Origin of the sequence: Sphingomonas montana, from assembly GCF_001956315.1 — a bacterium.
Lineage (GTDB): Bacteria > Pseudomonadota > Alphaproteobacteria > Sphingomonadales > Sphingomonadaceae > Sphingomonas_R > Sphingomonas_R montana.
The window spans coordinates 54,151-145,994 of record NZ_KV887141.1 but is presented as its reverse complement, the minus strand read 5'-3'; the positions used below and the strand labels follow the sequence as shown (position 1 = coordinate 145,994).

The 91,844-nt window shown below is 66.9% G+C and carries 69 protein-coding genes, 3 pseudogenes and 1 other annotated feature (1 of these 73 running past the window's edge); of the genes and pseudogenes, 44 read left to right on the top strand and 28 right to left on the bottom strand.

The window, feature by feature from the left end; all coding sequences use genetic code 11:
• Positions 1-469 precede the first annotated feature (469 nt).
• Positions 470-703 (bottom strand): hypothetical protein, encoded by a 234-nt coding sequence (locus BKY59_RS17880; protein ID WP_206362001.1) that lies wholly within the window; start codon positions 701-703, stop codon positions 470-472.
• A 565-nt stretch (positions 704-1,268) separates the two neighbouring features.
• Between BKY59_RS17880 and BKY59_RS18190 the strand changes: the two genes are divergently transcribed.
• The 7 genes and pseudogenes from BKY59_RS18190 to BKY59_RS02645 all read left to right on the top strand — a co-directional run.
• Positions 1,269-1,403 (top strand): hypothetical protein, encoded by a 135-nt coding sequence (locus BKY59_RS18190; protein WP_276205474.1) that lies wholly within the window; start codon positions 1,269-1,271, stop codon positions 1,401-1,403.
• Positions 1,404-1,474: 71 nt separating this feature from the next.
• A complete protein-coding gene (locus BKY59_RS02670; protein WP_076068549.1) occupies positions 1,475-2,089 on the top strand; it encodes a TetR/AcrR family transcriptional regulator in 615 nt (204 codons plus the stop codon).
• A gap of 303 nt (positions 2,090-2,392) precedes the next feature.
• On the top strand, positions 2,393-2,803 hold the full coding sequence (locus BKY59_RS02665; protein WP_076068548.1) for a hypothetical protein: 411 nt from the start codon (positions 2,393-2,395) through the stop codon (positions 2,801-2,803).
• Complete coding sequence (locus BKY59_RS02660; RefSeq protein ID WP_076068547.1) at positions 2,800-4,062, top strand: efflux RND transporter periplasmic adaptor subunit; 1,263 nt, start codon at positions 2,800-2,802, stop codon at positions 4,060-4,062. Before BKY59_RS02665 ends, BKY59_RS02660 begins: the two co-directional genes overlap by 4 nt.
• A 98-nt stretch (positions 4,063-4,160) precedes the next feature.
• A complete protein-coding gene (locus BKY59_RS02655; protein WP_076068546.1) occupies positions 4,161-7,337 on the top strand; it encodes an efflux RND transporter permease subunit in 3,177 nt (1,058 codons plus the stop codon).
• Between the two features lie 12 nt (positions 7,338-7,349).
• Positions 7,350-8,756, top strand: coding sequence for an efflux transporter outer membrane subunit (locus tag BKY59_RS02650; RefSeq protein WP_076068545.1), 1,407 nt, complete (start codon positions 7,350-7,352; stop codon positions 8,754-8,756).
• Between the two features lie 326 nt (positions 8,757-9,082).
• Positions 9,083-9,449 (top strand): annotated as a pseudogene (locus BKY59_RS02645) (transposase); the annotation flags it as partial.
• Positions 9,387-9,465 (top strand) — a sequence feature (AL1L pseudoknot). Its footprint overlaps the pseudogene before it by 63 nt.
• Before the next feature lie 229 nt (positions 9,466-9,694).
• Here the strand turns inward: BKY59_RS02645 and BKY59_RS02640 are convergent.
• Positions 9,695-10,231 (bottom strand): CGNR zinc finger domain-containing protein, encoded by a 537-nt coding sequence (locus BKY59_RS02640; RefSeq protein WP_076068543.1) that lies wholly within the window; start codon positions 10,229-10,231, stop codon positions 9,695-9,697.
• Positions 10,232-10,378: 147 nt separating this feature from the next.
• Here BKY59_RS02640 and BKY59_RS02635 point away from each other — a divergent pair, with 147 nt between their 5' ends.
• Both BKY59_RS02635 and BKY59_RS02630 read left to right on the top strand, forming a co-directional pair.
• The gene (locus BKY59_RS02635; RefSeq protein ID WP_076068564.1) at positions 10,379-11,491 is read left to right on the top strand and encodes an epoxide hydrolase family protein; all 1,113 of its coding nucleotides are present in this window, start codon (positions 10,379-10,381) and stop codon (positions 11,489-11,491) included.
• A 3-nt stretch (positions 11,492-11,494) separates the two neighbouring features.
• Positions 11,495-12,730, top strand: a complete 1,236-nt coding sequence (locus BKY59_RS02630; RefSeq protein ID WP_206362000.1) for an MFS transporter — start codon at positions 11,495-11,497, stop codon at positions 12,728-12,730.
• Between the two features lie 38 nt (positions 12,731-12,768).
• Here BKY59_RS02630 and BKY59_RS02625 read toward each other — a convergent pair whose 3' ends face one another.
• On the bottom strand, positions 12,769-13,926 hold the full coding sequence (locus BKY59_RS02625) for a tyrosine-type recombinase/integrase (protein ID WP_076068542.1): 1,158 nt from the start codon (positions 13,924-13,926) through the stop codon (positions 12,769-12,771).
• A 224-nt stretch (positions 13,927-14,150) separates the two neighbouring features.
• Between BKY59_RS02625 and BKY59_RS02620 the strand changes: the two are divergent.
• The 4 genes and pseudogenes from BKY59_RS02620 to BKY59_RS02605 all read left to right on the top strand — a co-directional run.
• Positions 14,151-14,426: pseudogene (locus BKY59_RS02620) on the top strand (DUF159 family protein); the annotation flags it as partial.
• 202 nt (positions 14,427-14,628) lie between these two features.
• A complete protein-coding gene (locus tag BKY59_RS02615) occupies positions 14,629-16,371 on the top strand; it encodes a putative bifunctional diguanylate cyclase/phosphodiesterase (protein ID WP_076068541.1) in 1,743 nt (580 codons plus the stop codon).
• A gap of 312 nt (positions 16,372-16,683) precedes the next feature.
• Positions 16,684-23,850 (top strand): autotransporter outer membrane beta-barrel domain-containing protein, encoded by a 7,167-nt coding sequence (locus tag BKY59_RS02610; RefSeq protein WP_240499926.1) that lies wholly within the window; start codon positions 16,684-16,686, stop codon positions 23,848-23,850.
• A 467-nt stretch (positions 23,851-24,317) separates the two neighbouring features.
• Positions 24,318-25,085 (top strand): ThuA domain-containing protein, encoded by a 768-nt coding sequence (locus BKY59_RS02605; RefSeq protein ID WP_076068539.1) that lies wholly within the window; start codon positions 24,318-24,320, stop codon positions 25,083-25,085.
• Positions 25,086-26,284: 1,199 nt separating this feature from the next.
• On the opposite strand, the gene BKY59_RS18325 is transcribed toward BKY59_RS02605, so the two are convergent.
• Positions 26,285-26,530 carry an HGGxSTG domain-containing protein gene (locus tag BKY59_RS18325; RefSeq protein WP_420822067.1) on the bottom strand — a complete coding sequence of 82 codons (246 nt, stop codon included), beginning with the start codon at positions 26,528-26,530 and terminating at the stop codon, positions 26,285-26,287.
• Positions 26,531-26,709: 179 nt separating this feature from the next.
• On the opposite strand from BKY59_RS18325, the gene BKY59_RS17590 reads away from it, so the two are divergent.
• From BKY59_RS17590 to BKY59_RS02580, 6 genes are read left to right on the top strand one after another with little or no spacing between them, the layout of a single operon-like run.
• A complete protein-coding gene (locus tag BKY59_RS17590; RefSeq protein WP_165374786.1) occupies positions 26,710-26,883 on the top strand; it encodes a hypothetical protein in 174 nt (57 codons plus the stop codon).
• A gap of 56 nt (positions 26,884-26,939) precedes the next feature.
• Entirely contained in the window at positions 26,940-28,121 is a 1,182-nt protein-coding gene (locus BKY59_RS02600; RefSeq protein ID WP_076068538.1) for an aldose 1-epimerase family protein, read from the top strand.
• A complete protein-coding gene (locus tag BKY59_RS02595) occupies positions 28,118-28,864 on the top strand; it encodes an SDR family NAD(P)-dependent oxidoreductase (RefSeq protein WP_076068537.1) in 747 nt (248 codons plus the stop codon). The genes BKY59_RS02600 and BKY59_RS02595 overlap by 4 nt, the downstream gene beginning before the upstream one ends.
• A 13-nt stretch (positions 28,865-28,877) precedes the next feature.
• Positions 28,878-30,068, top strand: coding sequence for a CaiB/BaiF CoA transferase family protein (locus BKY59_RS02590; RefSeq protein ID WP_076068536.1), 1,191 nt, complete (start codon positions 28,878-28,880; stop codon positions 30,066-30,068).
• Positions 30,065-31,171, top strand: a complete 1,107-nt coding sequence (locus tag BKY59_RS02585) for an ABC transporter substrate-binding protein (RefSeq protein WP_076068535.1) — start codon at positions 30,065-30,067, stop codon at positions 31,169-31,171. The genes BKY59_RS02590 and BKY59_RS02585 overlap by 4 nt, the downstream gene beginning before the upstream one ends.
• Complete coding sequence (locus BKY59_RS02580; RefSeq protein WP_076068534.1) at positions 31,168-31,938, top strand: enoyl-CoA hydratase/isomerase family protein; 771 nt, start codon at positions 31,168-31,170, stop codon at positions 31,936-31,938. Before BKY59_RS02585 ends, BKY59_RS02580 begins: the two co-directional genes overlap by 4 nt.
• Positions 31,939-31,951: 13 nt before the next feature.
• On the opposite strand, the gene BKY59_RS02575 is transcribed toward BKY59_RS02580, so the two are convergent.
• Positions 31,952-33,970 carry a right-handed parallel beta-helix repeat-containing protein gene (locus tag BKY59_RS02575; RefSeq protein WP_076068533.1) on the bottom strand — a complete coding sequence of 673 codons (2,019 nt, stop codon included), beginning with the start codon at positions 33,968-33,970 and terminating at the stop codon, positions 31,952-31,954.
• A 118-nt stretch (positions 33,971-34,088) separates the two neighbouring features.
• Between BKY59_RS02575 and BKY59_RS02570 the strand changes: the two genes are divergently transcribed.
• Positions 34,089-35,708: a rhamnogalacturonidase gene (locus tag BKY59_RS02570; protein WP_076068532.1), complete on the top strand. Its 1,620-nt coding sequence runs from the start codon at positions 34,089-34,091 to the stop codon at positions 35,706-35,708.
• 46 nt (positions 35,709-35,754) lie between these two features.
• Here BKY59_RS02570 and BKY59_RS02565 read toward each other — a convergent pair whose 3' ends face one another.
• The 3 genes from BKY59_RS02565 to BKY59_RS02555 form a co-directional block, all read right to left on the bottom strand.
• On the bottom strand, positions 35,755-38,544 hold the full coding sequence (locus BKY59_RS02565) for a TonB-dependent receptor (protein ID WP_240499925.1): 2,790 nt from the start codon (positions 38,542-38,544) through the stop codon (positions 35,755-35,757).
• An 80-nt stretch (positions 38,545-38,624) separates the two neighbouring features.
• Positions 38,625-39,875, bottom strand: coding sequence for an MFS transporter (locus tag BKY59_RS02560; protein ID WP_240499928.1), 1,251 nt, complete (start codon positions 39,873-39,875; stop codon positions 38,625-38,627).
• Positions 39,876-39,877: 2 nt separating this feature from the next.
• Positions 39,878-40,954 carry an enolase C-terminal domain-like protein gene (locus tag BKY59_RS02555; RefSeq protein WP_240499924.1) on the bottom strand — a complete coding sequence of 359 codons (1,077 nt, stop codon included), beginning with the start codon at positions 40,952-40,954 and terminating at the stop codon, positions 39,878-39,880.
• 221 nt (positions 40,955-41,175) lie between these two features.
• Here BKY59_RS02555 and BKY59_RS02550 point away from each other — a divergent pair, with 221 nt between their 5' ends.
• The 5 genes from BKY59_RS02550 to BKY59_RS02530 are packed head-to-tail and all read left to right on the top strand — an operon-like array spanning position 41,176 to position 44,924.
• Positions 41,176-41,916 carry a FadR/GntR family transcriptional regulator gene (locus BKY59_RS02550; protein WP_076068529.1) on the top strand — a complete coding sequence of 247 codons (741 nt, stop codon included), beginning with the start codon at positions 41,176-41,178 and terminating at the stop codon, positions 41,914-41,916.
• A 14-nt stretch (positions 41,917-41,930) separates the two neighbouring features.
• Positions 41,931-42,758, top strand: a complete 828-nt coding sequence (locus BKY59_RS02545; RefSeq protein WP_076068561.1) for an amidohydrolase family protein — start codon at positions 41,931-41,933, stop codon at positions 42,756-42,758.
• A gap of 50 nt (positions 42,759-42,808) precedes the next feature.
• Positions 42,809-43,828 carry an aldo/keto reductase gene (locus tag BKY59_RS02540; protein WP_076068528.1) on the top strand — a complete coding sequence of 340 codons (1,020 nt, stop codon included), beginning with the start codon at positions 42,809-42,811 and terminating at the stop codon, positions 43,826-43,828.
• Between the two features lie 14 nt (positions 43,829-43,842).
• Positions 43,843-44,571 carry an SDR family oxidoreductase gene (locus tag BKY59_RS02535; RefSeq protein WP_076068527.1) on the top strand — a complete coding sequence of 243 codons (729 nt, stop codon included), beginning with the start codon at positions 43,843-43,845 and terminating at the stop codon, positions 44,569-44,571.
• Positions 44,568-44,924, top strand: a complete 357-nt coding sequence (locus BKY59_RS02530) for an L-rhamnose mutarotase (protein WP_076068526.1) — start codon at positions 44,568-44,570, stop codon at positions 44,922-44,924. Before BKY59_RS02535 ends, BKY59_RS02530 begins: the two co-directional genes overlap by 4 nt.
• Before the next feature lie 266 nt (positions 44,925-45,190).
• On the opposite strand, the gene BKY59_RS02525 is transcribed toward BKY59_RS02530, so the two are convergent.
• Together BKY59_RS02525 and secA are read right to left on the bottom strand one after the other, a co-directional pair.
• The gene (locus BKY59_RS02525) at positions 45,191-47,848 is read right to left on the bottom strand and encodes a glycoside hydrolase family 2 (protein ID WP_076068525.1); all 2,658 of its coding nucleotides are present in this window, start codon (positions 47,846-47,848) and stop codon (positions 45,191-45,193) included.
• Positions 47,849-48,414: 566 nt separating this feature from the next.
• Positions 48,415-51,150: a preprotein translocase subunit SecA gene (secA, locus tag BKY59_RS02520; RefSeq protein WP_076068524.1), complete on the bottom strand. Its 2,736-nt coding sequence runs from the start codon at positions 51,148-51,150 to the stop codon at positions 48,415-48,417.
• Positions 51,151-51,430: 280 nt separating this feature from the next.
• On the opposite strand from secA, the gene BKY59_RS02515 reads away from it, so the two are divergent.
• The 4 genes from BKY59_RS02515 to BKY59_RS02500 all read left to right on the top strand — a co-directional run bounded on the left by BKY59_RS02515 (position 51,431) and on the right by BKY59_RS02500 (position 55,535).
• On the top strand, positions 51,431-52,957 hold the full coding sequence (locus BKY59_RS02515; protein ID WP_076068523.1) for a circularly permuted type 2 ATP-grasp protein: 1,527 nt from the start codon (positions 51,431-51,433) through the stop codon (positions 52,955-52,957).
• Positions 52,957-53,889, top strand: coding sequence for an alpha-E domain-containing protein (locus BKY59_RS02510; RefSeq protein WP_076068522.1), 933 nt, complete (start codon positions 52,957-52,959; stop codon positions 53,887-53,889). Before BKY59_RS02515 ends, BKY59_RS02510 begins: the two co-directional genes overlap by 1 nt.
• Complete coding sequence (locus BKY59_RS02505) at positions 53,889-54,722, top strand: transglutaminase family protein (RefSeq protein ID WP_076068521.1); 834 nt, start codon at positions 53,889-53,891, stop codon at positions 54,720-54,722. Before BKY59_RS02510 ends, BKY59_RS02505 begins: the two co-directional genes overlap by 1 nt.
• A 63-nt stretch (positions 54,723-54,785) precedes the next feature.
• Positions 54,786-55,535, top strand: coding sequence for a proteasome-type protease (locus BKY59_RS02500; RefSeq protein ID WP_076068520.1), 750 nt, complete (start codon positions 54,786-54,788; stop codon positions 55,533-55,535).
• 123 nt (positions 55,536-55,658) lie between these two features.
• Here the strand turns inward: BKY59_RS02500 and BKY59_RS02495 are convergent, their stop codons facing one another.
• Complete coding sequence (locus BKY59_RS02495; RefSeq protein ID WP_076068519.1) at positions 55,659-57,593, bottom strand: S9 family peptidase; 1,935 nt, start codon at positions 57,591-57,593, stop codon at positions 55,659-55,661.
• A 117-nt stretch (positions 57,594-57,710) separates the two neighbouring features.
• Between BKY59_RS02495 and BKY59_RS02490 the strand changes: the two genes are divergently transcribed.
• The gene (locus BKY59_RS02490; protein WP_076068518.1) at positions 57,711-59,366 is read left to right on the top strand and encodes a long-chain-fatty-acid--CoA ligase; all 1,656 of its coding nucleotides are present in this window, start codon (positions 57,711-57,713) and stop codon (positions 59,364-59,366) included.
• A 159-nt stretch (positions 59,367-59,525) separates the two neighbouring features.
• Here the strand turns inward: BKY59_RS02490 and BKY59_RS02485 are convergent, their stop codons facing one another.
• The gene (locus BKY59_RS02485) at positions 59,526-59,999 is read right to left on the bottom strand and encodes a Fur family transcriptional regulator (protein ID WP_076068517.1); all 474 of its coding nucleotides are present in this window, start codon (positions 59,997-59,999) and stop codon (positions 59,526-59,528) included.
• An 84-nt stretch (positions 60,000-60,083) separates the two neighbouring features.
• On the opposite strand from BKY59_RS02485, the gene BKY59_RS02480 reads away from it, so the two are divergent.
• From BKY59_RS02480 to BKY59_RS02460, 5 genes are all read left to right on the top strand, one after another.
• Complete coding sequence (locus BKY59_RS02480) at positions 60,084-61,169, top strand: COX15/CtaA family protein (RefSeq protein WP_076068516.1); 1,086 nt, start codon at positions 60,084-60,086, stop codon at positions 61,167-61,169.
• Positions 61,170-61,319: 150 nt separating this feature from the next.
• Positions 61,320-61,802, top strand: a complete 483-nt coding sequence (gene rplM / locus BKY59_RS02475) for a 50S ribosomal protein L13 (RefSeq protein WP_076068515.1) — start codon at positions 61,320-61,322, stop codon at positions 61,800-61,802.
• The gene (gene rpsI, locus BKY59_RS02470) at positions 61,799-62,386 is read left to right on the top strand and encodes a 30S ribosomal protein S9 (RefSeq protein WP_076068514.1); all 588 of its coding nucleotides are present in this window, start codon (positions 61,799-61,801) and stop codon (positions 62,384-62,386) included. Before rplM ends, rpsI begins: the two co-directional genes overlap by 4 nt.
• A gap of 717 nt (positions 62,387-63,103) precedes the next feature.
• Positions 63,104-64,327, top strand: a complete 1,224-nt coding sequence (gene argJ, locus BKY59_RS02465) for a bifunctional glutamate N-acetyltransferase/amino-acid acetyltransferase ArgJ (RefSeq protein WP_076068513.1) — start codon at positions 63,104-63,106, stop codon at positions 64,325-64,327.
• Position 64,328: 1 nt separating this feature from the next.
• Positions 64,329-65,123 (top strand): inositol monophosphatase family protein, encoded by a 795-nt coding sequence (locus BKY59_RS02460; protein WP_076068512.1) that lies wholly within the window; start codon positions 64,329-64,331, stop codon positions 65,121-65,123.
• Between the two features lie 444 nt (positions 65,124-65,567).
• Here BKY59_RS02460 and trxA read toward each other — a convergent pair whose 3' ends face one another.
• The 10 genes and pseudogenes from trxA to BKY59_RS02415 all read right to left on the bottom strand — a co-directional run bounded on the left by trxA (position 65,568) and on the right by BKY59_RS02415 (position 79,471).
• Entirely contained in the window at positions 65,568-65,888 is a 321-nt protein-coding gene (gene trxA, locus BKY59_RS02455; RefSeq protein ID WP_076068511.1) for a thioredoxin TrxA, read from the bottom strand.
• A gap of 51 nt (positions 65,889-65,939) precedes the next feature.
• Entirely contained in the window at positions 65,940-69,395 is a 3,456-nt protein-coding gene (gene addA, locus BKY59_RS02450; protein ID WP_129586162.1) for a double-strand break repair helicase AddA, read from the bottom strand.
• Entirely contained in the window at positions 69,385-72,369 is a 2,985-nt protein-coding gene (gene addB, locus BKY59_RS02445) for a double-strand break repair protein AddB (RefSeq protein ID WP_076068509.1), read from the bottom strand. The genes addA and addB overlap by 11 nt, the downstream gene beginning before the upstream one ends.
• 215 nt (positions 72,370-72,584) lie before the next feature.
• The gene (locus BKY59_RS02440; RefSeq protein ID WP_076068560.1) at positions 72,585-73,358 is read right to left on the bottom strand and encodes a nucleotidyltransferase family protein; all 774 of its coding nucleotides are present in this window, start codon (positions 73,356-73,358) and stop codon (positions 72,585-72,587) included.
• Entirely contained in the window at positions 73,355-74,305 is a 951-nt protein-coding gene (locus tag BKY59_RS02435) for an aminoglycoside phosphotransferase family protein (protein WP_076068559.1), read from the bottom strand. Before BKY59_RS02435 ends, BKY59_RS02440 begins: the two co-directional genes overlap by 4 nt.
• 5 nt (positions 74,306-74,310) lie before the next feature.
• On the bottom strand, positions 74,311-74,754 hold the full coding sequence (gene tsaE / locus BKY59_RS02430) for a tRNA (adenosine(37)-N6)-threonylcarbamoyltransferase complex ATPase subunit type 1 TsaE (RefSeq protein WP_076068508.1): 444 nt from the start codon (positions 74,752-74,754) through the stop codon (positions 74,311-74,313).
• Between the two features lie 8 nt (positions 74,755-74,762).
• Positions 74,763-76,250, bottom strand: coding sequence for a sensor histidine kinase (locus BKY59_RS02425; protein ID WP_476712785.1), 1,488 nt, complete (start codon positions 76,248-76,250; stop codon positions 74,763-74,765).
• A 151-nt stretch (positions 76,251-76,401) separates the two neighbouring features.
• A pseudogene (locus BKY59_RS17985) lies at positions 76,402-77,232 on the bottom strand (histidine kinase); the annotation flags it as partial.
• Positions 77,233-77,375: 143 nt separating this feature from the next.
• Positions 77,376-78,785: an adenosylhomocysteinase gene (gene ahcY, locus BKY59_RS02420; protein WP_076068507.1), complete on the bottom strand. Its 1,410-nt coding sequence runs from the start codon at positions 78,783-78,785 to the stop codon at positions 77,376-77,378.
• Between the two features lie 125 nt (positions 78,786-78,910).
• Positions 78,911-79,471, bottom strand: a complete 561-nt coding sequence (locus BKY59_RS02415; protein ID WP_076068506.1) for a YqgE/AlgH family protein — start codon at positions 79,469-79,471, stop codon at positions 78,911-78,913.
• Positions 79,472-79,642: 171 nt separating this feature from the next.
• Here BKY59_RS02415 and BKY59_RS02410 point away from each other — a divergent pair, with 171 nt between their 5' ends.
• From BKY59_RS02410 to BKY59_RS02395, 4 genes are all read left to right on the top strand, one after another.
• Complete coding sequence (locus BKY59_RS02410) at positions 79,643-80,569, top strand: glycosyltransferase family 2 protein (protein WP_165374785.1); 927 nt, start codon at positions 79,643-79,645, stop codon at positions 80,567-80,569.
• A gap of 67 nt (positions 80,570-80,636) precedes the next feature.
• The gene (locus BKY59_RS02405; RefSeq protein WP_076068504.1) at positions 80,637-81,116 is read left to right on the top strand and encodes a peroxiredoxin; all 480 of its coding nucleotides are present in this window, start codon (positions 80,637-80,639) and stop codon (positions 81,114-81,116) included.
• A gap of 45 nt (positions 81,117-81,161) precedes the next feature.
• Entirely contained in the window at positions 81,162-82,610 is a 1,449-nt protein-coding gene (locus BKY59_RS02400) for an AMP nucleosidase (RefSeq protein WP_076068503.1), read from the top strand.
• 7 nt (positions 82,611-82,617) lie between these two features.
• Positions 82,618-82,977, top strand: a complete 360-nt coding sequence (locus BKY59_RS02395; RefSeq protein WP_076068502.1) for an MliC family protein — start codon at positions 82,618-82,620, stop codon at positions 82,975-82,977.
• A gap of 268 nt (positions 82,978-83,245) precedes the next feature.
• Here BKY59_RS02395 and BKY59_RS02390 read toward each other — a convergent pair whose 3' ends face one another.
• The 5 genes from BKY59_RS02390 to sdhC all read right to left on the bottom strand — a co-directional run bounded on the left by BKY59_RS02390 (position 83,246) and on the right by sdhC (position 86,314).
• Complete coding sequence (locus BKY59_RS02390) at positions 83,246-83,425, bottom strand: hypothetical protein (protein WP_076068501.1); 180 nt, start codon at positions 83,423-83,425, stop codon at positions 83,246-83,248.
• The gene (locus tag BKY59_RS17585) at positions 83,425-83,592 is read right to left on the bottom strand and encodes a hypothetical protein (protein WP_165374784.1); all 168 of its coding nucleotides are present in this window, start codon (positions 83,590-83,592) and stop codon (positions 83,425-83,427) included. Before BKY59_RS17585 ends, BKY59_RS02390 begins: the two co-directional genes overlap by 1 nt.
• Positions 83,593-83,718: 126 nt before the next feature.
• Positions 83,719-85,506, bottom strand: coding sequence for a succinate dehydrogenase flavoprotein subunit (gene sdhA, locus BKY59_RS02385; protein ID WP_076068500.1), 1,788 nt, complete (start codon positions 85,504-85,506; stop codon positions 83,719-83,721).
• A gap of 2 nt (positions 85,507-85,508) precedes the next feature.
• Positions 85,509-85,889: a succinate dehydrogenase, hydrophobic membrane anchor protein gene (gene sdhD, locus BKY59_RS02380; protein WP_076068558.1), complete on the bottom strand. Its 381-nt coding sequence runs from the start codon at positions 85,887-85,889 to the stop codon at positions 85,509-85,511.
• The gene (gene sdhC, locus BKY59_RS02375) at positions 85,889-86,314 is read right to left on the bottom strand and encodes a succinate dehydrogenase, cytochrome b556 subunit (RefSeq protein ID WP_076068499.1); all 426 of its coding nucleotides are present in this window, start codon (positions 86,312-86,314) and stop codon (positions 85,889-85,891) included. Before sdhC ends, sdhD begins: the two co-directional genes overlap by 1 nt.
• A 141-nt stretch (positions 86,315-86,455) precedes the next feature.
• Between sdhC and BKY59_RS02370 the strand changes: the two genes are divergently transcribed.
• The 5 genes from BKY59_RS02370 to argC all read left to right on the top strand — a co-directional run bounded on the left by BKY59_RS02370 (position 86,456) and on the right by argC (position 91,694).
• Positions 86,456-87,826 (top strand): methyl-accepting chemotaxis protein, encoded by a 1,371-nt coding sequence (locus BKY59_RS02370; RefSeq protein WP_206361999.1) that lies wholly within the window; start codon positions 86,456-86,458, stop codon positions 87,824-87,826.
• 187 nt (positions 87,827-88,013) lie between these two features.
• The gene (locus BKY59_RS02365) at positions 88,014-89,450 is read left to right on the top strand and encodes a leucyl aminopeptidase family protein (RefSeq protein WP_076068556.1); all 1,437 of its coding nucleotides are present in this window, start codon (positions 88,014-88,016) and stop codon (positions 89,448-89,450) included.
• A 96-nt stretch (positions 89,451-89,546) separates the two neighbouring features.
• A complete protein-coding gene (locus BKY59_RS02360) occupies positions 89,547-89,876 on the top strand; it encodes a MarR family transcriptional regulator (protein ID WP_076068498.1) in 330 nt (109 codons plus the stop codon).
• Positions 89,857-90,756, top strand: coding sequence for a C40 family peptidase (locus BKY59_RS02355; RefSeq protein WP_240499923.1), 900 nt, complete (start codon positions 89,857-89,859; stop codon positions 90,754-90,756). The genes BKY59_RS02360 and BKY59_RS02355 overlap by 20 nt, the downstream gene beginning before the upstream one ends.
• Positions 90,753-91,694: an N-acetyl-gamma-glutamyl-phosphate reductase gene (gene argC, locus BKY59_RS02350; protein WP_076068497.1), complete on the top strand. Its 942-nt coding sequence runs from the start codon at positions 90,753-90,755 to the stop codon at positions 91,692-91,694. The genes BKY59_RS02355 and argC overlap by 4 nt, the downstream gene beginning before the upstream one ends.
• Before the next feature lie 105 nt (positions 91,695-91,799).
• Here the strand turns inward: argC and mltG are convergent, their stop codons facing one another.
• Positions 91,800-91,844: the 3' portion of an endolytic transglycosylase MltG gene (mltG, locus tag BKY59_RS02345; protein ID WP_076068554.1), read on the bottom strand. Its footprint extends 954 nt past the window's final position; the window shows 45 of its 999 coding nt (coding positions 955-999); its start codon lies beyond the right edge, outside the window; the stop codon is at positions 91,800-91,802.

Below are 91,844 nucleotides of genomic sequence, written 5' to 3'. Positions count from 1 at the left end.
AGGCGGACGGCCGTGGTGAGGCGGAGCCGGTCGCTTCAAACCTTACGCCCGACGGGCAGGATGACGCACAAGGCCGTACAAGGAACCGACGCGTGACTATCGTCATCCCCCGCTGACCGGGCAACACGGCAGCGACTAACTATTGCCGACGTCATCGCGCCTGGCCGGCGACAGGTCTCGAGCGGAGCGCCGTTTCTCCATCGGCCGCTTGGACCCACTTCCGGCCGTTCACATCGTCATAGCTGCTTCCCAACATCGGTCATTGGTTCATAACGACGTCAACGCTTATCCCCGCTTACTCTATCGCGTGGATCAGATCGAACGCCAGCATCACATCGGCGTAGCTGAACGCCGCGATCCACGTCGAAACGGCGTAGCCGGGTTAAAGGAACAGCCAGACGAACAGCGGTCCAGCAACCAGCATGACCAGGAGCCTACCGCTGAGCCGACGCGACTCGCTCGCCGGCAATTACGGCGTTCCCTTCCCTGACGGGGCGAAGTTCAGCCGCCGCACCTCATTGATGCGGCCGCCCTGCACCCGCCCCTCGACCAGCTCGTAACCCATCAGAGCGAAGGTTCGGTCGCCGATAAAGATCGGGCGGGCGTTGCCATACCAGTCGACGCACGATGCTTGGGCGTTCCCGCCCTCACCGCCGATCGCGAGTGGAAGAAGGTGCAGGTCAAGGGTGTCAAGGTCGAGCATATCCGCTGATCGCCGAGCCCGTCAGCCCGAACACGAACCGGTTTTCTACTTATCGGTACGGAAATGCGTCGACGTGCCATCGCCGGGCGAATACCGAGCGGTACAGAAGTCGTGTCAACGAACTTCAGTGCGACAACATCCTGGACGGCTTCGTACCTTCCCGCTTCCCACCTGACAGTGGCGCGTCACGCTCCGCTTCCGGTGACTGGCGAACCGTGACCAAAAGGAACCGCTCGGGCGAAAGATCATGGCGTATATTGATTTTGCGGAAACTCATATTGGATCCCGGCTCAAGCTGGCAACGACGCAGACTGGATGCCGAACGCGAATGGATGGGGGTCTTGTCCACAGTCCTTCGGAACGTCTTTTTGCTAACGAGGCGCGATCATGGACCGGCAAAGCGCGATCCGAACAGAGCGCCCCAATTTTTCGTAACAGAAGGACACCGCAAGGGGCGTTCCGCGACAAGGTCTTGCCGATTGGTCGCAGTCGGAAAATGTCAAAAGTCACGCCATCGAGAATCCTCAAAGCGCGCGGATGGACCCGACCGGCGATAGGCACCGGCGTGGCTGGGGCGCTAGTTTTCGCTATCCAACATGTCGCGCATTGGTTCGGCGGCGACCTGTTGATCGCCACCGTGCTGGTGCTCGTCCTCTCGCTGTTCGTCGTCCCGTTCATGTCGCATGCGATCAACACCTGACACCAGGGTCCCGCCCGACGCCGAAGTGTCACACTGGACCGGCGCTACCGCGTCACTATATACCGTTCGGTATGAATAGCTTGCCCAAGATCTCGATCTGCAAGGGTCGCCCGCGTGAGTTCGATCTCGAAACCGCGCTGGCGGCCGCACTCCGCGTGTTCTGGAAGAACGGCTATGAAGCCGCGTCGATGGCCGAGTTGACGGCGGCGATGGGGATCACCAAACCGAGTCTCTATGCCGCATTCGGCAACAAGGAAGCGCTGTTCCACAAGGCACTCGACCTCTACGAACGCGAGAAGCTGGCCTACATGACCTCCGCGGTCGAAGCGCCGACGGCACGTGCGGTAGCCGAGCGGCTGCTGCGCGGCGCGTTGGAAATGCAGACCAGCACCTGCGATCCCAAGGGGTGCCTGGGCGTCATCAGCACCGCGGCTTGCGGAGTCGAAGCCGAGCCGATCAAGGCGGAGGTGATGAAGCGCCGCGCCTCGTCCGAGGCGGCGATCGTCCGGCGATTCGAACAGGCGAAGGCCGACGGCGAGTTTCCCGAAGGCCTCGAGCCCGCGGCGCTCGTGCGCTACCTGTTCGCGATCATGCAGGGCATGGCGTTGCAGGGCGGATCCGGCGCGACCTGTGCAGAACTGCGCCAGTTGGTCGAAACCAGCATGGCGGTCTGGCCCACCAAATAAATCTACCGCGCGGTACAAAAGCCGATTGACGCGATGAACCTCACGTTTATATACCGACTGGTATCGAAGCAGTCCCCCGCAACGGGGTCCGCAACCGGGGGACCAGCGACAATGATCATCCGCACCTAACCTTACGGCTCCGGCCGTTTCAACACCCATCATTGACCGGATACCGCGTGTCGCCCGTGCGATCGCGAATGTCTTCCTGCGTCTGCCGAACGGCGCATCGCCGACGGATGGTCCGTCGGTGGCCGCCGGCTTGCGTCCCCCGCCCATCCGCCTTGAACCGCGAGGAATTTCCCCATGGCCTATCTGGACATCGACGACATGTTCGCACCCGCCGCCCGCAGCTTCGCCCATGCAGCCGCCACGATCAGCCCCGCCGCAACGGCGGACGCGGGTTTCCGCCCGCTGGAATGGAGCGTGATCGCACTGGCGAAGCGCGACACGTTGCGGAGCCTGAGCGAACCGAGCCGGTTGTCGCGCGCGATGGGGAGCCTGTTCGGGCAGGAGACGCCCTCGCGGCTCGCCGACCCGCGGCTGGAGGCGCTGCGCCGGATGGCGGTCTACGCATGGCGGCATGGCTTCGCGCTTCCCAAGGCGGAGATCGAGCGGTTCCTGTCCGCCGGGTTCGCCGAGCAGCAGATCGAGACATTGGTCACCAGCGTGACCGGCATGCGCGTTGGCGCGACGAAGCGGAGCGGATCGGCATGAACATGGATACCCCGATTTCGCGGACCGACGCGGTGCAGCCCGATGTGCGCCGCCGCCGCCCGGCCTGGCAGCGTGGCGCGATGGTGCTGATGCCGGTGGCGCTGCTCGGTGCGGTAGGCGTGAAGATGTTCGACCAGCCGAACGCGGCGGTGGCGGCCCCTGCCCCGCCCGCGGTCACGGTGGCCGCGCCGCTCGTCCGCCAGGTGAGCGAATGGGACGATTATGTCGGGCGGTTCGCCCCGAGCCGCACGGTCGAGATCCGGCCGCGCGTGGCGGGCGAAGTGACCGCGGTCCATTTCCGCGACGGCGAGATCGTCCGCAAGGGGCAGCTGCTCTTCACGATCGATCCGCGCCCGTTTGCCGCTTCGCTGGCCGAGGCGCGCGCCAATGCGGCGAGTGCGTCGAGCGCGCTGACGCTGGCGCGGACCGATCTGGGTCGCGCGCAGCGGCTCGTCGCGGACGAGGCGGTGTCGGCCGGTGAGGTCGACGCGTTGCGTGGTCGGTTGCAGGCGGCACAGGCGTCGCTTGCTGCGGCGCAGGCGCGCGTCCGGGCGCGCGCGCTCGACGTTTCGTTCACGCAGGTCCGCGCCCCGATCGGCGGGCGGATCTCCGATCGCCGCGTCGATGCGGGCAACCAGGTGGCGGGCGGCGAAGGCACCGGCGGCACCGTGCTGACCACGATCAACGCGCTCGACCCGATCTACTTCACGTTCGACGGGTCCGAAGCGCTGTTCCTCAAGGGCCAGCGTGCACGGCGTGCCGGGGCGGCCCCCGCCGCGGTCGAAATCCGGCTGCAGGACGAGGCGGAGCATCGCTGGCACGGGCGGCTCGACTTCACCGACAATGGGCTGGACCAGCGGTCGGGCACGATCCGCGGGCGGGCGGTGCTGTCCAACCCGAACTATTTCCTGACGCCCGGTATGTTCGGCAACATGCGGCTGGCGAGTGCCGGCACGCGGACCGCGATGCTGGTGCCCGACGATGCCGTCCAGACCGACCAGGCGCGCAAGATCCTGCTGACCGTCGACCGCCGCAACATGGTGGTGGCGAAGCCGGTCGAACTCGGCCCGGTGGTCGGCGGCTTGCGCATCGTGCGGTCGGGGATCGGTCCGAACGACCGGATCGTGATCACCGGGACGCAGATGGCGATGCCCGGATCGCCGGTGCAGCCCAAGCTCGGCCGCATCACGCCGCAGGCCTCGGTCGCGACGCCAACGGCGGTCCAGCCGGTCGCGGGCGAGGCCACGCTGGCCAGCTGACGCCCGGAGCTTTCGGCTCACTCTGATCGACTTCCCGACCTCGCCCTCCCGGGCGGGGAACGGCGCACCGCGCCCCCTCCTGTTCGAGGACAGACATCATGCGCTTCTCGCGCTTCTTCATCACCCGGCCGATCTTTGCGGCCGTCATCGCGGTCATCATCACCATCGTGGGCGCGATCGCCTACATGGCGCTGCCGGTGTCGCAATATCCCGACATCGTGCCGCCGACCGTGACGGTCAGCGCGACCTATCCGGGTGCGTCGGCCGAAACGGTTGCCGAAACGGTGGCCGCGCCGATCGAGCAGGAGATCAACGGCGTCGACAACATGCTGTACCAGTCGTCGCAATCGACCGGGGACGGCAACGTCACGATCACCGTGACGTTCAAGATCGGCACCGACCTGGATGCGGCCCAGGTGCTGGTCCAGAACCGCGTGTCGGTGGCCGTGCCGCGACTGCCGGAGGATGTGCAGCGGCTGGGCGTGGTGACGCGCAAGACGTCGCCCGACTTTCTGATGGTGGTGAACCTCGTGTCGCCCGACCGGTCGCTCGATCGCGGCTATATCTCCAACTATGCGCTGACCCAGGTGCGCGACCGGTTGAGCCGGATCGACGGCGTGGGCGACGTGCGGCTGTTCGGCGCGCGCGACTATGCGATGCGCGTCTGGATCGATCCGGGCCGCGCCGCCGCGCTCGACCTCACGGCGGGCGAGATCGTCGCGGCGTTGCGCGCGCAGAACGTCCAGGTCGCGGCGGGTACACTCGGGCAGCCGCCCTATGACCAGGGCGCCGCGTTCCAGCTGAACGTCGAGACGCAGGGCCGGCTGACCGATCCGAAACAGTTCGCCGATGTGGTGATCCGCACCGATGCGTCGGGTCGTCAGGTCCGCGTGTCTGACGTCGCGCGCGTCGAGCTGGGCGCGCAGGACTACGGCGCCAACACCTACCTGAGCGGGGAGCCGACGGTCATCGCCGCTGTGTTCCAGCGCCCCGGATCGAACGCGCTGGCGGCGGCCGAGGCAGTCAATGCCGAGATGGAAACGATGTCAAAGAAGTTTCCCAAGGGCCTGGAATATCGCGTCATCTACAACCCGACCGAGTTCATCGCGCAGTCGATCGACGCGGTGAAGCACACGCTGATCGAGGCGATGTTCCTCGTCGTGCTCGTCATCCTCGTGTTCCTCCAGAAATGGCGCGCGGCGATCATCCCGATCGTGGCGATCCCGGTCTCGCTCATCGGCACCTTCGCGGTGCTGGCGGCGGCGGGCTATTCGCTGAACAACCTGTCGCTGTTCGGGCTGGTGCTAGCGATCGGCATCGTGGTCGACGATGCGATCGTGGTGGTCGAGAATGTCGAGCGCAACCTGGAGCATGGCCTGACTCCGCTGGAGGCGGCGCGGACGTCGATGGACGAGGTGTCGGGTGCGCTCGTCGCGATCGTGCTGGTGCTGTGTGCGGTGTTCGTGCCGACGGTGTTCCTGACCGGTCTGTCGGGTGCGTTCTACCGCCAGTTCGCGGTGACCATTTCCACCGCGACGATCATCTCGCTGCTGCTGTCGCTGACGCTGTCGCCGGCATTGGCCGCGATGCTGCTGAAGCCGAACGTGACGACCGAGAGCGGTAACCGGCTGGTCCGCGTGACACGCCGCGCGGGCGACTGGTTCAACCGCGGGTTCGAGCGGATGAGCGACGCCTATGCGCGGTTGACCGCCAAGCTGGTGGCCGCGCCGAAGCGGATGATGATCGGCTATGCCGCGCTGATCGGTGTCACCGCCGTGGTGTTCGCGGTGACGCCGACCGGGTTTGTCCCCGCGCAGGATCAGGGCTACTTCCTGACCGTCATCCAGTTGCCGCCCGGGGCCTCTGTCGAGCGCACCGACGCGGTGATGCAAAAGGTCGCCAAGCGGATCCTGCCACTGGCCGGCGTGAAGGGCGCGGTGATGCTCGCCGGGTTCGACGGGCCGTCGCAGACGCTCGCACCGAATTCAGCTGCGGCGTATATTCCATTGAAAAGCTTCGAGGAACGACAGGAGCTCGGCGTGACGTTCGCCGGGATCATGGACGAGGCGCGCAAGGCGACGGGCGATATCACCGAAGCGCGGCTGCTGATCATTCCGCCACCGCTGATCCAGGGGATCGGCTCCGCAGGCGGATACCGGCTGATGGTACAGGACCAGGGTGGCCACGGCTATCAGGAACTGGGCAAGACCGCGGGCGCGCTGATCGGCCAGGCGAACCAGACGAAGGGGCTGGCGCAGGTCTTCACCTTCTTCGACACGGCCACGCCGCGCATCTTCGCCGATGTCGACCGCGCCAAGGCCAACCTGCTGGGTGTCCCGCCGGAGCGTGTATTCGAGGCGTTGCAAGTCTATCTCGGATCGGCATTCGTCAATGATTTCAACCTGCTGGGGCGGACATATCGCGTGACGGCGCAGGCCGATGCGCCGTTCCGCGCCACCACCGCGGATATCGCCAACCTGAAGACGCGGTCGAACAGCGGCGCGATGGTGCCGGTGGGGTCGGTCTCGACGTTCCGCGACAAGACCGGGCCGTACCGCGTGGTTCGCTACAACCTCTTCCCCGCGGTCGAGGTGGATGGCGACACGGCACCGGGCTTCTCGTCCGGCCAGTCGCTGGTCGCGATGGAGAAGCTGGCCGAGACCGCCCTGCCCGCCGGCTATGCCAGCGAGTGGACCGGGATCGCGTTTCAGCAGAAGTCGGCCGGCAGCACCGCGGCGATCGTGTTCGGGATGGCAGTGCTGTTCGTCTTCCTGGTGCTCGCCGCGCAATATGAGAGCCTGACCTTGCCGCTGGCGATCATCCTGATCGTGCCGATGTGTCTGCTGGCCGCGATGACCGGCGTGAACCTGCGGGGGATGGACAACAACGTCCTGACGCAGATTGGACTGGTCGTGCTGATCGCACTGGCGGCGAAGAACGCGATCCTCGTCGTGGAATTCGCCAAGCAGGCAGAGGACCGCGACGGGCTGACTCCGATGGAGGCCGCCGTCCGCGCGGCGCGGGACCGGTTGCGGCCGATCCTGATGACCAGCTTCGCATTCATCCTCGGCACCGTGCCGCTGGTGATCGCGAAGGGTGCAGGCGCTGAGCTGCGCCAAGCGCTGGGGACCGCGGTGTTCTTCGGCATGATCGGGGTGACCGGGTTCGGCCTGCTGTTCACGCCCACCTTCTACGTTGTCGCGCGTGCGCTGGCCCTGCGGTTCGAACGCCGCCGGAAACCCGATGCGACGCCGACCCTCCAGCCCGCCGAATAGGGAACTGATACGATGAAGACCGCCCTTCTCGCCACGCTGTCGACGCTGGCGCTTGCCGCCTGCGCGGCGGGTCCCGACTATCGCGCGCCGGTGACGCCGCCCCGCGCGGCCGCGGCCTTCTCCACGGTCACGCCCGCCGCGACCGCGGAAGCGCCGGCCGACGACTGGTGGCGGATGTACCGCGATCCGGTCCTCGACGGCCTCGTCGCCGATGCGCTGGCGGCGAACACCGATATCCGGGTGGCAGTGTCGCGGCTCGATCGCGCGCGGTCGGTGCTGCGCGGCACGCGGACCGAGCGTCAGCCGCAGGTCGATCTGGGCGCAAGCGGCAACTATGGCCGCGCGTCGCAGCTTCAGTCGCTCCCCAACCTAGATCGCAACCGCGCGACCTATGATGTCGGGCTGGACGTGCGTTACGAGGTCGACCTGGCCGGGCGGATCACCCGCAACATCGAGTCCGCGCGCGGTGATGTCGGGGCCGCGGCGGCCGATGCCGATGCGGTGCGGGTGTCGATCGTAGCGGAAACGACGCGCGCCTATGTCGATGCGGCGTCGTCCGCGGAACGGCTGGCGGTGGCGCAGCGGATCGTCGGGCTGCTCGACCGGTCGGCTCTGCTGACCGGCAAGCGGGTGGAGGCCGGGCGTGCCGCGCGACTCGATCAGGTGCGGATCGCGGCGTTACGCGATCAGCGTGCCGCGCTGGTGCCGCAGATCGCGGCGGAGCGGCAGGCGGCGTTGTTCCGGCTGGCGACGCTGACCGGGCGCGCGCCGCAGGATCTACCCGCTGCGGCTGGCGCGCGGACCACGACGCCGCGGCTCGACCGGCCGATCCCGATCGGGGACGGCGCGGCGTTGCTCGCCCGGCGGCCCGACGTGCGGGCGGCCGAACGCCGGCTGGCCGCGGCGACCGCGCGGATCGGGGTGGCGACGGCGGACCTCTATCCGCGCATCTCGCTCGGTGGGCAGGTCGGGTCGACCGCGATAAATGCGGGCGACCTGTTCACCGGCGGGCCGATCCGCTGGCTGCTCGGGCCGCTGTTGAACTGGTCGCTGAACCAGTCCGCGGCGCGGGCGCGGATCGCGGGGGCGGAGGCCGATACCCGCGGTGCACTCGCAACTTTCGACGGCAACGTGCTAAATGCGCTGGAGGAAACCGAGACCGCGCTGTCGAACTATGCGCGGGAACTGGACCGCCGGACGCAGCTCCAATCGGCGCGCAACAACGCCGAACGCGCCGCCCGCATCACCCGCGCCCGCCAGCGCGAGGGACAGATCGATTTCCTTGAAGTCCTCGATGCGGAGCGCACCTTTGCTGATACGGACGCCGATCTGGCGACGGCGGACGCCCGGATCGCGGCGGCGCAGGTCGATCTGTTCCGCTCGCTCGGCGGTGGGTGGCAGCAGGCTGGTGTAGTTTGAGTCCCACTCCGTCGTCGCGGTGTACGCCGGGGCCTCCCTTGTGGAGGTAAGCACTCTAGCGAAGCGAGACCCTGGCTTTCGCCGGGATGACAGTTCCAAGTTCAGGTCAGCCGCAACATCCAGACAGCGCCCGGATGAAAACCAAAGGTGTTTGATCCCCCGGTTTGATGGTGCGATCCTTTCGTTGGAATGGAAGGAAGTCCTATGGAATAGGCATGAGTCCGCGAGCGCTGGCGCGAGGATCGCCGCGGACCTGAATGTCCCGTTGAGCACCGCACCGCCCCGGGTTTGTCGGAGGCTCCAATTCCTGAGAAGGTGGAGCCGATATGAGCAAGACGACGAACAAGTTTGTCCCCGAGGTCCGGGAGCGCGCGGTACGGATGGTGTTCGACCACGAGCGGGATGATTCATCCAGGTGGGTGACGGTGGTGTCGATCGCGGAGAATATAGGCTGCGTGCCGCGGACGCTGCATGAGTGGGTAAAGAAGGCCGAGATCGATAGCGGCAAGCGCGCAGGTGTCGCGGCCGAGGTCGCTGACAAGGTGAAGGCGCTGGAACGCCAGGTTCGCGAGCTGCCCCAGCCCAACGAGATCCTGCGCAAGCCTGTCCTGAGCCTGTCGAAGGGGCATCGGCCTATTTTGCTCAGGCGGAGCTCGACCGCCCGTTCAAGCGCTGATCGCGTTCAGCGACGATCAATGACCGCTGAAATGCCAACCAGCGACGGTGATCCTGCCTCGATGCAGTTCATCGAATGCTGCTTGCGTTGCTAGGGCACTCGTTCTCGCAAAAATGACCACATGTGAGGTAACGGGCTGCCCTTCACAGTCCTACGCCGGGAAATAGATACTTCGATGACCCCCGTTTGTGCTGGTCCCGCGACCGGACATTCTGACGACTGCAAACTTAGGGAAATGCCCGGCCGTCCCAGGCGAGTTTCGTTACACGATGACGCTATTTGTGGCTGCATCGGCTCTCGCCCGGTGCCGCCGCATCTTGTTACGACTGCCGCATAGTTCCATCGAGCACCAGACCTTGCTGCCGTTCTTCGAGCTGTCGAAGAAGGATGCCCGACACGACGGGTCCTGACATAGCTTGAAACGCGGCCATGCGTACGTCGTCATCGCCTGGATCGCGATCTGAAGAACGTGGCCGACCGGGTCGCCCGGATCGGCATCCACACGAACGCCGTCAGCCGTGATCCTTGGCCTTAGCCGGCGTTCTTCGATCACGAGGTTGAGCAGGTCCATTGCCTTCGCCACGTCATCCGACACGGCGATGCCGTTGTTCGAGGCCTCGAGACAGCGAAGCGCCTTCTGGACCTCGCCTGCAAGGGCGAAACTCGCCGCCGCCTCGTGTCGATCGAAACGGCGCGTCTTCATCCAGTCCCGCCATGCCGCCATCGTATCGAAGTCACACCAGAGGAAGGATTCGAGATCGCGCAGCTCGGTTGGGGTTCCTTCGCGATGTTCAGGCATTGCTCTGTCCTTGCAGTTACCGGTCAATGTAGTTAGATGGTAATAAATAATGTCCACGTCTAGCCTACCGTGCTGAAGCGCCGTGACGCCGTCGAGCTGATCGCTGCAACGGGACTCGCAGGCGCCGCGCAAGCAAGGAAGGCGAGCATGATCGTACCATTCGAAATACCGTTCGATCAGCATATGATGGACGACCTTAATCGTCGTCTCGCAGCCGTGCGGTGGAACGACGCCGTGACGGCGGACTGGAGTCAGGGAACGCAGAGCAGCTTCCTTGAAACGCTGATCGCCCATTGGCGGGATCACTACGACTGGCGGGAACGCTTGGCGGTCCTCAATCAGCTTCCACATCGTCGCGTGACGATCGATGAATATGGCGTGCACTTCCTGCACTTCCGCGGCTATGGCCACAGGCCCGTACCGTTGCTGCTCATGAACGGCTGGCCGTCGAGCTTCGTCGAGTACCAGCGCCTCGTACCTCTGCTCCTGAGCGGCGATCCCTCATTCGATGTCGTGATCCCGACGCACCCGGGCTTCGGCTACTCGGACAGGCCTAGCCGTCCCTATCAGATCGAGCCGGCAGACCTCTACCCGAAGCTGATGACGGCCCTCGGCTACGAACGCTTCGTCGTGGCGGGTACGGACATCGGATCGGGAGTGGCGACGCGGATTGCGCTGCACCACCCCGAACGCGTTATTGCTCTGCACGTTTCCGCCGTTGCGACTAGGCCAGACCGGCCCGGCGATCAGCCGTCAACGGAAGGCGAAGCGACCTATGCGCGTCGCGCTGCGGCCTGGAGCAGGGATGAGGGCGGGTATCAGGCGATCCAGAGCTCCAAGCCGCAGACGCTCGCGTTCGGTCTGGCAGACTCGCCGGTCGGGCTGGCGAGCTGGATCGCGGAGAAGTTCCATGGCTGGACGGACTGCGGCGGCGACCTGCTCTCCGTGTGGCCGATGGAGACGCTGATCGACAACCTAATGATTTACTGGGCAACCAACACGATCGGCTCGTCGGTCCGATACTACCATGAGGGCACACGGCTCCGCCCCCCGCTGGCGGCGGGCGACTATGTCCGCGTACCCACGGCGGTTGCGGTGTGGCCGCACGATCTCGCGCTTCCACCGCGCGAACTCGCTGAGCGCCTATACGACGTCCGACGCTACAGCGTCATGCCCCGGGGAGGGCACTTTCCCGCCTGGGAGGAACCCGAGCTCTACGCCGAGGACCTGCGCCGCTACACCGCCGCCAGCATCGCCTGACTGGTGGCAACGGTAGGCCTGTTACGCCCGGCGTTCGCCGGTGCCCTTCGCCTGGGTCTCGTCTATGCTGCGCTTTATGCGGGGAACGGGATCGCATCCCCCTATATGCCGCTATGGTTCCGCGCGGCGGGCCTCAGCGGCGAACAGATCGGGGTGATCCTCGCTGCGCCGATGCTGGCCCGCATCGTCACCGGGCCGGCGCTCGGTCTCTGGGCGGATGGCTTCGCGTTGCGGCGAAGGCCCGTCATCATCCTGCTGGCATTGGCGCTGGCCGCCTATTCGTCGATGGCGCTTCTCGACGGCTTCGCCGCCCTGGCGGTCGCATGGTTCGTCGCCGCAACGGCGGTGAGCGCGTGTTCGCCGCTTGTGGACGTGATCGTGCTGCGACGCGCTGACCGCGACGGCTTCGCCTATGCAACGTCAAGGGGCCTGGGATCCGCCGCGTATGTCGGCGGCAACATCACGGCCGGCCTGGCGCTGGCGACGTTCGGTGCGCCGGTCGCGCTGTTCGGCACGGCCGCGATGGTCGCCCTAGCCGTCCTCGCTTCACGTCTGCTTCTCCCGCCGGACATGACGGTTGAAGCGGGGCCGCGTACCGACGCGTGTGCCCGCTCGTCCGTGGTTCACGACCTGATGCGCGATCCCAAGTTTATGCTGATGATCGTCGCCGCTGGCCTGATCCAGGCCGCGAACGCGTTCTACTACGCCTTCTCGGTTCTGATCTGGCGCGAACAGAGCATCGACGCGGCCACCGCCGGTTTGCTCTGGGGCCTGGGTGTGGCCGCCGAAGTCGCGTTTCTCTGGTTCATGGAACCCTGGCGCCGCAGGCTGACGCCGGAGAGGCTGCTGATCGTAGCCGGCTTGGCTTCGGTTGTGCGATGGACCGCCCTCGCCACTCGTCCGCCGCTCTGGATGCTCTGGCCGTTACAAATCCTCCATGCTCTGACGCTCTGCGCTCCGTTTCTCGCGTCGCTGCAGCTCACGGCGCGGTTCACCTGCCACGACGATGCGTCGGTGGCACAGCAAATCAACGGCGCCATGGCCTTCGGTCTGCTCTCAGGCCTTGCGACGCTCGGATCTGGCACGCTCTACGAGCGCGTCGGGGCGGGTGGATACCTCGTCATGAGCGGGTTGTCTTTGATGGGGCTGGCTGGTGCACTTGAATTGTCACGGCGACAAGCCGCAGTCGCCTTAGCCCCGTTAGTCGACGACTTGAGTGTCGTAACTGAACGGCTGTGATACCGGGCAACTAAGCGATCGCGTCCCACGCGACATCATCAACCATTAGTGTCGACGACCGACGGCGTACCCGGAACGAGATGTTTCCCCCACGCATCTAGCAGCGTCCGACGGAGTTCTAGGAAGGACGTCCGTTTGTACGCGCGCTCCACCTTGTCAGGTACGACGTGCGCCAGCGCCGCCTCCGCGACCGGATCGGGGATCGTCGACATCTGCTCAGCAGCGAAGTCGCGGAACGACGAGCGGAACCCGTGCACCGTGAACGGCACTTTCATGTCGCGCATGATTTTTGACAGCGTCATGTCCGACAAAGCAGTATTCTTTCCGCTCGGAAACACCACGTCGTCGTCTTCTTCACCCTTTCGAAGCCCGGCCGCATGCTGCAGCAAGGTGATAGCGGGTTCCGTCAGCGTAACCGTATGCGGCACCTTGCCTTTCATTAGGGCGGCAGGCCGATTCCAAAGTTTGCGCTCCAAATCGATGTGCGACCAACGCGTCTTACGCACCTCACCCGAGCGACTTGCCGTGTGGATCGCGAACAACAACGCCAGCCGTCCGACTGTCTCGGGCATGGCTGAGACTCTTGCGACAAAGGCGGGGACGTCGGCGTAGTGCATTGAGGCGTAGTTCCGGCCCGCCCCCTGCCGCGCCAACCCAATTGTAACGGATTTGCCCGGGGCTTCGGTTTCCCGCCAACCCTTTGACTTTGCGTAGTTCAGGACGATGCCAGCACGCTGGCGGACCTTGCGCGCCATTTCAGGTTTCTTCGTCCAGATAGGCGCCAGCATATCGCGAAGGTGCGATGCATCAACCAAGTCAATGCGCAGGCCGCCAATCGCTGGGAATGCGTGGGTCTTCAAGGACGATAGGAAGCCTCCCGCAGTCTTAGGAGCCCAGCCAGCCTGCAGATCGGCGTGGCAGGACGCTGCTGCTTCGGCGAACGTAGGTACGCGGCGCTGGTCCTTGTCTCGCTCGGCAACTGGATCAAGGCCAGACCGGGCAGCCTTGCGCAGTGCCGCGGCTTTATCTCGGGCTTCTGCCAGACTCAGGTCAGAGACCGAACCCAAGCCGATGTCACGACGCGTCCCGCCGACTTGAACCCGCAGCAGCCAAGACTTTGATCCGGTAGGGCCAACCAGCAGGTACAGGCCTCTGCCGTCCCCATGCCGCCCAGCTTTCGCCGACTTAACACCCATGATAGTCAAACCGGACAAATCTGCTCCCCCACTTCCTCCCACGTTTTCACACGGTAGCGGGCAAACGTCAACGAATAGGTGCGAACAGTAAGCAACGAAATGCCGCGCATTTTCAGCAATTACCGACCATCAGCGAATGTCAGCGAACGCTGGTCATGCTCCGGCCCGGGGAGCCACACGCTTTTCCGAAAAGCGTTGCAATCACAGCATTAACCGGCACCGGAAAATTCCCGATGACCAACGTTCGTAAACTCGGCCTGCCGCAGTAGCGTCGGCTGGCGGAACGGCCGGAGAACCGCTGCCTGATCCCGTTGACCGAATTCTGCGGATGGACTCCGGACGTCCACGACGTCGGCGGGGGTAAGCCGCTGAAGGGAGAGATGTGGTTTGCGGTGACTGACCAACCCGTACTCGCAGTCGCCGGGTTCTGGCAGGCGACCGCGAAAGGAAACGGCTTCTCGATGGTCACCTACGACCCGACCGAACCAGTCGTGCCGATCTGCCATATCTTAACATTTGATAATAACATTTAACATTCTAGAAAGACTGGCTCGCTACCTCCCGGATCAGGCATTCAATAAAAGGGCCGACATGGGACAGCATTACGGCCCAGCTGAGTGGAGACAGGCAGAAGCACTCAGCCGAACGACTGCAACCGCTGGCCGGAACGCGATGGCAGACCTTGGGGAGTCATATGGAGTCATGGAGTCTGCCCTGCATGCCATCGAGGAACGCTACCGCTACACGGTTGCTCTAAGCCCGCTGATACCCTGGGTTGCCGATGCCCACGGTGCGATGATCGACATCGACGCGCGTGGCCTGGAATATACCGGTCTCACTCACGCGGCCTGTATGGGATCCGGGTTTCTGGCAACGATCCATCCTTCCGACCGGGCCGTTGTCAAGACGGCGTGGAACAGCACGCATGGAACGGTTTCTCCGCTGGACTACGAGATCCGACTGCAAGGTCGTGACGGCACCTACCGGTGGCATCGGACGCGTGCCGCGCCGCGCCTCGAGCACGGCAAAGTCGTGCTGTGGTATGGCACCATCGAGGACGTTCACGACCGCAGGATGGCCGACGAGGCGGTCCGCTGGAGCGCGGATCACGACGACCTGACGGGGCTCTGGAACAGGCGCGCGTTTATGGCGGGGCTCGGCACTGCTCTTGCCGCCACGGAAGACTCCGGAACGCAGGTGGCGCTGCTCCTGATCGATCTCGACGGCCTCAAATCGATGAACGACCGCTATGGCCATGATCTAGGCGACGCCCTGCTGAAGGAGACTGCCCGCCGGTTGGCTAGGAACGGTGCCGGCGACTCCATGGCGGGCAGGCTGGGTGGTGACGAGTTCGCTCTGTTCGTCCATATCCTGGACGTTTCGCATCTCGAAGAGATACTGGCTGCGCTGCAACACGCCCTTGCCTTGCCTTGGGTTTTTAGCGGTCAGGCATATACGTCCCGCGCCAGCATCGGGGTCGCGATCTATCCCCTCCATGGCGACGATGCGGACGACCTGTACAAGAATGCTGATCTTGCCCTGTACGAAGCCAAAGCCGCCGGCGGCGGGGGTGTCCGCTTCTTCGAAGGTCGAATGCGGGCCAGTTTGCAGACACGTTTCTCGGAACTTTCGGTTGCGCGTTACGCGCTCGATCACGATCAGATCCTGCCGTTCTACCAGCCCAAGATCGACCTTTGCTCGGGTCAGATCTTCGGATTTGAAGCGCTGTTGCGCTGGCGTGACACCGGAGGCGAGATTCAGGCACCGGGAATGATCGCCGCGGCGTTCGCGGATGCGCAACTGGCGATCGCGCTCGACGAACGGATGTTCGAACGGATCACCGCCGACATCGCGATCTGGCGCAAGCTCGGCCTGCCGTTCGGGCGGATCGCCTTCAACGTCTCCGGTGCGACGTTCCGGCAGCAGGACTTCAAGGCTCGGATCTTGAGCTGTATCGCGCGCGCCGGCGTGCTGGCGTCCGATCTGGAGCTGGAAGTGACCGAGAACGTTCTGCTCGAACGGACCTTCCACGATGTCACTGCTACTTTCGAGCATCTGCGTGCGCTCGGCATGACGATTGCCCTGGATGACTTCGGGACCGGCTACGCTTCGCTGGTCCATCTGAAGAAGTTCCCCGTCGATACGCTCAAGATCGACTGGTCGTTCGTTCAGGCGCTGGCCGACCCCTGCAACGTTGGTATCGTGCGGGCGATCGTCAATCTGGGGAAGGACCTCGGCATCACGACGGTCGCCGAGGGAATCGAGACGAAGGCCCAGGCGGACCGGCTGCATCACGAAGGGTGCGATCAGGCACAAGGCTACCTCTTCAGTCGTGCAGTCGCCGCGGAGGAAGTGCCGCTCCTCCTGGCACGACCGGACGTGTCCTGGCGTCGCGGAGAGCGCAGGCCCAACGAGGACAGGTACTCGGCGAGAATGATCCGTTAGGGTGCCAACCAAACTCCGCTCGACTCCCTTCTCCTTCTGGCGCCAGCGACATGACGATATCCCGACCAATGTTCCTGACAGGTTAGCGGTGAGCCTCGAACCATGGCCACCGCTGCCCAGGCGGCCTGAGTTGCGCATTGAGCCTGTTACTTAATTAAGATGACACCGGTCGTGCGAACACTCGACACCGGAGTAACCCTTCGATAGCTTTCGTCTAAACGGGGGGATGTCATGATAGACTTGAGAAGGTCGCCTTGCAGGCGGCGGGCGCGCGCGCGTGTTCTAAGCACCAGCACTATTACTTTGGCAGTGATGCTGACCGGCCCCGCCTTCGCGCAATGCACGCCTGATCCGACGGCCGCGAACGGCACGACGACCTGCAACGGTACGGATGCCGACGGGATACGCGTAACCACGCGCGATACGACGCTGTTGGTTGCGCGTGGCGCGACCGTATCGAACATGGGGGCACCGGCGATCGCAGTCGACGTGCCGCGCGACACCTTCGGTTCCTACGCTACCAACACGATCACGGTGCAGGGCACTGTCTTGGCGGCGGGGCAGAACGCGATCACCGTGAGTTCGGGGGCGCCGTACGCAAACGCATATTACAGCACGCAGCAGGCAGTGCTGACGGTCACTGCGGGCGGGAGCGTGACGGGTGCGACCGCGCTGGCGCTCCTCCAGTCGCCGGGGAACACGAACGGTACGGTCTCGGTAAGCGTCGACAATGCCGGCACGCTGACCGGCACCAGCGGGACCGCCTTGATCGCCAATGTGGTGTCGACCGCATCGGGCTATCCGACGGTGCTGGCCAGCTTTTCCTCGATCACCAACCGCGCCGGCGGCAGCATCGTCGGCGGGATCATCGGATTGGGGTCGCTGCTGACCAATTCGGGCCGCATCGATGGGGGCGCGGGAAGTGCGCTCGATACCACGGTCGGTAACGGATCGACCTTCGGCTATGCGTCCACCATCGCCAATGCGGCGGGCGGGGTCATTCGCGCGACATCGGGCGCTGCGACGATCCTCGGCGGGCGGTCCTCGTCACTGAACGTTACCAATGCCGGGGCGATTACCAATGGCGGCAACGGCGCAGCGCTATCGGGGAGCCTGCTCGTTGTCGCCAACCAGGCGGGCGGACAGATTGGCAGTGCCGGCACGACCGCGATCGCGGGAAACGCGGTCACCCTGACCAACCGGGGCACCGTGACGGGCGACGTCACCGCCAGCCTTGGCGGCAGCACGATCGATTCGACCGGAGGCACGATTGCGGGATCGGTGACGCTCGGCAGCGGCAACAACACGCTGGTCGCGCGCTATGCGGGTACGCGCACGCTGACGACGGGCGTCACCGGCACGATCACCGCCACCGGCAGCCGGAACGTCGAACGGGTCATGTTCGCGACGGATACCAGCGTCACGACGCCGATCGACCTGAACGCCGGTTTCGAGCAACTCGTGCTGGCGGCCGACGCCGACGTAACGGCAACGCTCACGTCCGGATTCACGACGGCGGCACCGCTGGTGGTGACGGGGCTGGGCACGGTGGTCAACCAGGCGACGATCGCGCTTGCCACGACGGCGGTCAGCGATCTCGATTACGCGTTCGGCACCAGCGCGGAGTTCCGCAACGAAGGGTCGATCACCGCCCTGCTGCCCGCCAATTCCTATGCGTCCGGGCTGACGTTCAGCAACCATGTCTTTACGAACAGCGGCGCCGTGAGCGTGAATGGCGGCACCGGTGTATCCATGTCGTACAATGATATGGTCAACAGCGGGACTATCACGGCGTCCGGGACCGGCGTGAACATGTTCGACGCCGTGCTTACCAACGGCGGCACGATCATCTCGACCGCGGGCACCGGCGTCTACATGAACGGCAATGTCGGTTACACCTCGTCGAACAGCGGCACGATCCGCGGCGCGACGACCGGCGTGACGACCGGAATCTATCTGACCAACACCGGCACGATCAGTTCGGCCGGCACCGGCGTATCCGTGCAACCCTATGGGTATTTGATCAACGGTGCCCGCGGCGTGGTGAACGGCGGCAGCGGCGGTGCGGTCTCGGTGAGCGCGTTCAACGCCGGGGTTGCCAATGCGGGCACGATCAACGGCGATGTGAACTTTTACGGCGCGGGCAGCAACAACGGCCTGGCCTATATCGCGTTGACCGGCGGCGTACTGAACGGCAACCTGTTGCTCGGCGGGGCGACGCTCGTTACCGATCTCGTCAACACCGGGCCGGGCCAGTTTGCGGGCATCACTGGTGCCGTCACCGCCGACCGCAGCGCCACTCTGATCTATGCCGTGAATGCGGACACGACCGCGACCCTGTCCTCGGGCAATGTCGGGCCGTTCGCCACGGCGGGCTATCAGGTCGGCGACGGCGCCGTGCTGACGCTCGCCACGCCCGCCGGACAAACGCGCGCGCAGACGTTGCTGCTTTCCGGCGATGGCACCGTCGATGTCGACGCGGCCATCGCCGTGACGGACGGCCCGGCGCTCCGCTCGACCGCCGCGCTCAACTATCCCGGCGCGACGGCGCCCGTCGGCGCGCTGTCGATCATCAACCGCGGTGCGCTTGCCGTTACGCGGACTACTGCCAACAGCAACTATTACGGCGGCGCCGTGGTCCTGAATTCAACCGACAGCTTCACCAATGCGGGCAGCATCGCCGTCACCGACCGGACGACCTACGCGACCGCCGCGATCTTCGGCGGAGCGAGCGCGACCAACGCCGGCACGATCACGCTGAACGGTGCCGTCGGCATCTCGGGCGCGGCTACGGTCACCAACACGGGAACCATCACCCAGGCGGCGGGCGGCACGATGTCGCGCGGCGTCAACGCCTTCGGCACGCTGACCAACAGTGGGACGATCAGTGTGGCGGGGAGCGCCGCGATCCTTGGCAACTCCTATTATTCGGGATCGTCGTACATCGCGTCGAGGATCATCAACACCGGCACGATCGCCTCAACCGCCGGGGCGGCGATCACGACGGAGTACTATGCTTACAGCCCGGGACAGATAGTCAACGATGTCGGCGGCACGATCGCAGGCGGCGGCCGGGCCATCCAGGTCCGATCCGCGACGCTCATCAACGCCGGCACGATCACCGGTACGGTCGACCTCGGCTATGCGGACGCCGCCAATCGAAGCTACGGCGAATCGAGCTACATCGCCGCGGGCGGCACGATCGCGGGCGACCTGCTCTTCGGCAGCGGCAACGACTTGCTGATGCTCACCGGCGACTCGCTGGGCGTGTCGGGCACCGTCGATGGCGGTGCGGGCACCGACATCTATGGCCGCTCCTTCGCGACCGATGGGACGTTCGTGATCGACCCGGTCAGTATCCGTGGTTTCGAGGACGCGCTGGTCCAGGCGGTCGGTGCCGATACCGTGGCGACGACGACCTCGACCTCCGGTTTCAAGGGCGATCTCTACGTCGTAGGCAATGGTAGCGTGCTCAACCAAGCGACAATTGCAGGCGTGCTGACGACGGCCCTGCCCTATTCCGTATCCAATCCCTTCGGGCAGGATCCGCTATTCCCCGTCGACCAGATACTGGCTTCGGTCACAAATGGCGGCTCGGTCGCGGGCGGCGCATCGCTCACGACCGGTGCGTTCACCAACACCGGTTCGATCGGAACGGCCACGCTGGCGCGCAACGCCGTGGCGGTCGACGCACCGACCGCGCTTGCCTTTACGAACGACGGGACCATCACGAACGCCGGCACCGTCACGTCGTTTGGCGAATTCGCCGCGGTCGAGCTGCGCGGGCAGACGGTCGTCATCGAAAACAGGGGCCGCATCGCGGGCGGCGGCCTGGCCGCCTCCAACGGCTATGACGAAACGTCCACCGCGATGCCGACGATCACGATGCGCAACAGTGGAACGATCAGCGCGGCTGGCACAGGCGTCGCGCTGGAGGCTTTCGTGCGCGCGAACGAGGCGACCGGCACTGTAAGCCTGGATAATGCCGGCACGATCGAAGCGTCCGCACAGGGCGCGACCGGCGCATTTCTCGCAAATTATGCACGTGGCGGCGCGGCGCGCGATGTAACCGTGACGCTAGTAAACTCGGGCACCATCCGTGCCAATGGCGGCGGCCTGACGCCCCCGACGGATCCCGATGGATATCCGTTCATGTATTTCGGCACCTCGCCCGGAACAGCGGTCGTAGCATTTGCGGATTCGGGCCGCGTCGGCATCACCAACGCCGCATCCGGGACGATCGAGGCGACGGGGGGGTCGTCCTCCGCACTCTATGCCTACAGCGCGATCGATCTCGACAATGCCGGAACGATCCGCGGGGGCGCGGGCACCGTGCTGGCCGCGGAGGACGGCCTATCCCGGGAAACGGGCTTACCTTATCTGGCTGGCGCGGTGCAGACACTCGGCGACACCGCCGACCGGATCGTCAATAGCGGCAGCATCATCGGGTCTATCGCGCTGGGCAGTGGCGACGACCGGATCGAGAACAGCGGTCGGATCCAGGGCGACGTCTTCCTGGGCACCGGAGACGATACCTTCCTCCAGCGCGCGTCGGCGACGCTCGTCGGCCTTGTCGATGCCGGCGCGGGCACCGACCTGTTGATCGTCGATGGGACCGGCGGCGGCGCGGTCGATGGCAATCAGTTCGTGAATTTCGAACGGTTCAGCCAGATCGGCCAGGGTAGCGTCGCCTATTCCGGCACCTTCCGGTTCAACACGCTGGGCGTGATGGGCGGTACTGTCACCGTTGCAGCGGGCCAGACATTGGCAAGCGACGGACCGGTGACGATCACCGGCTTCGACGCCGCCGATACCGTCGTCAACGACGGGACGATCTTCGGCGGCATATCGCTTGCCGCCGGCAACGACCGCGTGGTCAACCGCGGCGCGATCGGTGGCGCCGTGCTGCTCGGCAACGGGGACGACAGCTATGTCGACGGGTCGAACAACCGTGTCGACGGCGGCGTCGACGGCGGCGCCGGCACCGATAGCTATACCGTATCGCTGGCGGGCGACCGGCAGGGGCTTCAGGCACGCACCGGGTTCGAACGGCTGGCCGTGGAGGGTGGCGGCACGCTCGGCCTGACGCTCGACCAGCCGTTCGAGGCCACCAGCCTGACCGGCTCCGGCCTCACCGTGGCGCTGAACGGCTTCTCGATCGGGCGCGTCACCGGGTCGATCGGGGTGGAACGGCTCACGGTCGACGGTGACGTCGCGTCCGCATCGCTGGGTGCGGGCGACGACGTGCTGGCGCTCGGCGCCACCCGCCTGGCTGGCGTGTATGACGGCGGCGCGGGCGGCGACGTGCTTCGCCTGACGGCGGCCGGCCCCGTCACGCTGGCGGGGACCGCGACGGGTTTCGAACAGGTGGCGCTGACCGGCAATGCCCTGACCGTCGCCGGTAGCCTCGGGTCGGCCGACGCCCCACTCGCCTTTGGCGACGGCGCGCAGTCGGTCACGATCGGGACGAACGGCACGATCGCCGGCCTCGTCGATTTCGGCGCCGGTGACGACCTGTTCCGGCTTGCCCCGGGCGGCACGATCGCGGGCACCGTGGCCGGCGGCGCGGGGGCCGATACTGCCACGCTGGAACTGGCGGGCAACCGCACGATCGCCGGCGCGTCGCTTACCGGGTTCGAAACGCTGACGACCGAGGGCCGCGGCATGCTCACGCTGATTGGTACACACGCCTATGACCGGGTGACCGCGGCGAGCGACCTCTTCGTCGCCAGTGACGGCGCGCTGACCACACGCCAGCTCGTCTTCGGCGCGAACGATCAGCGTTTCACCGTCGCCGGCCGGTTCGGCGGCAGTGTCGACGGGGGAGCGGGCGCCGATACGATCGCCGTGTCCGGCGGCACCGCGTCCGCGCCCGTTGCATTTGCAGACGTCACCGGGATCGAGTCCTTGGCGATGACGGGCGGCTATGCGACCGTTTCGGGCACCACCGCATTCGGCCGCATAGACGTTGCCGGCGGCCGCCTGGCCGGCCTCGGCGGATCGACGATCGCTGCAAGCCAGGTCGACGTACGGCAGGGAGCGACGTTCGGTTCGACCGGGACCGTGAACGGCAATCTGTCCGTTGCCGGTACGCTTGATCCGGGCACGTCGCCCGGAACGATGACCGTCAACGGCGCGGTGTCGCTGGGTGCCACGTCGCTGACGGTGCTGGAACTGGCCCCGGCGGGGCAGGACAAGCTTGTCGTCAACGGCGCGCTTTCGATCGCGCAGGGGGCAACTCTGCAACTCGCGCCGATCGGCGCCTTGCGGGCCGGGACGAGCTACGATCTCGTGACTGCCAGCGGGGGCATCGCCGGCAGCTTTTCGACCGTACTGAAACCGGACAGCCTGTTCGGTTTCATAGTCCAGCGCTCCGACCGTATCCAGCTGCTTGGTCAGTTCCTGAACGACGCCAGCTTTTCGCCGCAGGCGGCCCGCTCGGTCGCTTACGTCAACAGCGTGCTGGCACAGCAGACGGCAACAAGCCCGCTCTTCGCGGCGCTTCCCGCATTGCTCACGACAACTGGCGCATCGAACCCCGCCGCCTTCGCGCAACTGACGCCGGAAGCCTATGCCTCGGCAACGCAGGTCGGGGTGGAGAACGGCCTCGCGCTGGCCGACCTGGCCCGCGGTCCCGGATTTGCGGCGAACCGGACGGAACCCGGCGGCTTCACCTTCGCACAGGCGATCGGCAGCTGGTACAAACTCGCCGCCGATGCAGGTGAAGGTGTCAGCCAGACGCGGACGACCAGCCGTGGCCTCCTCGCGGGTGTCGGCTACGGGGACCGCGACTGGTCGATCGGCGCGTTCGGCGGCTATCTCGACAGTCGCCAGCGGATCGACACGCTTGGGGCGCGCACGGGCATCGACGGTTGGGTCGGCGGCCTCCAGGGCCGTTACGATGCGGGCGGCTTCGGCTTCGGCGCTTCGGTCGCGTACAACGACGGCAGGGCAGATACCCGGCGCGCATTGCCCGGCGCGGCAAACACCATCGGGCGGTACGACCTGAACAGCTGGGTCGGCGATGCGTCGATCCACTATTCGCTGACCATAGGCGACTGGGCGCTCCGCCCCCGCGCAGGGCTTACCTACGTGCAGACGCGCCGGGGTGGCTTGATCGAGGCGGGCGGCCCGTTCGCGCTTGCCGTTGCCCGCGATCGGCATGTGACGGGCTTTGCCGACGCCGGCCTCGGCTTTGGTCGCGCCCCAGCCTCGACGGCCGCCCTTAGGCCGTTCGCGACGCTGGGCGCTCGTTACCAGTTGCAGGGTCGACGCGCGGACGCGTTGGCTGGCTATGCGGATGGCCCCCTCACGCTGTCGGCCTTGGGTGCCGCACGCACGCGCCTGGTCGGCACCGTCAGTGCCGGCGGGACCTACCGTCTCACGCCCGGGCTCGACATCTTCTCGACCGTTTCGGCACAGACCGGCCGCGACGATCACCGCCAAGCCATCAGTGCCGGTCTGCGCTTCGGGCTTTGATCAGCCTGGGCGCGGCCGAGACCAACCTGCTAGACGTTGCGGAACAGGGCGCATCCCCTTCTCGGCATCGATGGTCCTGAACTGGCAGGACGTTGCAGCAGGGGTCGAGCGTGCGCGCCCGGAAACGGGCTAGCGTCGAAACGCAGCCTGAGCGCAATTATGATCGGTGCCGTCGCTGTCCAGCGGTATGGATGAGACCGCTACGGCCGGACCTTGGCCATCGTTCGGGTTGGTGGCGTAAACCTGTCCCGCCGACAGATCGAGCGGCGACAGGCGGCCTGAAAGCCGCGGTGGAGCAACGGCGGGCGGGTTGCGTCCGCCTGCCCGGCTGTTGCGAACGATCATCCACCGCACTGACGTTCACAGTCAGCCTGGGACGGCGAGATAGACTTTGGTGCCGGTTGCACTTCGCTGCAGCCTATGTGGAACATACCGTCGACGCTTGAAGAGGCTATGCAGGAGATCACATGAAAACCATCGCCTATGCGCTGCTGGCCTTGGCAACTTCGGCGGTTCCGGCCGCTGTCCAAGCAGACACCCAGTACAAGGTTCTCGTCCTGGCGATGCCGAGCAAGTACCACTACGAGTACATCCCGATCGCGCGCGATAGCTTGGAACGCTTGGCCAAGCTCCATTCGTTCGACCTCAGTTGGACCAGCAAGACCGAAACATTCGATGGCGACCTGGGCCAGTATGCCGCGGTCATTTTCCTCAACACGCCGAGCGAGGAGTTGAACCCCGTCCAGCGCAAGCGGTTCGAGGACTATATGCGCGCCGGCGGGAACGCGATGGTCGTACATCGGGCGGCTATTGCTCAACCGAACGTCTGGCCCTGGTTCGAGAAGCTCGTCGGCCGCACCGTCGGTGTTCACCCGATGCTGCAGACCGGCGTCGTCAGGACAACCGACAGGTCGTTCCCGGCAACCTACGGGGTGCCGGAACGCTGGATCTGGAGCGACGAGTTCTACGTCACGACCAACCCGTACAACCAGACTATCAGCACCGTGCTCACTGTCGACGAAACGACCTACGACCCGACGAAGATCTGGCCGGGACAGGTATCGAAGCCGATGGGCAAGGATCATCCCATCGCATGGCACCGGCCATATGAGAGGGGACGCGTGTTCGTCACCACTTTGGGCCACAACGGCGAGATGTACCGGGATCCGGATTACATGAACCACCTGATGGGCGGCATCTACTGGACCGCGACCGGGCTTGGCAGGGTGCGTTGATCGAGGGGCAAACGCAGACCGATCAATACCGAACGTGCTCCGACGATCCCTGACCATAAATCCGGGCCTGTGCGCTATCTCGGCCCTTACCGAATGTCCTGTCGTGTCGAGTTCGTGTCAGGGCATTGTTCGGCAATCCAGCCATTGCCGGCTAGATCTGTGATGACAACCGAGTGATACCGTTTGCATCGACTTTGCCATCGACCTTGATTGGCTGATGCGTGTCGCCAGACGACTGCATGACCAAGAATTCTGCATAATAGCTGCATCATCGAGCCTCTCGCATTCTGCGATATGATGGCATTGTTCGTGAGTGCTGCATTAACGTGGGTTGAGGATGCGGCGCTGGTCAGAATTCAACTGACTTAAGAAATGGACGGCGACCGAAGCCGATGATCAGGCTCTACACACTTACAATTGTAAGAATTTACTATTTCTTACCCAGTTTTTTCAAGCATTATTGATGCATGATAATATGTCAAAGGCTGACATGTTCAATATGAACGTCGCGGTAACCGACTTACCGCCGATCCGCTGGCGACGGCTTCTCCGGCCAGCGGATCGAACTCTCGGCAAAGCTCCCTGCGGCGTTGGCCGTAAGTTAATCTAGTTGAATGTAGAAAACTTAAGTGCGGCAACCGACTTGCCGTGCCCCCGCCGGTTACGGTTCACCGGCCGGCGGGGTTATCTAGAATCCGGATTTCTCGTTCTTCAATTGAGAATGCGATCATACTGCTGCTTTCCTGGTAGGAGCGCCCTGACGTGTAGGCCCGTCCAGCGACGCTATGCGGCACGCTGACGGAGTAACTGACCTACGCGCTATCTCTCGCGGCTGTTCGATCATGCCGGCATAGAAAGCGGTCCTGCGAGGCAGCGCAACGAACACCAGCGTATGGCGTCACGTGCGTGCCGGCTGGCGACCGGGTAAGGCGGAGTGGTGCTGGCTTGTCCGCCCATGATATGGATTTTCGTATATAATAAATGTTGCAACCGGTTCCTGGCGTGCTGCGTACCTAATAACTGTGCGGTAACCGACTTGCCGCCAGCTCCGTCGGCAACGGTTACTCCGGCCGACGGGGCAAACGGCCCAGCGCGTCAGCCGGGCATTTTGTCTTATCTAAATTGCTGATATTGTACTGTCGTGGATCGGGCCTAGAGTTGGATCAGCGCGGTTGAGTCGGTCTTCCGCGTAGTCCCCGTCAGGTCGCCCACGTGCGCTCGAGCTGACGGGGCATCCTGTAGGCCACCTCCGGAACGACGTCCGGCAGTGTTTTAACCTGTGTTCTACACATGATGGTCAGGTTCAGTTTGTCCCTGTGGCCGCTGCCCATTGCGCCGCCGTGCATTCGGCACCGCTTCTTGCCGCGAACGATCGATGAACGGCACGGGTACCCCAAGCGGGTCTGGGCATGGCAGCACGGTGCTGACGCCAGCAACAGTGGCATCGGACGTTGCATGGGCTCGTTCGACTGATCCATCAGTCTCTACTTCCGGGTCTACTTGTGAAACTCTTTCGCGACGACCGCCTGACCACCTTTATGAACGCGCGCGTGGCGAACGATCTGCGTCCGCACGATCGCGACCGGGACCGCCCGCGATGCGACGGGACTGACGCACCCGAGGGTTGACCGTACCGGCAAACTGCGCCGCCAATGTCGAACTGCCGGCGCGCGGGTCACGGCGCGAAGCCGACCGCCCGATCGGGTATCATCCCGATATCAGTCACCTCCAGATGGCGGACGGCGTGTTGCGCGTCGCGGTCGGATCCGAGGACTACGGTTTCGCCGTGGACGATTGACGCGCGCCTATCATCGTCCTAGACATCATACGTCTTATGATCTGAAGGGGAAGTGGGTGGTCACTCTGTTCGGCGAGACGATGTCGCGACGGACGCTCGCGGCGCGCACCGGCGCGCTGTCGCAGTTCGCCGGCGTGCGATTGTCGACGCTGGGCGACGGCGTCGAACGCGGCATCCGCCAGCTGGAATTCCGTACCGGCACCGGCCTGCGCTTCACCGTACTGGTCGATCGCGCGATGGACATCGCGGAGTGCGAACATGCCGGGCGCGCGGTCGGCTGGCACTCCCCGTCCGGCTTCCGCCACCCGGGCCTGCACGATTATGAGGGCGAAGGCGGTCTCGGCTGGTTCCGGTCGATGTCCGGCCTCACCATCACCTGCGGCCTGGACCACACATTGTTCATGCATGACGACCCGGCGGGACATTATCATTACGACCCGCGCAAGACCGTGTCCTCGTCGCTCCACGGCCGGATCGGCACCATACCTGCCCGGCTGACCGGCTACGGCGAACGGTGGGATGGCGACACCTGCACCCTGTGGGCGGAAGGGATCGTCCAGCAGGCGACCGTCTTCGGCGAGGATCTCCATCTGATCCGCCGGATCGAGGCGACTGTCGGCGGTGACGAAATCCGGATGCACGACCGTGTCGTCAACCACGGATTCTACCAAACGCCGCACATGTATTGCTACCACATCAACGTCGGCCACCCCGTGCTGGCGGAAGGCTCGCGCTACGTCGCGCCGATCCGCTCCGTGCTCTGGGCCGCGCATGCAGACCGCTACCGCGAACAGGGCGTCGGCTACCGCACCGCCCCTGCCCCCATCGCGAACTTCCACGAACAGGTGTGGCAACACGACATGGCCGCCGACGCCGAAGGCCGCGTCAACGTCGCGCTGGTCAACGACGCGCTGGGCTACGGGTTCGAGGTCGAAACGTTGAAGAGCCAGTTTCCCGCCATGTACCAGTGGCAGAATTTCCACGCCGGCCATTACGCGCTGGGCATCGAACCTTCGACCAACCATGTGCTGGGCAAGGATTTCGCGCGCGAACGCGACGAGCTGATCTGGCTCGATCATGGCGACGAGCGCCGGTACGACACGGTGCTGCGGATCCTGCCAGACGCGAGCGCGGTGCAGGACGCCGTTGCGCGGATCGAACGCATCGCGGCCCAGCCGGACGAGGATTATCCCGCGCCGACCGGTGACTATCCCGTGATCCCCGGGCGTTCGGCATGATCGGACGGCGGATTCTTTACACCGGCGCGGCGGGCGGCCTCGGCCTCGGCACCAGCCTGCTGCTACTGGAACGCGGCGCGACGGTCATCGCGGTCGACAATGATCCGGCCAAGATCGGCCAGTTGCGCGCCGCCGCGGCGGACATTTCCACAGGCCGGCTGGTCGTCTCGACCGTCGACCTGAGCGACCTGGCGGCGTTCCGAGCCGAACTGGACCGCCTGATCGTCGATCTCGGCGGGATCGACGTCGTGGTGAACAATGCCGCGGTCTATCCGTCGAAACCGTTCGAGGATTTCTCGATTGCGGAGCATCAGTTCGTCCAGCGCGTGAATGTCGATGCCGGCATCGTCGCGGTCCAGGCGGCCCTGCCCGGTATGCGGACGCGCGGCTTCGGGCGGATCATCAACGTCGCCAGCATCACCATCTCGGGTGGCTGGGCAAATCTGTCACCCTATGTCGCATCGAAGGGCGCGTTGATCGGGCTGACGCGCGCCTGGGCACGCGAATTCGGACCGCACGGCGTCACCGTCAACGCGGTCGCCCCCGGTGCCTTCCCGACCGATGCGGAGAAGATCCATCCCGATCCGGCCGCCTACGACCGCATGGTGCTCGACGCGCAGGCAATCAAGCGCCGCGGGTCGGCCGCCGACATCGCCGCCGCCATCGCCTTCTTCGCCGCCGACGACGCGGGCTTCATCACCGGCCAGACGCTGCACGTCAACGGCGGCTGGGTCATGGCCTGAGGAACTGCACAACATGAACATTCTTACCGGTATCCGCGTGCTCGACTGTTCGATCGCGATGGCGGGGCCCTTTGCCGCGCAGCGTCTGGGTGATCTGGGCGCCGACGTCGTGAAGGTCGAACCGACGTCGGGCGAATGGCAACGCCACGCATCGGCCGGCGGCGCGACGGGCAACCAGATCAACGTGTCGTTCCTGTCGCTCAACCGCAACAAGCGGTCGTTCGCGGTGGATCTGAAGGCGCCGGAGGGGAAGGCGCTGCTGCTGGAAATGGTCAAGACCGCGGACATCTTCCTCCAGAACTACCGCCCCGGCGTCGCCGAACGGCTGGGCGTCGATTATGCGACGCTGTCGGCGATCAACCCGCGGCTGATCTACGTGTCGATGTCCGGCTACGGCGAGGACGGACCGTACCGTGCCTATCCCGGCCAGGATCTGTTGTTGCAGGGCATGTCCGGCGCGATGCTGTCGTCCGGTGCGCTGGGGCAGGCACCCGCCCCCGCCGGACAATTCCTCGTCGATGCGGTCACCGCCTATTCCGCGTTCGAAGGCGCGCTGGCCGCTCTGTTCCACCGCGAACGAACGGGCGAGGGACAACTGGTCCAGATCAACATGCTCGATGCGATCACGACGATCCAGATGCAGGAACTGTCGGTCTTCACCGTCGGCGGCAAACCGCAGGCGCGGTCGGCGGAGGCGCACGCGCACAGCTATATCCGCGCGCCCTACGGCGTGTTCCAGACCAGTGACGGCTATATCACGCTGGCCATGGCGCCACTCGCCAAGCTTGCGATACTGCTTGACGACCCGTTCTTCGCCACGCTCGACGACGAACGCGACAGCTGGACGCACCGCGATGAAATCCTGGCGCGCGTAAAGGCGCGGCTGCCGTCGGCGACCAGCGCGGAATGGCTCGAACGGTTCCGCGCCGTCGACGTCTGGGCCGGGCCGGTCTACGGGTATGCCGAACTCGTCGAGGATCCGCAGATCCGGCACAACGGCACGTTCGTCGAATATGATCATGCGACCGAAGGCCGGGTGAAGACCCCCGGCTTCCCGATCCGTTTTTCCAAAACCCCGTCGCAGATCGACCGCGGCGCACCGCTGGTGGGCGAACATAGCCGGGAAGTCCTGTCCGAACTCGGGCTGGACGACGCGGCGATCACCCGCCTGGTCGAGTCCGGCGTCGTCCGTCAGCACGCATGAGCACCCCCTATCGCGGCCTGACCTGGGATCATCCGCGTGGCTATGCGGCGCTGACCGCGGCCGGGGGCGATCTGGTCGCGTGGGACCGCCATCCGCTTGAAGGGTTCGAATCGCGCCCGATCGCCGAACAGGCGGCGCTGTACGACCTCGTCGTGATCGACCATCCCCACGTCGGCGAAGCCGTCGCGGCCAAGTGCCTGGTTCCGCTGGAAGACGTGTTTCCCGCGGACGAACTGACCCTGCTGGGTCGTGCCGCGATCGGCCCCTCGTTCGCCAGTTATCGCTATGCCGGGCGGCACTGGGCGCTGCCGCTCGACGCCGCGACGCAGGTGCTGGCCTATCGCCCCGATCTGGCGGGGCCGCCGCCGGCGACGTGGGACGCGGTAATCGCGCTGGCGGACCGTGCACCGGTCGCGCTGTCGCTCGCCGGACCGCATGCTGCGCTGAGTTTTCAGTCGATCTGCGGTGCGCTGTCGGCCGGGTCAGACCGGCCGGGCGATCGCTTCGTCGATCCTGACGTGGGACGCGAGGCCTATGCCATCATGGCGCGCCTGACCGGCGATGCCACCCGCCGGTCCATCGACCGCAATCCCATCGCGATGCTGGAAGCCATGGCAGCCGGCGACGGGCCGGCATTGTGCCCGCTGATCTACGGCTATGTGAACTATGCTGCGGCGGGCACCGTCCGCTTCGCCGATGCCCCGACGGGACCGGACGGGCGGATCGGATCGACGCTGGGCGGGACCGGCATCGCCGTATCGCGCCGCGCAGCGGTCACGCCCGAACTGATCGATCATCTCCGCTGGCTGATGTCGGACGCGGCGCAGCGCGGCTTCATCCCCGATCATGCGGGTCAGCCATCGCTGCGGTCCGCCTGGACCGACGACCGCGTCGACGCCGCCGCGAACGGATTCTACTCGGCCACCCGCGCGACCATCACCGCCGCGCTGGTCCGCCCGCGGCACGACGGCGCGATCGTGTTCCAGACGGCGGCGTCGGGGTTGCTGCGCACCGCGCTGATCGACGGTGCGCCGGCCGGGCCGGTGCTCGACGCGGTCGAGGCCGCCTATGCCCGACACCATGAACCCGGAGCGGAAACATGACCGACGAACTGCGCTTCACGATCCAGGACCGCGTGGCGACCATCCTGATCGACCGCGCGCCCAAGCTGAACGCGATGACTCCTGCCATGGCCGCCGCGCTGGTCGCGGCCGTATCCGAATGCAATGCGTCGGATGCGGTGCGCACGATCATCGTCACCGGGGCGGGCGAACGGGCGTTCAGCGCCGGATCGGACATCACGACGCTGGACGGCTACGCGACCCCCTGGGATTTTCGCAACCGCGCCGACTATTGCGATGCGTTGCGCGCCTGTCGCAAGCCGGTGATTGCCGCGATCAACGGCTACGCGCTGGGCGGCGGCCTAGAAACCGCGATGGCCTGCGACATCCGAATCGCCTCCACCAACGCGCGGTTCGCGGCACCCGAAATCAAGCTGGGCTGGATCGGCGGCGGCGGGATGGCGGCCGGGCTCGCCTACGCCACCGGCACCTCCAACGCCGCGATGATGCTGTTGACCGGCGACATGATCGATGCGGACCGCGCTCTCGCCTGGGGCCTCGTCAGCGAGGTCGTGGCCCCCGACCGGCTGATGCCCCGCGCGCAGGAACTTGCCGCCATCATCGCGTCGCGCGCGCCCATCGCGGCGGAAACCGCAAAGCTCAACCTGCGTGCCGCCCTCACCATGCCGTGGGACCAGGCGATCGCGTATGAACGCGACCTGCAGGCGATCTGTTTTGCAACCGACGACGCCCGCGAAGGCCGCGCCGCCTTCGCCGAAAAACGCGCGCCCGACTTCAGGCGCCGCTGATGCCGCGCCGCGATCAGCGGCGGACACCCGCCCCCGCGATCACCGCCTGCGCCGCCGCCGGCCAGGCGCGATCCGGGACCAGCACATTGTCGCGTGCGACATTGTCGATCTCCGCCAGCCAGCGCCCGCCCGTTCCACTCGAACTATGCCAGTTGCCGGTTGCCAGATTGTCCGTCGAGATCCGTCGCTTGTACATCTTGCCCGCCGTATTGATGTTCAGCCACTTGCCGCGCGTTTCGACGACATTGCCCGTGACGCGGAAATGCTTGCTTCCCTCGTCCAGGTAGATTGCGATCTTTCCGTCGATGTCGAAGATATGGTTGCCGCGGATTACCGCCCCGGGGTTTGCCGACAGGTTGTAGATCGCGCCGCCATCCATGAACCACGTCTTCACACCGTGGATGCGATTATACTCGACCACTGTGTCGCGCAATGTCGTGGGCGTGGCGTAGCGGATGTTGTGCACATACCCCTTCTGGTTCTCGGCATAATTGGGATTACCGCCGACGTCGTTATACCCCCAGCCCCAGCCGACCGCGATCCCGTCATAGGGCGCATCGCTGATGTCGTTATGCGCGATGCGCGTGCCGCTGACATAGGTGGTCAGGATGGCGGCATTGTCCTTGTAGTCCTGGCTGACGGTGACGACGTCATTGTCCTCGATCACCAGATCGCGGTTGATCAGCGCCGGGTTGCCGGGGTGATGCGCCTCGACCCGCACCCCGCCCGCCATGATCGCGCTGCCCGACAGCACGGCAAAACGGTTGTGCGTCACGCGGACCCCAGCCGTGGCCAATCCCACGCCACTCAGGTTCGCATTGGCGTCGTTGCCGATGCCCAGCGCGATCTGGCCGATCTGGGTAAAGACGTTGCGGTCGAACAGGATGTCGCGTGCCGCCGCGACCTGGATCGCCGCTGGCATCTGGCTCCAGCGCTGCCGCATCGATTCGAACTCGACGCACCCCCAGCCGCAGGTCTGCCATGCCGCCGCCGGCCGGATCGGCGACACCTCGGACAGGAACGCGCCGCTCTGCTGGTTGGCATAACCGGTCGGCCGCGACGGCCCGAGCCAGCTGCTGTGCGAAAAGCGCAGGCCGGTGAAGCTCAGCCGCTCGACCGGCACCGCCGGCGTGCCCGCGATCGACACCAGCGCCTCCATCCGCGGCAGCACGACGTTCAGCCGCCGGATATCGTCGTCCTGCGCGATCCGCAAATAGAGTTTGCCGGCCTCCGGATCGAGAAACCACTGATAGGGATTGGCGTGCCAGTCATTGGCCTTGCCGATAAATTCCAGCGCGTTGCGCAGGAACAGCCGCGAGTCCGCCGGAAAGATCGGCTGGGTGACCGTATCGAACCCCCAGCTATTATTGTCCCACGCCGGCTGCTGCATCGTCACCGTAAGGCCCGCGATCGATCGCACCGGGGAGAAGCGATCGGTGAAGAACCCCGTCGCCTCCAATTCCATCCGGTCCGGCCGCTTGACGGCCGCGACATAGCCAAGCGCGGGATTGACGATGTCGAACCCGTTGCGGGCGAACGCGACGTCGGCGGCCTTGATCTCGATCCAGGGGCGTTCGGCCAGCTGGTCGTCGACCCATAGTTGCCGCGCGTCCAATCCCCTGGGCACGTCGGCGACCCAGATGCGCCGTTCCGCGTCGTGCAGCCGGAACCCCGCCACCGTCATGCCGCCCGACAGCATCGGCCGCGCGCCGGCCGCGGCGCGCCATGCCACCCGGTGGCCCGCCTGCCCGCCGTCCGCAGCACCGAACCGCAATGGCCGGTCCAGCCGGTAGGTGCCGTCCGCCAGGATCACCGTCACGTCGCCGCGCGCATTCGCCGCACGGACCAGCGCCTGTGCCCGTTCCAGCGACCGCACCGGCCGGGTCGCACTTGCCGGCGCGCGATCGTCACCGGTGGGCGATACGAAGATCGTCGCCTGCGCCCACGCGCTGCCGCTCGCCAGGAGACCCGCCGTAGCGATGACTACGCGGCCGGCCGCATGCAACGGCGATCGTGGGGCACCAACGTTCATCGATCCTGCTCCTTGGCGTTTATGCCCGGTATCGGATGCAGTGGACAGCATCGTCAACAAACGTATGATGTCTTATGTATGGCGCAGTAGCAAGACTGCCGTCCGCGGGAGAGCATCCATGTCCCTGTTCGTGCCCCCCACCCGTCGCGCCACGCTGGTCGGCGCGGGCGCCATACTGCTCGCCGGCGGCCTGCCCGATCGGGCACAGGCGGTCGCGGCCGGCCTGTTCGAGGATGTCCGCCGCCACGGCGCGCGCGGCGACGGGACGACGATCGACAGTCCCGCGATCAACCGTGCGATCGACGCGGCGGCACGGCGCGGGGGCGGCACGGTCATCGTGCCCGCGGGTCGCTACCTCTGCTTCACGCTCCGCTTGCGCGACAATATCGCGCTGGTCCTGTCGGCGGGCGCCGTCATCGTGGCGGCCGATCCCGCGATCCACGGCGCGCATTACGACCCGCCCGAAAACTACCAGGAGGAGCAGTATCAGGACTTCGGGATCACCCATGTCCACAACAGCCTGATCCGCGGCGACGGCGTGTCGAACGTGGCGATCCTCGGCCCCGGCATGCTGCATGGGCTGGGCCTCGATCGCGAAGGCCCCGGTGACCGCTGGCATGGTCGCCCCGACTGGCGATCGGCTGCCGCACTCGGCGTGTCCCCGCGCGAACTGGCGCTGCGCGATGCGGCCGAGCGATTGCAGGTCGGGCGCGCCAACAAGACGATCGGGCTGATGCGCTGTCGCAACGTCCGGCTCGACGGGTTCACCATCCTCCAGGCCGGGCATTTCGCTGTAATGGCGCATGGCTGCACCAACCTGCGCGTGACGAACCTGCTGATCGACACCGACCGCGACGGGATCGACATCGACGCCTGCCGCGACGTCCGGATCACCGGATGCACCGTCAACGCACCCAAGGACGACGCGATTGTCCTGAAAAGCAGCTACGCGCTGGGCCGTGCGGTGCCATGCGAGGACGTGCTGATCTCGGGCTGCAAGACCAGCGGCTATGCGATGGGGTCCGTGCTCGACGGCAGCTACCGCCTGTCCGACTATAAATCGCCCGACAAGCTTGGGGTGCTCGGCCGGATCAAGCTGGGCACCGAAAGCAATGGCGGCTTCCGCGGCATCCGGATCAGCGACTGCATCTGTACCAACAGCCGCGGCATCCTGATGGGTGTGGTCGACGGCGGTACGCTGGAAGACGTGTCGGTCTCCGACATCACGATCCGCGACCCGGTCAACCACCCGTTGTTCGTCCATCACGGCGCCCGCCTGCGCGCACCGCGCGGCACGACCGTCGGGCGGATCCGCGGCGTGCGGTTCGACGCGATCGCCATATCGGGCGCGCGGATGCGCTTTCCGTGCGGGGTGGAGGGAATCGCCGATGCGCCGGTCGAGGACGTCACGTTCCGCAACATCGCCATCGTCGCGCAGGGCGGCGGCACGCGGGGCGACGCGGAACGCGACCCGGAATATCGCCGCACGACCAGCCTTGAGGTCACCTACCTCGGCACGCTGCCCGGCGCCGGCTTCTACGCCCGCCATGCCCGCCGCCTGACGATCCGCGACATCAGCCTGCGTACCGAGCGTCCCGACGAACGCCCGGTCGTGGCGTTGCGCCAGGTCGACGGGGCCATTCTCGACGGGATCGTGTCACAGGCGCCGCGCAACGCCGTCCTGGACAGCCGCGACGGTCACGCCGTCGCGTTGGGCATGATCACGACCCTGCCGTGACCGGTACACCGCTGCGGACGCGGTAGCGTCCGCAGCGGGCCGTGGTTCAGAAGCGGACGCGCACGCCCCCCGACAGCCGCCGCCCGGTCTTGCGATATTCCTTCGTCCGGTTCTCGCTCACCGAATAGATGAACTCCTTGGTGTTGTTCAGGTTTACCGCATCGGCGAAGACCGTCAGGTGCGATCCGAAATCGTAGGACAGGCTGACGTCTAGCTGGCCGTACGCATCGAAATATTCCGGCTCGCCATTCCGCCCCGATGCGACCTGCAGGAAATTGTCACGATATGTGTAGGCCGCCCGTGCCGATATTCCGTACTTTTCATAGAAACCGACGACACTGTACGAATATTTCGACAGCCCCTCCAGCCCGTAAGATACGTTCGCCACCGTGTTGGTATAATTGGCGTTGGACTTGGTATAGTTGAAACTGGTCTGCACGCCGAACCCGTCGAGCGGTGCCGGCAACCAGTTATCGAACGATTGGCGGTATCCGATCTCGAACCCCTTGACCGTCGCACCCTTGCCGTTGCCCGGCACGGTGACCTGGAAATTGACCTGGTCGACCAACTGCGTCGATGTGACCAACGTCACGAACGACTGGATATCCTTGTAGAACACCGCGGCATTCAGCAGCGAATTCGGCGCGAAGTACCATTCCCCGCCGAACTCCACCTGTTTCGCGCGGAACGGCTGAAGATCGGGGTTGCCGCGCCGGATGGACTCGTTCCCGGGGTTGGTCTGGATCGTCTGGCGCGGCGAAAGGTCGGACAATGTCGGCCGGGTGATGACCTTCGATGCGGCCAGGCGCAGCAGGAACCGATCGGTCAGCGACAAGCGCGCGTTGAGCGAAGGCAGCCAGTCGTCATATTTGCCGCGGAAACTGATCGGCACGACCGGCGACACGACGACAATGTTCTGCCCGGCCCCGTTGGGCCGCGCGCTGGTGACGGTGCGTGACGCACCCGACGACGTATAGTCGGTGTTCTCGTAGCGCAGCCCGACATTGATCGCGAGCGGCATGCCCGCCACCTCGGTTTCCAGCGCGCCCATCGCATAGCCGATCCTGACTTTTTCATCGACCACGGACGATGCCGCAGGTGAGAAGACCGCGGGATTGAAGGTGATACCGTCCTGGGCCGCGAACCCGTCGATGGTCTTAACCAGCGCCAGCGGATCGTAGATCAGCCAGTCATGCAGGATGTTGTCGGGTCCGCCCCCCTGGAAGAAATTGCGGTTGGTCGGCTGGAACAGCGACGGCGGCAACACCCGGTTCGAATCGCAATAGGCGCATTGTTCGGCGAACGACGTCTCGTTGGCGTTGATCGTCTTGATCCGGCTCTGCGCCAGCGCGCCGGCAGAAAAGGTGAACGGTCCGTTGCCCGGCTTCCATTCCACATCGCCGCGATATTCCTCGATCTCGTCGTCGATGTCCGATCCGCCGCCCCAGATATAATAATGCGCGGTCAACCCTTGTGGATTGGTCGCCGCATCGGCGTAGTTCGGGCTGGCGAAGGTATATTGGTAGATCGGGCTGCCGCCGCGCCGGTCGAACGACAGATTGACGTTCTTGCGGCGGATGGTGGTGAACAGGTTGTTCTCCTGCCCCCGCCGCCGCGCGTTGGACAGCGATCCGTCCAACTTGACGCGCAGCGTGTCGGTGGGCCGCCAGTCGACGTTGATGCCGAACTGGTCGGTCGTCACGTCGCGGTCGTCGAACTGGATGATCTGATCGACGAACCCGCCGGTATAGCGCTGGAACACCGCCTCGCCATTCTCGACGACCTGTTCGGCCAGCACGCCGCCGGCGAAATCGAACGCCAGTCCGGTCTGCTGTTCCACGAACCGCGCCTTGGAATACAGCCCGTCGATCGTGACGGTCAGCTTGTCGCTCGGCCGCATCTGGGCCGATGCATTGACGCCGTACCGGGTCAGCTCGCGTTCGAAGAAGAACGGCGACAGGTTCGACGGCATCGATACGCGCGTGAATGGCGCGACGCCCGGGCCGATGCGCCCGCCGCGCACCCCGGCCAGATTATAATAGCTGTCCGTGCTTGACCGGAACACATGGCCGGCACCGATCGTGAATTCGTCGATCCGGTTCTTCTGCTTGGAATAGACACCCGCCAGCGCGACGCCGAACGTGCCCGCATCGTTCTTCCAGCTGCCGACCGCCGATACGTCCGGATTGTACGTGTCGGCCAGTTCGGACCACATGGCGCCGGCCGCGCCGGCGAACTTGAACCCCTTCTTCTGGTCGAGCGGGCGCAGCGTGCGGACGTCGACCGTGGCACCGATCGATGCTCCATTGATGTTGGCCTGCGGCGATTTGTAAACGTCCGCGCCGGAAATGATCTCGGACGGCAAGACGTCGAACGAGAATTCGCGCCCGACATTGTCGGTCGCCAGCGTCCGGCCGTTCACCGTGACCGCGTTGAATTTCGGCCCGAACCCGCGGACCGTGACGAACCGGCCCTCGCCCCGATTACGTTCGATCGTAACGCCGGTCACCCGTTGCAGCGATTCCGCGACATTGCCGTCGGGCAGCTTACCTAGTTCCTCCGCGACGATCGAATCGACGACCGCGACCGAACGGCGCTTGATGTCGATCGCCGCGCGTTCCGCGGCGCGGATCCCGGTGACAACGATGGCCTGTTCCTGGTCGGCCGGATCGGCGGCGGGTGCCGCGATCGGCTCGGCCGGCAGTTCGGCACCCTGCGATGTCCGCTCCGGCACCGGATCGGTCGCCTGCGCCATGCCTGGCACGGCCCAGATCAGCGCCCCCAGCGCGGGGGTAGCCAGCAGGCCCGCGCGAACGCAACGAGGTAGAAACGCCATGATACCCTCTCCCTTTTTTATTTGCTCCCTTGCATCACAAACATGCCGCAGTGTCAAATTATGATCATACGTATTATGTTTTATCGGACCGATTTGATGGGCAGGATACACAGCGCGGATCCGAACACGAACATGATCGCCACCATGAAGATCGCGCGATAATCGCCGCCTGTCACGCCCAGCAGCGTTGCGGCCATCACCGGGCTGATGATCTGCGGAATGTTGACTGCGGTGGTCAGCACGCCCAGGTCGCGCCCCGCGTCCCCATCGGTGTTCTGCGGCAGCACCTGCGTCATCAGCGCAATGTCGATCGACATGAACATGCCGTATCCCACCCCGATCACCGCGGCATAGGTCCACATCCCCGTCATCGACGGCAGCAGCAGCGGCGCCAGCATCGCGCATCCCATGATCAGGCTGCCGACGATCACGAACGGCTTGCGCCGCTGGATACGGTCCGACAGCCAGCCCGACAGCAGCGAAGATGCGACCAGACAGACCAGCGTCACGATTGCCATGTTGGCGATCGCGATGTTCGATTCGGCATCGCCCAGCCGGATATAGTCGCGCAGAATATACAGCAGATACGCTGCAACCGCCTGATACCCCATATAGATGGTGAACCGGCTGAGGAATGCCCAGGCGAAGTCCGGATGCTCGCGCGGGCTGATCCAGAAACCGCGCAGGAACTGACGCCAGTTGGTCGGCCGGGCCGGCATCGCCGCGCTCGACGGCTCACGGTTCACCAGGACGAACGCCAGCCCCGACACCGCCACGGCGGCCGCGAACAGCCCGTAGGCCAGCATCGCCTGACCCGCCAGATACCCCGCAACCACGGTTCCGGCGGTCAGTCCGGCCGTCATGCCGGCCCCCACGATGCCCGATATGCCGCCGCGCACGTCCGGCGCGAACCGATCTGCGATCAATGTCATCATCGCCGGCTGCATCGCGTTGTATGCGACCGCCGCCATCACCCACAGTACAATCAGCGACCAGAAACTGGTCATCAGCGACACGCCGAACAGGGCGAGCGACCCGAACAGCGATCCGATCGCGATCCACGGCGCGCGCCGGCCCCACCGGCTGCGCGTCCGGTCCGATAATGCGCCCGCGATCGGTGTCGACAGCGTGGAGAAGATCGACGTAATCGCGAACAGCAACGCGAGGTTGTTGGCCTTGTTGCCCGCGTCCAGCGCCGCGATCTGGTTGGGCAGCAACACGCCCAGCACGCCGCTGTACAATGCCATCAACAGGAAAAAATTGACCATCAGCGAAATCTGCAGCCGCCACCGCGCCGCGCCTACGACATAGGCCGGTCCGGTCGCCGCCACGCTCAAAGCACACCCGCATCGGGGACGAGCCGCAACCCGGCTTCGGACGGGCGGCGATGCGGTCCGCCGCTGGTGCCCCAACTGCCCGCGGCGCGGTCGCGCGCGATCTGCGGTTCGTCGACTACTATGCCCAACCCCGGCCGATCGCCCAACACGATGCCGCCGTCCGCGATCTCCTGATCGATCCGCAGCCCGGTCGGCCAGTTCAGGTCCTGGATTTCGATGCCGATCATGTTCGGCGCGGCCGCCGCGGCATGGGCAATCGGGTTACCGTCATAGCCGACCGGCGACACCGGCAGGTTGCGGACATGTGCGGCGATCGCGACCCGCTGGAAATGGGTGATGCCCCACACGCTGCCTGCCTGCACCACGTCGACCGCCCCGGCATCCAGCAACGGGCCATATTGCTCCAGCCCCGTCAGGTTTTCCCCGGTGGCTACTGCGCAGCGTGCGGCGCGCGCGACCGCGGCCAGCCCGGCCGCATCCCAGCGCCGGACCGGCTCCTCGATCCACGTCAGGTCGATGCCCGCCGCCGCGATCTCGTCCAGATGGCGGATCGCCTGCTTGCAGTTCCAGCTTTCGTTGACGTCCAGCATCAACGCCGGCGCGATGCTGTTGGCGCCCATGATGGCTCCAACGCGCTTCAACCGGCGGATGTCGCGCGTCACATCGCGCCCCCCCTTGATCTTGGCGGATGCAAAACCGCGCGCGGCCCAACGCGTGTACAGCGCGTCGAACGCATCGTCGTCCAGCCCGTAGCACAGGCCGGATGCATAGCCGCGGACGAAACGGTCGGCGGCGCCCAGCGTCCGCCACAACGGTTCGTCCGCCATCTTCGCCTTCAGGTCCCACAATGCCATGTCGAGCGCGGCGATCGCGCCATAGGTCATGCCGGCATGACCGGTCTTGAACACATGCGACAACATGCTGTCGTACAGCGCCGGGGCGGCGCGCGGATCCTGCCCTTCGACCGCGCCGAACACGCGGTCGATATCGATATGCTGGCCCAGCCCCACGCCTTCCAGTCCGCCGTCGGTTTCCAGAATCAGGATCGGCACCTCGGTGATGCCGGATGCCACTACGCCGTTAACGTCACCGACCGGTCGTCCCCAATCATGCGAGGTGACAAGGCTGCGATAGCCGGTTACTTTCATCGAAGTCCTCCCCCGCGGCGGCTTGCCGTGTGACGCAGAAAACATAATATGTATTATCTCTCTTCTTGGCAAGATGGCGTTGGATCCGGTGTCGACCGCGCGACATTACGGTCAGCGTCGTCGTCTTTCTGTGATACGCGCCGCTGATGACCGACATCCCGCCTGCGGAAGCGCTCCGTATCCGCCGTCGTCCGCGACTTGCCGAGGCGGTGGTCGAGGATCTCGTGAAATCGATCGTGACCGAAACCTACCCCGCCGGCACTGCCCTGCCGCCCGAAGGCATGCTCGGCGACATCTACGAGGTCAGCCGCACGGTCATCCGCGAAGCGACGATGGCATTGACGGAGAAAGGGCTGGTCGTGTCGCAACAGGGTCGCGGCACCATCGTGCGCGATGCGGGTGCCTGGCGCATGCTCGATCCGATGATCCTGAGCGCGTTGTTCCAGCGTGAGGACGGTCTGGCCCACCTCGACAACGTGTCGGAAATTCGTTCACTGCTCGAAGGCGCGATGGCGGGCAAGGCGGCGCAGCGTCGTACGCCGGAGGAGATCGCCGAACTGACCGAACAGATGGCCAAGCTGGGCCGGCTGATCCCCCACCCCGCCGCCTATGTGCACGAGGACGTCGCATTCCACGACATCGTCATGCGCATTTCCGGCGACAAGCTCAGCAAGGCGGTGATCGACGGCGTGCAGGCCGAAGCGCTGCGCAACCACGGTTACAACGGCAAGCTGAACGTGGAACATGTTCGCCAGACGCATGCCGCGCACGAGGCGATCTACGACGCGATCGTCGCGGGCGATCCGGACCGGGCGTGCCAGGCGATGCGCGACCACATCGAATCGTCGTGGGCCCGGCGCCGCGCCGCCCGCAAGCCGCGCCGCTGATCCGACCGCCCGCGATGCGGATCACCGATGCCCACATCCATTTCTGGCGGATCGGCGGGCCGGGCCAGGTCTGGCCCGATGCCGCTTGGCCGGCGCTCCACCAAGACTTCCTGCCGCACGACCTGATCGCCGAGGCCGCGACGCCGGATCTGGCCGGCGGCGTGCTCGTCCAGTCGCAGGCGGACGACCGCGATACGGACTGGATGCTGACGCTCGACGACCCGCTGATCCGCGCGATCGTCGGCTGGGTGGACCTGTCGCACCCGGATGCGACCGACCGGATCGCCGCACTGGCCCGCCACCCCCGGATGCGTGGCCTGCGCCCGATGCTGCAGGGGATCGGCGATACCGAATGGATGCTCCGCACAGACCTTGCTCCCGCGATCGACGCAATGATCGCGCACGGCCTGAGGTTCGATGCGCTGGTCGAACCGCGGCACCTGGCTGTGCTGTACCGGTTCGCGTCGCGCTGGCCTGACCTCCCCATCGTGATCGACCATGCTGCCAAGCCGCATGTTGCGGCCGGCCGTCTCGACCCTTGGCGCGACGAGATCGCGGCGCTCGCCGCCCTGCCCAACATCTGGTGCAAGCTGTCGGGGCTGCGGACCGAGCAATCGCCGGGCCAGCCCCATGCGGCGCTTCGCCCTTATGTTGCGCACCTGGTGGCCAGTTTCGGGGATCGCCTGATGTGGGGCAGCGACTGGCCCGTACTGCGCCACGCCGGCGACCGCTACACGGACTGGATCGCCGCCACGCGCGACCTGATCGGCCCGTCGACACCCGAACACCAGGCGCGACTGTTCGATGGCGCGGCACGGGCCTTCTACGGCATTGACATATGACGTATGATGATCTTTGACTGACGGCACGGTTGGTTGAGGATGCAGGCGCGATGGTCGATTGGAACGCGCTCGGGCGGCTGGGCTTCGGCGCGGGGTCCGTCGGCAACCTCTACCGCGCGATGCCCGATGTCGATGCGGCTGCCACGCTGCAATGTGCCTGGGACGCAGGCTTGCGCTATTTCGACAGCGCGCCGCATTACGGCTTCGGGCTCAGCGAGAAACGCGTCGGTTCCGCGCTCGCGCGCCTCGATCCGGACGTAGCGGCGATTGTATCGACCAAGGTCGGCCGCCGGCTCGACGCCGTGCCGCCGGGCACCGATCTGTCCCTCCCGCGCCAGGCGTTCGTCACCCCCGAACCGTTCGAAAGCATCTTCGACTACAGCTACGATGCGGTCATGCGGTCCTACGAGGCGAGCCGTGTACGGCTCCGGCGCGACCGTATCGACATCCTCTATGCCCATGATCTCGGCCGGATGGCGCACGGCGCGGACCATCCGCGCCGCTTTGCCGAATTCATGGACGGCGGCTACCGCGCGATGCACGCGTTGCGCGCCGTCGGCGCCGTCGGGGCGATCGGCCTCGGCGTCAACGAGACCCGGATATGCGAGGAGGTGATGGCCGTCGCCGATATCGACGTCGTGCTGCTGGCCGGGCGCTACACCCTGCTCGAACAGGATGCGCTCGAAAGCTTCCTGCCGCTGTGCGTGCGGCGCGACGTGAAGATCGTGCTGGGTGGCCCGTATAATTCCGGCATCCTGGCCAAGGGCGTCCGCCACGGCGGCGAACTCCATTATGATTATCAGCCCGCACCCGCGGCAATCGTTGCGCGCGTCGGCGCGATCGAGGCCCTGTGCGCGTCGCACGGCGTACCGCTCGCCGCGGCGGCGTTGCAACTGCCGCTCGCCCATCCTCAGGTCGTGTCCGTCATTCCGGGCCTGGGCAGCGCAGCCCAGGTATCGCAGGCGGTTACGCTGATGGCGACCGCAATTCCGCCCGCGCTCTGGCGCGACCTGAAGGATCAGGGCCTGATCCGTCTCGACACCCCGGTTCCTGTTTCCCCGATCGATTGAAGAAGGATATTCCCATGCGCCTCGCCGGCAAGACCGCCGTCATCACCGCCGCCGCTCAAGGCATCGGCCGCGCCGCCGCCGAACTTTTCGCGGCGGAAGGCGCACGCGTCATCGCCGCCGACATCAATGCCGATGCGCTATCGACGCTTGAAAACTGCGAAACCGTAACGCTCGATCTACGCGACGGCGCGGCCATCGCCGCGTTCGGACAATCGGTCGGCGGAATCGACATCCTGTTCAACTGCGCAGGCTTCGTCCACGCGGGCACCATCCTCACCACCGAGGAAAGCGATTTCGACATATCGTTCGATCTGAACGTCCGCTCCGCCTACCGCATGATCCGCGCCTTCCTGCCCGGCATGATCGCGCGTGGCGGCGGATCGATCGTCAACATGGCGTCGGTGTCCGGCTCGATCATCGCCGTGCCCAACCGCTTCGTCTACGGCGCATCGAAGGCGGCGGTGATCGGCCTGACCAAGTCGGTCGCACAGGACTTCGTCGGGGTCGGCATCCGTTGCAACGCGATTTGCCCCGGCACGGTGCAGTCCCCCTCGCTCGACGAGCGGCTCGCCGCGACGGGCGACGCCGAAAAGGCACGCGCGGACTTCGTCGCGCGTCAACCCATGGGTCGGCTCGGCCGCGCGCAGGAGATTGCCGAACTCGCGCTCTACCTCGGCAGCGACCTGTCGTCCTACACCACCGGCACCGCGAGTGTCATCGACGGCGGGTGGACCAACGCATGACCACGCGCATATGCCTGGCACTCGACCTGGTGGATGACGCCGCCCTGATCGCGGAATATGAGGACTGGCACAGGGTCGGCCGCACCGACCCTGCCGTCCTGCGGTCGATCCGCGCCGCCGGCATCGACGGCATGGAAATCTATCGCGCCGGCACCCGGCTGTTCATGGTCATCGACGCAAACGATGACTATGACCCGGATCGCAAGGCGGCCGCCGACGCCGCCAACCCTGCGGTGGTCGCGTGGGTTGAACGGATGCGCCAGTTCCAGCAACCGATCCCCGCCGCCGGCGCAGACGGCAGCTGGCACGTCATGGAGACGATCTTCCGGCTCGGCGACCATCCGGACGGCTGAGACGCGACCGTCGCGCGTAGTGCCGCACCGCGCGGTTCAAGCCCGTCGGGAACCCTGCGCAACGATCTGCGGCAGGATCACTCAACACGCCCCCGTCCGACCCGAGCGAAGCCGAAAAGCCGACAGCGCGCGTCGGCTCCGCTCGGGTAGTGCCTCGACTATACTCGGCTTGGATGGATAGAAGAGCGGGTCAGCGCGCGAGGCCCCGATGGCTCGACGCTCCGCCATCGGTGTCGATCAACAAGCCATCACGGCCCGTACCACTCTCACTCCGGCACGACATCGATCGCGGACACCACAGCCTCACCCACTACCCCTACAAAATCGAGCGTCAGTCCCCCGCCCGCCGCGGTCGCCGGCAGCACCATCGTCGTCGCGCGCAGTCCCGCACCGGCGCGCGCGACGATATCGATCCGCTCAGGCGCCCCGCCACCTGCGCGAACCGTGAAGATCCTCCGCCCCGCCACCGTCTCGACCGGGTCGAAGAGGTGGAGCGTGACACGGTAGCGCCCGGCCGGCAGCGGCAGCACGTACCGGAACGCCTGGCCTGCCCGCCAGCTGGCATAGAGCAACGGCGCCCCTGCGCCGGTCACGACCTTGGCAACCTTGCGCGGCTGGTCCGCCGCGTAGAGTTCGCGCTGATACGGGTTGAGCGTGAACCCCAGCCCGCCAGCAAAGAACGCATCAGAGCCGTAGCGCGTCCCGTCGGCCAGCGTCACACCCTCCAGCGTGCCCGTGCGGACATGCATTTCGCGCGCCGGCCCCGTGTAGCGCAAGGTCATCCGGTCGGTCTGCCCGGCCGCGGTCGCGACGACCACGTTGTCGCCCGACGACAACCGCACCTGCGGCCAGACGCACACATTGTCCGCACAGGCGACCCGGCCCAGCGGACGCCCGTTGATGCTCGCATCCGCGCCTGGCGCGTTGGAATATGCCCGGATGTCGATCACCGGATAGGCGCGATCGACATAGCGCCGGCTCGCCAGGTACAGCACCGGCCGTGTGCTCCACGCCGCCTTGTAGAACCAGTAGGCGTCCTTCTTCACCGCGCGGTCGAACGTCACCAGCCCCTTGGTGTTGATGTCCGTGCTGTCGCCCTCCTCGCGCAGGTCGCTGGTTGCGTCGAACATCTGCCATACCCAGCTGCCCCACAGAAAATCGAGCGGCTTGAGCGCCTTCCACGACAGCTCGTGCACGGCGGCCTGCACCTCCTCCGCCTGCGGACGGTATATGCTTTCGATCCGGCCGCCGTTCACGTCGTCGCTATGCTGGCTGATCGCACCGCCCGCACCATATTCGCCCACACCCACCGGCAGCTTCGGGTTTTCGCGGTGGTAACCCTGCATCACCGTGCCCAGTTGCGCGGCGTCGGCGACCCGACCCGACCCGTACCAGCCATAGTACAGGTTGTAGGCGACCGTATCGGCGGTTCCGGCGGTCCGATCGCGCCCGTCGTCCTTCTCGCCCGGCAACACTTCGCAACAGGCGGCCAGCGTCGTCGGTCGGGACGGATCCTCGCGTTTCGCCAGCGCGTTCAATGCTATCATCAGGGGGCGCGCGTTCGACGGCGTCAGCCCCTTCGATGCCCAATTGGTGAGTTCGTTCCCGATCGACCAGACGCCCACCGACGGGTGGTTGGCATTCTGCCGGATCAGTTCGACCAACTGCGCCTCGGCGCTCGCCTTCACCGCCGGCGGGGTATCGGCACGCCCCGGTATCGACGCCAGATTGACCAGCCCCAGTTCGGCCCACAGCAGCATGCCGTTGCGGTCCGCCATGTCGTAAAAGTGCGCGGCATGGTTGTAATGTGCCAGCCGGACGGAATTGGCACCCATTTCCGTAATCAGCGCCATGTCCTGTGCCATGTCCGCCTCGGTGACCGCCCAGCCCTTGTCCTGCCGATCCTGGTGCCGATTGACGCCGTGCAGTTTCAGCACGCGCCCGTTCAGGATGAACCCGCGATCGGGATCGACTGAAACCGTACGCAGGCCCAGCGGTTGCGCCACGCTGTCCAGCACGGCCCCGTCGCGGCCGATCAGGTCGACGACCATGCGGTAGAGATAGGGATCGTCCATCCCGTTCCAGCGCCGCGGGTTTGCAATGCGCAGCACCGCCTCGCGCTCCACGGCCGCATTCGCACCCAGTGCCAGCCGCTGGTCGGCACGCGCCGCCTGACGCCCCGCTCCGTCCAGCACGCGGGTCCGCAGTACGATGCCGCGCGCCGGACCCGCATTGCGCAGTCGGGTCCGCACCGCGACCGTCGCGGCGGCATCGCCCAACGTTACGATCCGCCCGTAAACCCCCGGCCCGCCGTGATCGAGCAGATCGATATGCGCCGCCTCGGTGACGATCAGCGAGACTGGACGATACAGCCCGCCATACATGAAGAAATCGCCCGAAATCGGCACGACGAACTCGGTCGGACTACCGGGGACGGGCTTCGAATTATCCACCCGGACGGTCAGGATATTCTCGCCTGGCCGCACTACATCGGTCGCGTCGACGCGAAACCGGCTGAACGCGCCCTCATGCCGTCCGACTTTCCGTCCGTTCACCCAGACGTCGGCAACGATGCTGGCCGCGTCGAACTGCAGGTGCACGCGCCTGCCACCGGCCCCAGCCCCGCGCGGCGGCGTGAAGCGCAGGCGATACCACCCCACGCCCCGCGTGACGTTCGCGTCCGGACGGCGCGTGACGGCGTAGCTGCCGACCTTGTTCCAGCTATGCGGTACGGCTACCGGCTGCCAGCGACTGTCGTCATATCCGACCGCTGTCCCATCGCCCTTCACGTCACCCAGGTGAAAGCGCCATCCATCCGCCAGGATCACCTCCGATCGCCTAGACGCCTGCGCCGGTAATGCGGCGGGTGCCGCCACGACCATCATCGCCAGTAGCACCGCGATCGCGAACCATCGTGTCAGCATGGCCCACTCCCGGCTATCGTTGCAAATACATATGATGTATTATGAAATACTATCGTTATCTTCCCGTCGAGTAAAGCCTTGGAAAGGGCGGCATCGGTAGCGATCCAATGAAGCGATTTTCCGGCTGCCCGCGACCTGACGATCTGGGTTGCAGAGAATTTGGCCCAGCCGCTCGGCGCCGCTGCGGGCGAACGGCCCGCTCAAGCCCGGGACGCGAACAATGGGTCTTACAACGCGCCTGCACAGACCGCGGGTACGATGCCGCTGGCCATGCGCCTTCCCGGCGCATGATGTAGCTTAGGATACTGGTGGATCCCGGATCAGGTCACGGATCACGACTGGTCAAAGCCGATCCGCGAACAGCATGCGGACCAGTTTATCATGATCGCGGATGCTGGCCCGATGTTCGACGCGCTTGCATTCTGCCGCCGACCTCTGCTGGACGTGGCGGCAAGTTAGGCTTTCTCCCCGAGAGCCCATGGCGCAGCATGGGTCGGGTCGCGTTCGATCGCCTCGAAGCCGATCGTAGCGAACCGGGCGTCGCAGAAGCGGCGACCGCTAAAGCCTCAGAGCTGCCCGTGACAATGCTTGTACCGGCGGCCCGAACCGCAGGGGCATGGCGCGTTGCGACTGACGCGACCGTCCCAGTCTGCGGGATCGTCGCCCAGTTCCGACACCATTTCGGGTTGCATGCTCTGCATCGGGGGCAGCGTGGTGGTGATGTAGCCCTTCGCCCCCGCATCCATGTCGAACGTGTCGTCCATGCCGGTCAGCGGGTCGAAATGGCTCGTCAGGAAATCAGGCATCTCGGGCAGTTCGGGGGCCTGATCGAACCGCGCATTGCCCAGCATCTTGGTGACGTCCTCGCGGATCTCGATCAGCATCTTCTCGAACAGCGCGAACGCTTCCTGCTTATACTCGTTGATCGGCGTCTTCTGCGCATAGGCGCGCAGGTGGATGACCTGGCGCAGCGCATCGAGCGTCGACAGATGCTCCTTCCAGTGATGGTCGAGCGACTGGAGCATCACGCTCTTCTCGACCCCGCGCCAGTTCTCGATCGGCATCGCCGCAATCTTCTCGGCCATCGCGGCATCGGTCGCCGCCTGCAACCGCTCGGTCACCATGTCGGGCTCGATGCCTTCCTCGGCGAACCACTCCGCCACCGGCACGTCGACGCCCAGCATGTCCTGCGCCCGCATCCGGAGCGCGTCCGCGTCCCACTGTTCGGGATAGCTGTTGGGCGGGCATGCGTCGGCCACCAGCGCGTTGACCGTCTCGGCACGCATGTCGGCGACGATGTCGTCCACCGTCTCGGCATCCATGATGTCGGACCGCTGCTCGTACACCACCTTGCGCTGGTCGTTCATCACGTCGTCATATTCGACGACCTGCTTGCGCACGTCATAGTTGCGCGCCTCGACCTTGCCCTGCGCGGTCTGGATCGCCTTGCTGATCCAGGGGCTGACGATCGCCTCGCCATCCTCCAGATTCTTGTTCATCATCTTGGCGAACATCGTCTGCGGGCCGAAGATGCGCAGCAGGTCGTCGTCCAGCGACAGGTAGAAGCGGCTCAGCCCCGGATCGCCTTGGCGCCCCGAACGCCCGCGCAACTGGTTGTCGATCCGCCGGCTCTCGTGCCGTTCCGTGCCCAGCACGAACAGCCCGCCAGCGGCCAGCACGGCCGCCTTCTCGGTCTCGATTTCCTTGGCGATCCGCTCGGCGACCTCGGCATATTCCGGCGTCCCCTCGACCAGGTCGGGATGCTCGTCCAGCATCCGGAATTCCAGGTTGCCGCCCAGCTTGATGTCGGTCCCGCGCCCGGCCATGTTCGTCGCGATGGTGACGGCGCGCAGCCGCCCCGCCTGCGCCACGATATGCGCCTCGCGCTCGTGGAACCGCGCGTTCAGCACTTCGTGCTTCACCCCGCGCTCGACCAGGAACTCGGACAGCATCTCGGACTTTTCGATCGATACGGTGCCGACCAGGATCGGCTGGCCGCCCTCCGCCTTTTCGCGGATCGTGTTGGCGATCGCGGCGAACTTGTCGCCGATATTCTTGTAGAATTCGTCTTCCTCGTCGATCCGCTTGACCGGCACGTTGGTCGGGATCGTCACGACGTTCATCTTGTAGATTTGGTAGAATTCCGCCGCCTCGGTCGCCGCGGTGCCGGTCATGCCGCCCAGTTTCGGGTACATGCGGAAATAATTCTGGAAGGTGATCGACGCCAGCGTCTGGTTCTCCGGCTCGATGTCGACGCCCTCCTTGGCCTCGACCGCCTGGTGCAGCCCGTCGGACCAGCGTCGCCCGTCCATCATCCGGCCGGTGAACTCGTCGATGATGACGACCTTGCCGTCCTTCACTAGATAATCGACGTCGCGCTTGAACACGACGTTGGCGCGCATCGCCTGGTTCAGGTGATGGACGACCTGCGTATTCTCGAAATCATACAGATTGTCGCCGGCCAGCAGCCCCGCCGCCTCCAGCATCCGTTCCATCCGCTCGGTGCCGTCCTCGGTCAGGATCACCGATTTCTGCTTCTCGTCCAGCTCATAGTCTTCGGGCGCGATCTGCTTCACGATCGCGTCGACCTGCATGTACAGCTCGGACTTGTCGTCGGTCGGGCCGGAGATGATGAGCGGGGTGCGCGCCTCGTCGATCAGGACCGAATCGACCTCGTCGACGACGCCGAACTTGAACGGCCGCTGCACCATCATGGCGCGGTCATACTTCATGTTGTCGCGCAGATAATCGAACCCGAACTCGTTGTTCGTGCCGTAGGTGATGTCGCACGCATAGGCGTCGCGGCGCTGCTGGTCTGACAGGTTGGGCACGATCACCCCGGTCGTCAGCCCGAGGAAGCTGTAGATCTCCGCCATCCAGCTGCTGTCGCGGGCGGCGAGATAGTCGTTGACGGTGACGACATGGACGCCCTCCCCCGGCAACGCGTTCAGGTAGACGGCCAGCGTCGCCATCTGCGTCTTGCCTTCGCCGGTCCGCATCTCGGCAATCTCGCCGCGGTGGAGGACGATGCCACCGACCAGCTGCACGTCGTAATGCCGCTGGCCCAGCACGCGGCGCGCCGCCTCCCGCACCGTCGCGAACGCTTCCGGCAGGATCTGGTCCAGCGTCTCGCCCGCGGCCAGCCGCTCGCGGAACAGCACCGTCTGGTTGCGCAAGCCCTCGTCGTCCAGCGCCTGCATCGCCGGCTCGAACGAACCGATCTTGTCGACCGTCGGCTGCAGGGATTTGACGTATCGGTCGTTGGACGAACCGAAAATGGCCTTGGCAATGCCGCCGAACATGGACGTTCCTTGGAAAGAATGCGCGGGGGAATGGCGCGCACGCCATCCCGCGGTGATATCAGGGGCGAGATAGGTGGCGGAGGGGAGCGCGTCAATCGACCGGGCATGGCAGGGGCCGGGCGCGGGCGGAGCGCGGCGCGCACCGGCCGGGGTCGCAACCGCCTGCCCGCCCATCCTGTCCGCCCGGCCCATACGCGCCACCTGCCCCCTTGTGCGTCGTTACGAACGCATGCAGTCTTGGCTTCGCCCGTCCACCCAGACGGCGGGCATCAGGAGGTCCATGCCTAGATCCGGTGCTTTCGACGAAATCTGGGGTGCATCCGGCAGCCGCGAGGGGCGCGCCGAATTTCAGCATCTGGCAGACTGGATCCGCGACACCGACACGGCCGAGTTCGATCGGCGCCAGGCCGCGGCCGAAGCGGCGTTCCGTCAGCTCGGCATCACCTTCGCCGTCTATGGCCAGGAAGAAGCCGCCGAACGCATCATCCCGTTCGATATCGTGCCGCGCGTCTTCACCGCGCCCGAATGGGAACAGCTGTCGACCGGCCTGGTCCAGCGGGTCGAAGCTATAAACGCCTTCCTCGACGACCTCTACGGCGCGCAACGCATCCTGAAGGACGGGATCGTGCCGGCCGAACTGGTGCTCGCCAACCCGCAATTCCGCCCGTTGCTGATGGGCGCCCGCCCGCCGCACGGCATCTATGCGCATATCTGCGGCATCGACCTCGTCCGCACCGGGCCGACCGACTTCTTCGTGCTGGAAGATAACGCCCGCACCCCGTCCGGCGTCTCCTACATGCTGGAAAACCGCGAGGCGATGCTGCGGCTCTGCCCCGAACTGTTCCAGGTCTACGACGTCCTGCCGGTCGATACTTATCCCGACCGGCTGCGCGAGACGCTGCAATCCGTGTCGCCACGGTCGGACCACCCGGTCTGCGTCCTGCTGACCCCGGGCCATTTCAACTCCGCCTTCTACGAACACAGCTTCCTGGCCGACTCCATGGGGATCGAACTGGTCGAGGCGGCGGATCTGGAGGTGGACGACGATATCGTCTGGATGCGGACGATCGACGGCCGGGTCCGTGTCGACGTGGTCTATCGCCGGATCGATGACGACTATCTGGACCCGCTGTTCTTCCGCCCCGATTCGATGCTGGGCGTCCCCGGCCTGCTCGCCGCCTATCTGGCCGGCAACGTCACCCTCGTGAACGCGCCGGGCACCGGCATCGCCGATGACAAGGCGATCTACAGCTACATGCCCGAAATCGTCCGCTATTATTCGGGCGGCGACGCGAAACTGCCCAATGTCGAAACCTATCGCTGCCGCGAACCGCAGGCGTTGCAATATACGCTCGACAATCTGGATCAGCTCGTCGTGAAACTGGTCGACGGCTCGGGCGGTTACGGCATGCTCGTCGGCCCCACCGCGTCGCGCGCGGAAATCGAGGCGTTCCGCGCCGCGCTGATCGCCGAACCACATCGCTACATTGCGCAGCCCACGCTGGCGCTGTCGACCGTGCCCACGCTGGTGAAGGACGGCATCGCGCCGCGCCACGTCGATTTCCGCCCCTTCTGCCTCAGCGGTGCGGACGGCGTCAGCATCGTGCCCGGCGGCCTGACCCGCGTGGCGTTAAAGGAAGGATCGCTCGTCGTGAACAGCAGCCAGGGCGGCGGCACCAAGGACAGCCTGATCCTCGCCCCCGCCCGCCAGACGATCGACCCGGACGGAATGCACCAGACATTGGGCACCATGAGCCAGACGATGGGACGCGGCATGAAACCCATGCAGTCGATGGGGCGCCGCTGATGCTCGCCCGCACCGCCGCCTCGCTCTACTGGATCGGCCGCTATGTCGAACGGGCCGAGTTCACCTCGCGTCTGCTCGAAGCGACGATCCGGTTCGACGCGCTCTCCTCCCGCCCGGCGGGCGAGGCCGCGTGGGACAGCGCGCTCGCCGTCGCCGCCGCGGATCAGGGCTTCGACGCCACCGGGGCCGCACGCACCCCCGCCAATGTCAGCCGCTATCTGACGCTCGATCCTGCCAATCCGGGCTCGATCCGCGCCTGCCTCGACGCGGCGCGGTCCAACTCGAAATCGGTCCGCACCGCGCTCAGCCGCGATGCGTGGGAGGCGATCAACCGCGCCTGGCTCGGCATCCGCCAGGCGACGTCCGGCGGCAACTACGCTACGCTGGCACTGGTCGAAACGTTGCGGGCGGAAGCGCGCGGGTTCGAAGGCGCGCTGCACCGGATGCTCCGCAACGAAGCCTATTTCTTCCTCGGTCTGGGCGCCGCGATCGAACGGGCGGACAACACCGCGCGGCTGATCGACGTCAAATATCATCTCCTGCTGCCGGCGGGCGAGGAGGTCGGCGGCGCGGTGGACCGCGACCAGTGGACCACCATCCTGCACACCGTGTCCGCCAACACCGCCTATCGCTGGCTCTACCGCGACCAGCCCAAGCCATGGCGTGTCGCCGATCTGCTGATTCTGCGCCGTGAAATGCCCCGCTCGCTGCTCGCCTCGGCGGACGAGGTCGTCGGCCTGCTCACCGCGCTCGCCAAGCTGCGCGGGCTACAGGGGGAGGCCGACCGCGCCGCTCGCACCCGTCAGGCGACGCTCGCCAACAGCACGATCAACGCGATCTTCGCGGGCGGCCTGCATGAATGGCTTGGCTGCTACATCGTGGAAAACGCGCGGATCGACCAGTTGGTCAGCACGCAGTTCAGGTTCGCCTGATGCGCCTCAACATCCTCCACCGCACGTCCTATGCCTACTCTCAGCCGCAGGCCCGGCTGATGCAGCTGCTGCGCATGACGCCGTCCAGCCACATCGGCCAGCATGTCGTCGACTGGCGGATCGACATCGATCGCGACGCCCGCCTGCGTTACCGCCGCGACGGGTTCGGCAACGAAACCGCTATGCTCTATGTCGAAGGGCCGGTCGATCGCATCACGCTGACCGTGGCGGGCGAAGTCCTGACGGAGGACACCGCTGGCATCGTCCAGGCCGCGAACGAACCGCTACCGCCGCTCGTCTACCTGCGCGCGACCCCGCTGACCGAACATGACGATGCGATCGCGACTTTCGCACGCGACGTCGCCGGATCCGGGGCGGATGGCGGGTCCCCGCTCGATCGGGCGCATGCGCTCAACCGCGCGATCGGGCAGCAGATGCGCTTCGATACCGGCACGATGAACGTCGAACGGTCCGCTGCCGCCGCGTTCGGCGCGGGGCACGGCGTCTGCCAGGACATGGCGCATGTCTTCATCGCCGGGGCGCGCGTGCTCGGCCTGCCCGCGCGCTACGTGTCCGGCCACCTGTTCCGCCGCGACGGCGCCTCCGACCAGCCCGCGGCACATGCCTGGGCCGAGGCGCATGTCGACGGTATCGGCTGGATCGGGTTCGATCCGGCCAACGCGATCTGCCCGGACGACGCCTATGTCCGCGTCGCGGTCGGGCTGGATTATCGGGAAGCGGCGCCCGTCTCCGGCGCCCGCACCGGCGGCGGCGTGGAGACACTCGACGTCGGCGTCCGGGTCGGCCTGTCGCAGTCCCAGTCGCAGGGTTAGGCGGTTGCGGATCACCCTTGCGCCTACTTCCGTTCGCACCATGCCGGGTCTAGGCTGCGGTCGATGACCTACTGTATCGGTATCAACGTTCGCGACGGGCTCATCATGATGTCGGACACCCGCACCAATGCGGGCATCGACAACATCTCGTCCTATCGCAAGATGCACGTGCTGGCGGACGGGCCGGACCGACTGATCCTGTGCCTGTCGGCCGGCAATCTTTCGATGACGCAGCATGTGCTGGGGCAGCTGGCCGAGGGGCTGGAACCGGCGGCGGAGGGTGGCCATCGCCGCCTGATCGCGGATCAGCCGTCGATGTTTCGCGCGGTCCAGCTGGTGGGCGAAGCGGTCACCAACGCCGATGCGGAGATCGGCGCCGGGCTGCGCGCCGCCGAAATCAGCGGCGGGGTCTCGCTGCTGGTCGGCGGGCGGATCGGCGGCGGGCCGATCCGGTTGTTCCTGGTCTATTCGGCGGGCAATTTCATTGAATGCCTGCCCGACAGCCCGTTTCTGCAGATCGGCGAACGCAAATATGGCAAGCCGATCCTTGATCGCACGATGAACTACGACACCGACCTGGACGAGGCCGTGAAGGTCGGGCTGCTCTCGTTCGATTCGACGATCCGCTCCAACCTGTCGGTCGGCCTGCCGATCGACGTCCTCGTGATCCCCGCCAACGCCGCCCGCCCCGTCATCCGCCGCCGGATCGAGGCGGACGACCCCTATTTCCAGAACCTGTCGGTCCGCTGGTCGATGATGCTCAACGAAGCCCGCGCGACGATCCCCGACCCGCCCTTCATGCGGATGGGGTGAGGTAGTCTTCTTCCCCCTCTCCCGTCCGGGGAAAGGGGAGCGACGCAACAACAGGCGCAGCACCTGGGAAGAGGTAGCCCCCTCTTCCAACCCTTTCCCCAAAGGGGAGAAGGCTAAAGAAAACTACTTCACCCCGACCCCGAACAACCGCCCCAGAAACACCGTTTCCACCGCCCGCCGCAGATCGTTGTTGCCCTTCTTCAGAAACCCATGCCCCTCGTCCGCGAACAGTACGTAGGACACCGGCACCCCGTTCGCGCGGATCCCCGCCACCACCTGCTCGCTCTCCGACTGCGGCACGCGCGGGTCGTTCGCGCCCTGCATCACCAGCATCGGCTTGCGGATCTTCGCCACGTTGCGCAGCGGCGATATCCGGTCGAACACCGCCTTCATCGCCGGATCGCGCTCGTCGCCATATTCCGCACGCCGATTGTCGCGACGATACGCCTCGGTATTGGCCATGAACGAGTTGAAGTCGCTGATGCCGTAACGTTCGACGCTGCCGACCAGCCTGTCCGCATAATGCTCCGACACCGCCAGCGACATATAGCCGCCATAGGACTGGCCGTAGACCGCGACCCGTTTCGCATCGAGCCCCGGCTGCGTCCCGATCCAGTCGAGCAGCGCGCCGATGTCCTTCACGCTGTCCTCGCGCTTCGGCCCGTTGTCGAGGTTCAGATATTTCGTTCCGTACCCGTCCGAGCCGCGGACATTGGGCAGGATCACGGTCGCGCCCAGCACATCCGCGAAATATTGTGCGCCGTAATTCCAGTTCGGCCGCGTCTGCGCCTCCGGCCCGCCGTGAATGTCGATGATGACCGGCGTCCGCACGCCCGCCGCAATCGCCTTCGGCCGATAAACGAACGCCGGCACCGACACGCCGTCGAACGACCTGAACCGCACCAGCGTCGGCTCCGCCAGTTTCGCCGGGTCGAGCCCACCCAGCTCGCTCTCCGTCCAACGGACCAACTGCCCCGCCGTCACGTCCCACGCCCACACATCGCCCGCCGACGTCGCGGTGGACAGGCCGATCGCCAGCCGCCGCCCGTCGGGCGTGAACTTCAACCCCGTCAGCACCCCGCGCGGCAGCACCGGCTGCGGCAACATCTGCCGCGTCCGGACCGGCGTCACCACCACGCGCGAGAACCCGTCCTCGTTCACCGCATAGGCCAGCGTCTGCCCGTCGTCGGACAGATCGTAATCCTCGACGTCCCACTGCGACGCCGGCGTCAGCACGCGGATCGCCCCGCCCGCGACCGGCAGCTCGATCAGCCGGCGAACGTCCGACTCCCGGTCGCTGATCGCGACGATCCCGCGCCCGTCCGCGGTGAAACGCGGGTCCTCGTACCGCGCCGCCGGCCCGGTCGCGACCGGCGTCACCCGTCCACTGGCGATATCGAGCAGCGACAGCGTCGTCTCGCGGTTCGACACGCCACGCGCGAGCAGGATGGTCCGCCCGTCGGCGCTTATGTCCGCCGGCCCGATCGCGCCGGTGCCCTTCAGCAGCGTGCGCGCGCTCTTCGGATCGCCCGGGTTCGCGATCATGATCGTATAGTCGCCCGAACCCTTCACCGCGCGCGACCAGGCCATGATCCGCCCGTCCTTGCTGAACGTCGCGGACTGGTTGCGCGTCCCCGGCTCGGTCATCCGCACCGGCTGTCCGGTCGGCCCCGCCACATAGATCTGAAACCACTCGTCCCCGCCGATATCGCGCCCGAACACCCACGCGTTCCGGCCCGGAATCGCCTGCGCACCCGCCACCGGTTCGGCCGCGAACGTCATTTGCGTCCGCGCCCCGCCCGGCGCACGGACATGATGCAGCTGCTGCGTCTCGCCAAACCGAGTCGCAATCAGCATCGATCCGTCAGGCAACCAGTCCTCGAACAACGCAGCCCGGCTGTTCTGATATCGCTGCACCGCATCGGCCACCGCCGGCGGGATGGCGGGCACGTCGTACAGCGTCGCGGTCCCGACAGTGCGGACGTTGGGCGCCGGGGCAGCGGCGACCAGCGCAGGCAGGCTGGCGGCGACGAGAAGGGCGGTCAGGGTCGGGCGCATGCGGTTCTCCGATGTTGGCACCCGTTGGACCCCGGCCGTGCGCGCGGGTCAAGCGCGGACCGCTTGCCCCCCGCCCCGGCGGCATGCCACGATGCCAAAAAAGTGACGGGAGTGGTGATGCTGGGACTGATGCAGGATTGGCCCATGACGGTCGACCGGATCATCGATCATGCGGCGACGTGGCACGGCACGGTCCCGCTGGTCGAACGCGCCGTCGACGGGTTCCGGTCGGCCGGCTGGGCCGATGTCCGGTCTCGCGCGCGGCGGCTGTCTGGCGCGCTGCTGGCCGCCGGCATCCGCCCGGGCGACCGGGTCGCCACCATGGCCTGGAACGGCATTGCCCATATCGAGGCCTGGTTCGGCATCATGGGGATCGGTGCGGTCTGCCACACGCTCAATCCGCGGCTGTTCGCGGACCAGATCGTCTGGATCGTCAACCACGCGGCCGACCGCATCCTGATCGTCGATGCCACGCTCTATCCGGTGATCGCACCGCTGCGCGCCCGCATGCCCACCCTCGAACGCATTCTCGTGATCGCCGCGGACACCGGCGCGCTGCCGGACGGGACAACCGACTATGACGCCTTCGTCGCGGATGGCGACAACGGTGCCGCATGGGGACAGTTCGACGAGAACAGCGCCTGCGGCCTCTGCTACACATCGGGCACGACGGGTAATCCGAAGGGCGTCCTCTACTCGCACCGCTCCAACTATCTCCACACGCTGATGACGTTGCAGGCCGACATCATGGGCCTGTCCAGCCGCGACGTCGTGCTGCCGATCGTCCCGATGTTCCACGCCAACGCCTGGGGGCTGGTCTTCTCCGCCCCCGCGGTGGGCGCGCAGATGGTGCTGCCCGGCCCGCGACTGGACGGCGCGTCGGTGGCCGAACTGATCGAACGGCACGGCGTCACCTTCTCCGCCGCGGTGCCGACGGTATGGCTGGCGCTGCTCCAGTATCTGAAGGCCAGCGGTCGTCGCCCGGACACGCTGCGCCGCGTCGCGATCGGCGGCAGCGCCTGCCCGGCGGCGATCATCCGCGACTTCAACGATCTCTACGGGGTGGAAGTGGTGCATCTGTGGGGCATGACCGAGACATCGCCGGTCGGGTCCTGCGGCGCGATGACCCCCGCCCTCGCGGCACTCCCCCATGCCGAACAGCTGCCGTGGCGGCTGAAGCAGGGTCGCCCCGCGCTCGGCATCGACATGCGGCTGGTGGCGGACGACGGCACCGCGCTGCCGCACGACGGCCGGACGGTAGGTCACCTCCTCGTCCGCGGCCCGGCAGTGGTCCGCGCCTATCTGAACGATCCGACGCCGATCCTGGACGAGGACGGCTGGTTCGACACCGGCGACATCGCGACGATCGACGGCCAGGGTTTCATGCAGATTACCGACCGCGCAAAGGACGTCATCAAGTCCGGCGGCGAGTGGATCAGCTCGATTGAGATCGAGAATATCGTCGTCGGCCACCCGCAAGTCGCGGTCGCCGCCGTGATTGGCATCCCCCACCCCAAATGGGACGAACGCCCGCTGCTAATCGTGCAGCCGATCCCGGGCCGGACACCTGCCGCCGCGGACCTGCTCGCCCATCTCGACGGCCGCATCGCCCGCTGGTGGATGCCCGACCGCGCCGTTTTCCTCTCCGCCATCCCGCTCGGCGCCACCGGCAAGATCGACAAGAAGGCGTTGCGTGCAATGGCGGAAACGGGCGCGTTCGATGAGGTGCAGGCGGATTTTACGGCATCCCAGAACAACTCCGGACCTTCGTGACGCTAAGCTGAACCCTTTGACCAACCCCGTTTGGTTCGAGCCTGTCGAGAACTTCGCGCAGGGTTCTCGACTGGCTCGAACCACACGGGGTTCGCCGCGTAAGCTCCGCTGACATCCTCATGCGTGAACGCTACGTGATCCGATCAACGCTCGTGCAAATCACCCCGCCGCAACGCACGCCGTACAGCGCCCGCGCACCTCGATCACCGGCCGCACCGGTTCGAAGCCCGCATCGATCGCCGCCTGTCGGACGGTTCCGGTGATCCGGTCGTTGTCCAGATGCGTCGTCTGGCCGCAGCCGTCGCATACCAGGAAGATGCAGTCGTGCCGGCAATCCGGGTGGGCGTTGGCGATATAGGCGTTCGCACTCTCCACCCGCTGCACCAGGTTCTTGCCTACAAACAGGTCCAGGATGCGGTACACGCTGTTGGCGGCGACCCGCCGCCCCTCCGCCTTGGATACCGCATCGGCGATGTCGTAGGCGGACGCCGGCCGGTCGAACTGGTTCAGCGCGTCGAACACGCGGGCGCGCATCGGCGTCCATTGCTCGCCGGCGCGTTCCAGCGCCCCCTGCGCTGCGACGGCAAGTGCCGGACCTTCGTGGAGGCGGTGATTTGGACCATGGGACATCATGTCATAGCTAATCACCCGCCTGCCCGGCCACAAGCGGCCCCCGCGCCATTGAACGCGCACGGCGGCGGGGCCATAGCCTCATTCATGCGCCTGTCCCGCCCCCACGCCCCTGCCATCCGCCCCCGCCACATCGCCAACTGGCTGATCGCGATGGCGGTGCTCGTCTTCTGCATGATCGTCGTCGGGGGCATCACCCGGCTGACCGAATCCGGCCTGTCGATGGTCACGTGGGAACCGATCTCCGGCATCGTGCCGCCGCTTAACACGGCGCAGTGGATGGCGGAATTCGACGCCTACCGCGCGACGCCCGAATATCTGAAGGTCAATCGCGGCATGACGCTGGCGGCGTTCCAGGGCATCTTCTTCTGGGAATATCTGCACCGCGTCATCGGCCGGCTGATCGGCATCGCCTTCGCCCTGCCGCTGCTCTGGTTCTGGTGGCGGCGCGCCATTCCCAAGGGGTACGGTCCGCGGCTGGCCGCCCTGCTCGCGCTTGGCGGGTTGCAGGGCGCGATCGGCTGGTGGATGGTTGCCTCCGGCCTCGTCGACCGGCCGGACGTCAGCCATCTGCGGCTGGCGACGCATCTGTCCGCCGCGCTGTTCATCTTTTCCGGCATGATCTGGACGGCACGCGACCTGCGACTGGTGGCGCGTGACGTTGACGCGGCCCCTGCCCGGCTCCGCACCGGATCGATCGTCGCACTGGCGATCGTCGCGGTGCAGATCATCATCGGCGCACTCGTTGCCGGGCTCGATGCGGGCTACGCCTTTTCCAGCTGGCCGATGATGGGCGACAGCTGGTTCCCGGCCGGCGGCTGGCGCGACACGATGGGCGTTGCGGCGAACCTGATCGACAACCCGATCGTGGTACAATTCGTCCACCGCTGGTTCGCCTGGATCGCCGCCGGCGCCGCCATCTCGCTCGCGCTCCGCGCCGCCCGCACCGGCGCGATGTGGGCGCTGCCGCTCACCGGCGGCCTCGTCGCGGCACAGATCGCCCTCGGCATCGGCGCGCTCCTGTCGGGCGTCGCGATCCCGATCGCCGCCGCGCATCAGGCGGTCGGCGCGCTCCTGCTCGCCGCGCTCGTCGCCTGTGCGCACCGCGTGGGGTCGTCTCCGGTCCGGGCGGCCAGCCGCTCGCCACGGGTTGGCCAGGTCCTCGCCCACTGACGCAGCATCGCTCGCAAAACGGCATGGTATCCTGATACCCGTCAGGAAAGCCGCGGTTTACTTGACTCTTTCGGCCCTTTCCGCGATTGACCGGCCGTTCGCGCCGCCCTGTGAAGGGCGGCGTCCTCGTTTCCGTTGAAAGGCACGCCCATGAAGGCGCTGATGAAGACGACGAAGTCGGCCACGCCGTACACCGTCGAAAAGAAATGGCATCTGATCGATGCCGATGGCCTGGTCGTCGGGCGCGTCGCCTCGATCATCGCCAACGTCCTGCGCGGCAAGCACAAGGCATCCTACACCCCGCACATCGATTGCGGTGACAACGTCATCGTCATCAATGCGGACAAGGTGCGCTTCACCGGCCGCAAGGCTGCGCAGAAGGTCTATTACCGCCACACCGGTTATGCCGGCGGCATCAAGGGCGTGACCGCGGCCAAGGTCCTCGAGGGGCGCTTCCCGGAACGCGTCCTGGAAAAGGCCGTGGAACGCATGATCCCGCGCGGCCCGCTCGGCCGTCAGCAGATGCGCAACCTGCGCCTCTTCAAGGGCACCGAGCACGACCATGAAGCACAGCATCCGCAGGTGATGGACATCGCCGCGATGAACCCGAAGAACAAGGTGGGTGCACGATGACCGACGACCGCCAGAATGACGGCCAGAGCGATGGCCGCCAGTCGCTCGCAGACCTCGCCGCGCTGACCGGCGCCACCCCCGCTCCGGCGCCCAAGGCCGATGTCGTCCACTATAACGACGAAGGCGAGCAGACGAACGAGGCACCGGCCCAGCCCGAGACCCCGTTCACGCCGCTGCGCGAACAGATCATCGACGCGCAGGGCCGCGCCTATGCCACCGGCCGACGCAAGGACGCGGTTGCCCGCGTCTGGGTCAAGCCCGGCACCGGCAAGATCACGGTCAACGGTCGCGATCAGGAAGTGTATTTCGCACGTCCGACGCTGCGTCTGGTCATCAACCAGGTGTTCGACATCGCCGATCGCGGCGGCCAGTACGATGTTGTCTGCACCGTCAAGGGCGGCGGCCTCTCCGGCCAGGCCGGTGCGGTCAAGCACGGCATCAGCCAGGCGCTGACCCGCTACGAACCGGTCCTCCGCGCCGCCGTCAAGGCTGCCGGCTTCCTGACGCGCGATCCGCGCGCCGTGGAACGCAAGAAGTACGGCAAGGCGAAGGCCCGCCGCAGCTTCCAGTTCTCGAAGCGCTAATCCAACCCCGGCCCCGGTCGGTCAACGAAGGGCCCCGCAGCGATGCGGGGCCTTTTTTGTTGGTCTCACCGCTAGGCACTACCCCAACAGTTCCCCGGCGAAGGCCGGGACCTAGACGCAACCTCTTCACCCGGCGCGCCGGACGTATCAGAGGCGCGACACCAAAGATTGCGCACACGCTACCCTCGTAGACCGCGCGCCCTACCGCGCCGTTGGTGGCGCCCCGCCTCCAACCAGATTGCGCACGCCGATCCAGTATGTTGCGCACCCCCACCCCGTTTGGTTCGAGCCTGTCGAGAACCCTGCGCGGAGTTCTCGACAGGCTCGAACCAAACGGCGTTGGGACGCGGGACGATTGCCTCTCAAGCCTCACCAACCCCGCCCATCCCAAGCGAAGTCGAGGGACCCTTCGAGCGTAGTCGAGAAGCCAACTGCACCACCAAGCTGCCGCTGGAAACAGGCACCAAACAGCGAGCCGACCACAGTCAATCCTCCTCTCGCCTATCGAGGGCATCGCACCACCCAAAAGACGAGGACTCCGTAAATCGCCCGGCCGCCCAGCCAGCCTCTTCTCGACTTCGCTCGAAGGGTCCCTCGACTTCGCTCGGGATGGACGGACAAAGAGCAAAGCCCCCCGGGATCCCAAACCCCAAATCATTCCCCCACCCGCCACAACCCGCTAAGGCTCCCCCCGCGCCCGTCGCCGCAGGAGTCCCGATGACCGACCTCTCCCCGCTCGCCCTGCCGTTCCCCGATCTGCCGCCCGTCGCCGGCGTCCGGCTGGGTATCGCCCGCGCCGGGTACAAGGCATGGGACCGCGCCGACCTGACCTATGCCGCCTTCGACGCCGGCACCGTCGTGGCCGGCGTCACGACGCAGAGCCTGTGTCCCTCGCCAGAGGTCGAATGGTGCAGCGCAGCACTCGTCCTGGGCCAGGCACGCGCGCTGGTGGTGAATGCGGGCAACAGCAACGCCTTCACCGGCCACCGCGGCCGCGCCGCGGTCGAGGCGATTGCCGCGCGCGTCGCCGGTGCCACCGGCTGTCGCCCGTCGGACGTGTTCGTCGCCTCCACCGGCGTCATCGGCGTTCCCCTGCCGATCGACCGGGCGGAGGCCGGCATCGATGCGGTCCTCGCCGCCCCGCCCGCTTCCTGGGCCGATGCCGCCGCGACGATCATGACCACCGATACCTTTCCCAAGGCAGCGGTCACCCATGCGATCGTCGACGGTCGGCGCATCACGCTGGTCGGCATCGTCAAGGGCTCAGGCATGATCGCGCCCGACATGGCAACGATGCTCGGCTTCGTCTTTACAGATTGCGCGATCGCCGCGCCGTTGCTGCAGACCATGCTGATGCAGGCGAACGCGACGACCTTCTCCTGCATCACGGTCGATGGCGATACCTCGACCTCCGACACCGTCCTCGCCTTCGCGACGGCCAAGGCCGGCAACGCCCCGCTCGAAACCGACGAGGATCCCGGTGCCGATGCGTTCCGCGCGGCCCTTGCCGACCTGTGCCGCATGCTCGCCCAGGCGGTGGTCCGCGACGGCGAAGGCGCGTCGAAGTTCATCGAAATCAGCGTCACCGGGGCCAAGTCGGACGCCAGCGCGCGCCGTATCGGCTTGTCGATCGCCAACTCCCCATTGGTGAAGACCGCGATCGCCGGCGAGGATGCCAACTGGGGCCGGATCGTGATGGCGGTCGGCAAGGCCGGCGAGCCCGCCGAACGCGACCTGCTGTCGATCCGGTTCGGCGATACACAGGTCGCGACCGGCGGCATCGCGGTCGAAGGCTATGACGAGGCCCCCGTCGCCGCCCACCTGAAGGACCGCGAGATCGACATCGGCGTCGACATGGGGCTGGGCGACGGCACCGCCACCGTCTGGACGTGCGACCTAACCCACGGCTACATCGCCATCAACGCCGACTATCGGAGCTGACATGCACGGCCTTCACACCGAAGTCTCCGCCCTCATGTGCCGCGTGGCGACCGAGATCATGATGCCGCGCTTCCGCAACCTTGCGGCGCACGAAGTATCGGACAAGACGCCCGGCGATCCGGTGACGATCGTCGATCAGGAAAGCGAGGCGCTGCTGACCGACGCACTCGCCCGCCTGCTGCCCGGCGCGCGCGTGGTGGGGGAGGAAGCCGCGTCGCTCGATCCGGCGGTCCTCGACGGGATCGGCGCGGGTACCGTCTGGATCATCGATCCGCTCGACGGCACGAAGAATTTCTCGGAGGGCATCCACCCCTTCGCGATCATGATCGCACTGACGGTGGACGGCGAACGCGAGGCCGGCTGGATACTGGACCCGACAACCGACCGCATGTGCCACGCCGCCCGCGGGCGCGGCGCGTTCGTGAACGACGAACGGGTCCGCACGAAGCCGACCGGCGGCCCGCTCGCCGTGGCGGCCCTCGCACTGCATTATCTCGATGACGAACGTCGGCAGGACCTCATCGAACGCGCGCGGGACAGGCTGGACCTCGTCGCCATCCCGCGCTGCGCGGGCGAACAATATCCGCGGCTGGTGTTGGGTCAAAACGACATCGCGCTGTTCGAACGCACCTGGCCCTGGGATCACGCCCCCGGCGGACTGTTCCTTGAAGAAGCCGGCGGCCGCATCGCCCGCCCGGACGGCACCCCCTACCGTATCGGCACCCCCGGCACCGGCGCCATCGCCGCCGCCACCCCCGAAATCTGGGACCGCGCGGCGAAGGTCATGTTCGGCTGATCGGGCAGTGCAGGGCGGCGGCCGGTCTGACCGCCGCCTCCAGCGCTGTGTATGGTCAGCCGCACGATCGGAGGGGCGACCTTGGCTCGAAAATGCCGGCCGTAGCTTAAAGGATCGGATAATCATCGCGTCGCGGTGGATTGCCGTACCGACGGTCCACTCGACGACACGCAAGTCCAGTTAAAGGACCGACCGCCTAACCGTCACCTTGGCGGACGTCGGGATCCATTATCACTACGATAATACTGGTCAGTATCGAAATTCACCACGCTGCCAAACGAGACTAGCGCAACCAAAATGAAACTTTGCCGCAGTCCTGGGCACAGACGGCTAAGGAAGATTAATTACTGCGTCGACGGTTACTCAAAATCTACCGTGTAAGTCCGTAAAAACACAGGCCGCGTCGCACCCACCTGCGCGACGCAGCCCATCCACTTCATCAGTTTACAGCGCGCCTTCCAACCAGCTCTTCAACTGGCTCTTCGGTGCGGCGCCGACCTTCGTCGCGGCCGCTTCGCCACCCTTGAACAGGATCATCGTCGGGATGCCACGCACGCCGTACTTCGCCGGCGCGTCGGGGTTCTCGTCGATGTTGATCTTGGCGATCGTCACCTTCTGGCCGAGTTCCTCGGACAATTCCTCGAGCGAGGGGCCGATCTGCTTGCAAGGGCCGCACCACTCCGCCCAGAAATCGACCAGTACGGGGCCGTCCGCTGCAATGACGTCGGCGTGGAAACTGGTGTCGGTGATCTTCTTGGTCGCCATGTGACTGCTCCTGTAACGTTGGTCCCGATGTAGGACGCACCGCCTGCCGGCTCAACCGACGGGCGGCTGCTTTTGCTCCGGGTGCACGAAGGCCTGCTTGTGCCGCGCCAGCAATTCCGGGCTCAGGTCGAACAAGGTCGGCCCGCTGGTGTACAGCAACGCGGCGGACACCGGCCGGCCGGGAAACACCACGCCCAGCGCCGCGACATAGGCCGCCATCTGCACGATATGCTGTGGCGGCACCGCATCGATCCCGCTTGGCACGCGTCGCGATGTCTTGAAATCGACGATCCGCACGCCGTCCGGCCGCACGAGCAGCCGATCGACCGTGCCTGCCACCACCACGCCGTCCACCACCGCCGCGATCGGCGCTTCGGCCAGCGCGTCCGGACCGAATATCTCGGCGAACCGCGGATCCGCGACGATCCTGCAGGCACTGGCGAGCAGCGCGGCGCGCTCATCCGAATCACCGACCCCGCCGGACTGCATCAGCCAGCGGTCGCCCGCCGCCATCCGCCGCTCGGGCGCCACGGCGGGCAAACGTTCGAACAGGGCGTGCAGCAACCGGCCACGCTCCGCCGCGGCCCGCATCGCGGCCACCGGCGGCGGATCGGACACTGCGTCCAGCCCGAGCGAGGAGGGTGCGAGCGGCCGCGGCGGGCGCGCCTCCTCCGGTGCCGCCCGCCGCAGCCATGCCGGCTCCGCGGGCACGGGCAACCTCGGCCGTGCCCGCCCCGCGGACGGCATGCGCGCCGCCGCCGGTGCGGTCCCGCGATGATGATGCGCCTGCCCCCAGATCGCATCGTCGACGGGCAGCGCGCCCAGCCCGGCCATCGCCTGACCGATCGCGGCGTACCAGCTGCGTTCCGGCGGCACCCCCTTGGCCCGCGGCCCCAATGCGCCGCCGATCACCAGCCGTTCCTCCGCCCGCGTCATGGCGACGTACAGCAACCGCCAATGCTCCTCGCGCTCGCGCTGCGCCTCGCTGGCCATGTCGTCGGCCAGCGACCCTGCCAGTTCCGCCTTGCGTGGGCGGAACACCGGCACCGGCCCGGCCTCGCCCAGCGACCATTTGATCGACCGGCGCGGTGCCAGTTCCGGGTCCGTCGTCGCGTCGGCCAGGATCACCATCGGTGCCTGCAACCCCTTCGATCCATGCACCGTCATCACCCGCACCGCGTCCAGCAGCGCGGACGGATCGCGCGTGATCGTCACCTCGCCCCGGTCGAACCAGTCGAGGAAGCCCTGCAACGTCGGCGTCGCCTCGTCCTCATACGCCAGCGCTGCACCCACCAATTCCTGGATCGGATCGCGCGCTTCCTCACCCAGCCGTCCGATCAGCCGCCGCTGGCCGTCCAGCGGACCGGTCAGGATATGGTCGAGGAACCGGAACGGCGTCTCGTAATCCGCCCGCGCCAGCAGGTCGTTCAGCCCGGCCTGCGTCGCCGCGTCGCCCTTTTCGCGCACCGCCTGGCGCAGCGTCCCGATCCGCCCGAAGCCGACATCGTACAGCGTCTGCTGGCTCCACCCGAACAGCGGCGACACCAGCAGCGCCGCCAGCGTCAGGTCGTCCTCCGGCTGCACCGCGAACCGTGCGGCGGCCAGCAGGTCGCGCACCGCCAGCGGCGCATCCAGCCGCAACCGGTCCACGCCCGCAACCGGCACCCCCTCGGCGTGCAGCCGCGCGACGATCAGCGACGCCAGCGTGCCCCGCTTGCGCACCAGGATCAGGATGTCCTCGGGCCGGAGCGCCCGCCCCTGCGATTCGAGCGGCAGGCCGTCGTCCAGCCACGCCCTGATCTGCCGCGCCAGCCGCGTCGCGAAGGCGCGCGTCGCATCGTCGATCCAGCTTTCCTCGCCGCCGTCGTCCGCCGCGTCGCCCGCGCCCTCGCCGTCCCCCGCGCTGTGCGGGCGGAGCAACGTAATTGTCCCCGGTCCGCCCTTGAAACTGGCATGCCGTTCGACCGCATGGTCCGGCCCCAGCCCCAGCGTATCCGCGCCCAGATCGCCGATCAGCCGGTCGACCAGTTCCAGCACCGGGGGCGTCGACCGGAACGACTGGTCCAGCGACAGCGCCAGGATCTCGCGGTCCGCGCCGCGTGCGCCCCGCTCGAAGTGCAGCCGCGCCGCCGCGAACGCCTGCGGGTTCGTCCCCTGGAACCCGAAGATCGCCTGCTTGAAATCGCCGACCGTGAAGATCGTGCGCCGCGCATTCGGCCGCGCGCCCTCACCCGCGAAGAACTCGCCCGCCAGCATCGCGACGATCGTCCACTGGTCGGTGTTGGTGTCCTGCGCCTCGTCCACCAGGATATGGTCGGTCTGGCGGTCCAGCTTGTACCGCACCCAGTCGCCCATCCCGTCGGTCATCAGCAGGCGCACCGTGGTACGGATCAGGTCGTCGAAATCGACCAGTCCCGCCCGCCGCTTGGCCGCCGCATAGAGCAGCGCATAGGTCTGCCCCGCGCGCAGCCCCGCCCCCACCAGCGCCGCCAGTGCGGCCCCCGCGCGCAGCGTCAGCAATGCGCCGCAGCGGTCATGCAGCCGCATCGCCGTTTCGGCATAACCCGGTATCTGCGGCGCCTGCCCCTTGGCGAACGAGCGCGGTTCGCCGTCCGCCTTCGCCCACACCTGATGCAGGTCCGCCAGCCCGGCGGCGCGCGTGGCCGGATCGCCCGTCAGCCACGCGGCGATCCGGTCGGCGCGGGCCAGCGCGGTCTTGGTCCCCCAATTGCCATTCGCCTCCGATATCTCCATCAGCGCGTCGATATCGAACATGTCGTCGGCACATGCTTCCGCGATCACCGCCTCGACATCGCCGATCGGCACGCCCAGCGCGGCACGCAACCGTGCCTCGATCCCCGGTCGCGGCCCCAGTTCCTCCAGGGCCACGGGCGCCCGCGCGCATTCGATCAGATACGCCTCCGCCGCCCCCTCGCCCAGCCGCCGCGACAGCGCCTGCACGTCGCGGATCAGCGGCAGGTCGCCCTCGCGCTCCGCTGCGACCAGCATCTCGGCCAGCACGCGCCGCGCCAGCGCCGCCTCCTCGCGTCCCTCGATCGGGCGGAACCCCGGCGTCAGCCCCGCCTCCGCGGGGAAACCCGCCAGCAGCGTCTGGCAGAAGGCGTGGATCGTCTGGATGCGCAGGCCCCCGCCCGCCGCCTCCAGCACGCGCGCGAACAGCGTCCGCGCACCTGCCACCGCATCGTCGCCATGCGGCTCGCCCAGTGCGAACAGTTCCTTGCGCAGCTTGGCATCGTCCAGCCGCACCCATGCCGCCAGCCGGCCATGGATCCGGTCCGCCATCTCTGCCGCACCCGCCTTGGTGAACGTCAGGCACAGGATCGCGGCCGGATCGACGCCGGACAGCAGCAGCCGCAGCACGCGCGCCGTCAACACATGCGTCTTGCCGGTCCCCGCCGATGCCGACAGCCACACCAGTTCGGCCGGGTCGGAGGCGCGCAGCTGGTCGCCCCGCAGCGGGATCAGCGGCTTGAACCTATGCGCCATCGCTTCGCCCATACCATTCGTCCAGCCGCATCAGCTGGTCGTAATCGCCGTACGGCGCATATTCGGGATGCAGCTTCGCGGTGAACGGCGCATCGCCCAGCAGCCAGTTGTCCACCGCATCGCCCAGCACGCTCGCCGCCAGCCGGGTGAACTCCGCCGTATCGATGCCACGCCCCTGCTTGTCGATCCCGACCGGGCTGGACGCATGACCCAACCGGTCGCCGTCCGCCGCCAGCGACCAATATTCGAACGCACCCGGATCGCCCTTCGCCTCCGCAAAGCCGCCCTTCTCCGCGATCAGGCCGAGCAGCCCCAGCTGCATCGCATAGCCGGCCTCCACCTGCCTGCGCGACGGTGCCTTGCCGGTCTTGTAGTCGACGATCGCCAGCGTCCCGTCCGGCATCCGGTCGATTCGGTCGACCGTCCCGAACAGCTCGATCCCCGCCACCGTCGCCGCTCCGCGCACCTCGGCGACCAGCGGCACGCGCCCTTCCGCCACCTGCACGACGATCCGTTCGGCCACCCAGTCGATCGCCTCCAGCAGCCGCGGCGTCCACAGCGCGCGCAACACCGGGTGCGCAGACGTCTCGGCCAGCATCCGCTGCGCCCGCGGGCGCAGCTTGTCCGGATCGCAGCGGTCCTCGGTCATCCACGCTTCGAACACGCGGTGGACCGCCGTGCCGCGCCACGCCGCGGTCGGGTCCGCATCGACCATGTCCCACGCGTCCAGCTTCAGCATCGCGCCTGCATAGAAAGCGTACGGATCCGCCTTCAGCCGGTCGAGCCGCGTCACCGCGATCCGCCGTGGCCGGTCTGCGATCGGCGGCGACGGTGCCGGCCGCGCGGCATAGGCGGGTGGCCCGGCGACATGGTCGATCGCCTGGGCCTGCGCCATCAGTCGGGGGTCGCGCGTCACGCCCCCGGTCATCGCCTCCATCCGCAGCCAGAAACGCGACGCGATCGCCGGCGCGCGCGCATCGCGCCTCGCCCGCGTCACCAGCACGCGCCGAGCGCCCAGCCCGGACGCGAAATCATGCGCGGCAAGGCCGATCCGCCGCTCCAGTCCCGGCAGGCCCAGCAACTGCCGGATCCGCGGCGCCAGCCACGGGTCGGGCGCGGGGGCCGATGGCCATGTCCCCTCGTTCAACCCGCCCAGCACGATCAGATCGGCATGCTGCAACCGCGCCTCGATCAGCCCCCAGATGAAGATGCGCGGATGCCCGCCCTGCGGCGGACGCACCGCCACCGCGTCCATCAACCCGCGCAGCAGGATGGGCAGCACGCCCGCATCGGCCAGCACCGGGACATGTGCCGGGCCAGCCGCCGCCGCATCCTCCAGCCCCGCGATCAGGTCCGCCGCCGCACGCCCGGCCGGTCCGGACCAGACGCCGTCGCCGCCCAGCGCACTCGCCGCGACCCGCAACGCGGCGATCAGCGTGCCCAGGTCGATACGACCCTGAAACGCCGCCTCCACCGGTTGCAAGATCTCGCGATGCGCCGACCACCAGTCCTGCGCCCGCTCGCGCACCCGCGCATCGCGCCCCTCGCCGCGTGCCAGATATGCGGTCAGCCCGTCCAGCCCCGCCGCCGGCCGCGGCCCGCGCAGCGCGCGGTCCAGCTGCCGCACGCCGTCCAGCCACGCCAGCCGGTCGTCCCCCGTCCGCACCAGCGGATGCTTCAGCAACGCCAGCAGCGGCACCGGAGCAAAGGCCTCGGCCGCCGCCTCCGCCAGCGCCAGCAGCAGCGCACCCGGCGGCGTGGCGGACAGCGGCCGCCCCGCGCTGTCGTCCGCCGCGATTCCCCAGCGCCGCAATTGCGACACCACCCGCCGCGCCAGCGCGCGATCCGGCGTCACCAGCGCGGCCGTCTTGCCCGGCTGTTCCAGCATGCCGCGCATCGCGATCGCGATCCCGCGTGCTTCGTCCGCCGGCGATGCGAACTCGGCCGCGCGAATGCCCGACAGCCGGCGCGCACGCGGCGGCAAGGTCTGCCATTTGCCGGTGAACCGCGCGGGTGCCATAGCATTGCCGATCGCCCGGCTGCGGATCGCGGGCGCATCTCCGTCGATCCCGCCCGCGCGGCCGCCATGCCGCCACCGCGCGACTTCGCCCCGCGCCACGCCCATCCGGTCGAGCAGCAGTTTCAGATGATATTGCGGATGCGTCTCGATCGCCGGCGGCGCGGGCCGATCGTCCTCGGCCGCATGCGGCCCGAGCGCCATCCATTCCGCCTCCGGCATGCTGAGGTCCAGCCCGGGCAGCACGACCATCCCGCCGTCCATCCGCGCCACCCGCCGCAACAGTGCCGCCACCGCCGGCGTCGACGCGGTGATTCCGGCGGCGACCACCAGCCCGGCCGGCGAGTTCGCCTTCCAGCTGTCGGCCAGCGCGCGCAACATCCGGTTCTGCCGGTCGGATGCGTCGATCGCGCCGGCCGCCGCCAGTACGCGCGGCCACCGGTCCAGGATCGTCTCGAGCACCGCCAGCGACGCCTGCCAATGTTCGGACAGTTCGGGGGCCACGCTGTCCGCCAGCCGCCGCGGCTCGACCTCCTCGGCGATCAGCTGGTCCAGCGTGCGTGCCAGATCGGCCGCCAGCCGCATCGCCTCGGCCGCATCGATCGGGTCGCCGGTGTCGCGGCGCACCTCCTGCACCAGCCGCGCCAGGATCAGGTGACGTCGCAACGGATCGATCGCCGGCGGATGTGCCGTCTCTCCATCGATCGGGTCGAACAGCGCGCCCGCCTGCTCGCCCGCGTCGATATCGCCGATCGCCACGAGCCGCGGCAGCATCAGTCCGCCGTCCGCCCGCCGCACGAACGCGTCGGTCATCGTCCGCACCGCGCGGTTGTTGGGCAGGATCACAAGCCCGCGCGCCAGCACCAGCGGATCGCCGCCCGACCGCGCGATCAGCCCGGCGACCAGCGCGTCGGCAAATGCCCGGTGCAGCGGGATGGTGAAGACATTCGGGGTCACGCAGCGGAACCTAACGGGAACGAACGAAAAGGAAAGGGCTCAGGCTGTAACGATTTCCAGTCATCCGCCGATCCCGAGCGAAGTCGAGGGACCCGTCGAGCGCAGCCGAGATGCCAACATCGCCCCTCGGCTACGCTCGGGGAAAGCTGCCTCGACTGCGCTCGGCATGGACGAAATTGGGATGGAGATCCCGGACTATCCTGGCAAGGCGCAACTCACGCCGCCCCCAACAGCAGCGCCTCGGTCTGCGCGATCGCGGCGGGGTGGCCCACGTCGAACCACAGCCCCTGATGAACGATGCCGTACGCCCGCCCCTCGGCCAGCGCGCGATCCCACAGGATGTTGGTCGAAAACCGCCCGCCCGGCGCACCGTCCAGCAAGCGGCGCGATACCATCTGCACGCCGGTATAGACGAACGGCGCGACCCGCCCGCCGCGCCGCCGCTGGATCCGTCCGTCCGCCGCCATGTGGAAATCGCCGACCCCCGCATGGCAGTTCGCCCGCGCCAGCGGCACCATCAGCAGCAGCGCGTCCATCTTCTCGTCGTCCCACCGCTGGGCCAGCAGGCGGATGGCGTCGATCGGCCCGTCGACCCAGTAATTGTCGCTGTTCACGACCAGGAACCGGTCGTCCTCGATCAGCGGCATCGCCTTCACCAGCCCGCCGCCGGTCTCCAGCAACTGCTCCCGTTCGTCGGACAGCAATATCTCGAAATCGCCCGCCCGCCGCGCCAGATGCGCCTCGATCGAATCGGCCAGATAATGGACGTTCACCACGACCCGCCCGATCCCGGCGGAGCGCAGCCGATCGAACACATGGTCGATCAGCGCCTTTCCGGCCACCTCCACCAGCGGTTTCGGCCGGGTCGCGGTCAGCGGGCGCATCCGCTTGCCCAGCCCCGCGGCCATCACCATCGCGGTGCGGATCGGTGCGCCGCCGGTGTCCAGCGCCAGCGGTGTCCGGCCCCGCGCGCGCGCCGACCCGGTCATGCCGCCGGCTCCCAGTGCGCCGCGCGCATCGCCGGCGGCACGTTCGCGTCGAACCATGCCCGCACCTCGGCCAGCGCCGGATGCATCAGGTCGCGTTCCAGATATCGCCAGACGCGCGGCTGATACGCCAGATAGCGGTCCTTGCCGTCCCGCTTCCACAGCCGGGTGAAGATGCCCAGGATCTTGGCGTTCCGCTGTGCCCCCAATATGGCATAGGCGGTCGCGTCGATCGGCCCGTAATGCTCCAGCATCGCCGTCTCCAGTTCCGCCGAAACCTCGCGTCGCGCATCCTGTAGCAACGATACGACATCGTAGGCGGGATGCCCGGCCAACGCATCCTGGAAATCGAGCAGCCCCAGCATGCCGTCGTCCAGCAGCATGATGTTTTCGGCGTGATAGTCGCGCAGCACGGTCACCACCGGCGCGCGGTCCAGCCGGGCCAGCGCCCTGTCCCACGCCGCGCCGTAACCGTCACCGTCCACCGCGATCCCGACCGCGGGCGCATACCAGTCGGGAAACAGCGCCGCCTCGCGCCGGTACACCGCATCGTCATAGGGCGGCAGGTCGGCCGCCGCCGGATGGGCGTGCAGATCGCGGATCAGGTCGATCGCCGCGCGATAGGTCTCCATTTCATATTCCGGGCTGCCGGCCAGCGCCTCCGCCATCCGCAGGTCGCCGAAATCCTCCAGCAGGACCAGCCCCGCCGCCAGATCGTGCGACAGGATGCGCGGCGCGCGAAACCCGATCGCGTTCAGATGGCCCGCCATCGCCAGGAACGGCCGGCTGTCTTCCTGTTCCGGCGGCGCATCCATCAGCACCGCATCGCGCGCGCCGTCGCGCACCCGGAAATAGCGCCGGAAACTCGCGTCGCCGGCCAGGGGCAGGATCGCCGCCCCGGACCAGCCGCACCCGGCCAGGAATGCCGGGGCGTGCGCGGGGGGAATCATGTCGGTCAGGGAAACGGCCATCGCTGTTCCCAAGACGGCGGCAGCTTGGCTGTCAAGCGACGCGCGCCGTCCGGTGTCGCCAGCAGGAACAGCTGCAGCGCGTCGTCCCACGCACCCGCCCCGATCCGCTCCGGCCATTCGACCAGCAGGACGCCGTCCGCCCGGTAATCGTCCAGCCCCAGTTCCGCTGCGTCGTCGGGGTCCGCGATCCGGTACAGGTCGACATGCGCCACCGGCACGGTCACCTCCGGCGGGGCATAGGGTTGGACGATCGCAAAGGTCGGACTCGGTGCCTCCCCCATCAACCCCAGCCCTGCCAGCAACCCGCGCGACAACGTCGTCTTGCCTGCCCCCAGATCGCCGAACAGCGCGATCGCATCGCCAACCCGCACCACGGTGGCCAGCGCGCGTCCCACCGCCTCCGTCGCCGCCGCGTCCGCCAGGATCATCACACGGCTCACAGCGGATCGACCGGCAACCGCACGATCACCGTCGTGCCTTCGTCCGGCTCGCTGGCCAGCAGGATCGTGCCACCATGCGCCTCCACCAGCCGGCGGGTCAGCGGCAGGCCCGGGCCGGGCGCATCGCGTCCGTTGCGGGGGCCCGTCGCGCCGGACCCGGCCCGGGTTCCCGCCTCCGACCGGAAACGGTCGAACAGTCGCGCCTGCCGTTCGCGCGCGATGCCGGGGCCGTTGTCCGATACCACGATCTCCACCATGTCCGCGTCGCGCGTCGCGCGGAACAACACCCGGCCGGCCGCGCCGTCGGCCCCGGTCCGCGGCGTGAACCGCACCGCATTGTGCAGCAGATGGTCGATCACCTGGCGCAACCGTCGCGGATCGCCGGTCATGCTGCCCAGCGGCTGCGTCGCCTCCACGACCAGGTCCAGCCCGGCCGCCGCGGCCGCCACCCCCGCCTGCGCAGCGCCCGCGGCGACCAGCGCGCTGAGGTCGACCGTCTCGGCCGCCATGGGCAGGCTCCCAGCCTCGCTCTGCGTCAGGTCCAGAATATTCTCGATCAGTGCGGACAGCCGCGCGACCGACGACAGGATCGCCGTCACATATTCCTGCGCCGTTTCACCCAGCGGTCCGGCGTAACCGCCGCCCAGCATCTCTGCGAAGCCCGATATCGACGTCAGCGGCACGCGCAGTTCATAACTCATATTGGCGACGAACGCGGTCTTCAGCAGGTCCGCCTGCTCCAGCGCCTCCGCCCGCTCGCGCAACGCCGCCTCGATCCCCCGGCTGGCGGTGATGTCCAGCATCGTGAACAGCGCGTTGCCGTCCGGCAGCGGCACCGCCGCGAATTCGAAATGCCGCCCGTCGGTGAACTCCACGCGGCCCGACCGCTGCTGCCGCTCGATCGTGGCGATCCGCACCAGTTCGCGGATCAGCCCCGCCCGGCTCGGATTGGCCAACCGCTGCGCTACCTGCTCCACCAACGCATCGACGCGCGGATGCTGGCCCAGCTCGGTCTCGGGCAGCCCCCACACATCCTTGAACCGGTTGTTCCACAGATGCAGCCGGCCATCCGCCGCGAACACGCCCACCGCCTCGAACAGATTGTCGAACGTCGCGGTCCGCACGCGCAGCAACGTGTCGCGCGCGCTGGCCAGCTGGATCTGCTCGGTCCGGTCCTCGAAGATCAGCAGCAGCCCGCCATCCGGCAACGGTTGCGCCAGCAACCGGAAATGCGATCCGCCGGGCAGCAGCCAGTTCTCCTCGACCGCGTCGGCCGCGGTGAACCAGCCGCGCCGTTCAAGGCGCCAGCGCGGAAAATCGCGGCTTTCGGGCGCACGCTGCGCTTCGCGCATCCGGTCCAGCACGCGGTCGAACTCCGGCCGATCGGCCAGCCATTCGGGCTGCATCGCGAACATCCGCAGGAACGGATGGTTGTAGAAGACCAGGCTGCGGTCCGCCGCGAACTGCGCCACCCCGGCCGACATCCGGTCCAGCAGGTCGCGCTGCGTCCGGGCGAACCGCGACAGGTCGGCCCGCGCCTCCTCCAGTTCCTCGACATCCACGGCGTAGCCCGCGACCCCGCCCGGCCCCAGCGGCACGTCCGTGATCCGCACCATCCGCCGCGCGCCGGCGATNCGCGACCCCGCCCGGCCCCAGCGGCACGTCCGTGATCCGCACCATCCGCCGCGCGCCGGCGATCGTCGCGGGCACCGTCCGGCGCAGCACGCGGTCCCGCTCGCGCGCCTCGGCCGCCGCGGCCAGCGGCCCGCGCCCCGCCTGCCCCTCCACCAGTTCCAGCCCGCGCGCCACCACGTCGGCCCCGTCGCGCGCCTCCACCGCCGCCACATAGGCACCGTTGACCAGCGCCAGCCGCAGGTCCGGTCCGCGATGCCACATCGGGAACGGCGCTGCCTCGATCAGCGACGATATCGCCGCCACCGCCTGCCCCAGCCGCACCGCCTCCGCGCCCAGTCGCTCGATCTCGCTCGCGCTGTCGGTCGCGTCGAACACCCACAGGATGGTCCCGGCCGCGGCCGTGCCCGTCGCCATGCCCGCCTGTCGTCCGCGCACGGTCAGGATGCGGCTGCCGCCCTGCGGATGCAGCGATCGCTGGAACGCGCGCCCGCTCCGTTCCGCGGCCTTCACGTCCTCGGCCAACGCTTCCACCTCGTGCCGCGGCAACCCCTCGGTCTCGCCGGCCAGGTCGATCAGGTAGAGCGGCAGCCTGCGTAGCCCCAGCCAGTCGCCCAGCCGCACCGGCCCGCTCAACCGGCCGTCGGCCGCCACCAGCAGCGGAATCGCCGGCGCACCCTCCAACATCTGGTTCAGTCGCTCGCAGTCCGCCACCGCCCCGCGTGCCGCTGCCGCCCGGCGCAGGCCGAACAGCGTCGCCGCGACCCCCGCGACCAGCCACGCCGCCATAATCGCGGCGATGCCGGCCACCGCGGCGGGGCCGAAAGTCACCATGTCGGTCTGCCGCGCATCGCTCTCATGTCATCGCTTGTAGGGGGGGGAAGCGCGCAACGCCAAGCCGCAAAAAAAGCCCCCCCTCCTGGCCGGAGAGGGGGCTCGTCGCGCATGGCTCGGAACAGCGTTCCGAATGTCCGCGATCAGTAGCGGTAATGGTCCGGCTTGAACGGGCCGTCGGTCGACACACCGATGTAGCTCGCCTGCTTGTCGGTCAGCTTGCTCAGCTTGACGCCCAGCTTCTCGAGGTGGAGCATGGCGACCTTCTCGTCGAGATGCTTTGGCAGGACGAACACTTCGTTCGCGTAATGGCCGGGCTTGGTCCACAATTCGATCTGCGCCAGCACCTGGTTGGTGAAGCTGGACGACATGACGAACGACGGGTGGCCGGTCGCGCAGCCCAGGTTGACCAGACGACCCTTCGCCAGGATCAGGATCTGCTTGCCGTCCGGGAAACGGACGAGGTCGACCTGCGGCTTCACCTCGGTCCACTCATAGTTGGACAGGGCCGAAATCTGGATCTCGCTGTCGAAATGGCCGATGTTGCAGACGATGCTCATCGGCTTCATCGCCGCCATGTGGTCGGCGGTGATGACGTCGGCATTGCCGGTCGCCGTCACGAAGATGTCGGACCGCGTCACGGCCTCTTCCATCGTCACGACCTCGAAACCCTCCATCGCCGCCTGCAGCGCACAGATCGGATCGACTTCGGTCACCAGGACGCGGGCGCCGCCGTTGCGGAGCGACTGCGCCGAACCCTTGCCGACATCGCCGAAGCCGGCGACGGTCGCGACCTTGCCGGCCAGCATGACGTCGGTGGCGCGACGGATCGCGTCGACCAGCGACTCCTTGCAGCCGTAGAGATTGTCGAACTTCGACTTGGTCACGCTGTCGTTCACGTTGATCGCGGGGAACGGCAGCATGCCCTTCTTGGCGATCTCGTACAGGCGGTGGACGCCGGTCGTGGTCTCTTCGGACACGCCCTTGATGTTCTTGACCGTCTCGGTCAGGTAACCCGGACGCTTGGCGACGAACGCCTTCACGACGCGCTGGAACTCGACTTCCTCGTCATTCTCCGGCTCGGGCAGCGTCTCTCCCGCTTCCAGGCGCGCGCCCCACAGCGCGAACATGGTGGCATCGCCGCCGTCGTCCAGGATCAGGTTGCAGGTCTCGTTGCCCCAGTCGAAGATGCGCTCGACATAATCCCAATATTCCGCAAGCGTCTCGCCCTTGATGGCGAACACCGGCACGCCGGTCGCGGCGATCGCGGCGGCGGCATGGTCCTGCGTCGAATAGATGTTGCACGATGCCCAGCGGACGTCGGCGCCCAGCGCGGTCAGCGTCTCGATCAGCACGGCGGTCTGGATCGTCATGTGGAGCGATCCGACGATGCGCGCACCCTTCAGCGGCTGCGTCGCGCCGAATTCGGTGCGCAGCGCCATCAGGCCGGGCATTTCGGTTTCGGCGATCTCGATTTCCTTGCGGCCATATGCGGCAAGCGAAATGTCCTGCACGACATAGTCGTTGAATGTGTCTGCGGTCATGGTGGCCATGCGCGGTCTCCCAATAAGGTCGCGGGGGGCGCAACCTTCGATGGCGGCCATCTACCGTCCGGCGGTCGGTGATGCAAATATAAAGATATCTTTATATCCGCCGCCGCGACCTCCGGACCGCAACGTCAGGCGTGCCCCGCCTCGCTTGCCAGCATCCGCGTATCGACGCCCGCCGCGCGGAACAGCCCGTCCCACCGCGTCTCGGCCGGCGTGTCGAACAGCAGCGCGTCGGTTCCCGGCGTCGCGAACCAACCGTGGCGGGTCATCTCCGCATCCAGCTGCCCCGGTCCCCACCCGGCATAGCCCAGTGCAACGACGAACCGCTCGGGCCCCCGCCCCGCTGCGATCGCGCGCAGGATGTCGAGCGTGCCGGTCAGCGCCCAGCGCTTGCCGACGTGCAGCGTGTCCTGCCCGCCCCAGTCCTGCCCGTGCAGCACGAAGCCGCGCTGCGGCTCCACCGGCCCGCCGACATGAACCGGCACGTCAAGTGCCACGCCGGGCGCGATATCGACCTGCGCCAGCATGCCGTGCAGCCCCAGCGTCGGGATCGTCCGGCCCACCCCGATCCCCAGCGCGCCGTCCCCGTCGTGCGAACACATCGCCACGACGGCGTGGTCGAACCGCGGATCGCCGATTCCCGGCATGGCGAGCAGCATCTGGCCGGACAGGAAACGCGGATGGTCCATGCCCTCTTCTAGCCACGGCGTAACCCGCCGTCACCCCGCATCGCCGACCCGGACGCACCTTCCCGCACCGGCGCGGGTTAGACCTTCGTCATGGTCAATGCGGTTGTTGCCGAACGGCTTAGAGCGTAGTTGTCGACAGCTATGCGCAGCCTGCCCATCCCTGCCGTTTCCGTGCTGGTTCCCGCCTATCGCTGCGCTGACTATATTGCCGATACGCTGCGCTCGCTCCAGGCGCAGACGATGCCCGATTGGGAGGCGATCGTGGTCGACGATGGTTCGCCCGACGATCTGGCCGGCGCGATGGCTCCGTTTTCGGGCGATGCCCGCATCCGGTTGCTGCGAACGACGAATGCCGGCGTCTCGGCGGCGCGCAACCGCGCGCTGGCCGATGCCCGCGCGCCGCTGATCGCGCTCCTCGACGGGGACGATCGCTACACGCCCGACTATCTGGCGGAAATGACGCGCGCCATCGCCGTCGAACCGGACGTCGGCTTCGTCACGTGCGACGCGACCTTCTTCGGCAACGCCCGGCTTGAAGGGGTGCGCTTCTCCGCCGTGTCGCCGCAGGTGCCGCCGGTGACGCTCGATCGCGTGCTGGGTCGGCAGTTCAACGTCTTCACCGCCTGCCTGCTGCTCGCGACCGCGCTCCAGGATGTCGGCGGCTGGTCGGTCGACCTGCGATCGGCGGAGGATCTCGATCTCTGGATCCGGCTGCTCGAACGCGGCTGGCGCTGTTCCCTCGTGCCGCACACGCTCCACCACTATCGCCGCCGGCCGGACTCGCTGTCGTCCGCCCGCTTGCCGCTGCTCCACGCCGCCGCGCGCGTCTATGACAACGCGATCGAACGGCTGGTCGACCGGCCGGAACGTCGCACCGCCCAGACGATGCGCGCGACGATCGAGGCGGAAATCGCGTTCGAACGGGGCGAGGCGCTGGTCCTGGCGGGCGATGTGCGCGCCGGTCTGCGCGAACTCCGCCGCGCCCTTCCGCGAACCGCCACGCCGGCCTGGCGCGTCGCACTGATCGCCATGCGGATCGCGCCGTTCGCGGCGCCACGCTTCATGCGCTGGCGGATGGAAGCGGCGCTCCACGGATGATCCGTGCGGGACCTTCGCGGCGTCGGCGCGTTATCGCACAGTACGACATTCTACAGGACTGACCCCCATGACGATCCGCATCGGCGACACGCTTCCGCAGGCGACACTCCACAAGGTGACGCCCGACGGTCCCGAACCGGTCGACACCGCGACCTTCTTCGGCGGCCGCCGGGTCGCGCTGTTCTCCGTGCCCGGCGCGTTCACGCCCACCTGCTCGGCCCGTCATCTGCCCGGCTTCGTGGATCAGGCGGCCGCCCTGCACGCCAAGGGAATCGACGAAATCGCCGCCACCGCGGTCAACGATGCCTTCGTCATGGCCGCCTGGGCGCGCGACGGCGGCGCGGACGGCATCACGATGCTGGCGGACGGCAACGCCGAATTCGTGTCCGCGCTGGGCCTGACGATGGACAGCAGCGGGTACGGCATGGGCACGCGCGGTCAGCGTTTCTCGATGGTGGTGGACGACGGCGTGGTCACCCACCTGAACGTCGAGGCACCGGGCGACTACAGCGTCAGTTCCGCCGAGCATCTGCTTTCGACTCTGTAACGATCCTACCATTGATGCCGTCGCCGCTGCGTTCTAGGAACGGCGATGGCATCCGAACGCAGCTTCGCACTGGTCGATGAACTCGACCGCATCTACCGCAACTCCGTCCTTGCGCTGCGCGACGCACTGGGCCGCTATATCGACCATGGCGAGCGGCCGGACGAGGCGGCACGCGCCGCCGGTGCCTTCGCCTACCCCGAACTCCGCCTCCATTATGATGGTGCTGCCCCGCGCGACCATGCGATGCGCGCCTATGGCCGGCTGACCCGTCCCGGCCGCTATGCCGTTAACGTGACGCAGCCGGCGCTGTTTCGCGACTATCTCGCCCGCCAGATCGACCTGCTCGTGGACGATTACGGTGCCGTGGTCGAAGCGGGCGAGGGGCGGCAGGAAATCCCCTACCCCTATGTGCTGGACGCCGGGCATGATGTCGACCTGTCCAGCGCCGCCGCGACCGAGTTGGCGCGGATCTTCCCCGCCAACGAACTGGCCCATATCGGCGACGAGATTGCCGACGGCCTGTGGGACGGCGGACCCGACGTGCCGCACCCGCTCGCGCTGTTCGATGCGCAGCGCACGGATTTCAGCCTCGCCCGGCTGCGGCACTATACCGGTACGCCCACCGCGCATGTCCAGAACTACATCCTGTTCACCAACTATCACCGCTATGTCGATGAATTCGTGCGCTGGGGTTGCGCCCAGGTGTCCGGCGACGGCCCCTATACCGCGCTCAGCTGCGCCGGCGGGCTGGAACTGACCGCGGAGAATGCCGACCCCGAACTGGCGATCAACGACAGTGCGTGGCGCAAGCACCAGATGCCCGCCTACCACCTGATCGGACCCGATCGGTCGGGTATCACGCTCGTCAACATCGGTGTCGGCCCGTCCAACGCCAAGACGATCACCGACCATCTGGCCGTCATGCGGCCCGAGGCCTGGCTGATGATCGGCCACTGCGGCGGCCTGCGGATGAGTCAGCGGATCGGCGACTATGTGCTGGCGCACGCCTATCTGCGCGACGACCATGTGATGGACGACGTGCTGCCCCCCGAAATCCCGATTCCGCCCATTGCGGAAGTCCAGCAGGCGCTCGTTCGCGGGGCGGAGATCGTGTCGGGCGAAAGCCGCGAGGCGTTGAAGGCGCGGCTCCGGACCGGCACCGTGGTGACGACGGACGACCGCAACTGGGAACTGCGCTACACGCGCTCCGCACTGCGCTTCAATCAGAGCCGGGCCGTGGCGATCGACATGGAGTCCGCGACGCTGGCGGCGCAGGGCTATCGCTTCCGCGTCCCCTATGGCACCCTGCTCTGCGTTTCCGACAAGCCGCTCCACGGGGAGATCAAGTTGCCGGGCCAGGCCAACCGTTTCTACGAACGCGCGATTTCGGAACATCTCCGGATCGGCATCGCCGCGATCGGCGAACTGCGCGCGGCGGGCGACCAGCTGCACAGCCGCAAGCTGCGCGCGTTCGACGAACCCCCGTTCCGATGAGGCTCCAATGAAGCGCCTGGCTCCCCTCCTCCTCCTCGCCGGCTGCGGCGGTCAGGACGTGACCGCCAGCACCAACATGGTCGATACCGCCACCCCGGTCGCCGCATCCGACGCGGGCCAGGGCGCGCGCTTCCTCTGCGCCGACGGCCGCACCGTCCGCGCGGTATTCATCGACCCCGAAACGCTCACCCTCCACATCGGTGACGGCACCACCGAAATGCGTTCCGCCGTTGAAACCAACGGCGCACGCTACCTGGGCGACAAATGGCAATGGTGGACGCACGGTTTGCAACAGGCCACCCTCTCCCCGCTCAAGCCCGGCGAGACGGTCGCGTCCGCCAAGGGCGTGGAGTGCCGGGTTCAGTAGGGAGATCGGACGGTAACACCGTTCGCCCGACCCACCCCCTCCGTTCGGTTCGAGCCTGTCGAGAACCCGCCAAACGTCACAACGCTTACAGTCAGAACCGCATCGAACCCGACCTCCACCCCGTTTGGTTCGAGCCTGTCGAGAACGCAGCGTTAAGTTCTCGACACGCTTGAACCAAACGAGGTTGGGGCGGGTGTCCGGGGTAGAACAGGCGCACTCGAGCGCGGTGTGAAGACGTCCAGACCAACATCTAGCCAACCCACACCGGCTAACGCAGCTTGGAAATCTTCAACCCGTCGACCTTCGCGCGGTCCTTGATCGACTCCTCGCTGCGCGTCAGCGCCTTGGAAATGGCCTTCATCGCCATCCCCTTCGCCGCAAACTTATGCAGTTTCTGGATCTCGTCCTGCGTCCAGGGCTGGCGATGCCGCTCAAAACCCTCGGCCATCAGGAAGCACCACGCGTGCTGCGCACCATCAGCACCAGCCCGGCGATACCGATCAGCAGCGTCAGGCCGACCACGATCCCCTGCCAGAACTCCGCGTCCTGCCCCGCCATCGCCGGCACTTGGCGTACGAAACCACCTGCCAGCAACGGCACCAGTGCCATCATCATGTACATCGCGGTCCGCGGCCAAGGCCTGCGCCCGGATTGCATCCTGTCCTCGCCAGCCATGCCCGCTTCCTTCCAGTCCCGCCAAACGAAGAGGCCCGAACCATCTGGTCCGGGCCTCTCGTCGGATCAGTAGACCCGTGCCTTGGGCTTGATATATTCGATGTCGTCGGTGAGCGTGTAGTCATGCACCGGTCGGTAATCGAGCGTTACGTGGCCCTTGTCGAACCAGCTGATCGTGTGCTTCATCCACTCGTCGTCGTGACGCTCCGGATAATCCTCGTGCATATGTGCGCCGCGGCTTTCGTGGCGGTTCGCGGCGCTGTGCACCGTCACCACCGCCTGCGGCAGCATGTTGTCGAGTTCCAGCGTCTCGATCAGATCGGTATTCCAGACAAGGGAACGGTCGACCACGCCCACGTCGGCAAGCCGCGCCTGCACCTGGTCGATCTTCTCGATCCCCTCGTTCAGCAGCTTGGTGTCGCGGAACACGGCGGCATGGGCCTGCATCGTCTTCTGCATGTCCAGCCGGATCGCGGCGGTCGAGTCCGCCCCGTTCGATGTACGGAACCGGTCGAGCCGGGTCAGCGCAAAATCGTCCATCGCCTTCGACGCCGGCTTGTGCGGCGCCCCCGGCTTGGTGATCTCGTTGATCCGGTGACCGGTTGCCCGGCCGAAGACGACCAGATCGATCAGCGAATTGGACCCCAGCCGGTTGGCACCATGGACCGAGACGCAGGCCGCCTCGCCCACCGCGAACAGGCCGGGCACGACCGCATCCGGATTGCCGTCGCGCAAAGTCACGACTTCGCCGTGATAGTTACAGGGGATGCCGCCCATGTTGTAATGCACCGTCGGCGTCACTGGCAGCGGCTGGCGCGTCAAATCGACGCCCGCAAACACCTTGCCCGTCTCGCTGATGCCAGGCAACCGCTCGGCCAGCACGGCCGGATCGATGTGATCCAGGTGCAGGAAGATATGGTCCTTGTCCTTGCCGACGCCGCGACCTTCGCGGATCTCCATCGCCATCGACCGGGACACGACGTCGCGCGACGCGAGGTCCTTTGCGGACGGGGCATAGCGTTCCATGAACCGCTCGCCCTCTGAGTTCGTAAGATAGCCACCCTCGCCGCGCGCACCCTCGGTGATGAGCACGCCCGCGCCGTAAATGCCGGTCGGGTGGAACTGCACGAATTCCATGTCCTGCAACGGCAGGCCGGCGCGGAGCACCATCCCGCCGCCGTCGCCGGTGCAGGTATGCGCCGACGTGGCGGAGAAGTAGCAGCGCCCGTAGCCGCCGGTCGCCAGCACGGTCGAATGCGCGCGGAACCGGTGGATCGTGCCGTCTTCCATGCACATCGCGATCACGCCGCGGCACTCGCCGTCTTCCATGATGAGGTCGAGCGCGAAATACTCGATGTAGAAGTCGGCGTCGTACTTGAGGCTCTGCTGATACAGCGAATGCAGCATCGCATGGCCGGTCCGGTCCGCGGCCGCGCAGGTGCGCTGGGCCGGCGGGCCTTCGCCCATGTTCTGCATCATGCCGCCGAACGGCCGCTGGTAGATCTTGCCCTCGGTCGTGCGGCTGAACGGCACGCCGGCATGTTCCAGCTCGTACACCGCGGCCGGGGCCTCGCGGCACAGATATTCGATCGCGTCCTGGTCGCCCAGCCAGTCCGACCCCTTGACGGTGTCGTACATGTGCCAGGTCCAGTGATCCGGCCCCATGTTGCCGAGCGACGCGGCGATGCCGCCCTGCGCCGCGACCGTGTGGCTGCGCGTCGGAAACACCTTTGTGATGCAGGCCGTTTTAAGGCCCGATTCAGCGATCCCCATCGTCGCGCGCAGGCCGGAACCCCCGGCCCCCACCACAACGGCGTCATAGACGTGATCGATGATCTTATAGGCCTCGGCCATGGTCAGGCGGCTCCGAAAGCGATCTTGAGGATCGAGAAGACAGCGATCGCCGCAAGTGCGATCGTATAGAAGTTAAGTAGGACGATCGCGACGAAGCGCGACCCCTCATGCTGATAATCTTCGATCACCGTCTGCAGCCCGAGCCGGAAATGGTAGAAGACCGATCCGATCAGCAGCAGCATCATCACCGCATTGAACGGCGCCTGCAGCCACGTCATGACCGACGCATGATCGAGCGTCGGCAGGCGGAACAGCGACACGACGAACCACACCATCGTCACGATGTTGCCGCCCGCGGTCAGCCGCTGCCGCCACCAGTGCATGGCACCATGATGCGCGGATCCCAGGCCACGGACGCGGCCGATATTCGTTCCGGTCCCCATCAGTTCCTCCAGGCCCAGATCCACAGGATCAGTGTCAGCACGGTCGATGCGACCATCGTCAGCTTCGCGAACATCCGGTTGGTCCGCAGTTCGTAGCCGGCACCCACGTCCAGCACGAGGTGGCGAACACCGGTCGCCATATGCTGGAAGAAGGCCCAGGTCAGGCCGACCGCCGCGATCTTCGCAAGCAATGTCGTGACCATCGGCAGCCCGCCGGCGCCGTCGGCATCGATCACGTAGCGCGAGAAGCTGGCATAGGCGTCCGGCCCGGACGCGATGGCCGACAGCCACCAGGTGAACAGCATGGCGCCACCCGTCGCCAGCGCCACGCCGGTGGCGCGGTGCAGGATCGAGACCAGCATGTGCGGGCCCCATTTCCAGATTGTGAGATGGGGGGAGAGGGGCCGCCCCGGATTGCGCGCCATAGTCCGCCTTCCTGTTGATGCCGCGTCCTTTAACGCAACGCCCGCGTCGCGCAAGGGAGCGCGCGGCGTTGGCCGGTCACATCCCCTTTACCATTTTGTCCTAGGCCGGCCTGGACAGGGTCGGACGGGGAAGACGGAATAATGGTCGCGGGACGCTTCGTGATGACCGAGGGGACGGCAGAGCTGCTGCTGGATGCACGCGGCGTTGCCGAACGGATCATGCTGTACAAGGGCGACGGCAAGTTTCCCGCCCGGCTGACTGCTCTGTGGGAAAGGCATGCCGACACCATCCGCACGGTCAGCCGCGCCTATTGGCAGACGTCGCTGCGTGTGTTGCGCGATCGATCGCAGGCCCTGCTGGATCCCGACGTCGTCGTGCTGGACCGGATCGAGCGAGAAACGGAACGGTGGTTCACCGGCCCGATCGACGAGACCTGGCTCGCGTCCATCGCGGTCCGCGGCAACGAGACGATCGCGGCGGGCCTGTCGATGCCCGAACGCACGCTGTCGATCTACAGCTATGCCAGACATCTGATCGACGCGCTGCACGGCGTGACCGCCGACGATCCCGAAATGGCCCGAACCGTCCCGGCAACGATCATGCGGCTGGCCTGCATCGAGATCGAAGTCCTCTCGAGTCAAATTACCGCAATCCACCGCGTCGAATCTCTGCGGGATCGGGTGGCGGACGGCGGCGCCTTCCGCGACACGGTCGGCCTGATCCTCGACGGTGCGCTGCGCCATTCGGTCGAACTGTCGGAACAGACGGGCGGCGCGTCGGGCGTGACGCGCGGCATGCTGGGCAAGGCATCGGAGGTCGCCGCCGCGGCCGAACAGTCCGCGGTCGCGATGCGCGACGCCGCGATGACCGCGGCCGGGCTGATCCGCGCGATCGAACAGGCGCGCGGCGAGGTGGAGACCGCAGCACTGGTCGCCACCCGCGCCGCCGAACAGTCGGCGACCGCGGTGTCTGTGTCGGAGGCGCTCAGCGGCCACGCCCAGGCGATCGAATCGATCCTCGGACTGATCCGCGACATTGCCGGGCAGACCAACCTTCTCGCGCTCAACGCCACGATCGAGGCGGCCCGCGCGGGCGACAGCGGCCGCGGCTTCGCGGTGGTCGCGGCGGAGGTGAAGAGTCTGGCCGCCCAGACCGCGCGCGCCACCGACGACATCGCCGCCAAGATCGCCGCCATCCAGTCCGCCACGCGCCAGACGGTGGATGCCAACGGATCGATCCGCGACACGGTGGGCGAGGTCCAGTCCGCGGCGCAGCGCATCCGTTCCGCTATGGAAACCCAGGCGCGGACGGTCACGATGATTACCGCTGCGGTCGACGAGACGGCGCTCGCGGCCGATTCGATGTCGGCCACCATCGCCGCGATCCGCGCCGAGACGGAAGCCGTCGCCGACGAGATCGACCATCTCGAAACCGGGTTCCGGTCGATGGGCACGCACCTGACGCAATTGTCCACGACGACCGGCGACTTCGTCTCGCGCATGGCCGCCTAGCGCGGGACCGCAGTGGGTCAGGCAACATCCCCTGCCCCGCCTGGTTCGAGGCTGTCGAGAACTCGGCACGGTGTTCCCGTGAGCCCGAATCAGACGCCCCGTCACTCCGTTCACAGTGGCCGCGTGCCCACGGACGGTCCGGCGCAAGGCATGGCGTTACCGATTCGGCATGCCTATGCTCCCGATCATGACAGATTTCGCTTCGCTCCTCCTGCCCGACCGCGGCCAACCCGCGCATGGCATCCAGCTGCTCCGCACCGACCAGATCGACGCCTGGCTCGCCACCCAGCCGGAACGGACCCGCGTCGCAATCGCTACCGCGCGCTTCGCGGGAAAGCCCGGCGACGTCGCGATCCTGCCGGGGCACAAACCCGACGAATGGTCGATCGCGGCCGGCGTCGGCCCAAACGCGGGTACCGGCGACGATCCCTGGCAACTGGCCGCGCTCGTCGCCGCGCTGCCCGCGGGGCAGTATCGCCTTCATGACGCTGTTCCGGCCGCTGCGCTGCTCGGGTGGCTGCTCGCGCATCACCGGTTCGACCGGTACCGGACGGCGGCCGACCCGATCCCGCAACGCATCCTGCTCACCCCCCGGTCGGCGGAGATCGCCGCGACCGTGGCTCTTGCGAGCGCGACCGCGCTGGTCCGCGATCTGGTCGACACGCCGGCGTCGGACCTGGGGCCGAGCGAACTGGCGGCGGAAGTGGAACGGGTCGCCGCCCGTTTCCAGGCGTCGCTTGTCGTGACGCAGGGCGACGATCTGGCGCGCGGCTTCCCCCTGGTGGCTGCGGTCGGTCGCGCCGCGGTTCCGGCACGTGGCCCCCGAATGGTCGAACTGCTCTGGGGTGATCCCGCGCATCCGCGCATCGCGATCGTCGGCAAGGGCGTGGTGTTCGACAGCGGCGGGCTGAACATCAAGCCCGGCGGCGGCATGCTGCTGATGAAGAAGGACATGGGCGGTGCCGCGCACGCCCTTGCGCTCGCCATGCTGGTGATGGAGGCGCGCTTGCCCGTCCGCCTCCACCTGCTGATCCCCGCGGTTGAGAATGCGATCGCCGGCGACGCGTTCCGGCCCGGCGACGTCCTGTCCAGCCGCAAGGGCATCACGATCGAGATCGGCAATACCGATGCCGAAGGGCGGCTCGTGCTGGGCGACGCGCTGACCCGCGCGGGCGAGGACGCACCCGAGTTGATCCTCGATTTCGCCACGCTGACCGGGGCCGCGCGGGTAGCGCTCGGGCCAGACCTGCCGGCGCTGTTTTCGAACGACGATACGCTTGCGGACGCACTGGTCGCCGCCGGTACCGCCAGCGGAGATCCGGTCTGGCGGATGCCGCTCTGGGCGCCCTATGCGGACATGCTGAAGTCGGGGATCGCCGATATTAACAATGCCGGAGAGGGCGGACTGGCCGGGGCCGTCACCGCCGCGCTGTTCCTGCAACGCTTCGTCCCGTCCGACATCGCCTGGGCGCATTTCGATACGTTCGCCTGGCGTCCATCCGCCCGTCCGGGGCGGCCCAAGGGCGGCGAGGCGCTCGGCCTGCGGGCGGCCTGGCACTATCTTTCGGATCGATACGGACCTGCATCGATCCCGCCATCGACGGCGGAGACCGGTCGGGTGTGAAACGATCCGCCCGTCCGCGTGTTTTCATGACAGGTGGCCGTCGTGCCTCATAAAAAAAGGTGCGGTTCAGTGCGGATCTCGTCTCTCGGTTCCTGGATGAATACGCTGGTCGGTTATGTCCGGTCCGGCAAACCCGATCTAACCAACCGCCAGATGGCATTGCTGCTGGCCGTCTACCTGACCCCGGGTCCGCACACGGTGCGTGGCCTTGCCCATACGCTTGGTGTCTCAAAGCCGGTCGTCACGCGGGCCTTGAATACGCTGGGCACGCTCGGCTATCTGCGGCGCGAGCGGGACGAGGCCGACAGGCGCAATGTGTTCGTCGCACGCACCGCTGTGGGGAATGATTTTCTTGAAGGGTTCGACAGTCTCATCGACGATCAGGACCGGAGCGACCGCCGATCGGGTGCCCCCGCGCTCTGTTGAACGGTTCCGCCTGACCGGCGTCTCGCGCGCCTACGACCCGCGCATCACCGCTGCCCGCCGCGATATTGCGGATATCGCGCTGGCCGACAGGGTGTTCGCGCCGCACTATGTCCGCCCAATGCCGCGGATCTGCGGCGACCGCGCGACGATGCTCCACACCACGCCGGACGCGGCAACCGCCGCCGTCTCGCAATTGCTCCCGGGGGAACCGTTCGCGGTCCTCGATATCCGCGGCGACTGGTGCTGGGGCTATGGCGCGCTGGACCAGTATCTTGGGCATGTCCGTATCGACGCGCTGCGGCCGGTCGGCGATCCCGCGACCCATATCGTCACGGCTCCGCAGACGCTGCTCTTCGCCCGGCCCGATATCAAGACGCCTGCCCCCATCGCGCTCCCGATCGGCAGCCGGATCGCGGGTCGGGCCGACGGGGCGTTCCTTGCTCTCACCGGCGGCGGGTTCGTGCCTGCCGGCCACGTCATACCTGTCACGACGCAGGCTGCGGATCCGGTTACGGTCGCCCGGTCGCTCGTCGGCATGCCCTATCTCTGGGGCGGCCGCGGGGGCGGCGGGATCGACTGTTCCGGCCTGGTCCAGCTTGCGCACGGCCTGTGCGGCATCCCCGCCCCGCGCGACAGCGACCAGCAGGCGGCAGCGCTCGGCACGGCCCTGCCCGCCGATGTCCCCTTGCAGCGCGGCGACCTGGTCTTCTTCCCCGGCCATGTCGGCATGATGGTGGATGGCGACCGGATGATCCATGCGAACGCGCACTGGATGGCCGTCGTCGTCGAACCGCTCGCCGACGTGCTTGCCCGCTTTCCGGGCGACGGGGGCGATGCCATCGTCGCCCGCCGCCGGCCGATATCCAGGATGACGCCATGACGATCCGCATCTTCATTGACGGCGCGGTCGGCACGACCGGCCTCGAAATCCGCGACCGGCTGGCGGGGCGGCGCGACATCGTGCTGGTCACCCTGCCCGATCATCTGCGGAAGGATGCGGCCGCACGCGCCGATGCGCTCAACGCCGCCGACGGCGTCATCCTGTGCCTGCCGGACGATGCCGCGCGCGATGCCGTGGCGATGGTCCGCAATCCGACGGTCCGGATCGTCGATGCGTCCACCGCGCATCGTACCATGGACGGCTGGGAATATGGCTTCGCCGAACTGGAACCCGACCGCGCCGGCCGGCTCGCGGCCGCGACGCGGATCAGCAATCCGGGTTGCTACCCCACCGGGTTCCTGGCGCTGGTCCGCCCGCTGGTCCGCGCCGGCATCCTGCCTGCGGACCGCACCGTCGCGGTCGCCGCGACGTCCGGCTATTCCGGCGGCGGCAAGGACATGATCGCCGCGTTCGAGGATCCCGCGGCACCCGCCGCAACCGATACCGGCTACCGGCTCTACGCGCTCGGCCTGGGCCACAAGCATGTCCGCGAAATGCAGGTCCATGGCGGCCTTGCCCGTCCGCCCATCTTCCTGCCCGCGGTCGCGCGCAGCTACCGCGGCATGCTGGTCGAGGTGCCGCTGGCGATCGACGATCTCGCCCCCGGCACCACGGCGGCGCATGTCCAAGATGCCCTCGCGCAGGCCTATGCCGGCGCCGCGCTGGTTTCGGTCGCGACCGATCTGCCGTCCGTGCTCGATATCGAACGGACCGCCGGCACCGATCGCCTCGAATTATTCGTCTATGCCGACCCCGCCGCCGGCCAGCTCCGCCTGATCGGCGCGCTCGACAATCTCGGCAAGGGCGCCGCCGGGGCCGCCGTCCAGAACATGAACCTCGCCTGCGGCCTGCCCGAAACGGAGGGACTCCGGCTCTAGATTGGGGTTGAAGCGACCTTGACCAGTCGTCATCCCGAACTTGATCCGGGATGGCGAGGCAATCGTGCAGGGCTGGTTGAAAACACGCCACCCGTCACCCGAAAACTACATCTCGCCACGCGCCCGGCGCAGCGCGTAATAACGCTGCAC

Excerpts from the sequence above, each read along its gene's own strand:
- sdhC (WP_076068499.1), bottom strand. The coding sequence starts at position 86,314 with ATGGCGCGCAATCCGGGGCGGCCCCTCTCCCCCCATCTCACAATCTGG.
- BKY59_RS02510 (WP_076068522.1), top strand. The coding sequence starts at position 52,957 with ATGCTCGCCCGCACCGCCGCCTCGCTCTACTGGATCGGCCGCTATGTC.
- BKY59_RS02635 (WP_076068564.1), top strand. The coding sequence starts at position 10,379 with ATGATCGTACCATTCGAAATACCGTTCGATCAGCATATGATGGACGAC.
- sdhA (WP_076068500.1), bottom strand. The coding sequence starts at position 85,506 with ATGGCCGAGGCCTATAAGATCATCGATCACGTCTATGACGCCGTTGTG.
- BKY59_RS02400 (WP_076068503.1), top strand. The coding sequence starts at position 81,162 with ATGGCATCCGAACGCAGCTTCGCACTGGTCGATGAACTCGACCGCATC.
- BKY59_RS02590 (WP_076068536.1), top strand. The coding sequence starts at position 28,878 with ATGAACATTCTTACCGGTATCCGCGTGCTCGACTGTTCGATCGCGATG.
- BKY59_RS02670 (WP_076068549.1), top strand. The coding sequence starts at position 1,475 with ATGAATAGCTTGCCCAAGATCTCGATCTGCAAGGGTCGCCCGCGTGAG.
- trxA (WP_076068511.1), bottom strand. The coding sequence starts at position 65,888 with ATGGCGACCAAGAAGATCACCGACACCAGTTTCCACGCCGACGTCATT.
- BKY59_RS02395 (WP_076068502.1), top strand. The coding sequence starts at position 82,618 with ATGAAGCGCCTGGCTCCCCTCCTCCTCCTCGCCGGCTGCGGCGGTCAG.
- rplM (WP_076068515.1), top strand. The coding sequence starts at position 61,320 with ATGAAGGCGCTGATGAAGACGACGAAGTCGGCCACGCCGTACACCGTC.
- BKY59_RS02480 (WP_076068516.1), top strand. The coding sequence starts at position 60,084 with ATGCGCCTGTCCCGCCCCCACGCCCCTGCCATCCGCCCCCGCCACATC.
- secA (WP_076068524.1), bottom strand. The coding sequence starts at position 51,150 with ATGTTCGGCGGCATTGCCAAGGCCATTTTCGGTTCGTCCAACGACCGA.
- BKY59_RS02570 (WP_076068532.1), top strand. The coding sequence starts at position 34,089 with ATGTCCCTGTTCGTGCCCCCCACCCGTCGCGCCACGCTGGTCGGCGCG.
- BKY59_RS02435 (WP_076068559.1), bottom strand. The coding sequence starts at position 74,305 with ATGATTCCCCCCGCGCACGCCCCGGCATTCCTGGCCGGGTGCGGCTGG.
- BKY59_RS02440 (WP_076068560.1), bottom strand. The coding sequence starts at position 73,358 with ATGACCGGGTCGGCGCGCGCGCGGGGCCGGACACCGCTGGCGCTGGAC.
- ahcY (WP_076068507.1), bottom strand. The coding sequence starts at position 78,785 with ATGGCCACCATGACCGCAGACACATTCAACGACTATGTCGTGCAGGAC.
- BKY59_RS02360 (WP_076068498.1), top strand. The coding sequence starts at position 89,547 with ATGAATACGCTGGTCGGTTATGTCCGGTCCGGCAAACCCGATCTAACC.
- BKY59_RS02505 (WP_076068521.1), top strand. The coding sequence starts at position 53,889 with ATGCGCCTCAACATCCTCCACCGCACGTCCTATGCCTACTCTCAGCCG.
- BKY59_RS02655 (WP_076068546.1), top strand. The coding sequence starts at position 4,161 with ATGCGCTTCTCGCGCTTCTTCATCACCCGGCCGATCTTTGCGGCCGTC.
- BKY59_RS02580 (WP_076068534.1), top strand. The coding sequence starts at position 31,168 with ATGACCGACGAACTGCGCTTCACGATCCAGGACCGCGTGGCGACCATC.
- BKY59_RS18325 (WP_420822067.1), bottom strand. The coding sequence starts at position 26,530 with ATGCCACTGTTGCTGGCGTCAGCACCGTGCTGCCATGCCCAGACCCGC.
- BKY59_RS02485 (WP_076068517.1), bottom strand. The coding sequence starts at position 59,999 with ATGATGTCCCATGGTCCAAATCACCGCCTCCACGAAGGTCCGGCACTT.
- BKY59_RS02500 (WP_076068520.1), top strand. The coding sequence starts at position 54,786 with ATGACCTACTGTATCGGTATCAACGTTCGCGACGGGCTCATCATGATG.
- argJ (WP_076068513.1), top strand. The coding sequence starts at position 63,104 with ATGACCGACCTCTCCCCGCTCGCCCTGCCGTTCCCCGATCTGCCGCCC.
- BKY59_RS02460 (WP_076068512.1), top strand. The coding sequence starts at position 64,329 with ATGCACGGCCTTCACACCGAAGTCTCCGCCCTCATGTGCCGCGTGGCG.
- BKY59_RS02615 (WP_076068541.1), top strand. The coding sequence starts at position 14,629 with ATGGAGTCTGCCCTGCATGCCATCGAGGAACGCTACCGCTACACGGTT.
- addA (WP_129586162.1), bottom strand. The coding sequence starts at position 69,395 with ATGGCGCATAGGTTCAAGCCGCTGATCCCGCTGCGGGGCGACCAGCTG.
- BKY59_RS02525 (WP_076068525.1), bottom strand. The coding sequence starts at position 47,848 with ATGCTGACACGATGGTTCGCGATCGCGGTGCTACTGGCGATGATGGTC.
- BKY59_RS02515 (WP_076068523.1), top strand. The coding sequence starts at position 51,431 with ATGCCTAGATCCGGTGCTTTCGACGAAATCTGGGGTGCATCCGGCAGC.
- tsaE (WP_076068508.1), bottom strand. The coding sequence starts at position 74,754 with ATGATCCTGGCGGACGCGGCGGCGACGGAGGCGGTGGGACGCGCGCTG.
- BKY59_RS02415 (WP_076068506.1), bottom strand. The coding sequence starts at position 79,471 with ATGGACCATCCGCGTTTCCTGTCCGGCCAGATGCTGCTCGCCATGCCG.
- BKY59_RS02390 (WP_076068501.1), bottom strand. The coding sequence starts at position 83,425 with ATGGCCGAGGGTTTTGAGCGGCATCGCCAGCCCTGGACGCAGGACGAG.
- BKY59_RS02575 (WP_076068533.1), bottom strand. The coding sequence starts at position 33,970 with ATGAACGTTGGTGCCCCACGATCGCCGTTGCATGCGGCCGGCCGCGTA.
- BKY59_RS02530 (WP_076068526.1), top strand. The coding sequence starts at position 44,568 with ATGACCACGCGCATATGCCTGGCACTCGACCTGGTGGATGACGCCGCC.
- BKY59_RS02565 (WP_240499925.1), bottom strand. The coding sequence starts at position 38,544 with ATGGCGTTTCTACCTCGTTGCGTTCGCGCGGGCCTGCTGGCTACCCCC.
- BKY59_RS02545 (WP_076068561.1), top strand. The coding sequence starts at position 41,931 with ATGCGGATCACCGATGCCCACATCCATTTCTGGCGGATCGGCGGGCCG.
- BKY59_RS02535 (WP_076068527.1), top strand. The coding sequence starts at position 43,843 with ATGCGCCTCGCCGGCAAGACCGCCGTCATCACCGCCGCCGCTCAAGGC.
- rpsI (WP_076068514.1), top strand. The coding sequence starts at position 61,799 with ATGACCGACGACCGCCAGAATGACGGCCAGAGCGATGGCCGCCAGTCG.
- BKY59_RS02595 (WP_076068537.1), top strand. The coding sequence starts at position 28,118 with ATGATCGGACGGCGGATTCTTTACACCGGCGCGGCGGGCGGCCTCGGC.
- argC (WP_076068497.1), top strand. The coding sequence starts at position 90,753 with ATGACGATCCGCATCTTCATTGACGGCGCGGTCGGCACGACCGGCCTC.
- BKY59_RS02490 (WP_076068518.1), top strand. The coding sequence starts at position 57,711 with ATGCTGGGACTGATGCAGGATTGGCCCATGACGGTCGACCGGATCATC.
- BKY59_RS02405 (WP_076068504.1), top strand. The coding sequence starts at position 80,637 with ATGACGATCCGCATCGGCGACACGCTTCCGCAGGCGACACTCCACAAG.
- BKY59_RS02650 (WP_076068545.1), top strand. The coding sequence starts at position 7,350 with ATGAAGACCGCCCTTCTCGCCACGCTGTCGACGCTGGCGCTTGCCGCC.
- BKY59_RS17585 (WP_165374784.1), bottom strand. The coding sequence starts at position 83,592 with ATGATGATGGCACTGGTGCCGTTGCTGGCAGGTGGTTTCGTACGCCAA.
- BKY59_RS02605 (WP_076068539.1), top strand. The coding sequence starts at position 24,318 with ATGAAAACCATCGCCTATGCGCTGCTGGCCTTGGCAACTTCGGCGGTT.
- BKY59_RS02585 (WP_076068535.1), top strand. The coding sequence starts at position 30,065 with ATGAGCACCCCCTATCGCGGCCTGACCTGGGATCATCCGCGTGGCTAT.
- BKY59_RS02550 (WP_076068529.1), top strand. The coding sequence starts at position 41,176 with ATGACCGACATCCCGCCTGCGGAAGCGCTCCGTATCCGCCGTCGTCCG.
- BKY59_RS02660 (WP_076068547.1), top strand. The coding sequence starts at position 2,800 with ATGAACATGGATACCCCGATTTCGCGGACCGACGCGGTGCAGCCCGAT.
- BKY59_RS02610 (WP_240499926.1), top strand. The coding sequence starts at position 16,684 with ATGCTGACCGGCCCCGCCTTCGCGCAATGCACGCCTGATCCGACGGCC.
- BKY59_RS02425 (WP_476712785.1), bottom strand. The coding sequence starts at position 76,250 with ATGTCGGCCGGGGTGGCGCAGTTCGCGGCGGACCGCAGCCTGGTCTTC.
- BKY59_RS02495 (WP_076068519.1), bottom strand. The coding sequence starts at position 57,593 with ATGCGCCCGACCCTGACCGCCCTTCTCGTCGCCGCCAGCCTGCCTGCG.
- BKY59_RS17880 (WP_206362001.1), bottom strand. The coding sequence starts at position 703 with ATGCTCGACCTTGACACCCTTGACCTGCACCTTCTTCCACTCGCGATC.
- BKY59_RS02540 (WP_076068528.1), top strand. The coding sequence starts at position 42,809 with ATGGTCGATTGGAACGCGCTCGGGCGGCTGGGCTTCGGCGCGGGGTCC.
- BKY59_RS02640 (WP_076068543.1), bottom strand. The coding sequence starts at position 10,231 with ATGCCTGAACATCGCGAAGGAACCCCAACCGAGCTGCGCGATCTCGAA.
- BKY59_RS02370 (WP_206361999.1), top strand. The coding sequence starts at position 86,456 with ATGGTCGCGGGACGCTTCGTGATGACCGAGGGGACGGCAGAGCTGCTG.
- BKY59_RS02365 (WP_076068556.1), top strand. The coding sequence starts at position 88,014 with ATGACAGATTTCGCTTCGCTCCTCCTGCCCGACCGCGGCCAACCCGCG.
- BKY59_RS02625 (WP_076068542.1), bottom strand. The coding sequence starts at position 13,926 with ATGGGTGTTAAGTCGGCGAAAGCTGGGCGGCATGGGGACGGCAGAGGC.
- BKY59_RS02665 (WP_076068548.1), top strand. The coding sequence starts at position 2,393 with ATGGCCTATCTGGACATCGACGACATGTTCGCACCCGCCGCCCGCAGC.
- sdhD (WP_076068558.1), bottom strand. The coding sequence starts at position 85,889 with ATGGGGACCGGAACGAATATCGGCCGCGTCCGTGGCCTGGGATCCGCG.